Origin of the sequence: Rathayibacter sp. VKM Ac-2762 (genome assembly GCF_009866585.1) — a bacterium.
Lineage (GTDB): Bacteria > Actinomycetota > Actinomycetes > Actinomycetales > Microbacteriaceae > Rathayibacter.
In genome coordinates this window covers 447,862-563,204 of the sequence record NZ_CP047419.1, presented here as the reverse complement: position 1 = coordinate 563,204, position 115,343 = coordinate 447,862, and the positions used below count along the sequence as shown (strand labels likewise).

Below are 115,343 nucleotides of genomic sequence, written 5' to 3'. Positions count from 1 at the left end.
CCGGGCGTCGGCGCGTTCGTGCTCGACGAGCCCGTGTCCGGCGCATCGGCGGAATCGACGGGCGCGGAGTCGCCGGGCGCGGAGTCGTCCTGCAGGCGGGCGCCGGAGGCCCAGTCGGGGCGCGCGGTCGGGGTCCGCTCGAAGGCGTACGGGTCGCTGCCGGTCGCGGTCTCGGCGGGCTCCTGCTGGTACCCGGCCTGCGCCGCGCCGGCCGTGGAGGCGTCGGGCTCCGGCGTCTCGGCGCGGGGCGCGTCCGGATCCGGCAGCAGGTCGCCGACGACCTCGCGGATCCGCTCAGCCGACACGACGCCCTGGCGCAGGATGCGCAGGGTGCCGCCCTCGAAGCTCAGCGCTGTCGCATCGACGATCGTCGAGGACTCGCTGGCGCCCGCGGGGCGGTCGCTGTAGCGCGATCCGGCGGCGCCGGCGTCGAGATAGACGTCGACGGAGTCGCCGAGCTGGTCGAACGCCTCCTGTGCGGTCGCGGCCGAGGGCTGCCCCGTGCGGTTGGCGGAGGAGACCGCCAGCGGACCGGTCTCGGCGAGGAGCTCGATCGTCACCGGGTTGTCCGGCATGCGCAGCGCCACGGTCCCGCGCGTCTCGCCCAGGTCCCAGACCAGCGAGGGCTGGGCGTGCAGGACGATGGTGAGCCCACCGGGCCAGAACTCGCGCGCGAGGTCGCGCACCGCCTCCGGCACGTTCTCGGCGAGGGCGTCGAGGGCGGCCACGTCCCCGATCAGGACGGGCGGCGGCGACTGCCTCGTCCGTCCCTTCGCGTCGAGCAGGCGCTGGACCGCGGCGGCGTCGAACGCGTTGGCCGCGACGCCGTAGACGGTGTCGGTGGGGATCACCACGAGCTCGCCGCGGCCGATGGCCGTCCGCGCGAGACGGGTGCCGGTCAGGAGGTCCGTGTCGACGGAGCAGTCGTAGATGCGTGCCATAACGGGTCGATGATACCGGCGCGGTCCGTGTCCGGACCGGCTGCGGCGCGGCGGTCGCGTCAGCGCCGCCCGAGGCCGGGGCTCGGCGGCCGTCGCAGCGGCGCCCGACCCACGCCGGCCGAGGCCGCCGGAGCGCTTCCGTGAGGCACTCGGCCCGGCGCGGGCGCCTCCGCCGACAGGACGCCCACGAGCGCCATGGAGACGGCGAGCGTCGCGAGCGAGTGCTGATCGCCGAACCAGGTGGTGTTGTCGGCCATCCCGTGCAGGAACGTCCAGAGGACGGCGACGGCGAGCGCACCGACGGCGACGGCCTCGTTCCGGGCGACCCGGAGGAGCAGGCGCACGACGGCGACGGTGGCGAGGAGGAGGAACGCGAGGACGGGGAGCGCGATCAGGAGCCCGCCGTTGGTCCACGCGGTGACGAGGAGGTTGTGAGGCGGGCGCGGCTCGCTGTGCTCGGTGAACTGCGACCCGCGCGCCAGCCACAGCTCCTGCCATCCGCCGTACCCCAGCCCCAGCAGCCAGTTGTCGGGGAACGCACTCGCAGCCAGGCGCAGGAAGTCGCCGCGGGCCCCGAGCGTGAGCAGGCCCGCCTCCGCCAGCTGAGGGAAGGACACGGCGACGGCGTACACGGCCGTGATCCCGGAAGGGATGGTGATCATCCAGGCGACCGGACCGAGGCTGCGTCCCTTGAGTCCGCGGATCGCGGCGACCAGCAGGGGCAGGACGATCGCGAGGACGATCGCGGTCTTGGACAGCGTGAAGAGGGCGCCGACCAGCCCGGCGACGGCGACGAGCAGGAGGAGCCTCCCCCGCTGCCGTCTCCAGACGGCGAAGGCCAGCGCGCCGGTCGTGGCCATGTACATCGAGGCGATGTTGCCGTTGAGGAAGAACCCTCCCGACTTCTCCTGCAGGACGTTGTTGAAGGACGTCGTGAAGATGTCCCGCACGTAGATGTCGGAGAACAGCACCGCGTCCGGCCACCGGAGGTAGGCGGTCTCCTGCACGGGATCGAGCTGGAAGAGGATCGTGAGCGTCACCTGGAGGAGGAACACGGGCGCCGCCCAGTTGAGGGCGCGGCCGACGACACGCCAGGCGCCGTCGCCGAGCCCGCGGACGGCCAGGTACGGAGTGAGGAAGGAGACGACGGAGACCACGTCGCGCAGCGCGGCCGCGCGTGCTCCGGAGTAGGTGAGCGCGAAGAGGGTGCCGGCGATCACGAGGAGGACCACGACCACGAACCGGTCGATCCGCCCGCCGCGCAGCCGCGCGACGGAGTACGGGAGGAAGAGCAGGCTCCAGGCGACCGGAGCGGTGACGGGCCCCAGGGTGTAGAGCTGCACGACGCTCAGCGCCAGGAGCACCGCGAGGAAGACGAGCACGATCCGCTCGTGCCGCCGCTGAGCGGGATCCGCCGGCGCGCGCGAGGGCAGCCCGCGGGTCTCCGGAGCGTCGGTGACGCGGGTCGCGGCGATGACGGAGGGACGAGAGGCGGTCGGGCGGCGGAGGAGGGCGTCGTCGGCGTGGCGGCCCATGTCAGAGCCGTTCCGCGGAGGTGCCGGTGGCGGCCTCCGTCTGGCGGAGCGGAAGAGCGGCGCGCCGATTCCGGGACGACGGGCCGACCTCTCGCGGCGGGAGGGTCGTCCGCGGGCGCCGGTCCGGGGCGGGAGGCGGATCGAGCAGCACGGGAGAGGCGGTGGCGTCGGCGGACGCGGGCGGGAGAGGGGATGCAGGTGGCATGTCGCGCCGACACTAATCGCGCGGCACGAGCCTCGACGGGCTTGGCGCGGAACGTCGATCCGCGTGCGCGCGGCGGCCCCGCGCCTCAGCCACGGGGGTCTGCCAGCAGCTCGTCCGCGCGGCGGGCGATGCCCGGCCAGCCGAAGTCCGCCGCTCGGCGCCGCGACGCCGCAGCGACCTCCGCGCGTCGCCGGGGATCGCGCAGCGAGGCGATGAGGGCGGGGAGCTCCGCGAGGACGGCGTCCGCGACCTCCTCCTCCGTGCCCGGCGGGACGAGGACGGATCCGTCGACCACTCCGTCGGAGGTGCGCAGGATCTCGGGGAGGCCTCCGCGCTCGACCGTCACGACGGGGATCCCCCGCGAGAGCGCCTCCACCACCACCATCCCGAACGGCTCGTCCCAGCGGCAGGGGTAGAGCAGGAGCGCCGAGGAGCCGAACAGCTCCAGCAGGTCCTCGTGCCGGAGGAACGGGAGCCGGCGCACGACGCCGGGCAGGGCGGCGACAGCCTCGTCGAGCGCTCGGACGTACGGGGTGGGCGTCGCGTCGTCCCCGAGGCCCGATGCGCCGGCGATGACCAGCCGCAGATCGGCGCCGTGCTCGGTCCGCATCCGCCTCACGATCTCGACGGCCTCGCGGGCTCCCTTCTCGGCCACCAGCCTCCCGGCGAAGACCGCCTCCGCAGTACCGCCGAGCGGCGCCGGCGGGACCTCGGGCGGAGGGACGACCCCGTTGTACAGGACGGCTGTGGCGATCAGGCCGTACCGGTCGACCGCCCGGGCGCGCAGGAACTCGCTGCAGAAGATCCACTCGTCGACCGCGTCGAGGTAGCGCCGGGCGGCGGCGGGATCGGGTGGCAGGTGATCGAGCAGGTCGTTGTGCAGGTGTGCGACGATCCGCCCCCGGTAGCCCAGGCGGCGCAGGCGCACGGCGTAGCGGGGGCGGTTGTGGATCCAGACCGTCGGGACACGGCGCAGCGACGGAGCGAGCACCAGCAGCCAGAAGCGGCCACCGAAGGACAGCCGACGCAGCTCGGCGCCCGGGTCGCTGTCGCGCCGACGCGCCAGGAGGAGTGCCGCGCGCCGCTGGACCGCGTAGATCCGCCGGTACAGGCGGTGCGGCCGGACGTCCACGCCCGGTGACGCCGACGACCACGGCGCGTGCACGGCGATCCGGAGCGAGGACCGGGACACCGTCTCGCGGACCCAGGTCGCCACGGCTCCCCCGCTGCCGTCGAAGCGCTCCTCGGCGGCCAGCACCACGGCGACCTCGACCGGGGCGGCGGAGCCGAGCCGGAGCCGGGCGGGCAGTCGCGACAGGACGAGCGATCGCGCCTCGGCGATGTCGCGCCCCGGCGCCAGGAGGGCGGTCGCTCCCAGCACGAGGCCCGCGAGCGCCAGCTCCACCGGGAGCAGCCGCAGGGGCGCGCCCTCGGGGAGCAGGCGGAGCAGGAGCAGCACGATCGCCATCGGTGCGGCGAGCAGCGGCCCCGCGGCGCACGCGCGCAGGAACGCGCCGAGGCGCACTCCGAGCACCACCCGCAGCACGGCGCAGGTGACGGCGAAGCCGAGAGCGCTCGAGAGCAGCAGCCCGCCGATCAAGCCGTCGAGTCCGAACAGCACTCCCCCGCCGACGATCATCGGGATCGTGATCGCGGTCTTCACGATGTTCACGATCAGCCCGAACCGCACCCGGTCCATCGCCATCAGGATGAAGCCGACCGGGTTGCCGATGGCCCGCACCGCGCCCACCACCGTCAGCGCGCTCGTCATGCCCGCGATCCAGCCCCAGCCGGGTCCGTAGAACAGTCGCACGATCTCCTCGGAGCGCAGCGCCACCAAGATCAGCGGCGGGATGCTCGCCATGCTGAGCACCGCGGTGACGCGGAGGTGGTTCCGCGCGACGCGCTCGCGGTCGTGCTGGATCGAGGAGAACACCGGGAACATCACTCGCGTCACGATCGGGTTGACCCTCGCGGGGAGGTTCACGGCGAGGTTGTATCCCAGGGTGTATCCGCCCAGCTGGGCCGGTCCGAGCAGGCGGCCGATCGCGAGCGAGCCGGCGTTCGAGCCCAGGTAGTTGACGATGCCGTCGAGGGTCTGGAAGACGCCGAAGGAGAGGAAGCGGGCGGTCTCGCGGATCCGGAACCGGAACCGCAGCCGGAACCAGCGGCGGGCCTGCACGAGGGCGAGCACGGAGCGTAGAGCCGCGGTCGCGACGAGCCCCCACGCGTAGGAGAGCGCCCCCGCGCCCGAGACCGCGAGGCAGACCGTCACGGCGAAGCCGCCGACGAGAGCGATCGTCTCGGACACGGCGACCGCTCGGAACCGGATCCCCTTCTCGAGCACCGCTCTCGGTACCTGCCCGACTGCGCTGCCCACGAACACGAGCGAGGCGACGGTGAGGACCGGCGCCGCGGCGGCGGACCCGAGCAGGGAGGCGATCGGTGCGGCACCCAGGAGGACGGCGACGGTGACCAGGAGCCCGACGGAGAGGTTGAGCCAGAAGACCGACGAGAGCTCGAAGCTGGTCGCCCGCCGGCGCTGGATGATCGCCTGGGCGACCCCCATGCCGAGGAAGATGTCGACGAACGCGTTGAGCAGGGTGACGATCGCGATGATCCCCATCTCGGAGGGGTCCAGCAGTCTCGCCAGGAGCGCGAACTGCCCGAGCTGCACGACGAGCGCGACGGCGAACGAGACCGCCGTCCAGGCGGTCGCGTCGACGGTGCTCCGGCGCAGGCTCACCTTTCCCGCCCGGCGGAGGCCGGACGGAGGCCCGGTCGCGGATCGTCGGCGCGGTGCTCGGCGCGGCTCATCCGCGATCTCCGTCCGTCGTCGTCGGCATCGATCGGCCGGCCGCCCGGTCGTAGAGGTCCTCGAGGTCGCGGATCCGCTCGGCGAGGTCGAACGAGGCGAGCACGCGCTCCCGCCCCTCCGCGCCCATCCGCTCCGCGCGGTCCGGGTCCCGGAGCAGGGCGGCGAGCGCCCCGGTCAGGCCGGGCACGTCCCCCTCCGGGACGAGCAGCCCGGTGACGCCGTCCTGGACCGCCTCCGGGACGCCGCCGTGGCGGTACGAGACGACAGGGACGCCTGCGAGCGCGGCCTCGAGGAAGACCATGCCGAAGCCCTCGGAGTCGCCTGTCGCCGCGGTCCGAGACGGTGCGCAGAAGACCGCGGCGCCGGCGAGGATGCGGGCGACCTCGGCGGGGGGCAGGGAGCCGGTGAAGGTCACCTGCAGGCACAGCCGCGCCGCCTGCTCGACGAGCGCCTCCCGCAGGTGGCCGTCGCCGACGACGGTCAGGGGGACGTCGCGGATCGGTCCGGGGAGGGCGGCGACCGCCTCGAGCAGATCCGGAACGCCCTTCTTGTCGGTGAGGCGTCCGACGAAGACGATTCCCGCGCGCTCCGCAGCCGGTGCGGCCTCGGGGCGGGAGGTCGGGACGCCGATGTAGCCCACTCCGGTGCGCCGCGGGTCCGCCCCCAGTCGCAGGAGCCCGTCGGTGATGAAGCGGGAGACCCCGATCACCGCGAGCGCGGTGCGGAAGACGGCGCGGGCCTCGAGGGCGCGGTGAGCGCGGGCGAGGGGTCGGAGCAGGCGCGGAGCTCCGGTCGCGAGCGGCCAGCTGGTCACGTCGTAGCCGTGCCCCGTCACGACGAGCGGGAGGCGCCTCCTCCGTGCGTACCGCGCGATGGAGACGGCGTCGATGAGGAAGTGCGCGTGGATGAGGGCGGGCCGGTGCTCATCGACGATCGCGTCGAGCCGTCGTGACACTCCGAACCACCGCAGGAGGAGGGACCGCCGCCCGCGAGGGGTGATCGGATCGTGCAGGACGATGTCCGTGCGGTCGTGGAGGACGCCCGAGCCGGTGCGCTCGAGGCCCACTCCGAGGGCGCGCCAGCGCTCGAGTCCGTGCATCTGATTGCGGACGAACGTCTCGGAGTCCTGCAGCCACGCGCGCTTCCAGACCAGGACCAGCGGCCTCTCGGCGGCGGCGGCGACTCCCGCGTGCTCAGCGGACGGCACGGCGCACCCGGTAGCGGAGAGCAGCGACCACGCTCGGCAGCACCCGCACGGCGTCGCCCAGATAGCGCCGCCAGAGCCTGCCGGGCTCCCGGCTGAGCCGGTGCGCCCACTCGAGGCCGAGGCGCTGCACCACGAGCGGCGCCCGCGGGATCTCGCCGGCGAGGAAGTCCACGGCGGCGCCGACGCCGAGGCACACCGCTCCCGTGCCGCCGACGGCGAGCAGGCGCTCGCGGACCTCCTCCTGCTTGGGGGAGCCGAGGCAGAGCGCGACGATGCGGACGTCGGCCGTGCGCAGAGTCGAGGAGAGGCGAGCGAGGTAGGCGTCGTCCGCGAGCTCGGCCGGCTCGGGCGAGACGACGACCGGCACCTGGAGCCCGGCGAAGCGCTGCTGCAGCTCGGCGGCTGCGCGATCGCCGACTCCGGGGCGTCCGCCGATGAGAGCGACCGGCGCACCCTCGAGCGCCGCGCGGCGGCAGACCTCGGTGAAGAGGTCGATGCCCGTCACGCGGCTCGCCGTGCGGTGGCCGTACGAGCGGGCCAGCCAGACCAGAGGCGCCCCGTCGAGCACCACGAGGGACGCCCGGCCGTAGTACCGCCGGAACTCGCCGGAGTGCTTCCAGCGCACGAAGTGGTCGGTGTTCGGCGTGACGACCAGCTCGTCGCGGCCGCTCCGGGACAGCTCGAGCACGGCCTCCGCCGCCTCGTCGAGCGTGGTGATGCTGGCCGGCATCCGCTCGATGCGGCCGGTGATGTAGGAGGTCATGCCGGTGCTCCTCGGGGGTCGGTGCGGGAGGGAGGGAACGGAGCGGAGGTGCGGAAGGGGCCGGTCGCGGCGGCGTGCACGGGGACGGTCACGTCGTCCATCGCGTGCTCCTCCGATCGGAGAGCCGGCGGCGGGAGTCGTGCACGGCGTAGAGGATCCGGCTGAGCGCCGTGAAGGCGGCGGGGACGTGCTTGAGCACCAGCCCCAGGACGAGCAACCGCGGCGTCCGCGCGGAGCGGAGCACACGGACGTGCCGCAGCGCCTCCGATCCGAGCCGGACTCCGGTCTCGACGAGCGCCGGGTCGGAGTTCTGGCGGATCGGGGTGAGCGCGACGGGGACGGCGTAGAACCAGGTCGTGAACCAGTCCGACAGCGGGCGCGGCACCTCCTCGAACGTACGGGCGAGCACCGCGCGCATCTCCTCGGCGCAGACCAGGAGGTTCCGGAGGTCCGGGTCGCGCCGACGGGTGATCGAGGACGCCGTGTGGACGTAGGAGTAGAGGACCTCCGGCACGAAGAGCACCCGTTCCGACGCCTGGACCGCCCGCAGCACGCCGACGAAGTCGGACTGGGAGCTCAAGCGCGGGAAGAGCTCCTCCTGCAGGACGGCGCGGCGGAAGAGCTTGTTCCAGAGGAAGCCGTGCAGGCGCCCGGACGCCATCCGCTCGAGAGCGAGTTCGGACGAGACCAGTTCGCGCCGGGCGAGGCCGTCGATCACACGTCCGGAGGTCGACTGCCGGGTGCGGTAGAGCGCCCGGCAGACCACGACGTCGGCCGCCGTCCGCTCGGCCTCGGCGGTGAGGGTCCGGAGGATCTCCGTGTCCCACTCGTCGTCGACGTCCACGAACCAGACGAACTCGGAGTCGATGCCGTCGAGGGCGCGGTTCCGGGCGGCAGCGACGCCGCCGTTCTGCTCGAGGAGCAGGACCCGGGCGTCCTCGCGTCCCTCTAACCACTTCTCGAGCACCTCCGCCGTGCCGTCCGAGGACGCGTCGTCGACGAGGACGACCCGCATCCCCGGTCCGAGAGTGAGTGCGAGTCGCGCGAGGAAGCCGTCGAGCCGGGCGATCGCGTTGTAGCAGGGAGCCACGACGGTCACCGAGTGCACGCCCCCGCTCACCGTCGGCCCCCGAGCTCGCGGTAGGCGGCGACGACGGGTCCGAAGACGGCGTCGGGCGAGGCGGCCTCGTCCACCCACGCCTTCGCGCGGTCGGCCTGCATCAGGAGCCCCTCGGGTCGCTCCAGAGCGGCGGCGAGGAGCTCGGCGATCCGCTCCCCGTCGGCGTCGGCGGGGAGCAGGAGGCCCCGACCGTCGGCGAGCAGCTCACCCACGCCGCCGACGTCGGTCGCCACGACCGGGCGACGGCGGGCCATCGCCTCCAGCATCACGAGCGGAGTCCCCTCCCACCGCGAGGTCGACAGGAGGAGGTGCGCCGCGTCCAGCGCTCCGGTCACGTCCGCCGACGGACCGGCGAAGTCGACCACTCCGGCTCCCCGGGCGCGCTCGCGCAGCACCGGCAGCATCGGACCGTCGCCGAGCCAGGTGCCGGTGACGGGCCGGACCCGGGCGAGGGCCTCGACGGCCGCGAGGAAGCGGACCGGGTCCTTCTGCTCCGCGAGCCGCCCGATGCCGAGGACGCGGACGACCGGCTCGGTGAGTTCCGGCGCGCTCGCGGGCTCCGCGGTGACGTTCGCCGGGGCGTTGCCGGTGACCACGACGCGATCCTGCGGGCGGCCGTAGCCCTCGACGACCATCCGCCCCACGGAGGCGGAGACGGCGAACACCCGCCGGGAGCGGAAGGAGAGCGCTCGCCTGTCGATCCCGGGCAGCTCGGTGTGCGCGTGCTCGACCACGGGGACACCGAGCGCGGCGCCGACGAGGAGGGCCAGCAGAGCCTCGCGGCGCTGGTGGGCGTGCAGGACGTGCGGGCGGAACCGGCGGACGGCGAGAGCGAGGCCGCGGAGATCGGCCGCGAAGCCCTGTCTCGGTCTCGGCACCACGAAGACGGGCGACTCCTGCGCGGCGCGGTCGCTGAGCGGCCCGGGACGCCCCCAGTAGGCGGTCTCGCAGCCGTGCTCGCGGCTCCACGCGCCCAGGGAGAGGGCCACACGCTGCGCTCCGCCGTCCTCGAAGGAGTCGAGGACGTGCAGGATCCGCAGGGATCGGGAACGGGCGGCCCTCATGAGAGCGCCCCGTCGGGAACCGCGCCCGGGAAGCGGACGTCGAGTTCGGCCAGGACGGCGTCGACGTCGCGGCCCATCGTCCCGCGGTCGACGTCGTAGTGATCGGCGAGGAGGTCGACGACCTCGTCCCGGGGCCGGCGCTGCCGGATCACGGCCTCGAAGACCGAGGCGGCGCTCAGCGAGAGCACGATCGGGGGCACCGACGGGCGGGACAGGTCGAGCACGTAGACCTGACGGTCCGTGCGCTCGACGGCGAAGCGCTGGGCCGGCGGCGCGCTGCCACCCTGCGCCTCGGCGGAGGCCTCCACCGGATGCACGGCGCTCGCCGCGGGATCGGACGAGGCCGGGAGGTCGCTCACCGGCGCCGTGGTCGCCGCGATCGCCTCGAACGAGGACGCCGGGCCCTGCTCCTCGCTGCGGCCGCTCAGCGCCACCCTGGCGAAACCGGTGAGGGCGGAGGGGAGGCCTCGGAGCGCCCGCAGGGTCCGCTCCCCCCGGAGCCGGAGCCGACGTCGGACCGTCGTCGCCTCGGGATGGCTCGCCTCGAGATCCGCGCGGGTGGGGAAGGCGGCTCTCAGCAGCAGGCCTCCCTTCAGGCGCCAGGGAGCGGACGCCACGGCGTGCAGCCAGTTGAAGGTGTGCCGGTCGGAGCTGCGGCGCACGTCCCAGAGAGTCTGGGCGTGCCGGTAGCGCTCCTCAGGCGCGGCGGGGACTCCCCAGGAGGTGAGGAGCTCCGTCATCGGCGTCTGCGCGCCGAGCTCGACGGCCGCGTCGCGGATCGCCTCGCGCTCCTCGCTCGGAAGGCCGGCGCCGTGCGCCTTCAGAACCGCCAGCGCCGTGGTCGCCGAGGCGGAGCGCGCGCTGCGCAGCTGGTGCAGGGCGTGCAGCACGAGGTGGTGCGCGCGCCCGGGGATCCGCAGGGTCTCGTCGCTCAGCGGCAGATCCTCGGTGGCCGCCCAGAGGCGGTCGAAGACGATCCGCTCCTCCTCGAAGGCACCCGGGAAGGAGCGGTGGACGTCGACGTCGCACGGCCACGAGGGGTGGACGAGCGTGATCGAGTGGTCGACGAAGAGCGTCCAGCTGAGAGCCTCGGCGCGTCGGCGCCAGCCCATCGAGGCGAGCAGCCCGAGAGCCTCGTCGAAGCGCTCGGGGTCGACCCAGAGGTCGACGTCGGCCGACGTCATCGGCGCGCGGATCCCCTGGCGGTGCAGACCCTCGCCCTTCACCACGAGGCTGCGGACGCCGTGCGTCCGCAGGGTGTACTGCACCAGCACGGCGGCCAGGCGCAGGGCGACGGCGTTCGGCAGCATCGCGTCGGCGGAGGCGCCGACAGCCGGGACCGGTTCAAGGGACACGGACGCGTCCCTCCGCGAGGGCGAGGATCTCCTCGGCCGCGACGGACCACGGGCGCTCCCGCGCGAGCTCGGCGGCCCCCCGGGAGAGAGCCGTCCACTCGCGTCGGAGCCGGTGGAGGGCGTCCTCGTACTCCTCGCGCGTCGCGTCGTCGGAGAGGACCACGCCCGCCCCCGCCGCGCAGAGATCGGCCAGGACGCTCGACTCGATCGCGAGGACCGGCAGCCCGCTCGCCAGCGCGTCGAGTCCGGCGGCCGCGCCGGTCGTCGACGGCGTCAGATGGGCGTACGCGTGGGAGTGGCGGAGCACCTCGACGACGCCGTCGCGGTCCTGCTCGCCGACGGAGCGCAGCCCCGATGCGAGGTCGTCGGCGATCGCGCCGCCGTCGTCGATCACGGTGACGTACTCGGTGCCGTCCAGCCGGGCGAGGAGATCGAGCCGCTCGGTGCCCCGGTCGAGACCGGAGGCTCCCACGGCGGCGAAGCGGAGGGGCCCGTCGGGGGCGGACGGCGTCGGGAACGACGCGTCCGGCAGGCCCAGGGGCACGACCGTTCCCGCGAGGGCTGACGCGAGCCGCTCCGTCGGGGTGACGACGACAGCACCGCGGCGCTCCTCCTCGAACCGGAGGCGCGGGAGTGCCGGGAGGTCGTCGGCCAGGAGGACGGTCGTCGGAGCGAGCCCGGCGAGCTCCACGGCCGTCCCCGGGAGAGCCACCACGAGGTCGGGCCGCTCCGGAGCGAGCAGTCGGCGGGCCCGGCGCGTGACGACGGCGAGCCCGACGGACCCGGCGCCCCTCCGGCGGGCGGGCTCGAGGAAGCGGGCGAGCACGCTGGGGCGGAGCTCCGCCCCGCTGAACCCCTCCGGGTCACCGGTCACCACGACCACGCGGTGCCCCTGGCGGCGCCAGGCGCGCTCGAGCGGAGCCGCGTGCCAGGCGTCGAGGGCGACGATCCCGATGGTCAGCACGGGCGGACTCCCCCCGTCAGGGGGGATCGGCGGCAGGGACCGGGAGACGTAAGGAGCGCGGAGTCCCGCTGGTCGATGACCTCGTGCACAGGGCGGTACCTCTCTCCGTCGCGGCAGGCGGAGCCGCGGACGTCGGAGAAGTTATCCCCGTGCCCGGCGGCCTCCGAGTGGGAGGCGCGATACGGAGGCGGGGGCGGCGTGCGCGCCGCTCACGGAGTCGGATCGCGTCGGCAGCGGTCGCTCGACCGTCAGTCCCCGCCACGGGTTCCGCGCCCGCCGCACCGGCATGCGGAGGCACCGCGGCGCCGCCGATAGAGTCGGCTCCGTGACCCTCTCCCCGCAGATCTTCACGCTCCCCTCGGCGGTGCAGCGGACCCCCGCCGCCGCTCCTCACCCGGGGCTGCTCCGATGAGGGGCATCGTCCTCGCGGGTGGTTCGGGGTCGCGGTTGTGGCCGATCACCAAGGGCATCTCGAAGCAGCTGATGCCGATCTACGACAAGCCGATGATCTACTACCCGCTGTCGACGCTGATGATGGCCGGGATCGACGAGGTCCTCGTGATCACGACCCCCGAGTACAACGACCAGTTCCGCGCACTGCTGGGCGACGGGTCGAGCCTGGGCATGCGGATCGAGTACGCCGTGCAGCCCTCCCCCGACGGGCTCGCGCAGGCGTTCCTGATCGGCGAGGAGTTCATCGGCGACGAGTCCGTCGCCCTGGTCCTGGGCGACAACATCTTCCACGGCACCGCCCTGGGCACCGCCCTCGCGGCGAACACCACGATCGAGGGCGCCGTCATCTTCGCCTACCAGGTCGCCGACCCGCGCGCCTACGGAGTCGTCGAGTTCGACGAGCACTTCCGAGCCGTCTCCATCGAGGAGAAGCCCGAGCAGCCGCGCAGCAACTACGCCGTGCCCGGCCTCTACTTCTACGACAACGACGTCGTGGCGATCGCGAAGACGATCACGCCCTCGGCCCGCGGCGAGCTCGAGATCTCGACGATCAACGAGCGCTACCTCGAGGCGGGGCGGCTGAACGTCCAGGTCCTCGACCGGGGAACGGCCTGGCTCGACACCGGGACCTTCGATTCCATGATCGAGGCGACCGAGTTCGTGCGCGTGATCGAGCAGAGGCAGGGATTCAAGATCGGCTGCATCGAGGAGATCGCCTGGCGCAACTCCTGGATCGACGACACCCGCCTCGCCGAGCTCGCCGCACCGCTGGTCAAGAGCGGATACGGCGCCTACCTCCACCGCCTGCTCAGCCTCGAAGGCGTGAACGCGGGCCGCTGAGCCCGGCCTCCCCCGACCTTCCCGACCTCCAGGAGAACCCGTGCGGATCCTCGTCACCGGCGGTGCCGGCTTCATCGGCAGCAACTTCGTCCACCTCACCCTGCGCGAGCGTCCCGACGCGCGGATCACCGTGCTCGACAAGCTCACCTACGCGGGCAGCCGCGACTCCCTCGCCCCCGTCGCCGACCGAGTGCGGCTGGTCGAGGGCGACGTCGCCGACGCCGAGCTGGTGGACCGGCTGGTCGCCGACGCGGATCTGGTGGTCCATTTCGCCGCGGAGTCGCACAACGACAACTCCCTGCACGACCCGACGCCCTTCCTCGCGACGAACGTCATCGGCACCTTCGCGCTCCTGCAGGCGGTGCGCGCGCACGACGTGCGGTACCACCACATCTCGACGGACGAGGTGTACGGCGACCTCGAGCTCGAGGACCCCGCGCGCTTCACCGAGCACACCCCCTACAACCCCTCCAGCCCCTACTCCTCGACCAAAGCCGCCAGCGACCTCCTCGTGCGCGCCTGGGTGCGCTCCTTCGGCGTGCGCGCCACGATCTCCAACTGCTCCAACAACTACGGCCCCTACCAGCACGTCGAGAAGTTCATCCCCCGCCAGATCACCAACGCCATCGACGGCATCCGCCCCAAGCTCTACGGCACCGGCGCCAACGTCCGCGACTGGATCCACGTCGACGACCACAACACCGGCGTCTGGGCCATCATCGACCGCGGCGAGATCGGCGAGACCTACCTCATCGGCGCCGACGGCGAGAAGAGCAACCTCGACGTCGTCACCCGCATCCTCACCGCCTTCGGACAACCCGAGGACGCCTTCGACCACGTCACCGACCGCGCCGGACACGACCTCCGCTACGCCATCGACTCCACCCGCCTGCGCACCGAGCTCGACTGGCGCCCCCGCTACACCGACTTCGACGCCGGACTCGCCGCCACCATCGACTGGTACCGCGCCAACGAGGACTGGTGGCGCCCCGCGAAGGCCGCCACCGAGGAGAAGTACTCCGCTCAGGCCTGAGGCGGCCCGCCGGCGGGGATCAGTGCGGACCGACTCCGGTCGACACCCGGCCGGACGGCCGCGGAGAGTCGCACGGGCCGGGCGTCCGCTTCGCGCGGGACCGGCCGGACAGGACGATGCGGAGCAGCTGCAGCGGCTCGAGGAGGTAGCGAGCCGCGAGGCGGCGCGGGTCGCGCGCCAGGCGGAACAGCCACTCCACGCCCAGGGCGCCCATCCACCGCGGGGCGAGCGCCTGCGTGCCGGCGATGTAGTCGAGGCAGCCCCCCACGTTCGCGAACGCCGCCCGCGGGGCGAGGTCCCGGTTCTCCAGGATCCAGCGCTCCTGGCGGGGCATGCCCATCCCGACCAGGACGAGATCGGCACGGGCGAGCGACTCGGCGAGCGGCAGCTCCTCGCCGATGCCGTGCCACTGCTGGTCGAATCCGTCGTACGCGAGCCAGGTCATCCGGGACGTGCGGGCGGCGACCGCCTCCGCCGCTTTGGCCGAGGACTCCGGCGTGCCGCCCACAGCGACCACCACCAGAGGCTCGTCGTTCTCGATCAGCGGGAACAGCCAGTCGGTGCTGCCGATGCGGTGCTGCGGAGTCAGGGGCGAGTCGACCGCCGTTCCTCGGGCGAGCGCCAGGATCGGCCAGCCGTCGATCAGCACGGTGTCGGCCTTCTCGCAGAACCGGCGGAAGTGCTCGTCGGTCTGCGCCATGTAGAGCCCGTGCAGATTGAGGTTCCCGATGATGCGGCCGCGGTGCTCGCCGGCGAGGATCTCGGCGATCATCTCCGGAGCGGTCCGGGCGTCCACATGACCGAGGTCGAAGGGGAGCGCAGTGCGCGCAGCGGCTGTCATGCGGTCTCCTTCACGGAGGTGACGATGGTCTCGACGCGGCGGGCCCACGAGTGCTCGGCCCAGACGTCGCGCTGACGGTCGGCGGCGACCCGGGAGAGCTCCGGCAGCGAGCGGACGCTCTCGGTGAGGACACTGCGCAGGTCCTCCTCTCCTGCCGAGTCGTAGCAGACGACGGGATAGCCCTCGCGCTGGAGGCCCGCCGTCACGTCGTGCCGGCTCGCGACCACCGGCTTGCCCGCGGCGAGGTACTCCCAGAGCTTCAGCGGGGAGAAGTAGCTGCCGTTGGCGCTGGAGTGTCCGGCGAAGCAGAGGTCGACGCCGGCGAGGAAGGCGGGGACGTCGTCGGGGTGCACCCGTCCGCGGAAGGTGACGCGATCCGCGAGGCCGAGCTCGTGGACCTGCCTCTCCAGGTCGGCGCGGACCGGTCCGTCGCCGGCGATGTCGAGGTGGACCTCGCCCAGGTCCTCCGAGGCCAGCAGTTCGACCAGCGAGGAGACGTTCTGCCACGGGTAGAGCGTGCCGAGGAACCCGATCCTCGGGGTGCGGGTCCCGTCCACGATCTCTGCGGGGCGGTGCACGGTGTGGTCGACGCCGTTGGCGACGACGAGGATGCGCTCCCGGGGGATGCCGTACCGGGCGGTGAGCTGGTCGGCGAGGGCGTCCGTGACGGCGACGATCAGATCGGCGCGGCGGAGAGTGCGTCCCTCCATCCACTCGGCGAGCGCGCGGCTGGTGGTCGCCCGTCGCTCGCTGGTCGCCTCGACGGCGAGGAGGGCGTTGACCTCCAGGACCCAGACGGCCCCGGTGGCGCGACGGGCGAGGGAGCCGAGCTCCTGGAAGAGCGCGTACCGCTCGTAGGCGAAGTCGGCGGTCGACCCGGAGACCCGGCGCTTCAGCTCGAAGCGCGAGCGCACCCGGGAGACCAGCCGGAAGACGTCGGTCGCCACGATGGTCAGGCGCGAGCCGGACATGCGGCTCTCCGACCCCTGCCCGTGCACCGCCTCCGGCATCGCGTCGCCGACGATGAAGCGCTCGACCCGGACGCCGCTCTGCTCCAAGCCGTTGATCACGCCGAGAATGTGCGAGCGCGGGCCCAGACTCTCGGTGGAGGGCTTGGTCGACAGGCGCGGAGCGCCGGATAGATACAGTGCTTTCACGGGGCGAGGGTCTCCAGACGGATCACTTGACGGTAACACCGGGGAATTCGGGACCGAGACCGGTACGGCTACCCGTTGGGGGGTCATGACGGCGAGAATCGTTCACCTCGCCCGCGAACCCGTTCGATTAGCCTTCACCTCGGTTCGTCGAGTATTACAGACAGTGCGGGACGAGGGCATGACACCCGTTCGTCCGACCGACAATCGTCGGATTCCCGAATGGGACTCCATATCCTGAACACTTCGAAAGGGAATGACGCGTGACCGATCCGGCCCCGAAGAGGAATACCGTCCGAGTCCTCCTCTCCGTCGCTCCGCCGGACGGAACCACACGATTCGTCGACCAGGTGACGCGCTTCGCTCCAGAGGATATCGACTTCTCCTTCTTCTCCTGGAGAAAGGCTTTGATCGGCAGATGGGACGTGTTCCACGTCCACTGGCCGGAATTCCTGATGAGAGGGAGATCGAAGCCGATAGCCGCGGCGCGGACGGCATTGTTCGCGCTCTTTATCGCTCGATCGTCGCTTTCTCGGGGAAAAGTGGTCCGCACTCTGCACAATCTCGAGCCGCACGCCCCCGGGGGTCGCATCGAGACGGTGCTCCTGTCCGCTCTCGAGCGCCGCACGGACCTCTTCGTGACCCTGACGGGGGTGACGCCGGTGCCGGGGAGTGCACGCTCCGTCCTCATCCCGCACGGCCACTACCGGGACGTGCTCCCGCTCGAGCACAGCGCCCCGATGCGGTCGGGACGCCTGCTGTACTTCGGCCGCATCGAGCCCTACAAGAACGTCGAGCGCCTGGTCGAGGTCTTCCGTGAGCTGGACGATCCGGAGCTCGTCCTCGGCGTCGTCGGCAAGGCGCCCGCCGCCCTCGCCGAGCGGATCGCCCAAGTCGCTTCCCTCGACGCCCGGGTCACGACGCGCTTCGGCTTCGTGCCGGACGAGGAGATGGTCGCCGAGATGACCTCGTCGCAGCTGGTGATCCTCCCCTACACCGAGATGCACAACTCGGGCATCCTGCTGGTCGCGCTGTCGCTCGGCCGCCCCGTCCTCGTGCCGCGCACCCCGGCGAACGTCCTGCTCGCCGACGAGGTCGGGCAGGAGTGGGTGCGCATGTTCGACGGCGGGATCGACCGCGACGACCTGCTCGCCGCCGTCCGTGCGACCGCCGATCTCCCCGCATCGGGACCCGTCCTCGCGGGACGCGACTGGAGCGCCGTCGGCGCGTCCTACGCCCGCGCCTACCACCTCGCGGTCGACGCCCCCGTCGCTCGTGCCCGCCGAACAAGAGGGACCTCATGAGCACCCGCATCTTCGTCAACCCGAGCGGCCAGAAGGAGAACCTGGGCGACTCGGTGCTCCGCCGGGCGTACCTCGACGCACTGCGCGATCAGGGACAGCTGCACGTCTACGCCGGCACCCACTCCGCGTACGTCTCGGGCCTGGGCCTGTCCACGGAGGACGTGGTCTACCACTCCCGCTCGAGCTGGCTCCGTGCCGCCCTCGCCGTCGGCCCGCGCGGCTCCCGCATGGGCTTCGCGCTGAACGCGGGCGAATGGGTCCTCGATCGCCGCTTCCTCGTCAACTCCGCCTGGCAGACGGCGCTGCTGACCCGCTCGCGCCTCGGCGGCGGCCGACCCGTCGCCCTCGGCATCGCTCTGCGGCGGGACCAGGGAGCCCTCCCCCGCCGGTGGTTCCGACGCATGCTCTCCCTGACCGGAAAGACCAGCTGGCGCGACCCCGACAGCCGTGCCGATCTCGGCGTCGGGACCGTCGCTCCGGACTGGGCCTTCGCGCTGGGCAGCGCGCCCGAGCGGTTCCGTCCCGCGGATCAGCGCCGCACGATCGCCGTCGCGCTGAGGGGCGACCGTCCGGCCCCGACCGCGGTCTGGCTCGGGACGGTGCGCGCACTCGCCCGCTCGCTCGACGCCCGCATCGTCGTGGTCGATCAGATGCAGGAGGACGAGCAGCGCTGCGCCGAGCTCGCCCGCGACCTGGACGGCACCGTACTGGGCTGGGACGCCTCCGTCTCGCACGCCGACCACGAGGAGCGGGTGCGCGAGCTCTACCGCGACTGCGCCGCGGTCGTCAGCGACCGGATCCACGCCCTCATCCTCGGGATGACCGAGGGCGCCGTCCCGATCGGCTTCACCACGAGCGACCCGGAGAAGGTGCGCCGCACGTTCGCCGCAGTCACGACCCTGCCGGTGGCCTTCGCTGAGAAGGACGTCACCGGCGAGACCGACGCCGTGGAGCGGGCGCAGGCACTGCTCGGTCAGAGGGACCGGCTCCTGGCCGACCTCGCTGTCGGGCGGGAGCGCCTCGCCGGGCTCCGCAGGTCGCTGACCCTCTGACCGCCGGGGCGCCCGGGCCGGGCGCCCTCCGCGACGTCGGCGACCTCAGCGTCGGCGGATCGCCAGAACGGTCCGCTGGAGGAGTCGCGCGTCCTCCCGGTAGGCCCGCAGGAGGAGGACGGCGAGCCCGGCGATCGCCAGGTCGATCGCGCCCACGATCAGCAGCTGGCCCAGGGCGCCGAGCCCGGCGGTCAGTGCCAGCGCGGGCAGCGAGACGACGACGATCGCGACACCGAGCGCGAGCGGACGGCAGGCCTGCAGGAGGAGCGCCCTCACGTCGATGCCGGCGCGCGGCACCGCGAAGAACGAGAGCACCACCCAGTTCAGGACGAGGCCGGCGGTGCTGCCGATCGCGACGCCGATCGGGCCCCACACCACTCCGATCGCCATGAAGACGACCATGAGCGAGCGCGAGACGATGCTGAACCGCAGCTGGAGCCCGGTCAGCGCCTTCGCCAGGAACACCCAGTAGTAGACGAACCCGAGCGCCTGGAAGACGCCGCCGATCGCGAGGATCCGGAAGATCGTCTTCGACTCGTCCCAGCCGGGGCCGAGCGCGATCTCGATGATCGGGTCGGCGAGCGCGGCTGCCGCGAAGAAGACTCCGCCCATGACGTAGGCGAGCACGAGCTGGGCCCGCTGCACGTACCGCTCGAACTCCGGGCTGTCCTTCATCCGCGAGAGCACGGGGAAGGCGACCCTGGTCATGGGCGCGGCGATCTGCTGGAGCGGCATCCGGAAGATCTGGTAGGCGCGGTCGTAGACGCCCAACGCGCCGGCTCCCCAGACCCGACCGATCAGCACGCTGTCGGCGTTGCCGCTGATGTAGTTGACCAGCTGCACCCCGACCGTGTTCGCGCCGAAGCCGAGGAACGCGCGCATGCCCTGCGTGCGCGAGGGCAGGCCGGGCAGCCAGCCGGCACCGATCACCAGGACGACCAGGGTCGTGACCGCGACCAGCAGCTGCTGGGCGACGAGGGCCCAGTAGCCCGCTCCCGACAGCGCGAGCAGGACCGCGCCCGTGGAGGCGACGAGCTGCGCCAGCACATCGGAGGCGGCGAGCCAGCGGAACCGGAAGCGGCGGGAGACCTCGGCCTTGAACTGGGCCGTGACGGAGTTGACCACGAATACCGCGGACAACGCCTGGCAGACCGGGACGAGCTCGTCGCGCCCGTAGAACGCAGCGATCGGCACTGCGAGCAGGAACACGATCCCGCCCAGCACCAGCCCGAGGAGGACGTTGATCCAGAGCAGGTTGTTGCGCTGGGCGTCGGTCACGTCGCTGGACTGGATCGACGCCATGGAGAGCCCGAAGTCGCCGAGGAGCGTCGCGACTCCGGCGATGGCCAGCACCATGGAGACCACTCCGTAGTCGTCCGGGCTCAGAAGCCGCGCGAGGACCGCGAGCGCGCCCAGCTGCAGGACGAAGCGGATCCACTGCCCGCCGAGCGTGGCAGCGGCGCCGCGGGCGGCGTCACCGGCGATCGTCACCGCGCAGCCTCGACGACGCTCCCCCAGAGATCGCGCGGGAAGGCCTCGAGCAGCGCGTCCGGACGCCAGTCCAGGGGCGGCTCGCCCCCCGCCTGGATCGCCTCGGCGACGGTCGCGGCCGGAGTGAAGCCCGCGCGTCCGGAGCCCTCGTAGTAGTCCCGGTACTTGAAATCGGGCTCGCTCGCCGAGGCCACCAGCCGAGCCGGGATCCCGAGCGACTCCGCCACGACGATCGCGTGCAGGGACGAACCGACGACGAGGTCGCTCGCCGCGATCGCGCCCAGCACCTCGAGGACGGGGCGCGTCGGCTCGACGAGGCCGTCCTCCGCCCGCGGGGCGGTCCCGTCGGCGCGCATCCGACGGAGATCGTTCAAGTTGGGGAGGACGGTCACCCGGCGGTCGGGGGTGTTGCGGCGCAGCTCGTCACGACCCCAGAGGGTGCCGACGAGCAGGCCCGGGTCGCCGTAGACCTCGGGGACGGCGATGCCCCGGGCGCGGAGGAAGCCGCGGGTCAGAGGACCGCGGACGGCCCGGACGTCGAGGTCGGTGAAGTCGAATCGTGCGTCCAGCGACTTGCCGTTCGCCCCGATGCCCCACAGGGTGTCCCCGTCGCGGGCGAGCTTGAGGATCGACCCCACGGCGAGCAGTCGGCGGCGCTCGAGCGCGGAGCCGGGCGAGATCCCCTCGCGCTGCAGGATCCGCTCCACGATCATCGGGCCGAGCAGATCGCCGAAGTTGTCGACTCTCCTGCGGATCGGCACGAATCGGGCCCAGGGGGCGCGACTGATCGGCTGTGCGGGATTCCAGTGGACCACGTCGATCTTCGGCACAGAAGTATGCTCTCCTCGTCCTGCGGCATGCGAGAATCACGACGCCGACCTAGACTAACGGCACTCGGCACATCTGCCTCACCGCGTGATATCACCGCTAGCGAGCGGCGCCCGCGCTCTCGACGGAAGACGATCCCATCTCGAACAATCGGTCAGCTCTTGTCCCCCCCAACGGGCGGCAGAGAGTCGCGCGGCACGGAATGCCCTCGAGTGATCCTCGACGAGCGAGAAGGCCGCTTCTGGTGGGCGTGCTCCTGGGCTCCGCGGCAGGACTCGTCGGAGTCCAGATCAACGCTCTCGGCCCTTTCCAGGGAGTGAGCATGCTGCTCGTGGGGCTGTCCTTCCTCACGGCACTCCTCTGGAAGGACAGGGCTCCTCTCGCCCGAGTGAGACTGACTTCTCTCGACTACTCCTTCCTTCTTCTCCTCATCGCCTGGGGAATGCTCGAGCTCGTGAATTCGGGCGAGTTGAGGCATTCGCCTTTCATCGGCGTGCTCCTCACTGTCGGTGTCGCTTATGCGGCCACTTTCCCGGTCCGGATGGTCGTCCGCGCTCCGTCGGACCTGGCGCCGTTCCTCCGAGGGTTCAGCGCACCAGGCGTGCTCGTCGCGCTGATCGCGATCGCACAGCTGCTGCGCGTGCCCGGCGTCAACGAGGTGCTGGTGCAGATCACGAGCTCCGGCGGTCTCGCCGAGCGGCTCTCGAGCGGCTGGGACATCCGGGGCACGTCGACGATCGGCCACTGGACCGCTCTCGGCGGGTACCTCGCCTGCGTGATCGCGGCGTCCTGCGTCGACCTGATCATCAGCTCCGCGGGCACGAAGCTCGCCCCCTGGCCGGTCGCGGCCCTCACCGTGCTCTTCGCGGGCGCCGTCACGACGCTGACCTTCGCGACGATCGGCGCCGCAGCGGTCATCCTGGCTCTCACCGCACTGCGGCTGAAGGCCCGTCCCGTCCTGGTGCTCTCGGGGGTGGCCGTGCTGGCGGCCGGCTGGCTCGTGCTCGGGCAGAGCATCGCCGCACGCCTGGAGCAGCAGTCCGGGCAGTCGCAGTACGCGATCGCCCAGTACTCCTGGCTGCCGCAGACCATCGGCTACCGGGTCAACATCTGGGTGACGGAGACCCTCCCCGCCATCGCGGAGCGTCCGCTCAGCGGCTGGGGCACCCAGGTCTACTCGGCCGTCGACAAGGGCTGGCCCGTGCGGCCGTCCTCGCTGGTGTGGGTGTCGCCCGAGTCCGAGTGGATGCGCACGCTGATCGCGAGCGGGGTCCTCGGTCTCCTCCCCGAGGTCCTGCTGCTGCTGGTCGCATTCGCCGTCGTGCTCCGCTCCCGCCGGATGCTCGGAGCCGCGGCCGTGTTCCCGGTGACGATCCTGCTGGTCGTGCTCGTGGTGATCTCCACCATCCACAGCCACTTCTCGAACCCCGGCGTGCCCCTCGCGCTCTGGCCGCTGGTCTTCGCCGTGGCCGTCGCGGCCCGTCGCGCGAAGACGCCTCCGGTGCCGCCGTCGTCGAAGGCCGAATCGCCGAAGCGGCGCCGGCAGCACCTCCCCCGCTGACGCGGCTGCACGATCGGACGCCGGCCGACCGTGCAGCCGGACGGCTAGACCGACTGCCGCCAGGCCCCGCCGTCCCAGAACAGCAGCAGCTGCCCGCCCGGATCGACGGCGACGTCCTGACCACCGGTGAGCGCGGTACCGCCCGCCGCACCGTGGCGCACGGTGACCGGACGCGCCCCGGCGTGCAGCAGGTGCAGCCGCTGACCGAAGACGGAGCCCGAAGGCAGGGCCGCCATCGTGAGCGTGTTCGTGGACACCAGTCGCACCATGATCACCGGGTCGGGTGAGAGCGGCAGGCGCTTCTGGGTCGTCGTGACCTCGTTGTTGCCCCAGACGAAGACACCGGACGTGGCGACCTCGGTCGCTCCGTCGGCGGGTACGTCGCACCGCCACTCGATGGACGACTGGGGCGACAGGTTCTCCCCCGGCATGTAGCGGAACGGGTAGCTGAACCGCACATTGCGGGCGCGCACCAGGTGGTCCGTTCCGCTGAAGACGCCCCAGGTGCGGGCGACCATGTCGGGCGTGCTGCGCACCTCCAGTCCGTCGATCTCCGTGCGCTGCTGACCCGGGACCGCGCCCGCTGTGCTGCCCGAGCCGATGGGCCGGGGCGTGCCGGAGGTGTTGGCCTCGAAGTCGAGGATGGTGTCGCGGATCCGCAGCAGGCTGTTCTCGGAGTAGATGCCGTGGTAATCGCCGGTGCCGGGATTGCTCGCGCCCGCGCGGAACACGCCTCCGGCCAGCACGACCGAGGCGTTGTAGCTGACCAGCAGCGCTCCGGTTCGCTCGGCGTAGATGTCCGAGGCCGTCACCGTCGGCGAGGGGTCGAAGACGCCGGCGCTCGGGTGCCCGGCGGGTCGACGGACGACGCGCACCGCGGCTCCCCGGGCGTCGAACGCGCGGAATCCGTTGATCTGGTGCGAGCGCGAGTCCCCGCCCTTGGCCTCGTCCTGCACGATCACGCCGTTCTCGACGAAGCGGGCCGTGCAGTCCACGACCCGGTGCCCGATCCCCCGCAGCTGGTACCCGGACTGCCCCTGGCTGCCCTGGCCGATGCCGGAGGTGGCCGTGCAGCCGATGAAGGTCACTCCCTCCGAGCAGTGGTGCGTGTCGAAGGCGCTCGAGGTGGTCATCAGAGCGTTCACTCCCGAGACGACCGTGCCGTAGGTGCGGCCATAGCCGGAGAGATCGCTGTTGACCGCGACGCGGTTGGTGTCGTCGGAGTAGGAGTGGCGCACATGCGAGTACACGCCGCGGTCGACCTGGCCGAAGCTGCTCCCGACGTCCGAGACGCCGTATCCGAGGATCGACGAGCCCGCGTCGTCGGTCGCGAACCGCACGACCGCGTCCTCGACGAGGTATCCGTAGCAGGAGGTGAAGCGGAAGACCGGGCCCGAGGCGCGGGTGACCGTCACCGAGCGCAGCTGCGGATAGCGCAGGCGGGAGAAGTAGACGAGGGGCTCGTTCGACGCGGTCGCGCGCGCGGCCGCGACCATCAGGGTGCCTCCCTCGATCGAGAAGGTCTGATCCGAGATCTGCGCGACGCGGATGTTGGTGCTGTAGGTCTCGCGGAGCACTCCGCCGAGCACCACCGTCGATCCGGACGAGGAGCGCACGACCGCGAACTCGCCCAGGCGGGACTCGACGACGCCGTCCCCCGGCCGGCGCTCCGGGATCGGGTCGTCCGACACGATCTTCACGATCGTGCCGGGAGCCCAGTCCGGTGTGCCGCCGACGCTCAGCTGCGACACGGCGGAGGCTCCGGCCGGAGCGGCGACCGTCACGGCGGTGACGGGGAGGACGGTGCCGTAGGCCCCGGAGACCGAGAAGATCGGCTTCGACGAGGTGGCGACGAGGGTCGCCCCGTGCGCGCTCACCCGCAGGGACTTGGCGAGCCGGGGGTAGAGCGAGGTCCCGACGAGGTAGGTGCCGGTCGGGATCACCAGCAGACCGCCCTCGGGGACGGCGTTCATCGCCTTCTGCAGGCCGGCGCTCGAGTCCGTCGCGCCGGTCGCGTCGATGCCCGAGAAGCGGGCGGCGGAGGCGACCACGGCGATCCGGTCGAGCTCGCCCTGCGAGATCGTGACCGCGGCCTCGGCGGCGGGGGCTGCGGCGGCGCTCCAGGCGCCGACCGCCCCGATCGCACCGGCGGCGAGGACACCGCGACGCAGGAGGGAGGCGGGACGCCCCGGGTTCTCGTGAGTGGTTCGGTCGCCGATCAAGGGGGGCCTCCCGGACGTGCGGTCGTGGGCGCGGGGAGAGCCCCGCGCCCCCATTGTCGGAAGGGGTCGTCGGCGGGTGGCGCGAGTGAGGCTTATTCGAGGAGACCCCCTCCCACGAGGGGGACAACTGCGCTCAGCGCGTGAGGTGCGCCTCGATCACGGAGCTCTGGGAGCGCGCGTCGTCGATCTCGTGATCGTCGCCGCAGTAGGCCATCAGCCAGCCGCAGTCCGACTTCCTCGTGGAGCCGAAGTAGGTCACGTCGAGGCCGTAGCTGTCGGCGGCCGTGTAGAAGGCTTCGCCGACGTCCGTCCAGGAGCCCGCGCCGCCCGCGGTGAGAGAGAGGCTCTGATCGCTGGGCCAGCCGACCTCCCCGACCGAGCAGTGCGCCCCGTACCGCCGGCACCACTGCCCGAAGGTCGTCACCGCCGCCACGAAGACCTGCTCGTCGGCGCCGCCCTGCTTGTCCGAGCGCAGGGTCGTGCCCGTGCCGCCGGGGTAGAAGTGCTGCGAGTACACGATCCGGTTCAGCGGGTCCTGGATCCACGGCCCGTCGGGTGCGATCGCAGCGACCGTGCCCGTCGTCGCCTCCCGCATCCCCTCGACCCAGATCGTGTGCCGATCGCCGGTCCCCCGGACGGCCGACACCACGGCCTCCGTGTAGGCCTTGTAGGTCTCGACGGGGACCAGCGACCGCTTCACCTCGTTGAAGAGGTCGTAGGCGGCGATGCGTCCGTCGTCCTGGAACTCCGCCGCGAGCAGGGTCCAGACCCGCTGCGCCTGGGATACCGAGAGCCCGGATCCGAACCAGACGGTCCCCTCGGGCAGATCGCCCTGGCTCGCCGGATAGGTGCCGTTGTTGTGCAGGTCGAGCACGGCCCGCATGCCGGCGGCGCCGATGGCGGCGATCTCGGTCCGGAGCAGCGCGACCGCCGCCGGATCGAGCCCCTTCGCCAGAGCGTCGTCGGTGCTCTCCCCGTCGGCCCGCGGCTGCAGGAGCGACCAGGGCACCGCGAGCCGAACCAGCGTCAGTCCGCGGTCCGCCAGGAACTCGTAGCTCTCCGCCGGATTCCCGGCGGTGCAGTCGACTCCGACGTCGACGCGCGACTGCAGGTCGAACACGTTCACGCCGCGGAGGTAGGACCGGCCGCCCAGGTAGTCGTCGACCGAGCCGATGGCAGGCGCGGGCGACGCGGAGGCGGACGACGGCGCGCAGGCCACGGGAGCAGTTCCGTCGCTCCGCTCGAGGAGCCGCACAGCGACCACGACGAGGGCCGCGACCACCACGACGACCAGGACGATCAGCAGCGGGCGGCGGAGCCGACGGCGCGGCCGATCGCGTGCAGGGACGATGCGAGCCTCCCGAGCCTGCCTGCCCGGTGCGGCCACCGGATCGCCGCTGAGGCTAGCAGAGCTCCGCGACGCCTCAGCGCACCGCCACCGTCGCGCGGTCGCGGCCGGTGAGGTCGCGCTGCGTGGTCGCTCCGCGCCAGCCGTCGGCGGTGAGCAGGGCGCGGATCTCTGCGCCCTGCAGCTCGCCGTGCTCCATCACCAGCACTCCCCCGGAGCGGAGCAGGCGGAGGGCGGTCGCCGAGAGCGAGCGGACGACGTCCAGGCCGTCCTCGCCGCCGTAGAGCGCCGAGGGCGGGTCGAACAGGCGCACCTCCGGGTCGCGCGGGACGGCGGCGGCCGGGATGTAGGGCGGGTTGGAGACGACGACGGAGACGGTGCCGTCCAGCTCGGGAAGCGCGCGGACGAGGTCGTCGAAGACGATGCGAGCGTTCTCGAGCCCGAGCCGCTCGCGGTTGCCGCGGGCCCAGATGAACGCCTCGGGAGCGTTCTCCACGCCGATCACGCGCGCGTGCGGCACCTCGTGCGCGAGCGCGAGCGCCAGGGCTCCGCTGCCCGTGCCGAGGTCGACGGCGATCGGCTCCGGGTCGACGACCGCACGGAGCGCGTCGATCGCGATCTGCGCGACGCCCTCGGTCTCGGGTCGCGGGACGAACACGCCGGGTCCGACCGCGAGCTCGAGCGAGCGGAACGGCGCGATCCCGGTGATGTGCTGCAGCGGCTCGCGAGCCGACCGGCGCTCGATCGCGCTCGCGAACCCCGCGGCGTGCTCCTCGTCGACGGTCAGCCCCGTGATGAGGCGCGCCTGCAGCCGGCCGCGGCCGAGCCCGAGCAGGTGCCCGAGAAGCAGCTCCGCGTCGACGTCCGGTGTGGGGACGCGGGCGGCGGCGAGGCGGGCGACCGCGTCCGCGAGGAGGGTGCGCGCGTCGACGCCGGTGGTCACGAGGGTCACGCCTCCTCGGAGCCGATGTCGGCCAGGCGGGCCTCCTCGTCGGCCTGGATGGCGCTCTCCACCACCGGGTCGAGCGCGCCGTTCATCACGCCGTCGAGGTTGTACGCCTTGTAGCCGGTGCGGTGGTCGGCGATGCGGTTCTCGGGGAAGTTGTAGGTCCGGATGCGCTCGGAGCGGTCCATCGTGCGGATCTGCGTCTTGCGCGCGTCCGAGGCCGCCGCGGCGATCTCCTCCTGCTGGCGGGCCAGGATGCGGGCGCGCAGCACGCGCATGCCCGCTTCACGGTTCTGCAGCTGGCTCTTCTCGTTCTGCATCGACACGACGATGCCGGTCGGGAGGTGGGTGATCCGCACGGCGGAGTCGGTCGTGTTGACGGACTGCCCGCCGGGACCGGAGGAGCGGTAGACGTCGATCTTCAGGTCGTTCTGGTTGATCGCGACCTCCTCGGGCGCGTCCACCTCGGGGAACACGAGCACGCCCGTGGTCGAGGTGTGGATCCGCCCCTGCGATTCGGTCACGGGGACGCGCTGCACCCGGTGCACGCCGCCCTCGTACTTGAGGTGCGCCCACACGCCCTGCGAGGGATCGGTGGCGTTGCTCTTGATCGCGACCTGCACGTTCTTGTAGCCGCCGAGGTCGGACTCGTCGCGGTCGAGGATCTCCGTCTTCCAGCCCTTCGCCTCGGCGTAGTGGAGGTACATCCGGAGGAGGTCGGCCGCGAACAGCGCGCTCTCGGCTCCGCCCTCGCCGCCCTTGATCTCCATGATGACGTCGCGGCCGTCGTCGGGGTCGCGCGGGATGAGCAGGCGCCGCAGCTTCTCCTGCGCCACCCGCAGCGACTCCTCCAGCTCGGGGACCTCCTCCGCGAAGGCCTCGTCCTCGCGGGCGAGCTCGCGCGCGGCCTCGAGGTCCTCGCCGGCCTGGATCCAGGCGGAGTGGGCCGCCTTGATCTGGCTCAGCTCCGCGTAGCGCCGGTTGACCTTCTTGGCGCGGGCGGCATCGGCGTGGAGTGCCGGGTCGGAGAGCTGCGTCTGCAGGTCCTCGTGCTCGGCGAGGAGGACGCTGACGGATTCGAACATGGGGTCCTGGCTTCCGGAGGTGGTCGGGGTCGGGCTCATCGCCCGGGGACGCGAAAACGTCCGCGGCCGCCCCCGGTGACAGGGGCGACCGCGGACGTCGGGGCGCTAGTGGTGGCCGTTGCCGTGGCCGGCGGTGGCCGGGCCGACGGCCGACTTCGAGACCTGCATGAGGAACTCGACGTTGGACGAGGTCTCCTTCAGGCGCGACAGGATGATCTCGAGCGCCTGCTGCTGGTCGAGCCCGGCGAGGGCGCGGCGCAGCTTCCAGGTGATCTTGACCTCGTCGGCGCTGAGCAGCATCTCCTCGCGGCGCGTGCCGGAGGCGTTCACGTCGACGGCGGGGAAGATCCGCTTGTCGGCGAGGTGACGGGAGAGGCGGAGCTCCATGTTGCCGGTGCCCTTGAACTCCTCGAAGATCACCTCGTCCATCTTCGAGCCGGTCTCGATGAGCGCCGTCGCGAGGATGGTGAGCGAGCCGCCGTTCTCGATGTTGCGCGCCGCGCCGAAGAACTTCTTCGGCGGGTACAGCGCCGAGGCGTCCACGCCGCCCGAGAGCACGCGGCCCGAGGGAGGAGCGGTCACGTTGTAGGCGCGGCCGAGACGGGTGATGGAGTCGAGCAGCACGACCACGTCGTGGCCCAGCTCGACCAGGCGCTTGGCGCGCTCGATCGCGAGCTCGGCGACGGTCGTGTGGTCCTCGGCCGGGCGGTCGAAGGTGGAGGCGACGACCTCGCCGCGCACGGTGCGCTGCATGTCGGTGACCTCCTCGGGACGCTCGTCGACCAGGACGACCATCAAGTGGACCTCGGGGTTGTTCTGCACGATCGCGTTGGCGATCTGCTGCAGGACGATGGTCTTGCCGGCCTTGGGCGGCGCGACGATCAGGCCGCGCTGTCCCTTGCCGATCGGGGCGACCAGGTCGATGATCCGCTGGGTCAGCTTGCCGGGCTCGGTCTCGAGGCGCAGGCGCTCGGTCGGGTAGAGCGGCGTGAGCTTCTGGAACTCGACGCGCGCAGCGGCCTCCTCGACGGTCTGGCCGTTGATCGAGTCGACGCGGACGATCGCGTTGTACTTCTGGCGGCCGCCGCCCTCGCCCTCGCGGGGCTGGCGGATGGCGCCGACGACCGCGTCGCCCTTGCGCAGGTTGTACTTCTTGACCTGGCCGAGGGAGACGTAGACGTCGCTGACGCCGGGCAGGTACCCGGTGGTGCGCACGAAGGCGTAGTTGTCGAGGACGTCGAGGATGCCGGCGACCGGGATGAGGACGTCGTCCTCGCCGATCTCGGGCTCGAAGTCGTCGCCGATCGCTCCGCCGCGGCGCTTGCGGTCGCGGTAGCGGCTGCGGCGGCCGTCCTCGCCCTCGGCCTGCTGGCCGTTCTGGGGCTGTCCGGAGCCGTTCTGCTGAGGAGCCTGCTGGCCCTCGGACTGCGCGGCGCGCGCGCCCTGACCGTTCTGTGGCTGGGACTGCGCGGCGGGGCTCTGCTGAGCGTCGTTCTGGCGGTCGTCCCCGCGGTTGCGGTTCCGGTTGCGGCGGTTGCGACCGCGGCCGGTGCCCTGCTGGTCGCCGTTCTGCTGCTGGTCGCCGCCCTGCTGCTCCTGCTGGTCGCCGGAGTCGGAGGAGTCGGCGTCGTTCTCGGCGGGCGCCTGCTCGGCCTGCTCGCTCTGCTCGGAGGCGCCCCCGCGGCTGCGGCGGCGTCCGCGGCGCTCGCGCTGGCCGCCCTCGCGGGAGGAGTCGTCCGACTCCGGCCCGTTGGGCAGCTCGATGTCGATGACGGGCTTCGCGGCCTGGTCGGCGTCGCGGTCCTGCTCGATGACGGGGAGGTCGGGGATCAGCGACTCGACGCCGGTCCCGCCGGGGATGTTGAGGTGCTCGCCGGCGGCGACGGTGCCGCTGGAGGCGCGGCGCGAGCTGCGTCGGCGGGGCGCGCGCTCGGCGGGCTCGGCGACCGGCTCGGCCACCGCGGGGAGCTCGAGCTCGACGGGGGCCGACTCGGCGGCCGTCGCGGAGGGCTCGTCGACGGTGGGCGCGGCCTGCTCGAGGACGTCGGCCGTGTCGGCCTCGGTGCTCTCGACGGGCGTCGGCAGCTCCGCCGGCGCCTCGGGCTGCGGAGCGGACTGCTCGGCCACATCGGCCGGCTCGGCCTCGACGCCGGTGGCGTCGACGTCCGGGGCGACCGCTGCGTCGTCCGGAGCGACCGCGTCGGCGATCGCGGCGGGCGCGTCCTCGGCGGAGGCGGCGCGCAGGTCCGAGATGGCCTGGACCAGCTCGCCCTTGCGGAGCTTGGAGGCGCCGCCGAGGCCGAGCCGCGTCGCGAGAGCCTGGAGCTCGGCGACGCGCAGACCGGAGAGGTCGGCGGTGAGGTCCACGGTCGAGCCGTGGGTGTTGACGTCTGTCACTGGAGAGGGTTCCTTCCCCCCGGGAACGAGTGCTCACCGGGAGAGCTCATCGACCGTGCGGTGCCATCGCGTGTTCTGATCCACGCGATGCTCTCGGCCGCCGGGACCGACTGCCGCAGAGAGCGAGGAGAGGGCCCGGAGACCAGGCGCCGGTCTGCAAGAGGAGCAGGGGCGCCCTTCACACGATGTGATGGCCGTGGTTGTCGGGACGATCCGTCGGACAGATTCCGCTCGTTACGCGGTTCCTCGGGATGCGGTCCCCACTGTAGCACCCTTGAAGTCGACGGCCAGCATGTGCGCGCGCCACGGCGTGGGGGCCTCCCGCTCCACCAGATCCGCGGCGGCGAGGCGCTGCGCGGGGTCGCTGCAGAGCACCAGGACGCTCGGTCCGGCACCCGAGACGACCGCCGCGTAGCCGTGCGAGCGCAGCAGCGCGATCAGCGCTGAGGTCTCGGGCATGGCAGCCGCGCGGTAGTTCTGGTGCAGCTTGTCCTCGGTCGCCGCGAACAGCAGTTCCGGGCTCTGGATGAGGGCGGCGATCAGGAGCGAGGAGCGCGAGACGTTGAAGACCGCGTCCTCGTGCGGCACGCTCTGCGGCTGCAGCGAGCGGGCCAGCCGCGTCGACATGGTGTGCTCGGGCACGAAGACGACCGGGGACACGCCGCGGTGGACCATGAGCTTCTTGGAGCGCGGGCGCAGCGGCGAGTCGTCGGCGCCGGAGGCGTGCGGCTCGACCCAGGCGATGGTGAGGCCGCCGAACAGCGCGGGCGCCACGTTGTCGGGGTGCCCCTCCATCTCGGTGGCGATGCGGAGGAGGTCGTCCGAGTCGAGCTCGACGACGCCCTCGAGCAGGCCCTTCGCGGCCATGATGCCGGAGACGATCGCGGCGCCGGACGAGCCCATCCCGCGGCCGTGCGGGATGATGTTGCGCGCGATCACCTCGATGCCGGGCATCTCCTGCCGCTGGTCGGCGAACGTGTACGCGATGGCCTGCACGACGAGGTTCGTCTCGTCGGTCGCCACCTCGCCCTCGCCGACTCCGTGCACGGTGACCCGCGCACCCGTGGCCGCGACGGCCGTCACGTCGAGCTCGTCGTAGAACGAGAGCGCCAGGCCGAGCGTGTCGAAGCCGGGGCCCAGGTTCGCCGAGGTGGCGGGGACCTTGACGTGGACGGTGCGGCCGACGGGAACCGCCGAGGTCATGCGCCGGCCAGCCCCAGCACGTCGGCGATCGCGGCGGTGTCGACCGGGACGACGGTCGGCGTGATGTCCGCGCCGTCGGCCGTGCGGAGCGCCCACTGCGGGTCCTTGAGCCCGTGGCCGGTGACCGTCAGGACGACGGTGGCGTCCTTCGGGATCGCTCCGGCCTCGGCGCGCTCGAGGAGCCCCGCGACGCTGATCGCCGACGCCGGCTCGACGAAGACGCCGACCTCGCCCGCGAGGATGCGGTACGCCTCGAGGATCTTCTCGTCGCTGATCGCGCCGAAGTAGCCGTCGCTGACGGTGCGCGCGTTGAGGGCGAGCTCCCACGAGGCCGGGTTGCCGATCCGGATCGCGCTGGCGATCGTCTCGGGGTGGCGGACCGGGGCGCCGTGCACGATCGGAGCGGAGCCCTCGGCCTGGAAGCCGAACATGCGCGGGAGGCGGGTCGATTCGCCGCGCTCCAGCTCCTCCGAGTAGCCGCGGAAGTAGGCGGTGTAGTTGCCCGCGTTGCCGACCGGGACGATGTGGAAGTCCGGAGCATCGCCCAGCACCTCGACGACCTCGAAGGCCGCGGTCTTCTGTCCGGCGATGCGGTCCGGGTTCACCGAGTTGACCAGGTGGACCGGGTAGTTCTTCGCGAGGTCGCGGGCGATGTCGAGGCAGTCGTCGAAGTTGCCCTGCACCTGCAGCAGCTGCGCGTTGTGCGCGATCGCCTGGCTGAGCTTGCCCAGGGCGATCTTGCCCTCCGGCACCAGGACGGCCGCGGTGATGCCGGCGTGCGTCGCGTAGGCGGCGGCCGACGCGGAGGTGTTGCCGGTCGAAGCGCAGATGACGGCCTTCGCGCCGTGCTCGACGGCCTTCGAGATCGCCATGGTCATGCCGCGGTCCTTGAAGGAGCCGGTCGGGTTCATGCCCTCGTACTTGACCCACACCTTCGCGCCCGTGCGCGCCGAGAGCGCCGCCGCGGGGATGAGCGGCGTGCCGCCCTCGCCGAGAGTGATGACCGGGGTCGCCTCGGTGACATCGAGGCGGTCCGCGTACTCGTGCAGGACTCCGCGCCACTGCTTGGCCATCTCAGGCTCCTTCAACTCGTAGAACGGACGTCACGGCGCCGACGAAACCATGCGAATGGAGGGCGGTGACGGTGGCCGCCAGATCGGATTCCGCCGCGGCGTGCGTGCCGATGACCAGGGTAGCGGTCGGCTCGCGCCGCTCCGCACCGCCCTGCTCCTCCAGCGGGTCGGCGCCGGGCGGGGTCTGCACCAGGGTCTCGACCGAGACGCCGTGGTCGGCGAAGACGCCCGCGATCTGCGCGAGCACGCCGGGGCGGTCGAGCACCTCGAGGGTGACCTGGTACCGGGTGGTGACGTGGCCGATCGGGAGGACCGCGAGCCCGGAGCTCGCGCTGGTCACCAGGCCGGGGCCGCCGACGACGTGGCGGCGGGCGGCCGACACGACGTCGCCGAGGACGGCGGAGGCCGTCTCGATCCCGCCGGCGCCGGCGCCGTAGAACATCAGGTCGCCGGCCGCCTCCGCCTCGACGAAGACCGCGTTGTTGGCCCCGTGCACGGCCGCGAGCGGGTGGGAGCGGTGCACGAGCGCGGGGTAGACCCGCGCGGACACGCCCTCCACGCCGGTCTTGGCGTCGGTCAGCCGCTCGCAGATCGCGAGCAGCTTGATCACGTAGCCGGAGTCGCGGGCCTGGTCGACCTGCGCCTTCGTGATGCCGGTGATGCCCTCGCGGTGCACCAGGGTGACCGGGACGTCGGTGTGGAACGCGAGGCGGGCGAGGATCGCCGCCTTCTGCGCCGCGTCGTAGCCCTCGATGTCGGCGGTCGGGTCGGACTCGGCGTAGCCGAGCTCGGTCGCGCGGGCGAGCGCGTCCTCGAGGCTCGCGTGCTCGGTGTCCATCCGGTCGAGGATGTAGTTGGTCGTGCCGTTCACGATGCCGAGGATGCGGTGGACCCGGTCGCCCGCGAGGCTGTCGCGCAGCGGCCGGATGATCGGGATCGCGCCGGCGACGGCCGCCTCGTAGTTGAGCTGGGCGCCCACCTGGTCGGCGGCCTCGAAGAGCTCGTTGCCGTGGGCGGCGAGCAGCGCCTTGTTGGCCGTGATCACGTCCGCGCCCGACGAGATCGCCGTGAGGATGTGGCTGCGGGCGGGCTCGAGCCCGCCGATCAGCTCGACCACGATGTCGGCGCCCAGGATCAGCGACTCGGCGTCGGTGGTGAGCAGGTGCTTCGGGATGTCGGCGGTGCGGGGCGCGTCCACGTCCCTGACGGCCACGCCTACGAGCTCCAGCGGCGCCCCCACGCGCTGGGCGAGCTCGTCGCCGTGGTCGAGCAGGAGGCGCGCCACCTGGGCACCGACGGACCCGGCGCCCAGCAGGGCGACGCGGAGGCTGCGGTACTCGATCATCGGGAGGTGGCCTTTCGTTCGATGCCGGCGTCGCGGCGGAGGAGGTCCTCCTCGGTCTCGCCGCGCACGAGGACGCGCGAGCGCCCGTCGCGGACGGCGACCACCGGGGGGCGCCCGAGGTAGTTGTAGTTGCTGGCGAGCGACCAGCAGTAGGCGCCGGTCGCGGCGACGGCGAGCAGGTCGCCCGGCCGCACGTCCGCGGGCAGGAAGTCGTCGTGGACGACGATGTCGCCCGACTCGCAGTGCTTCCCGGCCACCCGCACGAGGGCGGGCTCGGCCGAGGAGGAGCGGTCGGCGATCCGCGCCGTGTAGTCGGCGCCGTAGAGCGCCGGACGGGCGTTGTCGCTCATGCCGCCGTCGACGCTGACGTAGCGGCGGACCGCGGTCGAGCCCTCGGAGCCGACCGTCACGTCCTTCACGGTGCCCACCTCGTAGAGGGTGACGCCGGCGGGCCCGATCAGCGAGCGGCCGGGCTCGATCGCGATGTGCGGCACCGGGACGCCGCGGGCGGAGCACTGCTCGGCGACCGCGTCGGCGACGGCGGCCGCGATCTCGGCGATCGGGGTCGGGTCGTCGGCACTGGTGTACGCGATGCCGAAGCCGCCGCCGAGGTTGAGCTCCGGCACGGGGCCGTCCGCGAGCAGTGCCGCGTGGACGTCGAGCAGGCGCGACGCCGACTCCGCGAACCCGGCGGAGCCGAAGATCTGGGATCCGATGTGGCAGTGCAGCCCGAGGAACCGCAGGGAGGAGAAGGAGCGGATGCGGGCGACCGCGGCCGGGCAGTCGGCGAGTGCGAGGCCGAACTTCTGGTCCTCGTGCGCCGTGGCGAGGAACTCGTGGGTGTGCGCGTGCACTCCGCTGTTGACCCGGAGGCGCACCGCCTGCACGCGGCCGTGCCGCTCGGCCGCGGCTGCGACGCGCTCGATCTCGACGAGGCTGTCGAGCACGATCGTGCCCGCGCCCACCTCGACGGCCCGGTCGATCTCGCGGAGCGACTTGTTGTTGCCGTGGAGGCCGAAGCGCTCGGGCTCGATCCCTGCGGCGAGGGCCACTGCCATCTCGCCGCCGCTGGAGAGGTCGAGGTTCAGGCCCTCGTCGCGCATCCAGCGGGCGACCTCGGTCGAGAGGAACGCCTTGCCCGCGTAGTAGACCGTGACGCCGGTGCCGATGCGGCCGAGCTCACGGGCGAAGACCTCGCGCATCTCGACGGCCCGGCGGCGGGCGTCGGCCTCGTCCACCACGTAGAGAGGAGTGCCGTGCTCGCGCACCAGCTCGGCGACGCTCACTCCGGCGATCCGGATCCCGCCGTCCTCGCCGCGCTCGGCGCTGTCCGGCCACACGCCCTCGGCCAGGGCGTTCGGGTCGGCGGGCGTGAGCAGCCACTCAGGCGCGAGCGGATGCCGGGGGGCGCGAGCGCGGGCGTCGACGGTGTCCACGGGTGAGACCTCACAGGAGAGAGTGGGAGCGTCACTGCGGGGCGAGCGGGTCCGGATTGACCCCTGAAGCCAGCGATGTCAGTGTTCGGCCCGCGGAAGACGCCGGCACAGGGCTCCGATCCTACCGGTCCGGGGCGGCGGCGCCGCGCGGGCTCAGGCGCAGGTGCCCGGTTCCTGCTCCGCGGGGTCGCTGAGGAACGTCGGAGAGAGCGCGAAGCTCGCGTTCAGCGACTCGTCGGCGACCTCGACCCCGGTCAGCGTCAGTCCGCGCGGCACCGAGTCCGCGATGCACACGGACGACGGAGCGAGCAGGTCGCCGGAGACGGCGCCGAAGCGGTCGCGGAAGTCGGTCGCCGAGAAGGTCGCACCGGCGGCGGAGACCTCGGCCGGGGTCAGCCGGATGGCGCCGTCCACGGCGGCGAGCTCCATCCCCACGCCCGCGCCGAGCCGGAGGCCCAGCACCTCGACGGAGGCGGTCACGCGCACGAGCGGAGCGTCCAGGGTCACCTCGTCGACGGGAACGGTGCTGCGCTCGGTGACGAGCCGCGACACCGAGGCCGCGTCGATCGCGACCGTCGTGCTGCCGGACTCGACCGCTCCGACGCCGCTCACCGGCACCCCGATCAGGGTCGCGGCGACGTCGCCGTCGAGCTCGCCGAACGTCACGTCCGAGCTGCGCAGGTCGAGCCGGTCCAGCCGCCCCGAGACGAGCTGCGGGAGCACGGCCCAGCCGGCGACGTCGACGTCCACCGCCCGGTCCGCGGGCAGTGCGAGCGCCTCGCGGAGGCTCGCGGCGGCGCGGTCCGCGACGGCGCGGCGGGCGAGCGAGTCGCCCACCACCGCCGCGACCACGAGCAGCACCAGCACCACGACGACCACCACGGCCGCGCGTCCCCCGCGCCGGCGCCGCGGCGCCGCCCCCGACGCGCTCACATCCGGTCCGGGGCCGTGACGCCCAGCAGGGAGAGCCCGTTGCGGAGCACCTGCCCGGTCGCCTCGTTCAGGCGCAGTCGGGTCGAGTGCACGGCCTCGACCGGGTCCTCGCCCTGCGGCACGACCCGGCAGTTGTCGTACCAGCGGTGGTAGAGGCCGGCGACCTCCTCGAGGTACCGCGCGACGCGGTGCGGCTCGCGCAGCTCCGCGGCGTGCGCCACGATGCGCGGGAACTCCTGCAGGCCGCCGAGCAGCGCCGACTCGGTCGGATGCACCAGCGTCTCGGGCGCGAACGGCTCGACGGGGACGCCCGACGCCGCGGCCTTCGCCGCGACCTGGCGGGTGCGCGCGTGGGCGTACTGCACGTAGTAGACGGGGTTGTCGTTGCTCCGCTTGGTCAGCAGGTCGAGGTCGATGTCGAGGGTCGAGTCGGCCGAGGAGCGCACCAGCGAGTAGCGCGCGGCGTCCACGCCGACGGCCTCCGTGAGGTCCTCCATCGTGACGACGGTCCCCGCCCGCTTGGACATCCGGACCGCCTCGCCGTCGCGGAGCAGGTTGACCAGCTGGCCGATCAGGATCTCGAGGTTCACGCCCGGGGTGTCGCCGAACGCCGCGCACATCGCCATCATCCGGCCGATGTAGCCGTGGTGGTCGGCGCCGAGCATGATGATCGCCCGATCGAAGCCGCGCTCGCGCTTGTCGAGGTAGTAGGCGAGGTCGCCCGCGATGTAGGCCGCCTCCCCGTCGCTCTTGATGATGACGCGGTCGCGGTCGTCGCCGAACGAGGTGGTCCGCAGCCAGGTGGCGCCGTCCGCCTCGAAGATGTGCCCGAGCTCGCGGAGGCGCTCGATCGCGCGGTCGACGGCGCGCGACTCGTGCAGGGAGTTCTCGTGGAAGTACACGTCGAAGTCGACGCCGAACTCGTGCAGGCTCTGCTTGATCTCGCCGAACATCAGCTCGACGCCGATCGAGCGGAAGGTCTCGGCGAGCTCCTCCTCGGGCAGGACGGCGAGGTCGCCCGGGTAGGCGGCCGCGACGCGCTCGGCGATGTCGCCGATGTAGGCGCCGCCGTAGCCGTCCTCCGGGGTCGGCTCGCCGCGGTGGGCGGCGAGGAGGCTCCGCGTGAAGCGGTCGATCTGCGCGCCGTGGTCGTTGAAGTAGTACTCGCGGGTCACCTCGGCGCCCTGCGAGAGGAGCATCCGGGCCAGGCTGTCGCCGACCGCCGCCCAGCGCGTCCCGCCGATGTGGATGGGGCCGGTGGGGTTGGCGGAGACGAACTCGAGGTTCATCCGGACGCCGGCGTAGGCGGATCCGGTGCCGTAGGCCTCGCCCGCCTCGACGATCGCGCCGGCAAGTGCGCCCGCGGCCGCGGCCTCGAGCCGGACGTTGAGGAAGCCGGGACCGGCGACCTCGACGGTGGCGACGCCCTCGACCGCGCCCAGCCCCTCGGCCAGCTCGGCGGCGAGCTCGCGCGGGTTCGCGCCGACCCGCTTCGCGAGCTTCATCGCGATGTTCGAGGCCCAGTCGCCGTGGTCGCGGTTCTTCGGGCGCTCCAGCACGACGTCCGAGAGCTCGACGCCCGCATCGCTCCCCCGTCGCTGCACGGCGTCGAGGACGAGGGCGTGCAGGGAGGCGGCGAGCTGTTCGGGAGTCACGGGGAGCGATTCTACCGGCCGCCGCGCCCGCGCCCCCCGTCCCTCCTGCACCGCGGGGCCGCTCGGCAGGGCGGCGTTGCTAGGGTGCGACGCATGCGCCGTCCCGCCGCCCTCCTCCTCGTCGCCCTCGCCGCGGCGGCCCTCTCCGGCTGCTCCCCCGCGGCCGACCCGGAGCCGAGCGCGAGCGGCGCCGTCAGCGGCACGCCGATCCCCCTCGCCTGCGAGCAGCTGGTCCCGGCCTCGGCGCTCGCGGGCCTGTGGGGCGGATTCTCCCCGGACGACGGCATCGGGACCACCGCCGTCTCCGAGGAGATCGCCCAGTACGACGGCCTGGTCTGCGGATGGTCCGACGATTCGGGCGCCGAGCTGCAGCTGGCCGTGGCCCACCTCGACCCCGCGGTGATCGAGGCGCTCAAGAACGAGTTCTTCACCACCAGCAAGGCCGTCCCCACTTACGGCAAGCCGCCGGAGATCGAGGGCTACTACCAGGTGGCCGAGGGGCGGGGCGTCGCGGACGCCTTCGTCGGCGAGTACTGGATCGAGGCGTCCAGCGCCTCCTTCGTCGAGCCGGGCGACCCCGAGCCGCTCGTGCGGTCGGCGATCGGCGTCCTCGCCGACTGAGCCCCGGCGTCAGCCCAGGCGCACCGGCGAGACGTGGTCGTCGACGAGCGCCGCGTCGCAGTCGGCCTCCACGCTCATCCCGGTCAGGCGCAGGTCCGTCAGGTAGCTGCTGAGGAACGCGGTGTCCGCCGTGTCCCGGCCGGACGAGATGCGCAGCATCGACCCGCGCGGAGCCAGCCGGGTCGCGTCCACGACGTGCCAGGCGCCGCCCACCCAGGCCTCCGTGACCGCGTGGAAGTCCCGCGGCTCGAGGCCCGGCGCGTAGACCGCCGTCACCCGGGCGGGGATGTCGAGAGCACGGAGGAGCCCGGCGACCGTGTGCGCGAAGTCCCGGCACACGCCCCGGCCGCTCTCGATGACCTGCGCCGCTCCCCCGGTGCCGACCGTCGAGCCGTAGACGTACGACAGGTGGCCGTGCACCCATTCCTCGACGGCCGTCAGCGCCTCGAAGCCCCGGGCCCGCCCGAACTCGCGCCGGGCGATCCCTCCGAGCACGTCCGCCTCGGCGTACCGGCTCGGCCGCAGGTACTCGACGAGCTCGAGCTCGCTCGGCTCGTCCGGAGCGCCGAGGCCGGCGACCCGCGCCCGGTACTCGACCCGCAGGTCGCCCTCGTTCCCCGCGACGCGGTGCACGCGGGCGCCGTGCCGCGCCGGGAACTCCCGCACCGGCACGTCCTGCCCGTCGAGCCGGACGGTGAAGGAGTCCTCGAACGAGTCGCCCGTGGGCGTCGCCGCCACCAGGAAGATCAGGTCGGTCGGGCCGTTCAGACGCAGATCCAGCGAGGCGGAGACAGTGCGCAGCATGGCTCCATCGTGGCATGCGCGAGGACCGCTCCCGGCGTCGGGGCCCGCCCCGTCCGGGTGCTAATGTGGTCAGGCACTCCTGGCCCCCATAGCTCAGGGGATAGAGCACTGCCCTCCGGAGGCAGGGGCGTAGGTTCGAATCCTACTGGGGGCACCACCCTGAAAGGCCCGGAATTACGCGGATCGCGTCGGCTCCGGGCCTTCTTCGTTTCCGGGCGGTGGCAACGTTCTGGCAACATCCGTTCGGCGGATGGCCTGATCGAGGGCTGCCGAGACGGTGTCGAGGTCGTCGTCGAACAGGTCGCTGTAGACGTCGAGCGTGACGGCCGCGGAGGCGTGCCCGAGCATCCGCTGGACGGCCTTCACGTTGGCGCCGGCGGAGATCGCGAGCGAGGCCGCGGTGTGTCTGAGCTCGTGGGGTGTGAGCCCCGGCCGGTCGATGGCTGCGGCGGCCGCGTCGAGCCAGCCGCGGCGGAACACGCGGCCGCGTAACCACCCGTTCCCACGGCTTCCCGGGAACGCCGGGTCATCCGGCGCGCGGCCGGCGATGTGGGCGCGCAGCTCCGCGACGATCGACGCGGGCACCGGGATGGATCGCGCCTCGTAGTCCTTCGGCGTGGACTCGTGCTGCACTCCCCCGACTTCGACGACGGTGTGGGAGACCTCAAGGCGGCCGCGCTGAAGATCGACGTCGCGCACCCGCAGTCCGGAGAGCTCGCCCCAGCGCAGGCCGCAGTAGGCGAGGACGCGCACGAGGAGCCCGTAGCCGTTCCTCGCCCCGTTCTCCGGGCCGCGGCCGATCTCGTCGACGGCCGCCGCGAGCCACGCAACCTCGTCATGTGAGAGGTACACCTTGGCGCCCGTGACAACCTTCGGCAGCTTCAGCCCGTGGGCGGGGTTCGCTGGGATGCGGCCGTCGCGCTGAGCGGCCGTCAGGGCGCCGGACAGGACGTTCACGATCTTGCGGACGCTCGACGGCGATTGCGTAGCGAGGAGGCGGCTCGCCCAGGCCTGCACGGTGCTGTGGGTGAGCTCGCCGAGCGGGTACCGGCCGAGGGTTGGCGTGATGTGCCGGCGGACGATTCCCTCGGCGCGCTCGAGCGAGGTCGCCCGCAGGTCCGTGCGCGTCGCGAGCCAGGCGGTTAGCCAGTCGTCAACGGTGACGCGCGCCTTCGCGGGGTCAATGTATGCGCCGCGGGACTTATCGAGCTCGACGGACGCAAGGAAGAGCTCGGCATCGCGCTTCCGGGCGAATCCGCGCTTTGAGGTCTGTCGGTGATCGGGCCGGCGGTAGAGAACGCGGTAGCGCAGATCCTCACGACGCGGCTCACCCTTTGCGGTCAGCGGCCCCTTCAGGTAGTAGGACTCGACGCTACCCATCTTGCTCGACGGCCCTCCTCATCTGATCGAAGTTCTCGCCAAGCAGGGCGCGGACTGCGTCACCCCCCAATTCCGCTCGCTTGAGCGCCACGTAGGTCTCCTTAGACACCCAGGCAGAATCCTTGACGACCTGCTCGGGGCTCATTGCCAGCAGGCTCTCGATCGCAAGGTCACGCTCGCCTGAACTCAGGCCGGTGTCGGCGTCGATCGCGAGCGCGAACCGAAATTGCGCGTCGCGGTAGAGCGTGGCGGCCTTCTCGAGGGGCGCCTGCGCATCGAACAGACCCTTCGATGCCCAGTAGAAGGGAGTGTTCCCGTTCATCAGCATCTCGACTGACTGCGACAGGGCGCTCGCGAGCGCACCCGCCTCGCCCAGGGTTACCTTCCGCTCGCCCCGTTCGATCTTCCCGATCGTCGTCACATGGAACCCGAAGCCTGCGGCGGTCATCGCCTCGGCCAGGGCGTCTTGGCTCATCCCCAGTGCCTGCCTCCCCTCCCTCACTCTGCGGCCAATCTCGCGGTCGACGTTCGGGTAGAAGGCGGCATCTGACATGGAACCGATTCTAGGCGCGCGCTTGCGCTCGTTTCGCTTAATCGCCTAAGGTGGGCACACAAGGAACCGATAACAGGTTCTCCCACGAAGGAGGAATCTTGACCATCCAGTCCCACCCAGCCGTGTCTTCGGCGCACCGAGAGCGCTATCTGACGCCAGCCCAGGTCTGCGAGCTGGTCCCCGGCATGACTCCGAACTTCCTCTCGCAGCTGCGCTTCCGCGGCGACGGCCCCCGGTATCGACGCCCGAGCCCCCGGAAGATCTACTACGTCGAGTCCGAAGTCATCGCCTGGATGGAGTCGAGCGCTCGGCAGGGTACTTCAGGGGCGGCAGCTTCGTAGGCCACCCAAGATGTGCCCCATCTCTGATGCTTCGGGCTTGGAGAATCTGCCGCCGCTCACGCGCGATCCCACAGGTGAGCAGGCCATCCGCAATCTGATGACGAAGGACGAGTACCTCGTCGTCGATCTAGGCGGTTCGATCGTCTTCCGCATCGACCGCAGAGCGCTAGAGGTCGCTCTGCCCCTGTACCGCTTCGCGCCAACCCGCCATCAGCGGAGCATCCGCGCGTATCTCAAGAAGAAAGCCCCCACCTATGCGGGTGCAACCGCAGGTGAGGGCAACCGGCCCGACCCAACCACTACGAAGGAGAACCAGTAATGAACCCCATTCTGGCACAAGCAACCGACACTGAGCCAGAGCGACGCCGTCGCGTCCCCGTCGCCGCCCTCAGCGGGCACAAGTTCAACGGCCACGAGGTCTACGTGGCCGCCGACGCTCACGGCTTGATCTGCTACGGCGCGCAGATCCCGACCGGCTTGTTGTATAGCACCGTCGCCGGCACCTCCTACGCCGACGATCACGGCGCCCCGTGGACGTTCCTCGGCGTCTACGAGATCGAGGGCATCACGGCGGGTTGGGTGAACCTCCGGCTGCTCTCCCCGATCCCGTGCGTCGACTTCGACTGGTGCCGGGGTCACGATCTGGACGAGGATGCCGAACTGCTCGAGCCCGGATGGCACGAAGGCGCAAGGGAGACGATCGGCAGCCTCAACGGCACGGACGTAACCGCCTATCGCGTGTCCTACGAAGACGAGCGCGAGGAGGGGGACGACTTCCTCGTGCACCGCACGGCGATCTTCACGTCGCAGGTCATCGACTACGCGCTCGACCGTGCCGGGTTGTTGTTGGTGGCGGATGACCTCGACCGCCTCAGCAAGAGCATCCGCAGCCTCGCTCGCAAGGCGCACTCGTGAGCCCCGCGGAGGTCATCGGTGCGCCTGACGGCCCCGGTCGCTCTCTCCGTAAGCTGCGCCGCCTCGCGGGGGTTGGGCTGTGCGATGCAGCCCACGCGGTCGGCATGTGCGTGCCCGCGCTCCACAGGGCCGAGGACGGGGACTGCCGGTTGTTGACGGTCCGAGAGGTGTTCGTGCTCTCTCGGGTCTACGCCGACGCGCTCAAGAGCGGTGGTGCTCGATGACCGCGGCGCTGGTCGAGACGCGCTGGGCGGGCGGGAGTATCGCGATCGAGCCCGACGAGTACGACGAGGAGATCGTCGTGCGGGTCGACGTCCCGGGCCTAACGGTGCCACTGGCGCCCGACGAAGCCGTCCGACTCGCGGTCGAGCTGATCGCAGCCGCGCACCGTGCAGAACACCCGAAGCCGGACGACTGGCTCATCGAGCAGCCGCCGTCACCTGCAGTCCTCACCCTCACAACTACACATCACTGACCAGGAGGACCGCCCGCAGCGTGGACACGCGGGCGGTCCTTCTCATTTCCCCAGGAAGGGGCAGACGTGACCGACACGACGACAGGCGACGAGAAGCGGCCACCGCGTTTCGAGACAGCCCCAGGGGCATAGATGGGTGCACAGCTTGTAGGGAGAGCGTTCCACTTCGCGGCAGAGCACGACTTGAAGGCGAACGAGCTGCGGTTACTCATCTGGATGTCGCTTAAAGCGATGGACCAGGACAAGCCCCCTCGCTACTTCGCCGCACGCGAGGAATCCGCGTACGGACTTGGGCGGCTAGTGCCGGACGAGCCGCACCCGTTCGACGCCAACGCGGCAGAGGCCACTCTCGACCGGGAGGCAGCATTTCAGCGGGTCAAGATCGCGACCGCCGGGCTCGTGAAAGCCGGAGCGATCGAGAGAACTCGACGAGGGCAGGCCGGCAACCGTGCCGAGTACGTACTCAGTTACGGGCAGCCCGTCCAGCCGTTCAGGGGTACGCAATCCGTACCCCTGAAGCCTGTGGACAACTCACCATGGGGTACGTAATGCGTACCCCTGCCAGGTACGTAATGCGTACCCCTCAGGGGTACGGAAAGCGTACCGGCAGGGGTACACCGCCTGTACCCCATAGGAGACAGGAGGAGACACGTAGAAAAAGACTATGAGGAGATACCTAGACCCAGGTGACCATCTCACTTGTCAGACACCCCGCTCGAAACCAACCGAGAGGCACGCACCGTGACCCAGACGACCACCCCATCGCCGCTTGCGACCCGAGTCGCAGCGCTTGAAGCAGAAAACGCTCGACTGCGGGCGGAGCTCGAGAAGGCGCAGCACGTCGCCGCCCGCAAAGAGCGGGTTCTGAAGAACATGGCTAAGAGGACAGCCGATGACTGACGGCCCTACCTTCGACTTCACCGCATTCGACGCGCTCACTGCTGATCTTGGCCAAGTGCCAAGGAACACCGGCCCGAACCTCCGGAAAGCAGGCGAAGTCTTCGCCCGGAAGGTCAGGGACGCGTGGCGGACCAAGCTCGCCGGGGCGACGGCCCTCCCGTCCCTCGGAGCAGCAGTCACCTACGACGTCCGCGGGACCGTGTCTGCTGTCTCGTCGGAGCTCGAGCTAGAGATCGGCCCCGAGCCGAACCGCCGGCAGGGGCGGCTCGACAACATCTCGGAGTTCGGTTCACCCACGGTCGCTCCTCGCGGCTACGGCCTCGCCTCCCTGCGCGAGAACGAGGAAGACCTAGCGCGCGGAGTCGACTTAGCGCTGCGCGAAGCCGAGCGCGCCGCAGGCCTGTAAGAGCCATGACGACCGTATTCGCAACGAAGCCCAGGAGGACAACCAATGACTACTGACAACGACAACACGATGTTCTGGGAGGACTCAGCGGGAGGCATGGCGGCGTTCCCCCGTGAGCAGTACCAGCGCGACGCCACCCGCCTGTTCGAGCTCATCATCACCGCCGGCGCCGACTCCAGCGTCAACGTGAGCAAAGAGACGCGGCGGATCTTCGACGAGACGAGCGCCGACTACCTCCTCGCGGTCGGGACCACCGTCGCAGGCACCTTCGCAGGGTTCTCGCTCACCCACCCGAACACGTTCCACGTGACGGCGGCGCTCATCAACTTCGGCGCGTTCCTCACCACGTTCCGGGCGCTCGTGCCGCCCGCTCCGTATCCGACGTCGACCGCGAAGGCCGCATGACCAGCGACGCCGCGCACTCCGGGATGCGGGAGCACATGACCGATCGCCTGCTGCGCGCGCGCCGTGCTCATCCCTTGCCGCAGCCGACCCTCGAGGAGGCGCCGGTCAGGGGACCCCGATCGAGTAGGGACCGTGACGAGGCGCGAGCGTTGCGGCTCGCGATCGCTGTGATCACCCGCAACGAGGACGAGTGGCTGCGGGTCAACCGGCAGGTGTGGGCGGCGGCCACCGCGCCGGGTGGCATTTACGCGGCCTGGTACCTCTTAGGGACGGGCTACGACCGCGTCGGCCGTCTCATCGCACAGATTGAGAAGGACAGAGAGAAGACGGTTCAGGCCCTGCGGGAGCAGCTCGCCCTGTTCGAGGAGGACGTGTGAGTCGCAGCATCCCGGCCGGCTCGATGATCCTCACGCCCGAGGACGCGCGCATCCTCTATCAAGTCGCCCGCATCGCAGAGCTTCGGCAACGGCATCGTGTCGGGGACACGAAAACCTACCGACTGCTCGCTGACATTTCACTCAACGCATTCCATCAGCCTGCCGACAGCGGCATTCTCGGGCGGCAAGAACCGGCATTCGACGAAAGTAGACAGTGGACAGTCCACAGGGTCGCAGTAGCGGCAGGGCTATCCGATCGGAAGGTCAGGCTCGATTGCCAGCAAGGAAGCCTGCCAGCGCGGAAAGAGGGCCGAACCTGGCTCATCGAGCACACAGAAGCAGAGACGTACATCGCCTCAGGGCGACGACACTAAGGAACAGACATGGCACTCGCACTACTCGACTCCCAGGTGGAGGGACTGCGCGCGAAGGCGGCCTCGATTCAGCGCAGCCTCGGTAGCCGCAGGAGTGAAATCGACCGCGACGGCGCACTCAGCGACCAAGGCAAGCAGGAGCAGAAGCAGCAGCTCAGCGCCGTGGCCAAGGAGCAACTGACCACCCTCCGCGAGCAGGAGAAGGCGCTCGTGAAGGGGAAGATCCGAGAGCTCGAACGCGACCTCGACTCGATGGTCGGCAACACCGGATCGGACGTCATCGCGTTCCGCGACGCACAGGACCGCGCCGGCCGACTCGAGGATCAGGACCACGCCAAGCGCATCCTCGCGCAGGCGATGCGCAATAACGACAAGAGCCTCGCGTCCGCCATCTTCCGAACCGGTCTCGAGAAGAACTGGTACGAGGTTCGCGACCTCTTCATCGAAGAGCACCCGATGGCCGCGACCACCGTTGCCGAGCTCGGGCAGCTGCAGCGCTTCCTCAGCGAAGGCGGACTCAGCCGAGCCGCGACCTATGGACTGATCGGCTGATCGATCGATCGACCTCCCTTCGCCACCCTCGAACGGCTCGTTTGTACTGGCACAAACCGCGTCGGCGGGTGGGGGGAGGCCCCCTCTGCAACTTCACGAAAGACCTCCGGGTATAGGGATCATCTCTCCCCCACATTTTTTCCACACGAACGCGATGTTTGTACCAAGGCGCGCCTCGCCGTTTGTACCAACCGCTAGAGCTGCGAAAGGCAAGAGAATGAGCGAATCAGACGACCACACAATCGACGTATCCGACGACCTTCAGGAGGCAGACGAGCCACTCGGCGGCGCAGGACTCGCAGCCCTGCACTCCGAGCGAGACGCTCGGAAGGCGGCCGAGAAGCGCCTCGAGGAGTTCGAGGACCGACACCGCGTGAACGCCGAGCAGATCGAAGCGGCGGAGGCTCGCGTGCGCGACCTTGAGATCCGCGCTCTGCGGGGAGAGATCGCGCTCGTGAAGGGCGTGCCTGCCGCACTGCTCAGCGGCGACACTCAAGCGGACATGGAGGCATCGGCAGACGCCGTCCTGCAGTTCCGCAGCAACCGCTAGCCACAACCACAACAACAGATGAAGAGCCCCGCCGGGACGTCCGGTGGGGCTCTTCCAGTACACGAAGGAAATCGACATGGTGGATAGAACGGTCAAGGTCACAGCAGTACTGCAGGCTCAGCAGTACATCGCTGGGCTGGACAAGATGCAGAAGAAGATGCGCGAGACGACGAAGGACGGCGTCGACAAGCTGGCGGAGCAGCGCGAGGCGATGACCCAGCTCGGCACTGCCGCGATCGGTGTCGGTGTCGTCGCGGTGGCTGCGGTGGGACTCGCGGTGTCCAAGTTCGCGGAGTTCGACAAGGCCATGTCGGGCGTCGCTGCTTCGACTCACGAGTCCACGGCGAACATGGGGCTACTGCGGGACGCGGCTCTCGAGGCCGGCGCGGAAACCGTGTTCTCCGCCACCGAGGCGGCAGGCGCAATCAACGAGCTCGCGAAGGCCGGCGTCTCGACGAAGGACATCCTCGGCGGAGGCTTGACGGGTGCGCTGTCGCTCGCGTCCGCAGGCTCTCTCGACGTCGCGGACGCGGCCGAGATCGCCGCGACCGCCATGACCCAGTTCGGGCTGAAGGGGTCAGAGGTTCCCCACATCGCTGACCTACTTGCTGCGGGCGCTGGCAAGGCGCAGGGTTCCGTGGAGGATCTGTCGCAGGCGCTCAACCAGGGCGGACTCGTCGCCTCACAGGCCGGTTTCTCGATCGAGGAGACCACCGGGACGCTCGCAGCATTCGCCGCTGCGGGTTTGGTCGGGTCGGATGCGGGTACATCCCTCAAGACGGCGATCCTCGCCCTGCAGAACCCCTCTGAGAAGGCGCGCGGGGTGATGGAAGACTACGGCCTGTCCGTCTACGACTCCTCGGGCAACATGCTGTCGTTCTCTGACATCGCAGGGCAGCTCGAGAGCAAGCTCGGCGGTCTCACTGACGAGCAGCGGAACGCCGCCCTGGCAACGATCTTCGGGAACGATGCGGTCCGTGCCGCGAACGTCCTCTACTCCAACGGGGCGGACGGCATCACCGATTGGACGTCGAAGGTCAACGATGCCGGTTACGCCGCGATCACCGCGGCCACCAACCTCGACAACCTGAGCGGCGACCTCGAGTACCTCGGTGGGGCGATCGACACTGGGCTCATCAAGGCGGGTTCGGGCGCTAATGAGGTTCTGCGCGAGATGGTCCAGCGCGCCACGGACGTCGCGGACGGCATCGGACAGATCCCCGCTCCGCTGCTCTCGGCCGGCGTCGCTCTCACGGGCACCATCGGCGGGTTCTCACTCCTCGGCGGCACGCTCCTCGTCGGCGCGACCAGGGTCGGCGAGATGCGGCGCAGCTTTGTCACCCTGAACGAGGAGATGCCTAAGACCGCGAAGTTCGCGACGAGCGCCGCGAAGGGGCTCGGACTCGTCGCCGGTCTCACCACCGTCGCGGTCGTGCTCGACTCGATCGCGAACAGCGGCAATCGCGCCGCGCCCTCGCTCGAGGAGACCGCTCGCGCGATGAAGAAGCTGGATGGCGTCGACCAGATCTTCGCGCAGCTGGACGGAGCCGGCCCGGTCGACGACCTCGACGGCGCACTCAAGCGACTCCTTGGAAACGATCTCGACGCCAACCTCGACGGATTCAACCGGTGGGCATCGGGAATCAACCAGGCGCTAGGAGGCCCCGTCAGCGACTCCGTGCAGACCACCCGCGACCAGTTCGAGAAGATCGACGACGTCCTCAAGGCCCTCGTCGAGGGTGGCGCGGCCGACGAGGCGGCGCGACAGTTCCAGACCATCGCTGACGCTGCGGAGGCGCAGGGCATCCCCACACAGAAGCTCATGGACGAACTGCTTCCCGGCTACTCCGAGGCGCTACAGGGGGCAACCGTCGCGACGGAGGACAACGCTACGGTCACGCAGGAGAACGCGGACAAGCTCGAGGAGCTTTCCGGGAAGGCGCAGTCTGCGGAAACCGACCTCGACGCACTCGCTGACGCGATTCGCGGTTTCGGTTCTGCGCAGCTGGACGTGAACGCAGCTACTCGCGAGTTCGAGGCCTCGATCGACGACCTGTCCGCGTCAGTCGAGAAGAACGGGACGACGCTGGACCGCGGGACGGAAGCGGGCCGCGCGAATGATGCGGCCCTCGACGCGCTTGCATCCTCGTCAAAGGAGCTCGCCGCGGCGACTCTCGAGCGCACCGGCAGCGAGGATGAGGCACGCAACGCGGTGCAGCGCGGCCGCGAGGAGCTGATCCGTCAGCTCGCGCAGTTCGGAATCACCGGGCAGGCAGCAGACGACTACGCGGACAACCTCGGGCTCATCCCCGATGACGTCGTGACAGCCGTGGCGCTCACGGGAACCGAAGCCGCCGAAGCTCGCCTGGCGTACCTGACGCGCAACCGTGAGATCGCGATCACCACTGTCGTCAACTCCCCCAATGGCGCCGCGTTCTCGGATGCGCGTGCGGGCGCGAACGGTGGACTTGCCGCCTATGCGAACGGCGGAATCGAGTCCTACTCGATGGGTGGATTCCCGACCGGCATCTACAAGGGCCGAGCCGGCTCGATCTACAAGTTCGCAGAGCCGGAAACGCGCTGGGAAGCATTCATTTCCGGGCGCCCCGGACAGGAAGCGCGGAACCTCGCGATCTGGGAGGCGGCAGGCGAACGGCTGGGAGCGTTCGACGCGGCCGGCATCACGGGAGGTCGATTCGACTCGCGTTCGCTTGCGCCGCTGGCGGCGCACTACTCGACCAGCAACACCTACGGCGGCAAGACCATCGCGCCGGTCGTGCAGATGAACGGACCGATGTACGCCTACGACCCGACGAGACTCGCAACGGCTATTACGAAGAAGCAGACGCAGGCGCTCTCGCTCTTCGACTACTAGTGGCGTGGGGGCGGTCACTTGAGAGGGGACCGCCCCCTATCAAGGCTTAGACCTCCCGCGCGACGCGAAAGGATGCATCGCTGCGAAAAGCTGATCCATTATTAGCACGGTGAAAGCGAGCAGGGTGAAGATGGCCGTAACGAGCACGACAACAAGATCTCTACCTTTGATAGGGGCGTCAAGTGTTGCGTAGAACGTGCTACTCACCGTCAGACCGAGGAGCAGCAGGCTAGTGATCAACCTAAGTAGCACACCGAAGAGAGAGACCGCTTTCGGTCTATCGCGCTCCGTTTGGGAGTTAGTGAACGCAAGGGCAACGAAAAGAGTTGCGCAGACCTGGGCGATGAGGGCTGAGCCGTCTGGTGCAATTTCCATGTTCGGGAGATTAGCCGGAACTCGGCGGGCGCGATGCGCCACTACGAAGCCCCTGCGGCTCGCAGCATCCCGCTGCGGACCGCAGGGGCTTTCTGTCGTTGTCGGCCTCGAGCGCGCCAGCAGCGCCACAGTTCACGCCGAACCGCCACGACGCTCAACCGCCCGCTAGACGATGGAACCATGACCAGCGCCAAGCACTACCTCGTGACGACACGCCGCCCGTGGGACGAAGCGCCGACCGTCCTCGGGATCTTCACCAGCCCCGACGACGCGGATGCCGCGATCGCTCGCGCGCAGCAGGACGGGCCGACGCCCGACCGCTACTCGATCGAGGGTTGGCGAGACGATCTACGGGTGGCGCCATGAATGTCGGTAGTCGCCGCGACGCGCGCGGCTCCAGGAACCCGATCTGACCCGACCGCAGCAGCCTCGCCCTCAGTACCAACGCACTACTCCACCTCCAGCACGACCGTCGTGCAGTTCGTGCAGGTCGTGTAGCTCAACGGTCCGATCTGCCCCTACGAACCGTGAGTGCTTGGGCAGGCCATCGCGCGGAAGCAGCCGCGGGCGCTTGCCTGCTTCCACAACTAGGACAGCGAAGCGGGCTCACCCGGCGGACCCGCCCAGTACCTCTTCCCGCCCGGCCCGCCTACCCTGCCCTCCTCGCGCTACAGTCCATTAGCCGCACGGGCGCGAGGAGGGGCAATGCTGAGGGCAGACTTTGAGGCGCATGTGATATGGGGGTCTCTAGATCGGATTCACGAGTTATGCGATCAGGTACGAACTGATTGTGACGACGTCGAGTTGCCCATCGTTGAGCGTGTGGCGTTCTACGCGAGCCACATCCAGTCGTTTTATCCAATGGGCGCGACAAGCGCCGCTTTGTTCACGGCGCATATGTTATCTGGGGTCGAGGGGGTTCTTAACGAAGTCGAACAGTACCTACAAAGCAGACTGCGTATGGGTTCGACTTCTGGTTATGCTGAGCTCGCAGCTCAATCGGCTGAATCGTCTCTGAACTTGATGGGGGCTTGGCCTAGGCCGTATGGACGCGGTGGTCAAGTTCAACAAATGGAGACGCTTTATGAGGATCTATTGGAGGAGCAGCGAAAGTCGGTTCTAGAGCTTGCTCGACGACACGAGCAACTGCGTGAAGAAGTAACTGATTCCTCCGCAGCACTCGCACAGAACGCAGAAGAAGTGGTTGTATCCATCAAGGAGTTGGCCGCTAAGGCCGATACCACTCACGAAGCAGTAAACGCGGAAAAAACGCGAATTGACACCGTTGTGACTGACGGCCAGGACGCAATTAACGACATTAAGAAAGAAAATCAGGCAAACTACGAGGCCTTTCTCGACGACCGCAGACTAAAGTTCGAAGATGAAGTGCAGCCCATTATGAAAAAGATATCAGCCGAGCTGGAGGAGGCGGAAGAAAAGCTCAAGCGACTGAGGATCGCAGAACACGAGTTCGCGAACCTCTCCAGTGCGGCCGCTAACGATAAATTGTCCAGACACTTCGCGCAGGAGGCGAAAACGAGCCGATGGGTAGGAATCGGCTCGTACGTTTTGGGCCTTCTCTTGCTGGGGGCAGGTGCTACCCCCCTAGTAACCTCTGCGCTGGGCGGGGGCACGGGAGAGGAAAACTGGCCTCACTTTCTTACGCGTCTGGCGATCGCCCTAGTCGCTGGCTCTGCGGCAACGGTCACGATTCGATTGGGATCTCGGTTCATCGAAAGTGCGAACGTAAGCAAGAGGATGGAGCTTGAGATGCGCACCTTCGGACCCTTCCTCGAGAATGTGACAGACAAAGACGCTGTTGATGCTGCACGGATCGAGCTGATCGACCGCTCTTTCGGTAAGACTTTCGGTAGTAGCCAGAGCGACAAGAACGAACCGGAGGCACTTCCTGTGAGTACCTTCACGCAAATACTGGCAGCGGTGTCTCGGGTTGCCGGAAGGTCCTGATAGCCACGAGCCCGGGGCTGAGTGCGGCTAAAGAGTGCCGCCGGTCACCCTATTAGCGGCAAACCATCCGCGACGAAGAGGCTCATTTAGCTATGGTTGCAGGATGCCCCGGGTCAAGCAGACGCTCACCGCCGTGCAGACGACGCGCCTTCGAGCCGCACAGCGCTGCCTAGACGAAGCGCAAGCCGACCTTCGCGACGTCGCCCGCGACTTGCTGGACGAAGGCGCGTCAATCCGTGAGCTCGCAGCGGCAGCCGAGGTTTCGACGAACACAGTGCAGAAGTGGAAGCGCGGAGAGTAGCCCAACGAGAGCATCAACACTTGGCGAGCGACGCGACGGTCACGTTTCGCGCCCAGTCGCTTGAGCCCTAGATACAGACGGCAAACTGGGGTGGTGAGCACCACGGAGCATCACCAAGTCCTGGTTACCCAGCTGTGCGCTGACGCGATCATCTTCGGGGTCTACGCCACACGCGAGGATGCAGAGGCGGCGGTCCTAGAGGTGACCTCCTTCGAACCGAGCCCCGACGTGTACCGCCGCGAAACATGACGGGACGGCCGGAGGGTCGACTAGAACTCGACGCAGACACTCCTAGCGCCAGTTCTGTGGCCTTGAGCCGCAAGAGAGCGGCCGGGACATGTGCGCGAGTTAGGTGCCGAACCTGTACGGGAGCGGTCGGCGTCGATGCGCGGGTCAACGATGAGCGCCTTAGCGGGAAGGTCCGTGCGGATCGAGACCGTGCATGTACGGTCGAAGATCTTCGGCGGACGGCGGCGGAATGACCGGCACGAGGTGATCCGGGCGCTGTAGGGGGTCGAGCGCGTCCGCACGGTCGCGTGCCCAACGCAGCCACTCGCGGAGATCCTCGGGCGCAGCGGCCAGCAACTCTCGTTCCGCAGCATTGACGTAGGTGCGGAGGTCCTTCGCTTGAGTCCATCTCTCGACCTGCTTCGACAGCTCGGCGACGCGTGCAGCCTCCGAGTGCCGTGTGATCGCTTGAGCGTGAACCGCCTCCCAATGAGCCTGATGCCGTCGGCGGGCTCGCCCCTCTTGCTGCCGGCGTTCCTTGAGCTTCAGTTCCGTGATCGCGATGGTGCGCATCAATTCGTCGATCGCCAGGCCCATGGGCTTGAGCGGGCGCTTCGTCTCACGGAATCGGGTTCCGTCGTTGCCTTGGAACCAACCGAAGAGACGCAGCTCGAGACGGCCTGTGGATACGAACTCAGTGGTTCGTCCGCCAATCCATGCCGGGCCGCGACTAGAAGCGCCGTAAGGGATCGGCTTGCCCCCCTGCGCGGAGATTTCGCGAATCTGCACGGCGTAGCGAGCCTCCACCGCTTGCACGTCGAAGTGAGCGTCCTCGGCCCGCCAAGTGTCATACCGCCACTCCTTTGAAGGCGCGTGCTTCAGAACCTCCCAACCACGGCTCGCCGCATCCTCTATCGCCGCCTCCAAGACGCGGGCGGCGCGAGCCATGTGGTCGGCGGTGACGAAACTGCGTCGAGGGTCCCCGAGGAAGGCTTTGGCGAGAGGATGCGTCACCCGGCCGTCGTCCGCGACCACGACGTAACCGTGCGGAACGACCTCCTCGAAGACCCCCACGATCTCGACGGCAGCAGTCCTGCTGAAGTACCAGGACCGACGGAGGATCATCTTCTTCCCCCGCTCCCTGCTGGGGCTCTCGAGGTACTCATCAACGAGGCGCTGATACATGGCCTCATCAGCGCTGTCCTCGAGCTCTAGAAGTCCGTCTGCTGCGCGAACTCGGGCATAAAGCTCGTCCGCCTCAGCGCTGGGCGGGCCCTGACTGTAGGCCGCATGCTGCTCGAGCCACTCCCGCCCGGCCGGCGTGATCATGGCACTCCAGCTCGGTCCTCGGCCGAGGACCCGTACGTAGCCACGCGTACCAAGCGCACGTGCCGTGATGCGGTGAGCGAAGCCGTCGGTGTACCGCTCCGGCGGGCAACCCTCCTCGACCCAGCGCAGGATCTCGACCTGCTTCCCGTTCAGAGTCAAAGGCAGTCGCGACATCTTCGTAGTCTGGTCGACGCTCACTCTCGGCTGTGTCGGTGGTCGCGGCGACGATCGGCTCATGGGAACCCGCTACGACCCGAACCACCCCGCCCGACCCCGCGAAGTGTCGGTCTACGAGCAGGCGTTCCGCAATGTCGGCGACGAGGCACCCTGGCTGCTCGCCTGGCGCGACGGGAAGGTGATGACCAACCCGGATACTGGTCGATACCTCTACAGCCACGAGGTGCCCGGACAGAGCGGGCAACGAAGCTCCCTAGGTTCGAGGCGGTGACGTCAAAGACACGCAAGCAGTCTTAGGCGTCCGGCGTTAAAGCAAAATGCCCGCCAAACTCGGGCTATGACTGACGGCAGTGGAAACGAGTACACCGGTGAGCAAGCGATCGATGCGGTCGGCCTCGCTCAGATGCTCAGCATCTCCGTGTGGAAGGCGCGGGAGCTGGGGAAGGACCCGATGTTCCCGTCGTTCAGGCTCGGCAACGAACATCGCTACTGGCCCTCAGCAGTCCGCGAGTACCTCAGCCGGCCCGTCGACCCGTGGAAGCAGTCCGCGCGGTCTCTCGGGCGGAAGCGCGTCGGACGCTAGACGTCCGGTTTCCGACCCCGCGGCAACGAAATGGCAACAAAGCAGCGAAAACGTCGGCCGCATCAGCAACCGGGCAACGCTGTAAAAACGCCAACTGGCGCCGATGCAGAGAGATGGTCGCCCGACAGCGGGGGTCGCGATCGCCCTCCGGAGGCAGGGGCGTAGGTTCGAATCCTACTGGGGGCACATCCGCGGTCCTCCGCTCTCCTCCCTCGCACACGGGCGCTCAGCTCCGGTGCTCGACGCCCCTCGAGGCGCACCCCTCCACCACGGACCGAGCGGCGTCACCCGGTGGGCGACCGAGTCCGACCGTGGCGCTCCTCACCCGGCGCTCCGACCCTCCCCGGACAGCACGAAGGCCCGCGATCGTCGATCACGGGCCTTCGGAACGTTCACCACCGGCACTCGGCCGGTCGGGCTCACTCGTAAAGGTGGAAGGTGCCGGCGCAGTCGGCCGAGCAGAAGCCGTCGCGGCGACGGGCCGAGGCCGCTCCGCAGGCTTCGCAGCGGCGGCGTCCGAGCATCCGCGAGATCAGGCTCTGAGGCGCCGACGCGACCACCGAGACCGGGGTGTCGGGGCGCACGGGGGCTCCCGTGGTCGAATCGAGCTGGATCCCAGCGGTGTCGAGCGTGGCGCGAAGCATCCGTGTTCCTTCCGATCGGTGAACCATGTGCGAGCACTGTATTGCCAGTCCCTGAGATTCTGCGAAGGGCTTGACGCGGCTCGCGATCGAGAGTAGCCGAAATCGACATCTGTCGGTCAGTTGGGATCGACCCGGGGAACGACGAACAGCCCCGCCCCCTCCTGGCGGAGAGAGGCACGGCTGTTCGGGTGTCGGGGATCGGTGGGCGGACGACGCCGGAGCTCATGGGAGCGGGGCGTCGGGCCCGGAACGACCGGGAAGTGGGCCTAGTAGGCGCCGCTGGCGCTCCGGGTGTCGATCGCCACCGTCGATGCGGGAACCGGCACCGGTCGCAGGGCGGGGAGCGAGGCGCTCCTGCCCGTGCGGAACGGCAGCAGGACGAGCATGACGGGGAGAAGGACGATCCACAGGAGGACCGACAGCGCGAGACGCGCCCAGATGGAAAGAATATTGAGCATGTTTGTGCCGCCTTCGGGTGACGGTAGAGGTGAACTTCGCGAACAGTATCATCGGGCCGACGGGGGGAGAAGAGTAGAATTGCGCCACTGATCGCGCCACTCCCGCCACGCCCCCGAGCTGACTAGTACCCCTCATTCGTCGCCCAGCGCCGATCGGATGGGTCGATCCCGCATCCGATCGACACACGGCCCGCCCAGTGCGTCCTCCTGGGAGCCGGGCCGTAGGGTGAGCGCGTGAAGATCCTTGTCGTCGAAGACGATCCAGCCATGGGTGAGGCCCTCGTCGGCGGCCTCGAAGACGCCGGCTACGAGGCCGTGCTGACCACGAACGGCATCGACGCGCTCGTCGCGTTCAGCAACGCCGAGTTCTCGGCCGCCATCGTGGACGTCATGCTCCCGGCGATGTCGGGCTTCGAGATCTGCCGCCGGATCCGCGAGCTCGGCCGGCCCACGCCGATCATGCTGCTGACCGCGCGGGACGCGATCGAGGACCGCGTCTTCGGGCTCGACGCCGGAGCGGACGACTACCTGACCAAGCCGTTCGCGTTCACCGAGCTCAACGCGCGCCTCCGGGCCCTCCTGCGCCGCAGCCCGTCGCTGATGTCCACCTCGATCGACGTCGGACGCATCACCGTGGACGGATCGAGCATCCGGCGCACCGCCGACGGCTCGCGCATCCACGTCAGCCCGAAGGAGCTCGAGCTCCTCAAGCTCCTCATCACTCCCGTCGGCTCCGTCGTGACCCGCCAGCGGATCCTCTCCGAGATCTGGGGCGGCGGCGAGATCGTCGACAACAACATCGTCGACCAGTACGTCAGCTACCTGCGCAAGAAGCTCCCGACCGAGGACACGGGCGTCAGCATCGTGACCGTCCGCGGCAAGGGCTACTTCCTCCGCCCGGTCGAGTAGCCCGTGTCGCGGATGAGCACGGCACGCCGCCGGGTCGGCGCGCTCTCGATCCGCGCGAGGATCACCGTGGGAACGGTCGCTGTGGCGACCGCCCTCTTCGCGCTCGCGGCGCTGCTCTTCTACCAGGTGGTCACCGGCATCGTCGACCGCAGTGAGCGGACGATCCTGATGTCGATCGAGGACGAGGTGCGCCGCGACATCTCGGCGGGCAACGTCCCGCGCACGCAGGGCTCGTCGACGGGCCAGCTGTTCCTCGCCCTCGCGCCCGACGGGAGCGTCAGCACCTCGACCATGCCCTCGCGGCTGAGCGGCGAGGTGCTCAGCGCTCTGGCGGAGGAGCCGGCCGACACCTCGCCCCGGTACGCCGACGTGACGACGGCGAACGGCAGCTACCTGGTCCGCTTCACGGCCATCGAGAGCGATCGCGGCGTCTGGCAGGTCGCCTCCGCCCGCGATCAGGCCGCGTCGCAGCTCGTCCTCGACGACTTCGCCCACGTGCTCGTCTACGCCGCGATCTTCCTCGTCGTCACGTTCGGGCTCGCCTCGTGGATCCTGACGGGCGCGGCCCTCGCCCCGGTGCGCCGGATGCGGGCGCGCGCGGATCAGATCGCCGCCGAGCCCGGGCAGGGCGACCAGCTCCCGGTCGTCGGCACGCGCGACGAGATCGACGAGCTCGCGGTGACGCTGAACGCGTTCCTGACCAAGCAGACCGCGTCGCTGGCCCGGGAGAAGCAGATGGTGTCGGATGCGAGCCACGAGCTCCGCACTCCCCTCGCCGCGCTCTCCGCGCAGCTCGAGATCGCCCACCATCGCGTCGACGATCCGGTCGCGGTCGACCGGGTCATCCTCGACGCGCAGAAGAGCGTCGACCGGCTCGTGCGCCTCGCGTCCGCCCTGCTCGACATCTCGCGCATCGAGAGCCGCACCGTCCGCCCGACCGCTCCCTTCGCCGAGCTCGTCGACGAGCTGGTGGGCGCCGTCGACCGCACCCGCCTGCTCGCCTCGGAGTCGGGGGTGGAGATCGACTACGAGATCGACGAGCGCGAGCCGGCCCGGCTCTACGCGGTCGCGTCCCAGGACTTCGGCCGGGTGATCGACAACCTCGTGAGGAACGCGATCCAGGCTATGAACGGCGGCGGCATGATCGTCGCCTCCCTCTCGCAGTCGGACGGGCGCCTGATGCTCAGCGTCTCGGACGACGGACCGGGGATGCCCGACGCCTTCATCCCGGTCGCCTTCGACCGCTTCTCCCGCCCGGACGACTCCCGGACCCTCGCCTCCGGCGGCAGCGGTCTCGGACTGGCCCTGGTGCACACCACCGTGCTCTCGGCCGGCGGGACGGTCGCCCTGGTCAACCGCTCCCCCCGGGGTCTCGCGGTCGACATCGTCCTCCCGCCCGTCGGCTCCGCCTGAGCCGCCCCGCCCCGCCCCGCCCCGCCCCGGGAACGACGAAGGCCCCCGGCGGACCGGGGGCCTTCGTGGAGGATCGTCAGCGCGGGTCGTCCTCGGGGCGGACGGGCTGCGGCTGCGGGTCGCCGATCGCAGCGGGCGGCGGAGCCCAGGCCGTCTGCGGCGCCTCCGCCGGGGAGGTGCCGCCGTCGAGCAGGTTGCGCGCGCGGTTGACCACCTCGGGGTCCACGAGCACGGAGTAGCTGGTCGCGATCACCTGCATGGTCGAGGTGAAGTCGCGACGGCGGCGGTTCACGGCGTAGGAGGCGAGCCCGAAGAGCATCCCGAAGCCGGCGCCGAGGAGGACCGCCGCGATGAGGAAGGAGAACTCCGTCGTCGGCGAGAAGATGATGAGCAGGAGGCCCAGGAAGACACCGAGCCAGGCGCCGGAGGCCGCTCCGGCGAGGGCGACGCGGCCCCAGGTGAGCTTGCCGGTCACCCGCTCGACGCTCTTGAGCTCGTTGCCGATGATGGCGAGCTGGCGCACCGGGAAGTCGGCGCGGGCGAGCACGTCGACGGCGGCCTGCGCCTCCTGGTACGTGTCGAAAGTGGCGAGGATCTCCCCGCGCGGGATCGTGGGGAAGGCCGGCCCTCGGCCGCTGAACGGCGTCTGCTGAGTCACCCGGACAGAATCGCACGGGCCACTTGAAGGTCTCTGAACGGATTCGGAGAACCGGCCGAGGGCGAGCCGGGAACGCTCGGCGTCCGCCCGGCTGCACGGGACTAGGTTTGTAGCCGTGAGTTCCGCCAGAGTCTTCGTCGCGCGCTTGGCCGGATGCAGTGTCTTCGACCCGGCCGGCGATCGCGTCGGCAAGGTCCGCGACGTGCTCCTGGTCTACCGGCAGAACGACGCCCCGCGGGTGGTCGGCCTGGTGGTCGAGATCCCCGGGCGCCGTCGCGTCTTCGTGTCGATCGGCCGGGTCACCAGCATCGGCAGCGGCCAGATCATCACCACCGGGCTCATCAACGTGCGCCGCTTCGAGCAGCGGGGCGGCGAGGTCCGCGTCATCGCCGAGCTACTCGGCCGCCGGGTGAGCTTCGTGGACGGCTCCGGTGACGCGGTCGTCGAGGACGTCGCGATCGAGGAGGCCGCTCCCGGCGAGTGGGAGCTCGCGCAGCTCTTCGTCCGCCGGCCCAAGACCAGCCCCTCCCCCTTCGCCAAGGGCGCGACCGCCTTCGCCGGCTGGCGCGAGGTCCGCGAGAGCGTCTCGACCGAGGCGCAGTCCGCCGAGCAGTACGTCGCCAGCCTCTCCGAGCTCAAGCCCGCCGACCTCGCCAGCACGCTCCTCGATCTGCCGCAGCAGCGGATGCTCGAGGTCGCCGGCGAGCTCTCGGACGACCGCCTCGCGGACGTGCTCGAGGAGATGCCCGAGAGCGAACAGGTCGAGATCCTCGGCCGGCTCGACGACGACCGCGCCGCCGACGTGCTCGACCAGATGCAGCCGGACGACGCGGCCGACCTGATCGCCCAGCTCTCGGAGGAGCGCGGCGAGGCGCTCCTGGAGCTGATGGAGCCCGAGGAGGCGGACGACGTCCGCATGCTCCTCACCTACGCTCCGGAGTCCGCCGGCGGTCTGATGACCACGGAGCCGATCATCGTCTCCTCCGAGGCGACCGTCGCCGAGGGTCTCGCCCTCATCCGCCGCCACGAGCTCGCCCCGGCACTCGGCGCCGCCGTCTGCGTCACACTGCCGCCCTACGAGCCGCCGACCGGCCGCTTCCTCGGCATGGTGCACTTCCAGCGGATGCTCCGCTACCCGCCGCACGAGCGCCTCGGCACCCTGCTCGACCAGAGCATGGACCCGATCACGCCCGAGACCTCGGCGGCCGAGGTCGCCCGGATCCTGGCCAGCTACAACCTCGTCTCGGTGCCCGTCGTCGACGCGTCCCACCGCCTCGTCGGCGTCGTGACCATCGACGACGTCCTCGACTACCTCCTCCCCGACGACTGGCGCAGCCACGGCGACGACGACGAACCGAGGAAGCCGGTGACGACGGCGACGCAGGGCGTCCCGCTCGTGCCGCCGGCACCCGCGGCGACAGGCAGGACACGACGGGGACGGAGGGGCGCGCGTGGCTAGGGACACCAAGCAGGACCGGCGCCTGGACGCTCCCAAGGGCTTGCGCACCCGCGTCCTCTCGCGGCGGAACCGCCCGAGCAGCGACCGCTTCGGCCGCCTGACCGAGTCGTTCGCCCGCGGCATGGGCACGCCGTGGTTCCTGGTCGGGATGACGATCTTCTGCGTCTTCTGGCTGATGTTCAACACCTACGGGCCCGCGGACGCTCGCTTCGACTCTCAGGCCCTCGGCTTCACGGTGCTGACGCTGATCCTCTCGCTGCAGGCCTCCTACGCCGCGCCGCTCCTGCTGCTCGCGCAGAACCGACAGGACGACCGCGACCGCGTGCAGATCGAGCAGGACCGGCAGCGGGCCGAGCGCAACCTCGCGGACACCGAGTACCTCGCGCGCGAGGTCGTGGCCCTGCGCCTGGCGATCCGCGACATGGCGAGCAAGGACTTCATCCGCTCGGAGCTGCGCGGCCTGCTCGAGGAGCTCGAGAAGGATCGGGCGCAGGAGCCCGAGCGGCGCGATGCCTGACGTCGCCGCCATCGAGACCGCCGTCAGGACGGCGCTGGCCCGGGTCGTCGATCCGGAGATCCGGAAGCCCATCACCGAGCTCGACATGCTCGAGTCGGTCGAGGCGGCCGTCGACGGAGCGGTCCGCGTCGCGATCCGGCTGACCATCGTCGGCTGCCCGGCCGCCTCCGCGATCGAGCGCGACGTACGCGAGGCCGCGGCCTCGGCTCCCGGAGTCACGGCGGTCGACGTCGTGGTCGGAGTGATGACGCCGGCGCAGCGCACCGCCCTCACCGAGCGCCTCCAGGGCGGCCGCCGGAGCATGCCCTTCGGCCCGGACTCGCTCACCCGCGTGTACGCGGTCACCAGCGGCAAGGGCGGTGTCGGCAAGTCGACCGTCACCGCCAACCTCGCGGTCGCCCTCGCTCAGCGGGGGCTCGCGGTCGGCCTCGTGGACGCCGACGTGCACGGCTTCTCCATCCCCGGCCTGCTCGGCCTGATGCACGACGGGCGGGTCGCGAAGCCCACCCGCGTCGGCGAGCTCATGCTGCCGCCGGTGGCGCACGGCGTGAAGGTCATCTCGATCGGGATGTTCCTCGAGGGCGACACCCGGGGGGCGGCCGTCTCCTGGCGCGGACCCATGCTGCACCGCACCATCTCCCAGTTCCTCACCGACGTGTACTTCGGCGACCTCGACGTGCTCCTGCTCGACCTGCCTCCCGGCACGGGGGATGTGGCGATCTCCATCGGGCAGCTGCTCCCGCATGCGGAGGTCCTCATCGTCACCACCCCGCAGCCGGCGGCCGCCGACGTGGCCGAGCGCAGCGGCGCGCTCGCCCGCCAATCGGGTCAGCGCATCGTCGGAGTGGTCGAGAACATGTCGGGGCTTCCGCAGCCCGACGGCTCGGTGCTGGAGCTCTTCGGCAGCGGAGGCGGGGCCGAGGTCGCGCGTCGGCTCACTGCGACGGGCGACGAGGTGCCGCTGCTCGCGTCGCTGCCGATCTCCGTGGCGCTGCGGGCAGGGGGCGACGAGGGCGTGCCCGTCGTCGTCGGCGATCCGAAGGATCCTGCTGCCCGGGCGATCGACGCCCTGGCGGCGTCGCTCGCCGCGCGGCCGCGGGGACTGACCGGCCGTCGGCTTCCGCTCGCCGTCGGCTGACGCCTCCGCGCGGCTTCGTGCGGGCGGTGCCGATCGAGACGCCCTCCGGGCGCTCCTCGCGGAGCAGGGCTCAGGTGGCCTCGGAGTCGATCGGCGGCGGCGCGACGCTCGAGAGCGTGCCGGACGAGACGGAGCGCTGCATCGTCGTGTAGTAGCTGTCCTGCGCGGAGCCGGTGCCGCCCGGCACGACCGGAGCGGCGACAGCGGTGGGCGGCTTCACGGTGGGGGCCGGATCGTCCTCGAGCAGGGCGTCGCGGATGATGCGGCGAGGATCGTACTGGCGCGGGTCGAGCTTCTTCCAGTCGACGTCGTTGAACTCGTCGCCCATCTCGTCCTTGACGCGCTCCCGGGCCTGCGTGGCGAATCCGCGCACCTTGCGCACGAGCTGCCCGAGCTGGGCGGCGTAGTGCGGGAGGCGGTCGGGACCCAGCACGAAGACGGCGATGACCCCGATGATGAGGAGCTTGTCGAACGTCAGACCGAACACGAGGACAACACTAACCCGCCGCGCCTCCCTCGCGGAGCCCGCGCGCCACCGTACCCTGACGATGCCCGGGCGCGATCCGCCCGGTGCACCGATCAGAGGAGCGCCCCCGTGTCCGACAAGGATGCCAACTGGAAGTACGCCGAGGACGCGGTCGTCGAGTCGGAGGCCATCGCCTCGGCCCGCCGGCTCTCGGTCGAGCTGGGCATCGACGCCGTCTCCCCCTCGATCGGCGCGCAGGCCGCGCTGGTCGCCGCCGCGGCGCGCGCGACCTCCATCATCGAGATCGGCACCGGCACCGGAGTGAGCGGCCTGTGGCTGCTCGACGGCGCCCCCGAGGCGATGCTCACCTCGATCGACTCCGAGGCGGTGCACCAGCAGCACGCGCGCGCCCAGTTCCACGAGGCGGGCATCTCGCCCAACCGGCTCCGGCTCATCCCGGGCCGCGCCCTCGAGGTGCTGCCCCGGATGAACGAGAACTCCTACGACATCGTCTTCGTCGACGGCGATCCGCTGCAGGTCATCGAGAACGTCGAGCACGCGCTGCGGCTCGTCCGTCCGGGCGGGACGGTCCTCGTCCCCCACGCGCTCTGGCGCGGACGCGTGGCCAACCCCGCGCAGCGCGACGAGATCGCGACGGCGTTCCGCACGCTGGTGGCCGAGGTCTGCGCCTCCCCCGCCGTGGTCAGCGTGCTCTCGCCGATCGGCGACGGCCTGCTGCAGGCCAACAAGCGCCGCGCCTGACGAGCGCGGCCGACCGCGGACAGACGGAACGCCCGCCGCACGGTGTGCGACGGGCGTTCACGACGGTGCGGATCAGGCGGGAGACACCACCGACGCGAGCGCGTCGTGCAGCTCTTTCGCCTCTGCATCGTTGACCGAGACGACGAGGCGTCCGCCTCCTTCGAGCGGAACGCGCACGACGATGAGTCGGCCCTCCTTAACAGCCTCCATCGGTCCGTCTCCGGTCCTCGGCTTCATGGCCGCCATAGAGTTCCCCTTTCGTGACGTATCCCCCTATTATCGTGCATCCGCGGGGGTGTTCCGAACCGCGCCCGGAAGTCGGGCGTCAGCCGATCACGGCGGGGACCAGTCGCCGGGGGTGAACACCCAGCACAGCAGCACCCAGACGATCTGCCCGACGATCGATGCGGCCACCACGAACACCCTCAGGAGGGTCGACCGCGGCACCGCGAGCGCCCCGGCCAGCGGGAACATCGGCATCAGGATGCGGAACGTACTCGACTGCGGGTAGAAGAACGCGAAGAGGTAGATCGCGTAGCCGCCGACCCAGAGCCGCGAGAAGACGTCGAGGCTGCGCGTGGCCCGCGAGAACAGGATCGCCAGGAATCCGAGCACCACCACGACGGTGATGCCCATGCCCGTGATCGGCGAGCCGAACCAGAGGCCTCCCCACCAGCCCCCACCGGCGAACCAGGAGGTGAAGGGGATGAGCTCGCCCTCGCCGATGAAGACGCTGCGCCAGGCGAGCTCGGTGTCGGTGTAGGCGGTGAAGGAGCCGGTCACGGCCCAGGCGATGAGCAGCCAGGCGAAGCCCACCGCGAGGGACCAGACCGTGAGCGAGACCGTGAAGGCGAACTCCCGGCGGGCGAACGGCTCGGTGCCGCGCACGTGGCGCCAGACGCGGTAGAGGAAGTAGAGGCCCGTCATCGCCGCGATCGCGAGGCCGCTCGGGCGCAGGAGCCCCACGACCAGCACGACGGGGAACGTCCAGATCCACTTGCGGCGCACCAGCAGGAGGAGCAGCACGGCCGTCAGGAGGATGCCGCCGGACTCGGCGTAGCCGATCTGCAGGATCGGGGACGTCGGAGCGACGCAGAAGAAGACGATCCCCATCAGCGCCTGGCCCTCGCTGAGCGAGACGCGGAACAGCCGGTAGATCACCAGGCACGCCGCTGCACTGCAGACCAGGGCGACGAGCACCGCCGCGTTCGCCCAGTCGAGCCCGGTGATGTTCATCAGGCCGCGGACGGTGAACGGGTAGACGGGCATGAACGCCCAGGGGTTCTGCTCCACGGCTCCGGACGGCGAGAGCGGCAGGACCGACGGGTACCCCGTCATCCCGATCCGCTCGTACCAGCCGCCGTCCCACGTCGTCGCGAACCGGACGTAGGTGTCGCGGAGTCCCGTCCACTCGACGCCCTGACGCACGGCGCCGACACGGAGCATGATCACGGTCGTGACGACCCGGGACACGGCGAAGACCAGGAGCACCTGGATCCACCACGGGATCCTCCGGAGCAGACCCCAGCGGGAGCGGGACGGAGAGGCGTCCTCCGTCTCCGGCGCGATCGCGGTGGCGCTCACGCGAGCGGCCCGCGGTCCGTCGAGGAGGCGGAGGGGGTCGTCAGCGGGGAGCGGGCGGGTGTCGCCGCGGCTCGCCGGCGGGTCGGCCGGAGGAGGGGCGACGCGTGTCGCGGCTCACCGGCTGGCGTGAGGGGAGACATTCCGACGAGCATACCCGTGCGGGAGTCGGGAGTCCCCGGAGGAGCACCGCGCCGGGCGGGCGCGCACCACGATCACGGCGGGGTCCAGTCCGATCCGGCGACGGCCCAGCAGATCGAGATCCAGACGATCTGGCCGCCGATCCCGAGCAGGACCAGCGCGATGCGGAAGACCGGCGAGCGCGGCACCGCCAGCGCTCCGACGAGCGGGAACATCGGGCCCAGCAGCCGGAAGGTGCTCGACTGCGGGAAGAAGAACGCCAGCAGGTAGACGCCGTACCCGGCGACCCAGGCCCGGCTGAAGAGATCGAGCCGCCGTGTCCACGGTGCGGCGAGGATCCCGACGAACGCCGCCAGCAGGAGCACCACCAGCACGACGCCGACGGCCGGAGCACCGAACCACCACGAGCCCCACCAGGCGCCGCCCTGGAACCACGGCGTCAGCGGGAGCAGCTCCTGGTAGCCGATGTAGACCGCACGCCACGCCAGCTCGGTGTCGGTGTACGCGTTCATCGACCCGGTGACGGCCCACGCCACGGCGGGCCAGAGGAAGCCGACCACGAGCCCCCACGCCGTCAGGCCCACGGCCGGCAGCCACTCCGACCGAGGGAACGGCTCCGTGCGGCGCCGGACGAACCGGTAGACGACGTACAGGCCGAGCGCGGCGGCGAAGGCGAGCCCGCTCGGCCGCGTCAGGCCCAGCAGCAGCACGACGGGCACGACCGCGAGCCAGCGCCGCCGCACCAGGAGGAGGAGCGTGACCGCGGTCAGCAGCATCGCCATCGACTCCGCGTAGGCGAGCTGCATCAGCGGCGAGGTCGGCGCCACGCAGAACAGCAGCACCGCCGTCAGCGACTGCGACTCGCCGAGGGAGTGCCGGAAGAGGCGGTACAGGACGAGGCAGGCTCCGGCTCCGCACAGGACGGAGACGGTCACGGCGGCCGGAGCCCAGGTGAGACCGGTGACCGCCATCAGCGCCTTCACGACCCCCGGGTAGAGCGGCATGAAGGCCCAGGCGTTCTCCCCCACGTGGCCGTCCTGCGTGATCGGCAGGAAGTCGGGGTACCCGGTGGCCGCGATGATCTCGTACCAGCGGCCGTCCCACATCGACGCGAAGGCCGAGTAGGACGGGGAGGGGCCGGTCCACGGGTTCGCGAGCTGGTGCGCAGCGAACTGCAGCAGGATCACGGTCGTGACCACGCGGGTCGCGATGAACACCAGGAGGACGCGCGCCCACCACGGGACCAGGCGCAGGCGGAGGCGGACGGGGACGGCCGTGGCGGTCGCGCTCACGAGGACGCGGTCAGCCAGCGGCGGAGGCCCTCGGCGCACTCGGTGATCTCGTGCACCGCCACGCGCTCGTCGTCGGCGTGGGCCCGGAGCGGGTCGCCCGGTCCGTAGTTGACAGCCGGGATGCCCATGGCGGAGAACCGCGCGACGTCGGTCCAGCCGTACTTGGGCTTCGCCTCGGCTCCGACGGCCGCGAGGAAGGCCTGGGCCAGAGGTGCGTCCAGCCCCGGGCGGGCGCCCTCGGCCAGATCGTCCACCGTCACCTCGAACCCCTCGAAGAGCTCCTCGAGGTGGGCGAGCGCCTCCTCCCCGGACCGGTCGGGGGCGAAGCGGTAGTTGACCTGCACAGTGCAGAGGTCCGGGATCACGTTGCCCGCGACCCCGCCGGTGACGCGCACGGCGTTGACGCCCTCGCGGTACACGAGGCCCTCGACCTCGACCTCGCGCGGCACGTAGGCGGCGAGGCGGTCGAGGATCGGCGCGGCCGCGTGGATCGCGTTCTCGCCGACCCAGCTGCGGGCGGAGTGGGCGCGGACGCCGCGGGTGACCACGTCGACCCGGAGCGTCCCGTTGCAGCCGCCCTCCACTGCTCCACTCGTCGGCTCGCCGAGCACCGCGAAGTCGGCGGAGAAGAGGTCGGGGCGGTGCCGGGAGAGGCGGCCGAGGCCGTTGAGGTCCGCTGCGACCTCCTCGTTGTCGTACCACATCCAGGTGATGTCGACGGCCGGATCGGAGAGCTCGGCGGCGAGGACGAGCTGCACCGCCACTCCGGCCTTCATGTCGACGGTCCCGCGGCCGACCAGGTGCTCGACGCCGTCGATCGTCTCGGCGACGACGGGCAGGTTGCCGTTGACCGGCACCGTGTCCAGGTGCCCGGCGATCACGACGCGCTGGGCGAGGCCGAGGTTCGTCCGCGCCACGACGGTGTGGCCGTCGCGGATGACCTCGAGGTGGTCGTACTGCTCGAGCGCCCACTGCACCGCGTCCGCGATCTCGAGCTCGTCGCCCGAGACGGACGGGATGTCGCAGAGGATCCGCGTCAGGGCGACCGGATCGGTGCGCAGATCGAGCGGAGGGGCGGTGGTCGGATCGGCCATGCGCCCCAGGGTAGCGGCCGGACGCTCCGCGCTACCCTGATCGGCATGACCCTCGAGCACTCCGCAGACTCCTCCGCGCCCGCCTCCGCCTGGGGATACGGGCTCGCCACCGTGGCCGCCGACGGCACCGTCCTCGACACCTGGTTCCCGGAGCCGCGCCTCGGCACCATCCCGGCCGGCCGCGACCCCTGGATCGTGCCGGCGGAGTTCGAGGAGCAGGCCGGCGAGGATCCGCGCCGCGAGGTCCGCATCGACGTGGTCACGCTGCAGATCGACGTGCAGGCGCCGCCCGCCTCCACGTCCGACGCCTACCTGCGGCTGCACCTGCTCTCTCACCTCCTGGTCCGCCCGAACGAGGTGAACCTCGACGGCGTCTTCGCGCACCTGCCGAACGTGGTGTGGACGAACGCCGGTCCGGTCTCGCCGGAGTCGTTCACCCGCCTGCGCCCCTCGCTCCGGCGCCACGGCATCCAGGCCACCGGGATCGACAAGTTCCCGCGGCTGACCGACTACGTCACCCCCGCGAAGGTGCGCATCGCGGACACCTCGCGCGTCCGCCTCGGGGCGCATCTGGCACCCGGCACGACGGTGATGCACGAGGGCTTCGTCAACTTCAACGCCGGGACCCTCGGCAGCTCGATGGTCGAGGGGCGCATCTCGCAGGGCGTCGTGGTCGGCGACGGCTCGGACATCGGCGGCGGCGCCTCCATCATGGGCACCCTCTCGGGCGGAGGAGTGCAGCGCGTCTCGATCGGCGCGCGGGCCCTGCTGGGTGCGAACTCGGGCATCGGCATCTCCCTCGGCGACGACACCGTCGTCGAGGCCGGCCTCTACGTGACCGCCGGCACCAAGGTCGTCGTGGTCGGCGGAGCGCCGCGCGCCGACGGCGCCCCGCAAACCGTGAAGGCCGTGCAGCTCTCGGGCGTGCCGAACCTGCTCTTCCGCCGCAACTCCCTCACCGGGGCCGTCGAGGTCCTCCCCCGCACCGGCGCCGGCATCGAGCTGAACGCCGCTCTGCACGCCTGAGGGCGGGCGTCCGGCGCCGCTGGTCCCGCAGGCGGCGCCCCGGAACGATCCGAGCTGATCGAGTCCGCGGCGACCACGCCGCTCTGCGTCCCGCCTCGAAGAAGCGGTTCGAGCCTCGGACGGCCGACGAGAGGCGGGTGCGCCGCACGGCGAGAGCCCGCCCCCGGCGGGGACGGGCTCTCGGGGACCGGTCAGCGGTCGGTCGGCCAGTGGCGCTCGGGCGCGCCCATGTAGAGCTGCTGCGGGCGGCCGATCTTGGTCTGCTTGTCGGTGTTCATCTCGCGCCAGTGGGCGATCCAGCCGGGCAGGCGGCCGATCGCGAAGAGGACGGTGAACATCCGGGTCGGGAAGCCCATCGCCTTGTAGATGACGCCCGTGTAGAAGTCGACGTTCGGGTAGAGGCGCCGCTCCTTGAAGTAGTCGTCCTCGAGCGCGAGGGCCTCGAGCTCCATCGCGATGTCGAGCAGCGGGTCCTTCACGCCGAGGGCCTGCAGGACCTCGGAGGCGCTCTCCTTGACCAGCTTCGCGCGCGGGTCGTAGTTCTTGTACACCCGGTGGCCGAAGCCCATCAGGCGCACGCCCTCCTCCTTGTTCTTCACCCGCTCGACGAACGTCGACACGCTCTCGCCCGACTCGCGGATCCGGCCGAGCATGGTGAGCACCGCCTCGTTCGCTCCGCCGTGCAGAGGGCCGAACAGGGCGTTGATGCCGGCAGACACCGAGGCGTAGAGGTTCGCCTCGGTCGAGCCGACGAGGCGGACGGTCGACGTCGACGCGTTCTGCTCGTGGTCCTCGTGGAGGATCAGGAGGCGGTCGAGCGCCTTCGAGAGCACCGGGTCGACCTGGTACTGCTCGGCCATCGTGCCGAAGTTGAGGCGGAGGAAGTTGTCGACGAAGCTCAGCGAGTTGTCCGGGTAGAGGAACGCCTGGCCGATCGCCTTCTTGTGGGCGTACGCCGCCATCACGGGCAGCTTCGCCAGGAGGCGGATCGTGGTGAGCTCCACAGCTTCCGGATCCTTCGGGTTGGAGCTGTCCTCGTAGTACGTCGACAGGGCCGACACTCCGGCCGAGAGCACCGACATGGGATGCGCGCTGTGGGGAAGCGCGTCGAAGAAGCGCTTGAGGTCCTCGTGGAGGAGCGTGTGGCGGCGGATGCGCTCGTCGAAGCCCGCGAGCTCGTCAGCCGTCGGCAGCTCGCCGTAGATGAGGAGCCAGGCCACCTCGAGGTAGGTCGCGTTGGTGGCCACCTCCTCGATCGGGTAGCCGCGGTATCGGAGGATCCCCTGGTCGCCGTCGATGTAGGTGATCCGCGACTTGGTCGCCGCCGTGTTCACGAAGCCGTAGTCGAGCGACATGAAGCCGGTCTGCTTCGACAGGGTCGAGAAGTCGATGCTCGAGGAGCCGTCGACGCTGCGCAGGACCGGGAAGTCCGCGGTGCGGTCGCCGAAGGTGAGCGTGACCTTCTCGGGGAGCTCCTGCTCCGCCGGCGCGGGAGGCGGCGTCGTGGCGCTCCCGGTCGCGGGCTCCGTGGAGCCCACCGTCGCGGTTCCGTCGCTCTGCGTGCCGGATTCGGTCACAACGCCTCCCAGGTCGTCGCGGTCGCACCCCGGAAGCGCTCGCGCGGAGCGGGCGGCGCCGGGTCTGGATCGTGGTGCAGCCGGGGCCTCGTGAGGCACCGTCGACCGAACCACATACAGCCTATGGGCAAAGCGGGGGCACTGTGACATCGCCCAGCGCTGGGGCCGGGGCCTTGTCGGAACCCGCCAGGATCGGCCGGGTCGAACGCCTCAGAGGCCCCCGGACAGGCGCTCGACGGCCGCGTCGATCCGCTCGTCGGAGGCCGTCAGCGAGAGGCGCACGTGCTCGGGGAAGCCCTCCCCGTAGAAGACACCGGGGCCCGCGAGGACGCCGAGGCGGGCGAGGCGGTCGATGGACTCCCAGGCCGCGCGGCCCTCGGTCGCCCACAGGTAGAGTCCGGCCTCGCTGCGGTCGATCCGGAAGCCCGCGGACTCGAGGGCGGGCCGGAGGCGGTCGCGGCGGGAGCGGTAGCGCTCCTTCTGCGCGGCGACGTGCTCGTCGTCGGCGAGGGCGACGATCATCGCCTCCTGCAGCGGACCGGGCACGATCATGCCCGCGTGCTTGCGGACGGTCACCAGGCGCGCGATCAGGGCCGCGTCCCCGGCGACGAAGGCGGCGCGGTAGCCGGCGAGGTTCGACTGCTTGCTCAGCGAATAGACGCCGAGGACCCCGGTGCGGTCCTCCCCCACCACGCGCGGGTCGAGGACGCTCGGGATCGGCTCGTCGGCCCAGCGGCCGTCCCAGCCGAGCTCGGCGTAGCACTCGTCCCCCGCGATCACGGCGCCCAGCTCACGGGCACGCGCGACGGCGCGCTGCAGGGCGGGCACGTCGAGCACGGCGCCATCGGGGTTGCCGGGAGAGTTGAGCCAGACCAGGCGGGTCGTCGCGGGCCACTCCGCCGGGTCGTCGGAGGCGAGCGCCTCGGCGCCGGCGATCGCCGCGCCCATCGCGTACGTCGGGTAGGCGGCGCGCGGATGCACGACCACGTCCCCCTCCCCGAGTCCGAGGAGGAAGGGCAGCCAGGCGACGAGCTCCTTGGAGCCGATCGTCGGCAGGACCTCGTCGATCCCGAGGCCCTCGACTCCGCGCCGCCGCGCGTACCAGGCGGCGATCGCCTCGCGCAGAGCGGGGGTGCCCACGGTCGTGGGGTACGCGTGCGAGTCCGTCGCGCGGGCGAGCGCGTCGCGGATCGGGGCGGGCGTCGGGTCCACCGGCGAGCCGATCGACAGGTCGACGATCCCGCCGGGGTGCTCCGCCGCCGTGCGGGCGAAGGGCGCCATCAGGTCCCAGGGGTAGTCGGGCAGCGCGCCGAGGGCCATGGGAGCGGCCTCAGTGGCTCTGCGGAGGCAGCGCCGCGATGACCGGGTGGTCCTTCGCGATCACGCCGACCTTGGCGGCTCCGCCCGGGGAGCCGATCTCGTCGAAGAACTCGACGTTGGCCTTGTAGTAGTCGGACCACTCCTCGGGGAGGTCGTCCTCGTAGTAAATCGCCTCGACGGGGCAGACCGGCTCGCAGGCACCGCAGTCGACGCACTCGTCCGGGTGGATGTAGAGCGAGCGCTCGCCTTCGTAGATGCAGTCGACCGGGCACTCGTCGATGCAGGCGCGGTCTTTGACATCGACGCACGGAAGTGCGATCACGTAGGTCACGGTGCTCCAGGTCCCTTCGAACAGTGTCTCTATCGTACGGGGGCCGACGGGGCGTCGGCGTCCGCGGGCCGCGGGGCGGCGGCGGGAGAGGCCGCCCGCAGCCGTGGCCACGCGATAACGACGAGGGCGATGAGGGCGGGGAGGAAGGTCCAGGCCACGCCGAGGCCGTTCGCCGGGACGAGGACGGATCCGCCGGTGCTGCGCAGAGCGAGCAGCCCGATCATCCCGAGCAGGCCCATCGCGGTGCAGAACGCGACGAACCGGTCGATGAGCACGAGGCGCAGCCCGAGCAGGAGCAGCAGCACGCCGGCGAGGGAGGCGGCGAGGCCGACAGGGAGGACGACACCGCCGACCGACACGGTGCTCTGATGGGCGACGGTCGTGATCGCTCCGACCACCGCGCCGACCAGGACTCCGGCGACACCCGACAGCACGCGCGATCCCAGCGTCGGACGCTCCTCCGGCAGCGGCGCGGGACGCCCCGCCTGCGCGACCGGGCGAAAGCGCTCGATGCGGCCGATGGGGAACGGCGGACCGCTCGAGAGGCGGGCCTCGTCGCCCTCGACCACCAGCTGCGTCGCGTGCGCCTCGAGGGCCGCGCGCTTGCGGGCGTGGTCCTCGGCGGACAGCTCGATCACGACGTCGCCGGGGAGGGGTGGGGCCGCGTCGGGGAGGACGGCGAGGAAGCGCAGGCCCAGCAGCTCGGCGGCGCGCTCGGCGACCCGGGCGGTGCGGACGTGGTCGGGGTGGCCGTAGCCGCCGCCCGCGTCGTAGGACAGCACGACGCCCGCATCGACCTGCCGCAGGACGGCGACGAGATCGGCCACCTCCTCGTCCTCGGGCGCGGCGGTGAAGGACGCGGGATGCACCGGCTCGAGCGGCACCGGGACGCGGCCGGGCCCCCACTGCATGCCGGAGTCCCGGTAGACCCGCGGAGCGAGGCCGGGTGCGCGGGCACCCGCCTCGCCGAGGAAGCGGTGGTCGGCGACGCCGAGGGCCGTCAGGGCGACGACGAGCTCGGTCGTCCGGTGCGCGGCCAGCTCGGCCGAGCCCTCGAGCGGAGCGAGGTCCTCGGGGATGACCTCGCCGCACTCCCCCCGCGTGGCGGTGACGACGGTGACGGAGGCGCCCTGCGCCACCAGCCGCGCCAGGGTCCCGCCCATGGTGATCGTCTCGTCGTCGGGGTGGGCGTGCACCGCCACCACCCGCTCCGCTGCTGCGTCCCGGCCCGCGTCCACTCTCCGCCTCTCGTCCTGCGCGGCCTCCGCTGCGGGCGCTTCTGGACAGCGACCGGGCAGCGGACTACAGTCGACCCGGGTTAGGCAAGGCTTACCGAACAACGGAGCCCCGCCGACCGGATCGACTCGGGGCGGGAGTCGCCCCCTCCTCGTCCACCATCGACCAAGAGAACACGCGTGCTCGCAAACTACCTCATCGGCCTCCGCGAAGGCCTCGAAGCCGGCCTCGTGGTCGGCATCCTCGTGGCCTACCTGACCAAGCTCGGCCGGCGCGACGTGCTGCCGCGGCTCTGGACCGGTATCGCCGCTGCGATCGCGATCTCGCTCGTCACCGGTGCGATCCTCACCTGGGGCCCCTCGACCCTGTCGTTCCAGGCCCAGGAGCTCATCGGCGGCGGCCTCTCGATCCTCGCGGTCGGCCTGGTCACCTGGATGATCTTCTGGATGGGCGCGAACGCCCGCAGCATGAAGGGCGACCTCGAGTCCCGGCTCGACGGCGCCGTCGCAGGTTCGGCCCTCGGCATCGTGGTCCTCGGCTTCATCAGCGTCGGCCGCGAGGGCATCGAGACGGCGCTCTTCGTCTGGGCGAGCGTGTCCTCGAGCACTGCGGGGTCGGGATCCAGCGCGTGGGTCGGCACGGTCGGCGCAATGCTGGGCATCCTCAGCTCGGTCGTCATCGCGTACCTGATCTTCCGGGGCTTCGTCCGGATCGACCTCGGGCGCTTCTTCACCTGGACGGGCGGCCTCCTCATCCTCGTCGCGGCCGGCGTCCTCTCCTACGGCGTCGGCGACCTGCAGGAGGCGTCGCTCCTGCCCGGCTGGGGCACCCCGCTGTTCTCGCTCGGCCCGATCCTCCCGCCGCCCGTGACCGCCGTGGTCGGCGGCCTCTTCAACTACACGCCCGAGCCGACCGCTCTGCAGTTCGCCGCCTGGCTGCTTTACCTCGTCGTCGTCGGCGCCCTGTTCGTCCGCCAGGTCCGCCTGCGCGGCCCGCGACGGGGCAGCGCGGCCCCGGTCGCCGCTCCCGCTCCCACCTCCGTCTGACCCGCTCCGGCACCGCCGGCGCACTCGCCCCGATCCAGGAGAAGCATGTCCTCGCGCGCTCGTCCCACCCTCCCCCGCGTCACCCTCGGCCTCGCCGGCGCCGGCGCCCTGGCGCTGATCCTCACGGGCTGCGTGCCGAACACCCCCGCGTCCTCCTCCTCCGCCGCGCTCGACGTCGCGATCAGGGACGACGCCTGCGAGGTGTCGACGGCGACCGCCGAGGCGGGAGCGGTGACGTTCTCACTGACCAACGGCGGCTCGGACGTCAACGAGTTCGAGATCCTGGCCGAGGACAAGCTGCGGATCGTGGGCGAGAAGGAGAACGTGACCCCGGGCCAGAGCGTCTCCTACGTCGCTCAGCTCGAGCCGGGCACCTACTACACCGCCTGCAAGTTCCAGCAGGTCGGCGCCCCGGTCGGGCTGAGCGAGTTCACCGTGACCGGTGAGGCCACCGCGCAGTCGGCGGACGAGAAGGCGGCGACGGAGGCGGCGGTCACCAACTACGTGGCGTACGTGAAGTCGCAGGTGGGCGAGCTGCTTCCCGCGGTGGCCGAGTTCGCCCAGGCCTACGAGGCCGGCGACGACGAGAAGGCGCGCGGCCTCTTCGCGTCGACCCGCGTCTTCTACGAGCGGATCGAGCCGACCGCGGAGGCGTTCGGCGACCTCGACCCGCGCATCGACTACCGCGAGGTCGACGCCGTCGCCGAGGGCCTGGACTGGACCGGCTTCCACCGCATCGAGAAGGACCTGTGGGCCCCCGCGGAGGGTGCGCTCAACTCCGACGGCACGAGCGCGCTCCTCGACTGGGCGCCCTCCACCCCCGAGCAGCGCGCCCAGTTCGGCCAGGGCCTCGTCGACGACGTGCAGAGCCTGGCCGACCTCGTGAACGCGCCCGGCTTCACCGTGTCGGTGGGCGACATCTCGAACGGCGCCATCGGCCTGCTCGACGAGGTCGCGGCCGGCAAGATCACGGGCGAGGAGGACTGGTGGTCGAGCACCGACCTCACCGACTTCGCCGCGAACGTCCAGGGCGCGGAGGTGGCGTTCGGCAACGTCGAGCCGATCGCGACCGCCAGCGGCGACGAGGGCGCCGACCTCACCGGACGGATCACGCAGCGGTTCTCCGAGCTCGACGCTCTGCTCGCGCAGTACGGCTCGATCGACTCCGGCTTCGCCGCGTACTCCACTCTCACCGCGGAGCAGAAGAAGGAACTCTCGGACGCGGTCAACGCTCTCTCCGAGCCGCTCTCGCAGCTGACCCACACGGTGCTGGGCGTCGAGGAGCCGGCCGCGTAGTGGACGCCGAGCAGCACGAGGGAGCCCGGCCGACGGAGTCCGAGCAGCCCGCCGACGAACCCCGCCGCCTCTCGCGGCGCGGGCTGCTCGGCCTCGTCTCGGCGGGGACGGCCGGGCTGGCCGCCGGAGTGGGCGGCACAGTGGCCGTCACATCGTCCGCGAGCGCGACGGCCTCCTCCGCCCCGCGCACCGTGCCGTTCTTCGGCGCGAACCAGGCGGGCATCACCACCGCCGCGCAGGACCGGCTGCACTTCGCCGCGTTCGACCTCGCCGCGGGCACCACGCGCGAGGACCTCGTCGAGCTCCTGAAGGACTGGACGCTCGCCGCCTCCCGGATGACCCAGGGCTTCGAGGTCGGCGAGAACGGCGCGGTGGACGGGCCGGACACGGCTCCCCCGGAGGACACCGGAGAGGCGCTCGGGCTCGACGCCGCGTCCCTCACCGTCACGGTCGGCTTCGGACCCACCCTCTTCACGGACGAGTCCGGCGCCGACCGCTTCGGCCTCGCCGACCGCCGGCCTCCGCAGCTGCAGGCCCTGCCCCGCTTCCGCGGCGACGCGCTCGTCCCCTCGGCCGGCGGCGGCGACCTGTGCATCCAGGCCTGCGCCGACGATCCGCAGGTCGCCGTGCACGCCATCCGCAACCTGAGCCGGATCGCGTTCGGCCGGGCCTCGCTCCGCTGGTCGCAGCTCGGCTTCGGCCGCACCTCCTCGACGTCCACCGCCCAGGCGACTCCGCGCAACCTCTTCGGCTTCAAGGACGGCACGGCGAACGTGAAGTCCGAGGAGGCCGACGCCGTCCAGGAGCACGTCTGGGTCCCCTCCTCCGACGGCCCCGCGTGGATGGTCGGCGGCAGCTACCTGGTCGCGCGGAAGATCCGGATGATCATCGAGACGTGGGACCGCAGCCAGCTGGGCGAGCAGGAGCGGGTCATCGGCCGCAGCAAGGGGTCCGGAGCCCCGCTCTCGGGCGGCACGGAGTCCACCGAGCCCGACTTCGCAGCGGCCGGCGCCACCGGTGCCCCGCTGATCGATCAGGAGTCGCACGTGCGCCTCGCGCACCCGAGCGTGAACAACGGAGTGCGGCTCCTGCGGCGCGGCTACAACTTCGTCGACGGCAACGACGAGCTCGGACGCCTGAACGCGGGGCTGTTCTTCCTCTCGTTCCAGCGCTCCCCGGAGCAGTTCGTCACCGTGCAGCGGAACCTCGCGACGGACGCGCTGAACGAGTACGTGAAGCACGTCGGCTCGGCCGTGTTCGCGGTGCCGCCCGGTGCTCGCGACGAGACCGACTTCCTCGGCTCCGGCCTCTTCGCCTGATCCCTGAGAGGACCCGCACTCCGTCCCAGGATCCGGCGGGCGCACTCCACGGCGTGCCGAAGCCTGCGCCCGTAGCGTCGTCGGCGATGTCCGGGAACAGCGCAGGAAGCGGCCTGACCAAGCGCGAGCGCCAGGAGCTCGCCCGAGCGCAGGCGCGGGAGCGCCGCGAAGCCGAGAGGCGCCGGCGGCGCCGAAACCGGCTGCTCGGGCAGGGCGGAGCGGTCGTCGGACTCCTCGCGGTCGTGGCCCTGGTCTGCTGGAACGTCTGGTCGCAGCAGGAGGTCGCGAGCGCCGGCCCGGCGAACATGCTCAGCGACGGCATCGTCCTCGCGGGCGACGGCTCGGCCGTGACGGCGACGACGAGCGCGGCGATCGCTCCGGGAGCATCCCCCGTCCCGACCGATGAGAGCGCCACGCGTGCGGGCGGAGTCGTCGCCGTCGACCTCTACGTCGACTACCTCTGCCCGTACTGCGGGCAGTTCGAGAAGGCGAACGCCGAGCAGCTGCAGTCGTGGCTGACGAAGGGGGCGATCACGCTCGAGATCCACCCGGTGGCGATCCTCGACTCCTCCTCGGCCGGCTCCGAGTACTCCAGCCGGGCCGCGAACGCCGCCGCGTGCGTCGCCGACGAGGATCCGGACCGCTTCCTCGCCGTGAACGCGGCGCTCTTCGCGCAGCAGCCGGCGGAGGGGACGACGGGCCTCGACGACGACGCTCTGCGGACGCTGGTGACCGGAGCGGGCGTCACCGACGACGACGTCCTCGCCTGCATGACCGGGGGCGAGTTCCGGCCCTGGGTGAAGGCCGCGACCGAGCGGGCCACCTCGCTCCCCCTCGCTAACTCCTCGCTGCCGAAGCTCGAGTCGACGCCCACCGTGCTGGTGAACGGCGAGCAGTACACGGGGAAGCCGGACGACGCGGCGGCGTTCGTCGCCTTCGTCACCTCGACGCTCGAGGCGGAGTCCTCGACCCCCTCTCCCTCTCCGAGTCCGGCGGGCTGATCCGGACCGCGAGGGACGGGATCGGCGCTGCACGCTGCAGCACCGGGCGGAGACGACGAGACCGGCCGGAGCATCGCTCCGGCCGGTCTCGTCGTGAGCGGGCGCCGAGGCGCCCGGGGCTCAGCCCTGCTTCTTGAGGCGGCTCGTCATGCGCGCGCGGGCGTTCGCATCGAGCTCCACCTTGCGGATGCGGACGACCTCGGGGGTGACCTCGACGCACTCGTCCTCGCGGGCGAACTCGAGGCACTCCTCGAGCGTCAGCTGACGCGACGGCGTCATCGACTCGAAGGTGTCGGAGGTGGACTGACGCATGTTGGTCAGCTTCTTCTCCTTGGTGATGTTGACGTCCATGTCGTCGTTGCGCGAGTTCTCGCCGATCACCATGCCCTCGTAGACCTCCTCGGTGGGGTTCACGAAGAAGGTCATCCGCTCCTGGAGCGCGATGATGGCGAACGGGGTCACGACGCCGTTGCGGTCCGCGACGATCGACCCGTTGTTGCGGGTGACGATCGCGCCGGCCCACGGCTCGTAGCCGTGCAGGATCGCGTTCGCGATGCCGGTGCCGCGGGTGGTGGTGAGGAACTCGGTGCGGAAGCCGATCAGGCCGCGCGACGGGACGATGAACTCCATGCGGACCCAGCCGGTGCCGTGGTTCGACATGCCGTCCATGCGGCCCTTGCGGGCGGCGAGGAGCTGCGTGATCGCGCCGAGGTACTCCTCCGGAGCGTCGATCGTCAGGTGCTCGAAGGGCTCGTGCGTCTTGCCGTCGACCTGGCGGGTGACCACCTGGGGCTTGCCGACGGTCAGCTCGTAGCCCTCGCGGCGCATCTGCTCGACGAGGATGGCCAGCGCGAGCTCGCCGCGGCCCTGGACCTCCCAGGAGTCGGGGCGTCCGATGTCGACGATCTTGAGCGACACGTTTCCGATGAGCTCGCGGTCGAGGCGGTCCTTGACCATCCGCGCCGTGAGCTTGTGGCCCTTCACCTTGCCGACGAGCGGCGAGGTGTTGGTGCCGATCGTCATCGAGATCGCCGGGTCGTCGACCGTGATGGCCGGCAGCGGGCGGATGTCCTCGGGGTCGGCGATGGTCTCGCCGATGGTGATCTCGGGGAAGCCCGCGATCGCGACGATGTCGCCGGGGCCCGCGGACTCGGCCGGGTAGCGGTCGAGCGCCTTGGTGATCAGCAGCTCGGTGATGCGCGCGTTGGTGTGGGTGCCGTCGTGGTGGACCCAGGCGACCGTCTGCCCCTTCTTGATCGTGCCGTTGAAGACGCGGAGGAGGGCGAGGCGGCCGAGGAACGGCGACGCGTCGAGGTTGGTGACGTGGGCCTGGAGAGGCGCGTCGTCGTCGTAGGTCGGCGCGGGGATGTGCTTGAGGATCGCCTCGAACAGCGGCTCCAGGTCCTCGGCGTCCGGCAGCGTGCCGTCCTCGGGCTTGTTCGCCGAGGCGCGGCCGGCCTTGCCGGAGGCGTAGACCACGGGGACGTCGAGGATCGCGTCGAGGTCGAGGTCCGGCACGTCGTCGGCCATGTCCGAGGCGAGGCCGAGGAGCAGGTCCTGGCTCTCGGCGACGACCTCGTCGATGCGCGCGTCGGGGCGGTCGGTCTTGTTGACCAGGAGGATGACGGGGAGCTTCGCCTCGAGCGCCTTGCGCAGCACGAAGCGGGTCTGGGGCAGCGGGCCCTCGGACGCGTCGACGAGGAGGCAGACGCCGTCGACCATCGACAGGCCGCGCTCGACCTCGCCGCCGAAGTCGGCGTGGCCCGGGGTGTCGATGACGTTGATGGTGATGGGACCGTCGCTCGCGTGCTTGCCGCTGTACGAGACAGCGGTGTTCTTCGCGAGGATCGTGATGCCCTTCTCGCGCTCGAGCTCGTTGGAGTCCATCGCGCGCTCGTCCACGTGGGCGTGCGCGTCGAAGGAGTTCGTCTGCTTGAGCATGGCGTCGACCAGCGTGGTCTTGCCATGGTCGACGTGGGCGACGATCGCGACGTTGCGCAGGTCGGAGCGGGTGGCACTTGCCATGGATACGGACTCGTCTCGTGTTCTCGTGCAAAAGGGGGACCATCCATCGTACCGCAGCGAGGCGTCCGCACGGCGAAGGGCCCCGGATCCCCGCTCCGGAGGGCTCCGAGGAGCGCTCCAGGCGGGGCCGGGGCCCTGGTGACGGTCGCTCAGACCGCGAACTCGATGCCGGCGCCGGGGATGGCGTCGAGCAGCTCGCGGGTGTACTCCTGCTGCGGCGAGTCGAACACGGTGTCCGTCGGGGCGTGCTCGACGATCCTGCCCTTCTGCATCACGCAGACGTCGTCGGCGATCACGCGGACCACCGCCAGGTCGTGCGTGATGAACAGGTAGGTCAGCCCGAGCTCGGCCTGCAGGTCGGCGAGGAGGCGGAGGATCTGCGCCTGGACGAGGACGTCCAGAGCCGACACGGCCTCGTCGAGCACCACGATCTCCGGCTTCAGCGCGAGCGCGCGGGCGATCGCCACGCGCTGGCGCTGGCCGCCGGAGAGCTCGTTCGGGTAGCGGCTCGCGATCACGCGCGGGAGGGACACCTGGTCGAGCAGCTCGAGGACGCGCTCGCGCTGCGACGTCCGGTCGCCGACCTTGTGCACCCGCAGCGGCTCCGAGATGGTGTTGCCGATGTTGTGCAGCGGGTCGAGCGAGCCGTACGGGTCCTGGAACACCGGCTGCATGGAGCGCCGGAGCGCCAGCATGTCGCGGCCCTTGAGCTTCTCGGTCCGTCGGCCGGCGATCGAGATCGCTCCGGACGTCGCCGTCTCGAGGCCCAGCACGAGGCGGGCGATGGTCGACTTGCCCGATCCGGACTCGCCCACGAGCGCCGTGGTGGTGCCCTTCGGGATCGAGAACGACACGTTGTCGACGGCCGTGAAGTCCTCGGCCTTCAGGCCGCCGCGGCGGATCTTGAAGACCTTGGTGAGGCCGTCGACCTCGATCATCGGGGCGCCCGAGGCGACCGCGCCGGCGTGGTGCGCGGCACCCGCGCCGACCAGGTCGACCTCGCGGACGGCCTCCGACTCGCCGGGGACCGACTCCACGGCCCGGCCGGCCGTCGACTGGATGCGGCGCGACGCGAGGCTGGGCGCCGCCGCGATCAGGCGCTGCGTGTAGGGGTGCTGCGGGTTCTGCAGCACCTCCACCGAGGCGCCGGACTCGACGATGCGGCCCTTGTACATGACGATGAGCTTCTCGGCGCGCTCGGCGGCGAGGCCCAGGTCGTGCGTGATGAAGAGCAGCGCGGTGCCGTCGGTCTTCGTCAGCGTCTCGAGGTGGTCGAGGATCCGGCGCTGGACCGTGACGTCGAGCGCCGAGGTGGGCTCGTCGGCGATCAGCAGCTGGGGGGCCGCGGCCAGGCCGATGCCGATCAGCACGCGCTGGCGCATGCCGCCCGAGAACTGGTGCGGGAACTGCTTGAGGCGCTTCTCCGCGTCGGCGAGGCCCGCGTTCTGCAGGACCTCGATCGCCTTGGCGCGCACCTCCTTGCGACCGGTCGCGAGGCCGTTGGCCTTGATGGTCTCCTCGACCTGGAAGCCGACCGACCACACGGGGTTCAGGTTCGACATCGGGTCCTGCGGGACGTAGCCGATCCGGCGGCCGCGGATGTCCTCGAGCTCGGTCCTCGTCGCCTTCGCGAGGTCCTTGCCGTCGAACAGCACGGAGCCGGCGGTGACCTGGCCGGTGCCGGGGAGCAGGCCGATGATCGCGGCGGCGGTCGTCGACTTGCCGGAGCCCGACTCCCCCACGATCGCGACGGTCTGGCCGTGCTCGATCGTGAGGCTCACGCCGCGGAGGGCGGGGACCAGTCCGCTGCCGGTCTGGAAGCCGACCTCGAGGTCGGTGACCTCGAGCAGCGGCCCCTGCGGTGCGTTCGGTGTCGTGGCGGTCATCGGAGGGCCCTCGCCTTCGGGTCGAGCGCGTCGCGGAGCGACTCGCCGAGGAGGATGAAGCTCAGCACCGTGACCGTCAGGGCGATCGACGGGTAGATCAGCGTCTGCGGGTTGGTGCGCAGATCGCGCTGGGCCTGGCTGATGTCGTTGCCCCACGACATGACCGAGCCGGGCAGGCCGACGCCGAGGAACGACAGCGTCGCCTCCGCGGTGATGGCCGCGCCGAGCGAGATCGTCGTGACGACGATGACGGGGGCGATCGAGTTCGGCAGCACGTGCCGGAACAGGATCGCCATGCGCGAGAGGCCGGTCGCGGTGGCGGCGCCGACGAAGTCGGCCTGCTTCACGCGGAGGACCTCGGAGCGCAGGACGCGCGCCGTCGTCGGCCAGGCGAACGCGCCGATCGCCAGGGCGATGACGAACACGTTCCGGTAGGCCGAGAAGACGGACATGATGACGACTGCGGCGAGGATGTAGGGGATCGAGAAGAAGATGTCGCCGAGGCGCATGATCACGGTGTCGACCCAGCCGCCGAAGAAGCCTGCCAGCGCGCCGCCGATGACGCCGGAGACCGTCGTGATCACGATCACGATGAGGCCGACGGTCAGCGACGTGGACGTGCCGTGGATGATCCGCGAGAAGACGTCGCAGCCCTGCTTGGTGTAGCCGAGCAGGCTGCCGTCGCCGGGGCCCTGGTTGCTGAACGAGAGCGCGCACTGGCGGGGGTCCACCGAGGTGAACAGGCCCGGGAACAGCGCGACGGCGATGATGACGAGGATCAGGACGCCCGAGATCCAGAACATGGGCCGCTTGCGCAGGTCGCGCCACGCGTCGGTCCAGAGGTTGCTGGGCTTCTCGTCGAGGCTGACGGCGTCGACCGACGCGATCGGCGTCTCCTCGAGCGGGGCCACGAAGTGGTCGATGCGGCGGGCCTTCTGCGCGCCGCCGGTGGACTCATTTGGCATAGCGGATCCTCGGGTCGAGTACGGCGTAGAGCAGGTCGACGAGGATGTTCACCACGAGGTAGAACAGCACCATGACCGTGACGAAGGAGACGACGGTCGGCCGCTCACCTCGGATGATCGCCTGATAGAGCGTGTTCCCGACTCCGGGAACGTTGAAGATGCCCTCGGTCACGGTCGCGCCGACGATCAGGAGGCCGAAGTCGGCTCCGAACTGCGTCGTGACCGGGATGAGCGAGTTGCGCAGGACGTGCACGGGGATGACGCGGCGTCGCGAGAGCCCCTTGCTGTACGCGGTGCGGACGAAGTCCGAGCCGGCCGTCTCGATGACCGAGCCGCGCGTGAGGCGGATGGCCGAGGCGACCACGAACAGGGCGAGCACGATCGCGGGCAGCAGCAGCCTCTGGAACGACGCGTCGGCTCCGACGGTCGGAGGGAACCATCCCAGCTGGATCGCGAAGAAGGACTGCGCGATGAAGCAGAGCACGAAGATCGGCACCGACACGAGCAGGAGGCTGACGACCAGCGCGCTCGCGTCGAAGAAGCTGCCCTTGCGCAGACCGCTGATGAGGCCGATGGTCAGCGCGACGACGATCTCGATGACGATCGCCATCATGGCCAGCGTCAGGGTGACCGGGAAGGTGCGGGCGAGGATCTCGTTGACGGACTGGCCGGAGAACGAGATGCCGAAGTCGCCGCGGACGACGCCTCCCAGGTAGTACAGGTACTGGACGAAGAAGGGCTCGTTCAGGTGGTACTGCTCCTCGAGGCGGGCGAGGAGTGCGGGGCTCGGCGTCTTGTCGCCGAAGAGCGACAGGAGCGGGTTCCCCGGCATGGAGAAGACCATGAAGTAGATGAGGAACGTGGTGCCGATGAGCACGGGGACGGCTTGCAGGATGCGTCGGACGATGTAGGCGAGCATGTCAGCCCAGCCGGTTCCGGAGTCGCATGGATGGGGACCTCATTCGATTGTGACCGAAACAGGGCGCTCCGCCCGTGCCGTGACCTGGTGGCCGACGGCACGGGCGAAGCGCCCCAGTGGTTCGAGCTTAGTTCTTGGTGATCTCGTAGTAGAGCGGCACCGAGTTCCAGCCGAACTCGACGTTCGACACGCCCTCGCCGTAGCCGCCGGTCACGTTCGCGTACCACAGGGGCAGCGACGGGAGGTCCTTCAGGAGGATCTCCTGGGCCTGCTGGAACGTCTTGTTCGCAGCGTCGGCGTCGGCGTCCGACAGGCCCTGCTGGAGCAGGGAGTCGAACTCGGGGTTCGAGTAGTCGCCGTCGTTGGACGAGGCGCCGGTCACGTAGAGCGGTCCGAGGAAGTTGTAGAGGCTCGGGTAGTCGGCCTGCCATCCGGTGCGGAACGCGGTCTCGATCGAGCGGTCGACGATCTTGGTGCGCGCCTCGGCGAAGGTCGGGTACGCGTCGCCCTCGGCGTCGATGCCCAGCGTGTTCTTGATCGAGTTGGTCACCGCGTCGACCCAGCCCTGGTGGCCGCCGTCGGCGTTGTAGGCGATCTTGAAGGTGCCGTCCCAGGGGCTGATCGCGTCGGCCTGAGCCCACAGCGCCTTGGCCTCGTCGGGGTTGTACTCGAGCACGTCGGCGCCGGAGAGGGCGTCGCTGTAGCCGTCGATCACCGGGGAGGTGAAGTCGGAGGCCGGGGTGCGGGTGCCCTCGAAGATCACGTCGGTGATCTCCTTGCGGTCGAAGGACATCGAGATCGCCTGGCGGCGGAGCTGGCCCTCCTCGCCGTCGAAGTGCGGGAGACGGCCCGGGATGGTGAAGGACTGGAACACGGCCGAGGGCTGGTTCACGGCACGGTCGCCGAGGTCGCTCTCGAAGGTGCCGAAGGCGGAGTCCGGGATCTGGTCGATCACGTCGACGTTGCCGCCGAGGAGGTCGGCGTAGGAGGCGTCCTGGGTGGCGTAGAAGACGATCTTCAGGCCGCCGTTCTGGGCCTCGCGGGGGCCGGTGTACTCGTCGTTCTTGACGAGCTCGATCTGGACGTCGTGCTGCCACGCGTCGTCGCCGTCGAGCTTGTACGGGCCGTTGCCGATCGGGTTCTCACCGAAGGCGGCCATGTCGTCGAACGCGGCGGCGGGCAGCGGGTAGTACGCCGAGTAGCCGAGGCTGATCGGGAAGTCCGACTGGGGGGACTTGAGCGCGACGGTGAAGGTGGTGTCGTCCACGGCCTTGAGACCGGTGAGCTCGCTGTCCTCGGTGTCGCTGAAGCCCTCGAAGTTCGAGAAGAACGACGCGCTGAGCTGGTTGTTCGACAGCTTGGCGCCGTAGTTCCAGGCGTCGATGAACGAGCTGGAGGTGACCGGGTCGCCGTTCGTGAAGGTCAGGCCCGACTTGATCTTGATCGTGTAGTTCTGCGCGTCGTCCGACTCGATGGACTCGGCGACGTCGTTCTCGGGGGCGCCCTTGGCGTCGTAGTAGACCAGGCCCGCGAAGATCTCGTCGAGGATCTTGCCGCCGCCCACCTCGTTGGTGTTCGTCGGGATCAGCGGGTTCTGCGGCTCGGAGCCGTTGGTGGAGATGATCGCGGCGGCGTCGCCTCCCGATGCACCTCCGCCCGAGTCGTTCGAGCTGCTGCAGCCGGCCAGGACCAGCGTGCTCGCGGCGACGAGCGCCAGAGCCCCGAATCCGTAACGTCTGATGTTCACTATTCCTCCAGTGATGTGGGGGCGCGCGAGAAGTGGTTTCCCTGACGCGTGGAGTGCCGTGCGCGTGGCGACGGCGGCGGCGCACGAGACTGGTGGCCGTCGCGCGGATGCCTTCAACGAGACTATGTATTCGCCCGCTATCTGCACAAAAGCATGTGGCAACCGTTACACAGCGGTAACCGGGAGGTGGAATCTTTGCGCTGTTCTGCACGAAACGTGCGTACCGGGCGGCCGTCGCGCAACACATCGACTTCAGAGGAGACGCACGGAGTGTCCACCGACCTGTCAGGATCCGCGCCCGGACGGCGCCGGATCCGCATCGAGATCCTGCTGGTCCTCGGGCTCTCCCTGGGAGCCTCCGCTGTCTACTCGGTGGTCTCCATCGCCAACCGGCTCACCCGCTCGACCGCACTGGCCGACCAGACCGCGACGATCAACGGCGCCCTCAGCGACCGCCCGGGCTTCGACCTCGTCTACCAGCTGCTCGCGCTCTTCTTCGACCTGGTGCCGGTGGCCCTCTGCGCGTTCCTGCTCTGGCAGAGCTCGGGCCGTCCCCTCGGGCGCCTGGGGCTCGACCTGCGCCGGCCGTTCGCGGACCTGGGGACCGGGACGGTCCTCGCGGTGGCGATCGGCGCGCCGGGCATCGCGCTGTACGCCGTCGGACGCGCGCTGGGCATCACCGTGGCGGTGGTGGCCTCGCCGCTGGACGCGTACTGGTGGACGGTGCCCGTGCTCGTGCTCTCCGCGATCCGGGCGGGAGTGCAGGAGGAGGTCGTCGTGATCGGGTACCTCTTCGCCCGCCTGGGCGATCTGGGCTGGGGGCGGTGGCGGATCCTGGTGACCAGTGCGCTGCTCCGGGGCAGCTACCACCTGTACCAGGGCATCGGGCCCTTCATCGGGAACGTGGTCATGGGCCTGATGTTCGGACTGTTCTACCAGCGCTTCGGCCGCACCCTGCCCCTGGTGATCGCCCACTCGATCATCGACATCGTCTCGTTCGTCGGGTACCCGCTGGCCGTCGCCCTCTGGCCCGAGCTGTTCGCGCCGCCGGCTCCGCGGACGTGACGACGGACCGATCGCATCCGAGGAGCCGCAGGACCGCGCCGCGGCTCTCCACTGCCGCGGCGTGACGCCCGCACGGTGGAGCTGCTCGCTCGTCACTACTCCGTCGAGCCCTGCCAGCACCTCCACCACGCGTTCCCCACGGTCGGGCTCCCTCGTGCGTCGGGGTCGCCGTGCGCCGTTCCCCACGGATCGGGAGGACTGCGCCCCACTCCGTGCCTGTGAGGGACCGACCGTGTCCACAACCGAGGGTGGGAGAGCCGAGGACGGGCTCGAGGCTCCGTTCCTGCTCTCTCACCCTCGGTCGCGGACGAGTATGTGCGGGCGGATCAGGCGAAGGCCTCGATGGGCGGGCAGGCGCAGACGAGATTGCGGTCGCCGTAGGCCTGGTCGATCCGGCGGACCGGCGGCCAGTACTTGCCGCGCACCAGCGAGCGGACCGGGTAGACGGCCTGCTCGCGGCTGTAGGGGTGCGTCCACTCCTCGGCCGTCAGGCACTCGGCGGTGTGCGGGGCGCCGCGCAGCGGGTTGTCGTCCACCGGCCACTCCCCCGCGCCGACGCGGTCGGCCTCCGCCCGGATCCCGATCATCGCGTCGATGAAGCGGTCGATCTCGGCGAGGTCCTCGCTCTCCGTCGGCTCGACCATCAGGGTCCCGGCGACGGGGAAGCTCATGGTCGGGGCGTGGAAGCCGTAATCGACGAGGCGCTTGGCGACGTCGTCCACGGTCACTCCGGTCGCCGCCGTCAGCGGACGGATGTCGAGGATGCACTCGTGGGCGACGAGCCCGTTGTCCCCCGTGTAGAGCACCGGGTAGTGCTCGCGGAGGCGCGCGGCGACGTAGTTGGCCGAGAGGACGGCCGCCCCGGTCGCGGCCCGCAGGCCCTCCTCGCCCATCATCCGGGCGTACGCCCACGAGATCGGCAGGATGCCGGGGCTGCCGTAGGGCGCTGCCGACACCGGTGCGCCGCCGTGGACGATCCGCTCGCCCTGCGTGCCCACGCCGTGCTCGAGCCGCTGCGCGAGCGGGTGGCCGGGCAGGAACGGCGCGAGGTGCGCCTTCGCGGCGACGGGACCGACGCCGGGACCGCCTCCACCGTGCGGGATGCAGAACGTCTTGTGCAGGTTGAGGTGCGAGACGTCGCCGCCGAAGTCTCCGAAGCGGGCGAAGCCCAGAAGCGCGTTGAGGTTCGCGCCGTCCACGTACACCTGTCCGCCGGCCTCGTGGACGAGGCGGCAGATCTCGGCGACCTCGTGCTCGTAGACGCCGTGGGTCGACGGATAGGTGATCATCAGCGCGGCGAGGGAGCCCGCGTGCTCGGCGATCTTCGCCCGGAGGTCGTCCAGGTCGACGTTGCCGAGCTCGTCGCAGGCCACGACGACGACGCGCATGCCGGCGAGGACCGCGCTCGCGGCGTTGGTGCCGTGGGCGCTCGAGGGGATCAGGCAGACCGTGCGGTCCTCGTCGCCGTTCGACCGGAGCCAGCCGCGGATCGCCAGCAGGCCCGCGAGCTCGCCCTGCGAGCCGGCGTTGGGCTGGAGCGACACGGAGTCGTAGCCGGTGAGGTGGGCGAGCCACCCCTCCAGCTGGTCGATCAGCGCCAGGGAGCCCTGCACGTCCGCCTCGGGGGCGAACGGGTGCAGGTCCGCGAACTCGGGCCAGCTGACCGCCTCCATCTCGGTGGCGGCGTTGAGCTTCATGGTGCAGGAGCCGAGCGGGATCATGCCGCGGTCCAGCGCGTAGTCCGAGTCGGCGAGGCGCTTGAGGTAGCGCATCATCGAGGTCTCGCTGTGGTGGCTGCTGAAGACCGGGTGCACGAGGAAGGGCGTGCGGCGGTCGAGCTCGGCGGGGATGCTCCGCGCGGAGCCGCCGAGGAAGCCGAACGACGAGTCCAGCTGCCCGACGGCGGTCGCGACGGCGATCACCTCGAGGTCGGTGACCGTCTCGTCGATCGACACCGAGACCGTGTCGGCGTCGACCAGGCGCACGTCGAAGCCGGCCTCGCGGGCGCGGGCGACCGCCGCCTCCGCGCCGCCGGGCACGACGACCGAGACGGTGTCGAAGAAGTCGGCGTGCCGGAGGGAGTGGCCCCGGTCGAGGAGGAGGCGCGCGAGGAGCGCGGCCCGGCCGTGCACGCGCTCGGCGATCGCGGCGAGCCCGTCCGGCCCGTGGTAGACCGCGTACATCGCAGCCATGACCGCCAGGAGTACCTGCGCAGTGCAGATGTTGGAGGTCGCCTTCTCGCGGCGGATGTGCTGCTCGCGGGCCTGGAGGGACAGGCGGTAGGCGGGGTGGCCGTCCGCGTCCTGGCTGACGCCGACGAGGCGGCCGGGCAGCTGGCGCTCGAGTCCCTTGCGGACGGCGAGGTAGCCGGCGTGCGGTCCTCCGAAGCCCAGCGGGACGCCGAAGCGCTGCGTGGTGCCGACCGCGACGTCCGCGCCGAGCTCGCCCGGCGAGCGCACCAGGGTCAGCGCGAGCAGGTCGGCGGCGACGACGGCCAGGCCGCCGTGGGCCTTCACCGCGGCGAGCACCGCCGACGGGTCCCAGAGGTGCCCGGACGCGCCGGGGTACTGCACGAGGGCGCCGAAGCACTCCGGCACCTCCTCCGCGGCGGTGCGCGAGAGCGGGAGCTCGACGATGCGGATGCCGACGGCCTCCGCCCGGCCGCGCAGCAGCGCGAGGGTCTGCGGGAGAGCGTCGGAGTCGACGACGAAGACGTCGGTGCGCGCCTTCGAGGCGCGGCGCGCGAGCAGCATGGCCTCGACGACGGCCGTGCCCTCGTCGAGCATCGACGCGCCGGCCGTGTCGAGGCCGGTGAGGTCGGAGACCATCGTCTGGAAGTTGATCAGCGCCTCCAGGCGCCCCTGCGAGATCTCGGGCTGGTACGGCGTGTAGGCCGTGTACCAGCTGGGGTTCTCGAGCACGTTGCGCTTGATCACCGCGGGGGTGTGCGTGCCGTAGTAGCCGAGGCCGATCATCGGCCGACGCACCGTGTTCCTCGCGGCGAGGGCGCGCAGCTCGGCGAGCGCCTCCGTCTCGGTGGCCGGAGCGGGCAGCACCTGCGGGAGGTCGCGGACGTGGATCGACTCGGGGACGGCGGCGGTGACGAGCTCCTCCACGGAGTCGTAGCCGAGAGCCGCGAGCATGGTGCGCTGCGCGTCGGCGTCGGTCCCGATGTGGCGGGACTCGAAGGCGCCGGGGGTCCTGGTGGCCGCCATCTACTCGCCGACCAGCTCGGTGTAGGCGGCCGAGTCGAGGAGGCCGTCGGGCAGGGCGTCGAAGCGGACCCGGATCAGCCACCCCTCGCCGAACGGGTCGGAGTTGACGAGCTCGGGGCTGTCGACGACGGCCGTGTTGGTCTCGAGTACCTCGCCGTCGACGGGGGCGAACAGCTCGCCCACCGACTTGGTCGACTCGATCTCGCCGACGACGCTGCCGCCCTCGACGCGGGCTCCCGCCTCGGGGAGCTCGACGAAGACGACGTCGCCCAGCTTGTCCGCGGCGTAGGCGGTGATGCCGACGGTCGCGACCTCTCCGTCGACCCGGATCCACTCGTGGTCGGAGGTGTACTGCAGCTCGGTGGGCACGGCCATGTCAGTTCTTCTTTCTCGAGTAGAAGGGGAGCTCGGTGACGGTCATCGGGAGGCGCGTGCCGCGGATGTCGACGGCGAGCGCCGTCCCGGGCTGCGCGGAGGCGGGGGCGACGTAGGCCATCGCGATCGGGACGCCCAGGGTCGGCGAGAGGACGCCGCTGGTGACCACTCCGACCTCGTCGTCGCCGGAGAGGACGGTGTAGTCGGCACGGGCGGCGCGGCGGCCCTCGCCGACGAGCCCGACGAGCACGGGAGCGTCTCCGGAGGGACCCTCCTCGCTGGCCGCGCGGCCGACGAAGTCGATCGGCTTCCCGAAGGCGACGACGCGGCCGAGGCCGGCCTGTGCGGGGAAGACGTCGCGGGAGAGCTCGTGGCCGTAGAGCGGCATGCCCGCCTCGAGGCGGAGGGTGTCGCGGGCGGCGAGGCCGGCGGGGACGAGGCCCGCTCCGGCACCGGTCTCGGCGAGAGCCTGCCAGAGCGCGGGAGCGGAGTCGGGCGAGACGTAGATCTCGAAGCCGTCCTCGCCCGTGTACCCGGTGCGCGCGATCAGGATCGGATGCGCCTCGAAGGTCGCGGGCACGGCGCGGTAGTAGCGCAGCTCCGCGAGCAGGCGGGCGGCGTCGTCCGTGTCGAGCACGGACTCCGCTCCCCGCTCGGTCTCGACGGCGAGGCCCTGGACGTTCTGCAGGATCTCGAGCGAGCGCGGGCCCTGCAGCGCGATGAGGGCGACGTCGTCGCTCTCGTCGAACAGCTCGCACTCGAACATCGCGGTGCGGTCGCGGAGCGTCTCGACGACGATGTGCCGGTTGGCCGCGTTCGCGACGACCATGAAGCGGTCCTCGCCCGTGCGGTAGACGACGAGGTCGTCGATCACGCCGCCCGTGCGCTCCAGGAGGAGGGTGTACTTCGCGCGGCCGGCGGCGACGGCCGAGATGTCGCTCGCCAGCGCGTAGTCGAGGGCGTCGACCGCCTCGGGGCCGACGACGAGGATCTCGGCCATGTGCGAGAGGTCGAAGAGGCCGGCGGCAGTGCGCACGGCGTGGTGCTCGGCGAGATCGCCGGAGTAGCGGACCGGCATCTGCCACCCGGCGAAGTCGGTGAAGGACGCGCCGGCGGCGACGTGCACCTCGTGCAGGGGCGAGTAGCGGGCTTCGGGGCTGGTCGTCGGGGTCTCGGACATGAGTTCTCCATTTCGTCGCAGTGCTGGACTCGCGCCGCGTTCGCGGCAGAGCACAGCAGTGCCGTGGGAACTCCCCCTCTGTCGTGGAGCCTGAGAGATTCGCGCCACCCCGAGGGGTCGAGCGCTTTCACCATGGGCGGATCCGAGCGGATCGCTTTCCAGAGTGGCCAGTTCGACGCGGTACAAGACCTGAGAGATTGGCGGGGAGGCTTGCTCCTTCGGTGCCGACCGGAGTCGGCTCTCCCGCGTCGCGTATTGCGGCCCGGTATTCGGTTGTGCGGTCAGCCTAGCGGTGAGGGCAGACCCTGCGCGGCGTGTCGCCTCTTCCGCTAGGTGTTCAGGTGTTCGTGACACTAAGGTGATCCCAGCACTTACAGTCGGTGCGACTCTTAGTGGGGGGCATCGGATGCCGGACGTGCAGCTCGCCGTGTCGACGGTGATCTTCGCCCTGCGGCCGCACCCGGAGACCGGAGCGAGCACCGTCTGGATCCCCGTCGTCCGGCGCATCCGCGAGCCGTTCGAGGGACTCTGGGCACTGCCCGGCGGACCGCTGCATCCGGACGAGGACCTCGCCGAGTCGGCCCGCCGCACTCTCCGCGAGACCACGGGCCTGGCTCCGCGCTACCTCGAGCAGCTCTACGCCGTCGGCGGCACCGACCGCTCCCCCGGTGAGGACCGCGTCGTGTCGATCGTCTACTGGGCGCTCGTGCGCTCCGCCGAGGCCGACGAGGCCATCGTGGGAGAGAACGTCGCCTGGCTCTGCACCGATCTGCCGCTCGAGCTCGCCTTCGACCACGGACTGATCGTCGACTACGCCCTCTGGCGCCTGCGCAACAAGATGGAGTACTCCCGCATCGCGCAGGCCTTCCTCGGCGGCGCCTTCACCCTGTCCCAGCTGCGGGAGGTCCACGAGGCCGTCCTGCAGAAGCCCCTCGACCCGGCCAACTTCCGCCGGACGATCGAGAGCTCCGGCACCGTGGTGCCCACCGGGGAGCGCCTGACGGGCACCCGCCACCGTCCCCCGCGCCTCTACCGCTACGACGAGTCGGCGGCGCTCGTCGACAACGGCCCGCTGCCCGTCTGAGCGCGCCGCCCGACTCCCTTACCCGCCTCACGAGGAGAACACCGTGACATCCGTCGACAGCACCATCCGGCTCATCGAGGGCGGCTCCGCGCCCGGCGCCACCTGCGCGCCCGAGCTCGCGGAGGCCCCCTGGTCGTTCGACCTCGGCCTGCCCGCCTACGGGCCCGGCGCCTCCCAGGCCGACCCGATCCCGGCCGACGCCCCGGTCCAGGGACGTCTGCCGGAGGAGTACACGACGGCGAGCGCCGACGAGCTGCACCACCGCATCCTCGCGGCGAAGGAGACGCTCGGCGAGCGGGTCGTCGTGCTCGGGCACTTCTACCAGCGGGACGAGGTGGTGCAGTACGCCGACTACGTGGGCGACTCGTTCCAGCTGGCGAAGGCGGCGACGAGCCGGCCCGACGCCGAGGCCATCGTCTTCTGCGGCGTGCACTTCATGGCGGAGACGGCCGACATCCTCTCCGGACCGGAGCAGGCCGTGATCCTCCCGAACCTGGCGGCCGGCTGCTCGATGGCGGACATGGCCGACATCGACTCCGTCGAGGACGCCTGGGCCGAGCTCACCGAGCTCTACGGCACCGAGCCGGACGCCGATGGCCGCGTGCCGCTCGTCCCGGTCACGTACATGAACTCCTCCGCCGCGCTGAAGGCGTTCTGCGGCCGAAACGGAGGCGTGGTCTGCACCTCCTCGAACGCGGCGACCGTGCTCGAGGACGCGTTCGCGCGCGGGCAGCGGGTGCTGTTCTTCCCCGACCAGCACCTCGGCCGCAACACCGCCAAGGCGATGGGCGTGCCGCTGGAGCGGATGCCGATGTGGAACCCGCGGAAGCCGCAGGGCGGCTCCGACACCGCGACGCTCCTGGACGCGCAGGTGATCCTCTGGCACGGCTTCTGCTCGGTGCACAAGCGCTTCACGACGGCCCAGATCGCGAAGGCGCGCGCCGAGCACCCGGGCGTGCGCGTGATCGTGCACCCGGAGTGCCCGATGGCGGTCGTCGACGCGGCCGACGAGTACGGCTCGACCGACTACATCGTGAAGGCGATCCAGGCGGCACCCGTTGGATCGACCTTCGCGATCGGCACCGAGATCAACCTGGTGCAGCGCCTCGCCGTCCAGTACCCGCAGCACACGATCTTCTGCCTCGACGACGTGGTCTGCCCCTGCTCGACCATGTACCGCATCCACCCCGGCTACCTCGCCTGGGTGCTCGAGGGACTGGTCGCGGGGACGGTGCTCAACCGGATCGAGGTCGCGGAGTCGGTGCAGGCCGAGGCGCGCATCGCCCTCGAGCGGATGCTCGCGGCCGTTCCGCCCGCCGGGCCGGCGGCGGTCTGACATGGCGCGGGTCGTCGTCGTCGGCAGCGGCATCGCCGGGCTGGTCGCCGCGCTGACGGCGCAGCACCGCCACGAGGTGCTGCTCGTCACCAAGGGCGCGCTGGCGGAGTCGTCGACGCGCGCCGCGCAGGGCGGGATCGCCGCGGTCACGGCGCCGGGCGACTCCGTGGCGCTGCACGTGGAGGACACGCTCACCGCCGGTGCGGGCCTCGCCGTGCGCTCGGCGGTCGAGGTGCTCTGCGCCGAGGGGCCGGAGGCGGTCGCGGTGCTGCAGGAGTGGGGCGTCGGCTTCGACCGTGAGGGCGGCGAGCTGGCGCGGGGACTCGAGGGCGCCCACTCGCGTCCGCGGATCCTGCACGCCGGCGGCGACGCGACGGGTTCCGCGATCGAGGCCGCGCTCGTGGCGGCGGTGCGGGCCTCGTCCGTCGAGGTGCGCGAGCACGCCGCCCTGGTCGACCTGGTGCGGGAGGGCGTCTCGGTCACGGGCGCCGACGTCCTGCACGACGGCGTGCTCGAGCGCCTGACGGCCGACGCGGTCGTGCTGGCCACCGGAGGCGCCGGTCAGCTCTACCGGCACACCACCAATCCGTCCGTCGCGACCGGGGACGGGCTCGCCGCCGCCCTGCGGGCAGGAGCGGAGACGGCGGACCTGGAGTTCTACCAGTTCCACCCGACCACGCTCGCACTGCCGGGCGGCTTCCTCGTCTCGGAGGCGGTGCGCGGCGAGGGCGCGGTGCTGCGCGACGCCGCCGGCGAGCGGTTCCTGGCCGGGGTGCACCCCGAGGCCGAGCTGGCGCCGCGCGACGTCGTGGCGCGCGCGATCGCGGAGCGGATGCGGCTGCAGGGCGGACTGCCCGTGCACCTGGACGCCCGGGCGATCGATTCCGAGGTGCTGGCGAAGAGGTTCCCGACGATCTCGGCGGCCTGCCGCGAGAACGGGCTCTCGCTCGCCGACGACCTGCTGCCCGTGACTCCGGCCGCGCACTACTGGATGGGCGGGATCGCGACCGACCTGGACGGGCGCACCAGCCTCCCCGGGCTGTTCGCGGTCGGCGAGGTCGCCCGCACCGGCGTCCACGGCGCGAACCGCCTCGCCTCCAACAGCCTGCTCGAGGGCGTCGTGTTCGCGCGCCGCGCGGCGCTCGCCCTCGACTCCCTCTCCTGGAGCGGGGGCCCGGTCGCCCCTCCCTGCGCCGTCGTGCCGATGACGCTCGACCGCGCCGCTCTCCAGGACGCGATGTGGGCGGGAGCCGGCCTCTCCCGGGACGCGGCGGGGCTCACAGCGGCGCGCGACGCGCTCGTCGCCTCCGCCTCGCCCGCTCCGCTCGAACTGAGGACGCTCGAGGACGCGAACCTGCTGACCTGCGCCCTCGCTCTCATCGACGCCGCGCTCGCGCGCACGCACTCCGTCGGCGCCCACCACCGCACCGACTCCTCCGACCCCGCGACGGCGAGCGCCGCCGCCCCCACCAGAGAGGCGGCCCTTCCGTGCTGACCCGCCAGAGCATCGACCGCGTCGTCACCCTCGCCCTCGAGGAGGACGCGCCCTGGGGCGACCTGACCTCCGACACCCTCCTCCCCGCGGACGCCACCGCGAGCGCCGCCCTCGTGGCCCGCGAGCCCGGTGTCTTCAGCGGCGGCGCCGTCCTCGTCGGCACGATGCGGCAGGTCGACTCCCGGATCCGCTGCTCGGTGCTCGTGGAGGACGGCGCGGTCTTCGAGGCCGGGCAGACCCTCGCCCGGATCGAGGGCCCCGCGGGCGGCGTGCTCCGCGGCGAGCGCGTCGCGCTCAACCTCGTGCAGCGGATGAGCGGCATCGCCACCCTGACGGCGCAGTACGTCGCTGCGGTGGAGGGGACGCGCGCCCGCATCGTCGACACCCGCAAGACCTCGCCGGGTCTGCGCGCGCTCGAGAGGCACGCCGTCCGCAGCGGTGGCGGCCGCAACCACCGCTTCTCGCTCTCGGACGCGGTGCTGGCGAAGGACAACCACCTCGCGGTGCTCGCCGCGCGCGGGATCGACCTGACCGCGGCCCTGCGGGCGGCGCGCACCTCGATCCCGCACACGGCGCACCTCGAGGTCGAGGTCGACCGGCTCGACCAGATCGAGCCCGCGCTGGCGGGAGGCGCGGACACGATCATGCTCGACAACTTCACCCCCGAGCTGCTCCGCCAGGGCGTCGCCCTCATCGGCGGGCGGGCCGTGGTCGAGGCGAGCGGCGGCGTCGACCTCACGACCGTGCGCGCGATCGCGGAGGCGGGGGTCGACGTGATCTCCGTCGGCGCGCTCACCCACAGCGTCCACTCGCTCGACCTCGGCCTGGACATCGCGGTCGAGTGATCTACCTCGACCACGCCGCGACCTCGCCCGTGCGCCGCGAGGTGCTGGACGCCATGTGGCCGTTCCTCACCGCGGAGTACGGCAATCCGTCGAGCAGCCACTCGCTCGGCGACGCCGCGGCGCGCGCGCTGGAGGCGGCGCGCGCTCACGTGGCCCGCTTCCTCGGCGGCCGCGCCTCTGAGACGCTCTTCACCTCCGGCGGCACGGAGTCGATCAACACGGCGGTCAAGGGCCTCGCGCTGGGGTCGCCGCGCGGACGGCACCTGGTGATCTCGGCGCTCGAGCACGAGGCGACCGTCGAGTCGGCCGACCACCTCCGGCGCCTGCACGGCTTCGAGGTGTCGACGGCCCCCGTCGACGCGACCGGCCTGCTCGACCTCGACGCGCTCGCCGCGCTGGTCCGGCCGGACACCGCGCTGGTCTCGGTGCTCGCGGCGAGCAACGAGATCGGGACGGTGCAGGACGTTCCGGCGATAGCGGCGCTCTGCCGATCGCGGGGCGTGCCGCTGCACGTGGACGCCGTCCCGGCCGCCGGCTGGCTGGACGTCGCGGGCTGGGGCGCCGACGCGGTCTCGGTCTCGGGGCACAAGCTCGGGGCGCCGAAGGGCGTGGGGGCGCTGCTGCTGCGCAGCCGGCTCCCGTTCGAGCCCCTGCTGCACGGCGGCGGCCAGGAGCGGGAGCGGCGCTCGGGTACCGAGAACGTGGCCTTCGCGGTCGCGCTCGGCACCGCGGTGCGCCTGCTCGATCCGGACCGCGCGGCGTCGGAGCGGTCCGAGCGTTCGCCGAGCGGGTCGCGGCCTGGCGCCCCGGGCCGTGCCGCTGGGCTCCGCGGCGCACCGGCTCCCCTCGATCGCGGCGTACGCCGTCCCCGGGCGCAGCGGCGAGTCGACGCTCCTCGAGCTGGAGGAGCGCGGCGTCGTCGTCTCGAGCGGCTCGGCGTGCGCCGCCGGGCGCGACGAGCCCTCGCCCGCGCTGCTGGCCCTTGGCCTCGACCCCGACGTCGCCCGGACCGCCGTGCGGTTCAGCTTCGGCGAGGGCGCCACGCTCGAGGAGGCCGAGGCCGCGTCCTCCGCGCTCTCCGCGGTCCTCGCCTGAGACCTCTCGCAGCGGATCCCCGTCGATCGGGAATGTCCGGGGCGTCCGCCGCTGTTCTCCCTCCGTACCGCGCATCCGCGCCCGCGAGTCGAGCCGTCGATGCGCCCCTCACACCGATCCCCCTCACGACCGGAGAACACCTGTGACCGAGCGCAGCACCCTTCCCGCCGCGCGGCCCGCCGCACCCGCCGCCGCCACGACCCTCGAGCCGCGCAGCCGCCTGGTCATCAGCCTCCTGCTGGTGTCGGCGTTCGTCGTGATCCTCAACGAGACGATCATGAGCGTGGCGCTGCCCGACCTCATGCGCGACTTCGACGTCGAGGCGCACGTGGGCCAGTGGCTCTCGACCGCCTTCATGCTCACGATGGCCGTCGTCATCCCGATCACGGGCTACCTGATCCAGCGGCTGCACACCCGCACGCTCTTCGCCGCCGCGATGATCCTCTTCAGCCTCGGCACCCTCACCGCCGCGCTCGCCCCGACCTTCGCGGTCCTCCTGGCGGCCCGCGTGGTGCAGGCCGGAGGCACGGCCATCATGATGCCGCTGCTGATGACGACCGTGATGACGCTGGTGCCCCCGGCGATCCGCGGCCGGATGATGGGCAACATCTCGATCGTCATCTCGGTGGCTCCGGCCGTCGGACCGACGATCTCGGGCGTCATCCTCAACTTCCTCGGCTGGCGCTGGATGTTCTGGATCGTGCTGCCGATCGCGATCGGCGCGCTGCTCCTGGGCCTGCGTAAGGTCGAGAACGTCACCGAGCCCCGCTCCATCCCGATCGACTCGCTCTCGGTCGTCCTCTCGGTCTTCGGCTTCGGCGGCCTCGTCTACGGCCTGTCGAGCCTCGGCGAGGGCGGAGCCGCGGTCGTCGCCCCGTGGATCCCGTTCGTCGTCGCGGGCCTCGGCCTCGCGGGCTTCATCGCGCGCCAGCTGCTGCTGCAGCGCACCGACCGGGCCCTGCTGGACCTCCGGACCTTCTCCTCCGCGAACTTCACCATCGTCATCGCGATGATGGCGGTCAGCATGTCGGCGCTCTTCGGCACGCTGATCCTGCTGCCCCTCTACACGCAGAACGTGCTGGGCCTCACTCCGCTGGAGACCGGGCTGCTCCTGCTCCCCGGCGGCCTGCTGATGGGCCTGCTCGCGCCGTTCGTCGGCCGCGGCTACGACCGCTTCGGCCCGCGCGTGCTGCTCGTGCCCGGCTCGATCGTCGTCGCCGGCGCGCTGTGGGGGTACACCCTGCTCGCGGCGGACTCATCGCCCTGGTTCGTCCTCTCGCTGCACGTGACCCTCAGCCTGGGCCTCGCCTTCGTCTTCACGCCGCTGTTCACCGCCGGCCTCGGCTCGGTGCGCCCCTCGCTCTACTCGCACGGCAGCGCGATCATCGGCACCGTGCAGCAGCTGGGCGGCGCGGCCGGCACGGCGCTGTTCGTCACCGTCCTCTCGATCCGGTCGGCGGAGCTCGCGCAGGGCGGCGCCGACCAGGCCGCCTCCTACGCCGGCGGCATCCACTCCGCGTTCCTGTGGGGCGCGTCGATCGCGACGGTCGCGATCGTGGCCGCGTTCTTCGTCCGCCGCCCGGCGGAGTCGGACGCGCCGCTCCCGATGGCGCACTGAGCCGGGCGGGCCGACCCCGCCTGTTCACCTCCGCGTCACCCCGCCTCCCTACGGTGTCGCCCCGGCCGCCGCGCTCCCGATCGCGCGGCCGGGACGGAGACGAGACGTGACCGAGACGGCCGGCCCCCAGGACGTGCTCGACGCCGGAGCGGCCACCCCGCCTCCCCGCACGCTGGTCGACGTCCTCCGCGACACCGCGGAGCGCCACCCGGACGCCTCCGCCCTGGAGGACCCGGCCGGCGCGCTCAGCTACCGGGAGCTGCTGGCCCGCACGGTGCAGCTCGCGGGCGAGCTCACCACCGCAGGGGTCCGACGCGGCGACCGCGTCGGGATCCGCATGCCCAGCGGCTCCCGCGAGCTCTACCTCGCGATCCTGGCCGTCCTCGCCGCGGGAGCCGCGTACGTCCCGGTGGACGCGGACGACCCTGAGGAGCGGGCGCGCCTCGTCTTCGGCGAGGCCGCCGTCCGCGGCGTGATCACCGGCTCCGGCCGCTTCGAGCGCACCGGCGCCGACGAGCCGGCCGCGCGCCTGTTCACCGCGAGCGCGCCGCACCGGGCACGGCGTCGATCCCGCTGCTGCAGCCGCCCTCGCTCGAGGACGACGCCTGGATCATCTTCACCTCCGGCTCCACCGGAACCCCCAAGGGAGTGGCGGTCAGCCACCGCTCCGCCGCCGCCTTCGTCGACGCCGAGGCGCGCCTGTTCCTCCAGGCGGAGCCGCTCGGCCCCGGGGACCGGGTGCTGGCCGGTCTCTCGGTCGCGTTCGACGCGTCCTGCGAGGAGATGTGGCTCGCCTGGCGGCACGGCGCCTGCCTCGTCCCCGCTCCCCGCTCGCTGGTCCGCAGCGGCATGGACCTCGGCCCCTGGCTGACCACGCACGGCATCACCGTGGTCTCGACCGTGCCGACCCTCGCGGCGCTCTGGCCCGCGGAGTCGCTCGAGAACGTCCGCCTGCTGATCTTCGGTGGCGAGGCGTGCCCGCCGGAGCTCGGCGAGCGCCTGGCCGTCGAGGGCCGCGAGGTCTGGAACACCTACGGGCCGACCGAGGCCACCGTCGTCGCCTGCGCCGCGCCCCTCGGCGGGCCTCCCCCGGTGCGCATCGGGCTGCCGCTGGACGGCTGGCGGCTCGCCGTCGTGGACGCGGACGGGCAGCGGGTCGGCGAGGGCGAGGTCGGCGAGCTGGTCATCGGCGGGGTCGGGCTCGCGCGCTACCTCGACCCGGTCAAGGACGCCGAGAAGTACGCGCCGGCACCGCTCCTGGGCTGGGAGCGGGCCTACCGCTCCGGCGACCTGGTGCGCTTCGAGAGCGCCGGCCTGATCTTCCAGGGGCGCGCGGACGACCAGGTGAAGCTCGGCGGTCGGCGGATCGAGCTCGGCGAGGTCGAGGCGGCGCTGCAGGCGCTCCCCGGAGTCTCGGGGGCGGCGGCCGCGGTCCGCACCACGGCGGCCGGCAACCAGGTCCTCGTCGGCTACCTGGCCCTCGCCGGCGGCCGGGAGCTCGACCGCGACGCGGCGCTCGCCCGCCTGCGTGAGGAGCTGCCCGCATCCCTCGTGCCGCTGCTGGCCGTGGTCGAGGAGCTGCCGACCCGCGTCTCCGGCAAGGTCGACCGCGCCGCACTCCCCTGGCCGCTCGCCGTGGGCACGACCGAGGACGCCTCCCTCGACCCCGAGGAGGCGTGGCTCGCCGCCCTCTGGCGCGACGTGCTCGGCGTGCCGGTCGACGAGCGGGCGAACTTCTTCGACCTCGGCGGCGGCTCCCTCGCCGCCGCCCAGCTGGTCGCGCGGATCCGCGAGCGCGACCCCGAGTTCACGGTCGCCGACGTCTACGCCCACCCGCGTCTCGCGGCGATGGCCGCCGAGATCCAGAGCCGCTCGACCGGCGCTGCGGAGGTGTCCGCTCACCGCATCGCGCCGGTCCCCCTCAGGATGCGCGTGCTGCAGACCCTCCTCGGCGCACCACTGCTCGTGCTCGGCAGCGCCCGCTGGATCACAGCGATCCTCAGCGTCACCGCGGTGCTCGACCTGGTGCCGGGGTTCGGCTGGCTGCCCACCGCTCCGCTCGCCGCGCTGATCCCCGCCTTCGCGCTCTTCCTCACGCCGTTCGGGCGGATGGGGCTCACCGTCCTCGCCGCGCGCACCCTGCTGCGCGGGATCCGAGCCGGAGACCACCCGCGCGGCGGGAGCGTGCACCTCCGGCTCTGGCTGGCCGAGCAGATCGCGTTCCAGCTCAAGGCCGTGAGCCTGGCGGGCGCGCCCTGGGTCGCCTACTACGCCCGCGCGCTCGGCGCCCGCATCGCCGACGACGTCGACCTGCACTCCCTCCCTCCGCTGACCGGGATGCTCACGCTCGGGCGCGGCGCCGCGATCGAGCCCGAGGTCGACCTCTCCGGCTACTGGATCGACGGCGACGTCCTGCGCGTCGGCGCCGTCCGGGTCGGCGCCGGCAGCACGGTGGGCGCGCGCAGCACGCTCCTCCCCGGCGCCCGGATCGGCAAGCACGCGCAGATCGAGCCGGGATCGGCCGTCTTCGGGCGAGTGCCGGCCGGGCAGCGCTGGGGAGGATCCCCCGCCCAGCGGCTCGGCAGGGCGAACGCCGGGTTCCCCTCGGAGCGCCCGGCGCGCCGCCCGGGCTGGGTCTGGGCGTACGGAGCGTCCGCGGTCGGCCTCGCGGCGGTCCCGGTCCTCGCCTCGCGGCGGGCTCGCCGTCGTGGCCGCCGCCGTGCGCGGCTCGGCCGGCCTCGGCGCCGCGCTCGGGCCCGCTCTCGTCGCCCTCGTGCCCGCCGTCGCCGTCTCCGGAGTCGTCCTCGCCGCTCTCGTCGTCGTCCTGGTGCGCCTGCTCGGCCGGGGCGTCGAGCCGGGCACCCACCCCGTGCGCGGTCGGATCGGCTGGCAGGTCTGGTCGACGGAGCGGCTGCTCGACTCCGCGCGGGTCCTGCTCTTCCCGCTCTACTCGGGCCTGTTCACCCCGGTCTGGCTGCGGCTCCTCGGCGCGAAGGTCGGACGCGACGTCGAGGCCTCGACGGTGCTGCTCCTGCCCGCGATGACGACCATCCGCGACGGCGCGTTCCTCGCCGACGACACGCTCGTCGCCTCCTACGCGCTCGGCGGCGGCTGGATGCGGCTCGCCCGCGCCGAGATCGGCGAGCGCGCGTTCCTCGGCAACTCCGGCATGGCGGCTCCCGGTCACACCGTGCCCGCCGGCGGTCTCGTCGCCGTCCTCTCCTCCGCGCCCCGGAAGTCGAAGGCGGGCTCGTCGTGGCTCGGCTCACCGCCCGTGCGGCTGCGGCGCACCGTCGTCGAGGCGGAGTCGGCGCGCACCTTCCGTCCCGCCCGCCGACTCCGCGCGGCCCGCATCGCGTGGGAGCTCGGCCGCTTCGTCCCGGTGGTCGTCTCGGTCGCGATCGGCCTCGGCGTGGTCGCCGGACTGCTGGCGCTGATCCAGACGCTCGGGTCGGTGCTCGCCGCGCTCGTGGGTGGCGTCGTCCTGCTGGCCGCCGGGGCGGTCGCCGCGGCCGTCTCCACCGCCGCGAAGTGGATCCTGATACAGCGGGTCGAGCCGAGCGAGCAGCCGCTGTGGTCCTCGTTCGTCTGGCGGAGCGAGCTGGCCGACGCCTTCACCGAGATGGTCGCCGCGCCCTGGTTCGCCCACGCCGCCGCGGGCACTCCGGCGCTGGTCTGGTGGCTGCGGAGCCTCGGCGCCCGGATCGGACGCGGCGTCTGGTGCGAGAGCTACTGGCTCCCCGAGGCCGATCTGATCTCGCTCGGCGACGGAGCGACCGTGAACCGGGGCTGCGTCGTGCAGACGCACCTGTTCCATGATCGAATCATGAGCATGGATCTCGTGAGCCTCGACGCCGGCGCCACCCTGGGCCCGCACAGCGTGATCCTCCCCGCCGCGCGGATCGCCGAGCACGGCACGGTCGGCCCCGCCTCGCTCGTCATGCGGGGGGAGCTCGTGCCCGCGGGCAGCCGCTGGAGCGGCAACCCGATCGGCCCGTGGCGCGAGGTGCGCGTCGCCGACTACCACGCGCCCGTCGCGTGAGCCCCGCGCTGACCGGGCTCGAGACCGCCGGCGACCCCTACGTCCCCGGCATCGGGAACACCGGCTACCGCGTCGAGTCCTACGACCTCGACCTCGACTACCGCGTCGCCTCGAACCGCCTGGCCGGCCGGGCCGTGCTGCGGATCGTCGCGCTGCAGCCGCTCCGGCGGTTCTCCCTCGACCTCTCCCGGCTCCGCGTGTCCCGCGTCCGGATCGACGGACGCCGCGCCCGCCACGAGCAGGCGCCGCACAAGCTGCGGGTGTCCCCCGCCGAGCCGCTGGCCGCCGGCGAGAGCGTCGACGTCGAGATCGAGTACAGCGGCCACCCCGCCCCCCGCGCCAGCCACTGGGGCGAGCTCGGCTGGGAGGAGCTGGAGGACGGGGTGCTCGTCGCCTCGCAGCCCTCCGGCTCCTCCACCTGGTTCCCCTGCAACGACGACGTCGCCGAGAAGGCTCCGTACCGCCTGCGCGTCACCGCCGAGGAGGGCTACGCCGTGCTCGCGAACGGGGTGCTCGTCGACTCGAGCGCCCGCTCCGGCCGCCGCACCTGGCTCTACGAGCAGCGCGAGCCCAGCGCCGCGTACCTCGCCTCGGTGCAGATCGGCCGCTACGCGATCGAGGAGCGCGTGCTCGCCGGGGTCGCGGTGACCCTCGCCCGCCCCGCCGCCCTGGCCGCTCGGGTCGCGCACGACTTCGCTCCGCTCGAGCGCATGCTCGCCCTGTTCACGCGGCTGTTCGGGCCCTACCCCTTCGCCCGCTACTGCATCGTCGTCACGGCGGACGAGCTGGAGATCCCGCTCGAGGCGCAGGCGATGGCGGTGTTCGGAGCCAACCACGCCGACGGCCGCGGCGGCTCGGAGCGCCTCATCGCGCACGAGCTCGCGCACCAGTGGTTCGGCAACAGCGTGGGCATCGCCCGGTGGCGCCACATCTGGCTCAACGAGGGGTTCGCCTGCTACGCGGAGTGGCTGTGGTCGGAGGAGTCGGGCCGCGCCACCGCCGACGCCTGCGCCCGCCGCCACCACGCGGTGCTGCGGGCCGCGGCGCAGGATCTCGTACTCGCCGATCCGGGGCCGGTCGCGCTCTTCGACGACCGCGTCTACAAGCGCGGCGCGCTCACCCTGCACGCGCTGCGGCTCACCGTCGGCGACGAGCCCTTCCTCCGGCTGCTGCGGGAGTGGACGTCCCGCTACGCCTCCGCCGCCGTCACCGACGAGGAGTTCCGCGAGCTCTGCACCGAGGTCCTCGGCGAGGGCGTGGACGATCTGCTCGACGCCTGGCTCCTCGACGAGGAGCTGCCGCCGCTACCGTCCCGGCGCTGACACCAGCGAGTCCGCGAGCGCGTCGCCGTGCTCGCGCCGCCAGCCGATGATGGGCCCGGCGCCCGCGTCCCCCATCGGCCCGAGGGCGACGCTGACCCGCAGCGCGGGGTCCAACTGCGGCTCGGCCAGCCGGAAGCGGACGCCGTCGATCCGCGCCTCCGCCGCGTGGTGCGACTCGTGCACGTGCACCCGGCGCGGGTCGAGCTCGAGCCCGCGGCCGTCCGCCTTCAGTGCGGCCTCGATCCGGGTCCAGTGCAGGACGGGGTCGGCGGGGCGCATCCCGCCCGTGGCGAAGGGCGCCCCGGCGATGCGAGTGATCCGCTCCCCGCGCTCGGGCGAGCCCAGCGTCGGCTCCACATCGACGCCGACCGCACCGGCGCTGCTCGCCGCGACCACGACGGCGCCCGCGCAGTGCGCGATGCTCACCGACAGCAGCTCGAGCGCGATCCCGCGTCCCTCCAGCCGCGGCCGGCCGTGCGCGCCCCCGCAGCGCGGGCAGCAGGCGACGACCCGGACCTCCGACGCGCGCGTCCCCGTGAGCTCGGCCGCGAGCATCCGCAGGAGCACCCGCCCGAAGACGAAGCGCTCGGCCGCCGACGCGGCGACCGTGCCGGCGTAGCGCTCGCGCTCCTCGTCGCTCAGCAGCGGCAGCAGCCGCTCGGCGTCCAGCGTCTGCTCGTCGAGCGCCAGCCAGCGCAGGTGCACCCCCGGCAGCTCCGCGCCGATCCCCGACTCCCCCATGTCCGTCCCCCCGGTCAGCTCGTCGCGGCGTGCTCGCCGCGCTCGTACACGTCCGCGGCCGATCCGACGATCAGCGGGTCCGGACCCAGCGGGCCCACGACCTCCTCGTCGCGTCCGTCGTAGTCGTAGAGGCTCAGGACGTAGCGCATGGCCTCGAGCCGGGCGCGCTTCTTGTCGTTGCTCTTCACGATGGTCCAGGGAGCGTCGGCGGTGTCGGTCGCCGCCATCATCGCCTCCTTGGCCGCGGTGTAGTCGCCCCACTTGTCGAGCGAGGCGAGGTCCATCGGCGAGAGCTTCCACTGGCGCACGGGGTCGATCATGCGGATCGTGAACCGGGTGCGCTGCTCCTCCGCCGAGACCGAGAACCACAGCTTCACCAGGTCGATGCCGTCGCCGACGAGCATCCGCTCGAACAGCGGCGTCTGGCGGATGAACTCGTCGTACTGCGCCGGCGTGCAGAAGCCCATCACGCGCTCCACGCCGGCCCGGTTGTACCAGGAGCGGTCGAAGAGGACGATCTCGCCGGCGGCCGGCAGGTGCGAGACGTAGCGCTGGAAGTACCACTGACCGGCCTCGCGCTCGGTCGGCTTCTCGAGCGCGACCACGCGGGCTCCGCGCGGGTTGAGGTGCTCGGTGAAGCGCTTGATGGTGCCGCCCTTGCCCGCGGCGTCGCGCCCCTCGAACACGACCACGAGTCGGCGCCCGTGCTTCTTGATCCAGTTCTGCAGCTTCAGCAGCTCGATCTGGAGGAGGCGCTTGCCCGCCTCGTACTCCTCGCGCGACATCCGCTCGTCGTAGGGGTAGCCCTCGCGCCAGGTGTCGACCTGCGTGCCGTCGCGGCGCAGGAGCACCGGATCGTCGTCGTCCTCGTCCAGCACGACGAGGTCCCGCGCGTCGGCGGGTGTGAGCGTGCGGAGCAGCTCGGGAGTGGGACGGAGGGCGTCATCGGCGGTGTCGGGCACGGAGGGACGCTAGTGCGCCCGTGCGACGCTCCGGTGAACGGCGGGTATCCCCGCGTCTGCGGGGAGGACGGTCGGACGGGCTGCCGCGCCGATCGCGGTCCCGGCCGCCGGATGCGCAGGCTGATCACGGCGGCTGTACGCAGCCGAGGCTGCAGTGCTCGATCGGGGCGCTCCCGCGAGGATCGACCGGCTCCGCCTCGTCTCGGGACGGCGTCAGCCGGTGAACGCCGCAGGAGGCAGGTCGGTCTCGCCGCCCTCGACCGCGTCGAGCAGCCGGTCGACCACGTCCTGCGGCGCCAGACCCGCGCCGAAGCGGGGCGCGTCTCCCGCGAGCGGGTGCCGGGACAGCTCGGTCTCGGTGTGGCCGGGGCGCGCGTCGAGCAGGAGGACGCCCGCCCGCTTGTACTCGCGGGCCGAGGCCTTCACGAAGGAGTGCAGTGCCGCCTTCGAGGCGGAGTACGCGGCGAGTCCCGCGGTCGGAGCCTCCGCCACCACGCCGCTGATGGTCAGCGCGAACGGCTCGCGCCCCTCGCCCGCCGACGCGACGAGCGACGGCAGCGCGGCGGTCAGCACCCGGATCGGCGCCAGCGCGTTCACCTCGACCAGCTCCTCCAGAACGGCCGGATCGAGCTCGGCGGAGGGCCCGAAGGCCACGACGCCCGCGGCCACGACGACGCCGTCGAGGCGCCCGTGCCGCTCGAGCACCTCGGCGACCACGCGCCGGGGCTCGTCCTCCCCGCGCAGGTCGGCGACCAGGGGTGTCTCGCCGAGCGCCGCGGAGTCGCGCCCCGAGCGCACCGCGACGGCACCGCGCGCCTCCAGCGAATCGGCCAGGAGGCGGCCGAGGCCGCCCGAGGCTCCGAGGACGAGGACGACGGCACCGTCGAGACGAGTCATGTGGCGAGCCTAGACGGGTGCGCTGTCGCGGATCGGCACTACCGTCCGAGCGACCGGGCCCCTACCGTGAGGCCCATGACACGACTGCAGAGCCGTGCCGTGCTGCAGCGCCTGCTCGAGGTCCTCGAGGATCCCGCCCCCGTCACCATCGGCCACGCGCGTCACGTCCGGATGCTCGTCCGCGAGGCTCTGGAGTGGATCGCCGGCCCTCGGGCGCAGGAGTCCGGTGCGTGGAGCGGCCCCGCTTCGGGAGAGCCCGCGGCCGCGCTCGCCCCCGAGGATCCCGCCGCCACGGACCCGGGTCTCTGACGCTCCCGCCCTCCTCGTAGACTCGTTCGCCGGAGGAACGGGGGGTCGATGGACGAGGGTGCGCCGGCGGGCTGGTACCGCGACGAGGCCGATGCGGCCGAGATGCGCTGGTGGGACGGCAGGCGGTTCACCGGGGCGCGCCGCTCCGCGCAGGACAGTGCCGCGGTGGTGCGGGACGCACCCGTCACCCCCGTCACGGAGCGCGTCGACTACCGGCTCCCGAACGCCGACGGCGCCCCGAGCGTCGACGCCCTCGCCGAGGCCGAGCGGATCGAGGAGATCGCCGATCTGATCGGCCGCACGCTCGAGCAGGGCGAGATCGACGAGCGGACCCTCGAGGTCGACCTGATCCCCGAGCCCGACCACCCCACCGGCCTCGACGCCGTCTCGGTCCGGGCCGGCGGCCGCGTCCTCGGCTACCTGCCGAACGCCTCCGCCCACCGGGCCGCTCTCGACCGGGTCGTGGCGAGCGGAGCCGTCCCGGTCACGACCGCGCGCCTCCGGGTCGAGCGCGGCGAGGAGGGCCTGCGGGCCGTCCTCCGCGTCGCCCTGGTCGCCCCCGAGCTGCTCGTGCCGCTCAACGAGCCGCCCGTCGAGCGCCACTCGATCCTCCCCTGGTCGCGGGGCCTGCCGGTCCTGCGCGAGGACGAGCACTTCGCCCGCCTCTCGACGGTCGTCCCGGCGAGCGGCCGCGGCCTGCTGCTGGTGACCCTGCACCCGGCCGGCGACCTCGTCGAGCTCCGTCTCGACGGCGAGCGGGTGGGCGAGCTCTCCCCGACCGTCTCGGCGGATTTCACCCCGACCCTCCGCCACCTCGCGAGCCTCGGCCTCACCGCCGCCGCCTACGCCTCCCTCCGCGGATCCCCGCTGAAGGTCGAGCTCACACTGCAGGCCGCGAAGGCCGCGGAGCTGCCCGCCGAGTGGGTCGACGGCCGTCCGGTCACTCTCCCCCGACTCCTCCCGCCGGCCCGGACCTACACCGTCCCGCCCGCGTACACGCCGCCGCTGCGTCCCACTCCCCGCAGCTCGGAGGCGGTCTCCCGTTCGGTCCGCCGGACCGTCGCCTGGGTGGTCGTCGGCGTCTGCACCCTCGTCGGGCTGTCGAGCTGGCTGATCGGGGACGTGCTGAACTGACGGGCGGAGCGGACGTCCGCGGACGTGACCGGCCTCGTGTCGGACTCCCGGGGTCGGCGATCCCGCACCTCCGTGCAGAAGCGCCCGGCTCGCGGATCCGGGGATCCGAGCGAACCGGGCGCCTCGAGCCGAGCAAGGCCGTCCTACACGTTGAAGCGGAACTCCACGACGTCGCCGTCCTGCATCACGTAGTCCTTGCCCTCGATGCGGGCCTTGCCCTTCGCGCGGGCCTCGGCGATCGAGCCGGTCTCGACGAGGTCGTCGAACGAGATGATCTCGGCCTTGATGAAGCCCTTCTGGAAGTCGGTGTGGATGACACCGGCGGCCTGGGGCGCGGTCCAGCCCTTCCCGATGGTCCAGGCGCGCGTCTCCTTCGGGCCGGCCGTGAGGTAGGTCTGGAGGCCCAGGGTGTCGAAGCCGATGGTCGCGAGCTGGTTGAGGCCCGACTCCGTCTGGCCGGTCGACTCGAGCATCTCGGCGGCGTCGGCCTCATCGAGGTCGATCAGCTCGGACTCGATCTTCGCGTCGAGGAAGATCGCCTTCGCCGGCGCGACCAGGGCTGCGAGCTCTGCCTTCCGGGCGTCGTCGGTCAGCACGGCCTCGTCGACGTTGAAGACGTAGATGAAGGGCTTGGCGGTCAGCAGGCCCAGCTCGCGGATCGGCTCCAGATCGATCGAGGAGGCCGACAGCGGCTTGCCCTGGTCGAGGAACTCGCGCGCCTTCTTCGCGGTCTCGACCACGATCGGCTCGATCTTCCTCCCCTTGAGCTCCTTCTCGTAGCGGGCCTCGGCCTTCTCGAGGGTCTGGAGATCGGCGAGGACCAGCTCGGTGTTGATCGTCTCCATGTCGCTGGCGGCGTCGACCTTGCCGTCGACGTGGACGACGTCGGAGTCCTCGAAGCCGCGGATGACCTGCGCGATGGCGTCGGCCTCGCGGATGTTCGCGAGGAACTTGTTGCCCAGGCCCTCGCCCTCGGACGCGCCGCGCACGATGCCGGCGATGTCGACGAAGGAGACGGGCGCCGGGAGGATGCGCTCGGAGCCGAAGATCCCGGCGAGCACCTCGAGGCGGGAGTCGGGCAGGTTCACCACACCCACGTTCGGCTCGATCGTCGCGAACGGGTAGTTCGCCGCGAGCACCGTGTTCTTGGTCAGTGCGTTGAAGAGCGTCGACTTGCCGACGTTGGGGAGACCGACGATTGCGATAGTGAGAGCCACGGGCATCCATCCTACGGCGTGGCGGCGGAAGGGCCGGGCGGGCGGGGCGCGGAGGAACGGGAGGCGCCCGCCCGCGGCCGGCGGGTGCTCCCGCCCGCTCGGGGCGACGCGCGCGCGACGCTCCCTGCGGCGTCGGAGGTGCGTGAGAGGCTGGAGCGTGCCCATCGACTTCACCGCCATCGACTTCGAGACCGCCAACTCGCACGGGGCCTCCGCCTGCTCCGTCGGGCTCGTCAAGGTCCGCGACGGCCGCGTCGTCGACCGCGCCGGCTGGCTCATCCGCCCGCCGCTGGGGTACGACGACTTCCTCGAGTGGAACACGCGGATCCACGGCATCCGCAAGCACGACGTGCACGCCGCCGCCTCCTGGGTCGACCAGTTCGCCGACCTGGCGGCCTTCGCCGGCGAGGACGTGTTCGTCGCGCACAACGCCGGCTTCGACATGGGCGTCATCCGCGCAGCCTGCGCGGCGACCTCCCTCGAGCACCCCGAGTACGACTACCTCTGCTCGCTGCAGCTCGCCCGCAAGACGTACGAGCTCGACTCCTACCGCCTCCCCGTCGTCGCCATGGCCGCGGGCTTCGAGGACTTCCGCCACCACGACGCGTCGGCCGACGCCGAGGCGTGCGCCGCGATCGTCGTGCACGCGGCCCGGCGGCACGGCGCCGCGAGCATGGCCGAGCTCGGCGAGCTGGCCGGCGTCTCCGTGAAGCGCCTGCGCCCGAAGGCCCCCGTCGCCGCCTGACGTCCGGCATGCCGAGCCGGCTCGAGACGATCGGCTCAGCCGCGGGGGTCGCCGAACCAGGTGCTGAAGATGCGCCAGAAGTTCCGGTTCCCGTAGGCCGAGCAGTCGTCGCCCTCGCCGTAGAGGTTCGCGAGCGCCGCCGCGTTCGGCTGGTACGGCGTGTAGTAGTAGAGACCCGCCGTGGCCGTGTTGGCGATCGTCACCGGGGCGGTGCCGCAGGACTCGTCCGGGGAGTAGCGGACGTCGCCGGCCGCGCCGACCGGGTACCAGTCGAAGCTCGAGTCCGGGTTCCGGTAGCGCTGGAACTGCCACGCCGCTCCGTACACCTGCGCGGCGAAGCCGTAGGAGTCCGTGTCGCAGTCGGCGGTGTCCGGGCAGCCGTAGCCCGTGGCACTGCGGAACTGCCGCTCGCTCGGCTCCGGATCGGTCACGAGCGACTGCTCCTTCTGCAGCAGCACCAGGAGGACGGCCGGATTCACGCCGCACGCGCCGGCGACCGAGGTGATGATCTCCGCGGCCGGGACGTCGCGTCCGGCGGGCAGCGCGTCGCACTGCTCGTCGGCCGTGATCGCCGCGGTGTCCTCGGCGTAGTCGCGCAGGCACGGCACCGGCCCGCCCGCGCAGTCGGGGACGCGGGCGTCGAGGAACGCCTGCACCGTGAGCGGTCCGAGCGCGTCGCCGGCGAAGAAGACCTCGTCGGAGATCAGGTCGCCCGGGTCGAAGTCGGCCGCGACGGGGCCCGGCTGGAGGAAGGTCCACAGCCGGACGGTCTGCGGCTCGGACGGCACCGCGGCGAGGCGCGTGCCGTCGACGGACCCTCCCAGCAGGAGCGCCACCAGCGCCCCGACGACGGCGACCGCACCGCCCCGCCGGCGTCGGACGCCGGTCGGGGACGGTGCGGTCGGGGTCATCCCTCCACGCTAGTGGCGGGGCCGCGGGCGATCAGCCGCAGGGGGTGAGGCGCGCGACGTCCTCCGAGAGGGTCGTGGGACCGCCGAGGAGGACGACCCGTTGCGCTCCCGACTTCGCGATGTCGGTCAGGACGGCGCGGGGCACGCAGGTCGTCGGCACGGCGAACAGCGGGCTGTTCGAGTAGCCCGCCGCCGTGGCTCCGGCGAGGGCGTCGGGGAAGTTCTCGCCCGTCGCCAGGAACACGGTCTTGGCCCTCGAGAAGGCGGCCCGGTTCAGCTGCTCCGAGGTGTCGTAGCGGTCGACTCCGCCGATGCGGGTGATGGTCGACACCGGAAGCGAGTTCTTGATCCCCTCGCTCACCGACAGGGGGCTGCCCGCGATGGTGAGGTTCTGCACCTTGAGCCCCGAGAGGATGCTCTTCGTCACGGCGTCCGCCGTGCTCCCGGTGCCGTTGACCAGGACGACGGGAGCGTTCACCGAGCCGGCTGCGGCGCTCGCGCCGAGCGCGTCCGGGAACTTCTCGCCGGTCGCCAGCCAAGCGCGCGACGAGCCGCCCGAGAAGGCGTACTGGATGATCTTCCTCGAGGTGTCGTAGCGGTCGGTCCCGCCGAGCCGCTGGATCGACGAGGTGTAGCCGCGGAGCTGGTCGTACACGCCCTTGCCGACGCTGAGCTCCGATCCGACGACGACGATCTTCGCGGGCTTCAGGCGGTCGAGCTCGTCGCGGACGGGCTGGGACATGCCGTCGCGGTCGACCAGGAGCAGCGGACCGCCCTGCTTGGCCGCGGCCGGGGCGGCGCTCAGCGCGTCGGGGAAGTTCGCGCCGGTCGCTATGTAGACGACGGGGACGTTCGGGCCGAAGACGGCCTTCGAGATCTCGACGGCGGTGCCCTGGCGGTCGGTGCCGGCCAGACGCGAGACGTCGATCCCGGCCGACGTGCTCACGGTCGAGCAGCCGAGATCCTTCCGGCCGGGGCCCCGGGAGTCGCCCGAGCCGACCCAGCGGTTCCACTCGACGGAGTCGGTGGAGACGCAGACCTGGTAGGTGCCGGGTGCCGAGACGGGCGTGGTGGCGCCGAAGCCGTGTGCGCGGCCGGCGACGGAGTACTCGTCCGGGATGTCGCCGCGGTCGCCGTTCGCGGTCTGCGTGCGGACCGTGCGGGTGCCGTCGGGGCCGGTCACCGTGACCGTCGTGGTCAGCGCGGCCTGCTGCGTCGTCGGATCGACGGCCCAGCCGGACACGCTCAGCGTGCTGCCCGAGATGCGCGGGGCGTCGACGCGTCCCGCGGGGGCGATCCCGGCGTTGGCCAGGGTGCCGTTCGGGTTCCAGTCGCTGAAGAGGTACCAGAAGTTGATGTTGCCGTAGGTCGCGCAGGCCGCGTTGCCGGAGCCGGTGAGCGCGTAGTCGTTGGGCTGGTACGGCGTGTAGTAGTAGAGGTCGGCCGTGGCCTGGTTGCGGATGGTGACCGGTGAGGAGCCGCACGCGGTGCTCGGGTAGTAGGCGACGTTCGGCGTCGTGCCCGGAGCGTAGGTGGTGAAGTTCGAGCCGGAGCCGGGCGGGTTGGCGTAGCGCTTGAACTGGCGGGCCGCGCTGTAGACCTGGGTGAAGAATCCGGCGGAGCCGGGGTCGCACGCCGCGGTGTCCGGGCAGTTGTAGCCGGTCGCCTTGGCGTAGTCCTCGGGGCTCGGCGTCGTGTCGGTGACGAGGCTGCGCTCCTTCTGCACGAGCACGACCAGGGCGAGCGGGTTGATGCCGCAGGCCAGGCCGACGCGCGTGAAGATCGAGGCCGACGACTCGCTGCCGGAGCCCTGGTAGGCGCTGCACATCGCGTCCGCCGCCTTGGACGGCGTCGCCTGCGAGAAGTTCTTGAGGCAGGGGGCGGTGCCGGCGGTGGAGCACCGGCTGCCCTTCTCGTTCAGGAGCGACTGCACCTGACCGGTGCTCAGCGCGTCGCCGTCGAAGAACTGGGCGTCGCTGACGATGAAGCCGGCGCGGAAGCTCTTCGTCTCCTCGGCGCTGTACTGCGTCGACTGGTCCGGGACGCCGAGGTCGGCGCGGTCGAGGGACGCGTCGAGAGCGCCGGTCTCGACCGAGACGGTCGACGGCGCGTCCTCGGCGGCGGAGGCGGAGGTGATCGGGACGAGGGCGGTGCCGAGCCCGAAGGCGAGAGCGAGCGCGGCCGTGAGCAGGCGCGATGAGCGGTGGTGATTCCCCATGATCGCGAAGTCTACGAGGCGGTCGCAGGGCGTCCTGGCCCTCGTTCGGTGGTCGTGGCGCGTCGATCGATCGATGTCGGAGGTGCGTGGTGTCATCGGCGGCATGGATCTCTCCTTCGCCCTCGGCCTGGTGGTCGGCGCGCTCCTCGCGGGAGTCGTGGCCGTCCTCCTCGCCCGCTCCCGCACGCCCGACGCCGCCCTCGCCCTCGACCTCGCGACGGCCCGCGCCCGCGCGGAGGGCCTGGAGGAGCGGCACGAGGCCGTCGTCGAGCAGCACCGCGAGCACCTCGGCTCCGCCCGCGACCAGATCCGCGAGCTCCAGGAGCAGCTGCGCGTCGTCGCCGAGCGCGAGCGGCACGACGCGCGCATCCTGCAGACCCTCTCCCCCGTCGCCGAGAGCCTGCGCGGCATGCAGGAGGCGGTCGGCCGGCTCGAGCGCGAGCGCGCCGCCCAGTTCGGGGCGATCACCGAGCAGCTCGAGGGACAGCGGGCGGCGGGCGAGCAGCTGCGCTCGACGACCGAGACCCTCGCGTCCGCGCTCCGCTCCACCACGAGCCGCGGCGCCTGGGGCGAGACGCAGCTGCGGAACGTCGTCGAGGCCGCCGGGCTCACCCAGCGGGTCGACTTCGACGTGCAGTTCGGGCTCGAGGGCGAGGCGGGCCGCGGCCGCGCCGACATGGTGGTCCGCCTGCCCGGCGGCAAGGCGATCGCGGTGGACGCCAAGGTGCCGTTCGACGCGTACCTGGAGGCGAGCGCGATCCCCGCGGGCGCCGGCGGAGAGGAGGAGGCGCGGCGCGCGGGGCTCCTGCGCGCGCACGTCCGCGCCCTCCGCGGCCATGTGGACGCGCTGGCCGCCCGCTCCTACTGGACCGGTCTCCCGGCGAGCCCCGAGTTCGTCATCGCGTTCGTGCCGAGCGAGCCGCTGCTCGCGAGCGCGCTCGACGCCGACCCGAGCCTGCTCGAGTACGCGTTCCGCAAGCGCGTCGCCCTCGCCTCGCCCGTGACCCTGTGGTCGGTGCTGAAGACCGTCGCCTACACCTGGCAGCAGGACGTGCTCACCGACGACGCCAAGCGCCTGCTCGACCTCGGCAAGACGCTCTACGCCCGTCTCGGCACCCTCGCCGACCACGCCGAGGGCCTGCGCCGCTCGCTCGAGAAGACGGTCGACTCCTACAACGCCTTCGCCGGCTCGCTCGAGAGCCGCGTGCTGGTCACCGCGCGCCAGTTCGACTCCCTCGACGAGTCGCGCGTCATCGCCCCGGTCGGAGGAGTCGCCTCCTCGCCGCGACGCCTCACCGCCGTCGAGCTGCTCGCCGCGGACGACGAGTCCGAGCGGAGCGCGTAGGGCCCCGGGTCCCCGCTGAGCGAGCACCGGGCGTGCAGGCCGGGCGCGAGCGGCGCCGTGCATCCGGCTCGACACCCGGACGACCGCAGCTCGCGACGGCGCTCCACCTCCGCGGCTCGGGGGAGGAGCGCCCGCGAGCCGTCTCGAGACCCGCCGCGGCCCCGCCCGCTCGCCTCGGTGACCGGGGCCGGTGTCCTTCCGCGTCCTGCACGCCGAGACGCCGCCGCACTCGACGAGTGCGCCGTCAGCGGAGCGGCGCCTCGGCAGCAGTGCGGGGTCTCTGAGAGAGCGTGACGGCCTAGACCCACTTCTCCGCGAGGTGCTGGGCGGTCACGCGGCGGATGGTGCCCGAGCGGGAGCGCAGCACGATGGACTCCGTCGTGATGACGTGGCCCTCCTTGCGCACGCCCTTCACGAGCCCGCCGTTCGTCACTCCGGTCGCGACGAAGTAGGTGTTGTCGCTGCGGACGAGGTCGTTGGCGTGGAGCACGCGGTCGAGGTCGTGCCCGGCGTCGATGGCACGCTGGCGCTCGTCGTCGTCCTTCGGGCGGAGGATGCCCTGGATGACTCCCCCGAGCGCGCGGATGGCGCAGGCCGTGATGATGCCCTCGGGCGTGCCTCCGGTGCCGACGCACATGTCGAGTCGGGAGTCGTGGCGAGCGGCGTTGATGCCGCCCGCGACGTCGCCGTCGAGCAGGAGGCGCGTGCCGGCTCCGGCCGCGCGGATGTCCTCGATCAGCTGAGCGTGGCGCGGGCGGTCCAGCACCGCGATGCGCATCTCCTCGACGGGCTTGCGCTTGGCGCGGGCCAGGGCGCGGATGTTCTCGCCGATCGGGCGCTGGATGTCGATGATCCCGACGCCCTCGGGCCCGGTGACGATCTTCTCCATGTAGAACACGGCGGAGGGGTCGAACATCGCGCCGCGGTCGGCGACGGCGATCATCGAGAGCGCGTTCTGGCGCCCGGCGGCGGTCAGCGAGGTGCCGTCGATCGGGTCGACGGCGATGTCGGCGGCGGGCCCCGAGCCGTTGCCGACGTGCTCGCCGTTGAAGAGCATGGGCGCGTTGTCCTTCTCGCCCTCGCCGATCACGACGACTCCGTCGAAGTTCACGGTCCCGAGGAAGGTGCGCATGGCGTCGACCGCTGCGCCGTCGGCGGCGTTCTTGTCCCCCTTGCCGATGAAGGGCACGGCGCGGATCGCGGCGGCCTCGGTGGCGCGGACGAGCTCCATGCCGAGGTTGCGGTCGGGGTGGAGGTAGAGCGAGTCGTTGTCGATCACAGAGCGGAGTCCTTCGTCGTCGAGTT

General features: G+C 71.4%; 98 protein-coding genes, 1 tRNA gene, 2 pseudogenes and 1 riboswitch (1 of these 102 running past the window's edge). Of the genes and pseudogenes, 46 read left to right on the top strand and 55 right to left on the bottom strand.

Annotated elements, in window-relative coordinates; all coding sequences use genetic code 11:
• The 9 genes from GTU71_RS02685 to GTU71_RS02645 all read right to left on the bottom strand — a co-directional run.
• Window positions 1-941 carry the 5' portion of an L-threonylcarbamoyladenylate synthase gene (locus GTU71_RS02685; protein ID WP_159939259.1) on the bottom strand. It extends 40 nt beyond the left edge of the window, so only the first 941 of its 981 coding nucleotides appear in the window; its start codon is at window positions 939-941; its stop codon lies beyond the left edge, outside the window.
• A gap of 59 nt (window positions 942-1,000) precedes the next feature.
• Window positions 1,001-2,476, bottom strand: a complete 1,476-nt coding sequence (locus GTU71_RS02680; protein WP_159939258.1) for a hypothetical protein — start codon at window positions 2,474-2,476, stop codon at window positions 1,001-1,003.
• Between the two features lie 290 nt (window positions 2,477-2,766).
• Complete coding sequence (locus GTU71_RS02675) at window positions 2,767-5,427, bottom strand: MOP flippase family protein (RefSeq protein WP_159939257.1); 2,661 nt, start codon at window positions 5,425-5,427, stop codon at window positions 2,767-2,769.
• Between the two features lie 67 nt (window positions 5,428-5,494).
• Entirely contained in the window at window positions 5,495-6,706 is a 1,212-nt protein-coding gene (locus GTU71_RS02670) for a glycosyltransferase (protein ID WP_159939256.1), read from the bottom strand.
• Entirely contained in the window at window positions 6,693-7,469 is a 777-nt protein-coding gene (locus tag GTU71_RS02665) for a WecB/TagA/CpsF family glycosyltransferase (protein ID WP_104223015.1), read from the bottom strand. Before GTU71_RS02665 ends, GTU71_RS02670 begins: the two co-directional genes overlap by 14 nt.
• An 88-nt stretch (window positions 7,470-7,557) precedes the next feature.
• Window positions 7,558-8,577 carry a glycosyltransferase family 2 protein gene (locus tag GTU71_RS02660; protein WP_159939255.1) on the bottom strand — a complete coding sequence of 340 codons (1,020 nt, stop codon included), beginning with the start codon at window positions 8,575-8,577 and terminating at the stop codon, window positions 7,558-7,560.
• Window positions 8,578-8,585: 8 nt separating this feature from the next.
• Window positions 8,586-9,653: a glycosyltransferase family 4 protein gene (locus GTU71_RS02655; protein ID WP_159939254.1), complete on the bottom strand. Its 1,068-nt coding sequence runs from the start codon at window positions 9,651-9,653 to the stop codon at window positions 8,586-8,588.
• On the bottom strand, window positions 9,650-11,008 hold the full coding sequence (locus GTU71_RS02650) for a PqqD family peptide modification chaperone (protein ID WP_159939253.1): 1,359 nt from the start codon (window positions 11,006-11,008) through the stop codon (window positions 9,650-9,652). The genes GTU71_RS02655 and GTU71_RS02650 overlap by 4 nt, the downstream gene beginning before the upstream one ends.
• Complete coding sequence (locus GTU71_RS02645; protein ID WP_159939252.1) at window positions 10,998-11,972, bottom strand: hypothetical protein; 975 nt, start codon at window positions 11,970-11,972, stop codon at window positions 10,998-11,000. Before GTU71_RS02645 ends, GTU71_RS02650 begins: the two co-directional genes overlap by 11 nt.
• A 408-nt stretch (window positions 11,973-12,380) precedes the next feature.
• Here GTU71_RS02645 and rfbA point away from each other — a divergent pair, with 408 nt between their 5' ends.
• Together rfbA and rfbB are read left to right on the top strand one after the other, a co-directional pair.
• Window positions 12,381-13,265, top strand: coding sequence for a glucose-1-phosphate thymidylyltransferase RfbA (gene rfbA / locus GTU71_RS02640; RefSeq protein WP_104232713.1), 885 nt, complete (start codon window positions 12,381-12,383; stop codon window positions 13,263-13,265).
• 40 nt (window positions 13,266-13,305) lie between these two features.
• Window positions 13,306-14,298 carry a dTDP-glucose 4,6-dehydratase gene (gene rfbB, locus GTU71_RS02635; RefSeq protein WP_104223009.1) on the top strand — a complete coding sequence of 331 codons (993 nt, stop codon included), beginning with the start codon at window positions 13,306-13,308 and terminating at the stop codon, window positions 14,296-14,298.
• 19 nt (window positions 14,299-14,317) lie between these two features.
• Here rfbB and GTU71_RS02630 read toward each other — a convergent pair whose 3' ends face one another.
• Both GTU71_RS02630 and GTU71_RS02625 read right to left on the bottom strand, forming a co-directional pair.
• The gene (locus GTU71_RS02630) at window positions 14,318-15,139 is read right to left on the bottom strand and encodes a WecB/TagA/CpsF family glycosyltransferase (protein ID WP_159939251.1); all 822 of its coding nucleotides are present in this window, start codon (window positions 15,137-15,139) and stop codon (window positions 14,318-14,320) included.
• The gene (locus GTU71_RS02625) at window positions 15,136-16,383 is read right to left on the bottom strand and encodes a glycosyltransferase (RefSeq protein WP_279631241.1); all 1,248 of its coding nucleotides are present in this window, start codon (window positions 16,381-16,383) and stop codon (window positions 15,136-15,138) included. Before GTU71_RS02625 ends, GTU71_RS02630 begins: the two co-directional genes overlap by 4 nt.
• A 452-nt stretch (window positions 16,384-16,835) precedes the next feature.
• Between GTU71_RS02625 and GTU71_RS02620 the strand changes: the two genes are divergently transcribed.
• On the top strand, window positions 16,836-17,597 hold the full coding sequence (locus GTU71_RS02620; RefSeq protein ID WP_159939249.1) for a glycosyltransferase: 762 nt from the start codon (window positions 16,836-16,838) through the stop codon (window positions 17,595-17,597).
• A complete protein-coding gene (locus GTU71_RS02615) occupies window positions 17,594-18,649 on the top strand; it encodes a polysaccharide pyruvyl transferase family protein (protein WP_159939248.1) in 1,056 nt (351 codons plus the stop codon). The genes GTU71_RS02620 and GTU71_RS02615 overlap by 4 nt, the downstream gene beginning before the upstream one ends.
• A gap of 45 nt (window positions 18,650-18,694) precedes the next feature.
• Here the strand turns inward: GTU71_RS02615 and GTU71_RS02610 are convergent, their stop codons facing one another.
• The gene (locus tag GTU71_RS02610; protein WP_159939247.1) at window positions 18,695-20,140 is read right to left on the bottom strand and encodes a lipopolysaccharide biosynthesis protein; all 1,446 of its coding nucleotides are present in this window, start codon (window positions 20,138-20,140) and stop codon (window positions 18,695-18,697) included.
• Window positions 20,137-20,970, bottom strand: a complete 834-nt coding sequence (locus GTU71_RS02605; protein WP_159939246.1) for a polysaccharide pyruvyl transferase family protein — start codon at window positions 20,968-20,970, stop codon at window positions 20,137-20,139. Before GTU71_RS02605 ends, GTU71_RS02610 begins: the two co-directional genes overlap by 4 nt.
• 242 nt (window positions 20,971-21,212) lie before the next feature.
• Between GTU71_RS02605 and GTU71_RS02600 the strand changes: the two genes are divergently transcribed.
• Window positions 21,213-22,529, top strand: coding sequence for an O-antigen ligase family protein (locus tag GTU71_RS02600; protein ID WP_159939245.1), 1,317 nt, complete (start codon window positions 21,213-21,215; stop codon window positions 22,527-22,529).
• Between the two features lie 44 nt (window positions 22,530-22,573).
• On the opposite strand, the gene GTU71_RS02595 is transcribed toward GTU71_RS02600, so the two are convergent.
• The 11 genes from GTU71_RS02595 to argS form a co-directional block, all read right to left on the bottom strand.
• Entirely contained in the window at window positions 22,574-24,751 is a 2,178-nt protein-coding gene (locus GTU71_RS02595; RefSeq protein ID WP_104249570.1) for a hypothetical protein, read from the bottom strand.
• Between the two features lie 133 nt (window positions 24,752-24,884).
• Window positions 24,885-26,138 carry a cellulase family glycosylhydrolase gene (locus GTU71_RS02590; RefSeq protein WP_159939244.1) on the bottom strand — a complete coding sequence of 418 codons (1,254 nt, stop codon included), beginning with the start codon at window positions 26,136-26,138 and terminating at the stop codon, window positions 24,885-24,887.
• A 37-nt stretch (window positions 26,139-26,175) separates the two neighbouring features.
• On the bottom strand, window positions 26,176-27,051 hold the full coding sequence (prmC, locus tag GTU71_RS02585; protein ID WP_159939243.1) for a peptide chain release factor N(5)-glutamine methyltransferase: 876 nt from the start codon (window positions 27,049-27,051) through the stop codon (window positions 26,176-26,178).
• The gene (gene prfA / locus GTU71_RS02580; RefSeq protein WP_104232724.1) at window positions 27,048-28,130 is read right to left on the bottom strand and encodes a peptide chain release factor 1; all 1,083 of its coding nucleotides are present in this window, start codon (window positions 28,128-28,130) and stop codon (window positions 27,048-27,050) included. The genes prmC and prfA overlap by 4 nt, the downstream gene beginning before the upstream one ends.
• A gap of 105 nt (window positions 28,131-28,235) precedes the next feature.
• On the bottom strand, window positions 28,236-30,527 hold the full coding sequence (rho, locus tag GTU71_RS02575) for a transcription termination factor Rho (protein WP_159939242.1): 2,292 nt from the start codon (window positions 30,525-30,527) through the stop codon (window positions 28,236-28,238).
• Between the two features lie 234 nt (window positions 30,528-30,761).
• Window positions 30,762-31,730, bottom strand: a complete 969-nt coding sequence (thrB, locus tag GTU71_RS02570) for a homoserine kinase (RefSeq protein ID WP_104223004.1) — start codon at window positions 31,728-31,730, stop codon at window positions 30,762-30,764.
• Entirely contained in the window at window positions 31,727-32,803 is a 1,077-nt protein-coding gene (gene thrC, locus GTU71_RS02565; protein WP_104223003.1) for a threonine synthase, read from the bottom strand. Before thrC ends, thrB begins: the two co-directional genes overlap by 4 nt.
• Window position 32,804: 1 nt before the next feature.
• Entirely contained in the window at window positions 32,805-34,148 is a 1,344-nt protein-coding gene (locus GTU71_RS02560; protein ID WP_104223002.1) for a homoserine dehydrogenase, read from the bottom strand.
• Entirely contained in the window at window positions 34,145-35,584 is a 1,440-nt protein-coding gene (lysA, locus tag GTU71_RS02555) for a diaminopimelate decarboxylase (protein ID WP_159939241.1), read from the bottom strand. Before lysA ends, GTU71_RS02560 begins: the two co-directional genes overlap by 4 nt.
• Window positions 35,585-35,737: 153 nt before the next feature.
• Window positions 35,738-36,466, bottom strand: a complete 729-nt coding sequence (locus GTU71_RS02550) for an LmeA family phospholipid-binding protein (RefSeq protein WP_104262485.1) — start codon at window positions 36,464-36,466, stop codon at window positions 35,738-35,740.
• A 47-nt stretch (window positions 36,467-36,513) separates the two neighbouring features.
• Window positions 36,514-38,172, bottom strand: a complete 1,659-nt coding sequence (gene argS / locus GTU71_RS02545) for an arginine--tRNA ligase (RefSeq protein ID WP_104222999.1) — start codon at window positions 38,170-38,172, stop codon at window positions 36,514-36,516.
• Window positions 38,173-38,265: 93 nt separating this feature from the next.
• On the opposite strand from argS, the gene GTU71_RS02540 reads away from it, so the two are divergent.
• A complete protein-coding gene (locus GTU71_RS02540; RefSeq protein WP_104333000.1) occupies window positions 38,266-38,793 on the top strand; it encodes a hypothetical protein in 528 nt (175 codons plus the stop codon).
• A gap of 9 nt (window positions 38,794-38,802) precedes the next feature.
• Here GTU71_RS02540 and GTU71_RS02535 read toward each other — a convergent pair whose 3' ends face one another.
• Window positions 38,803-39,597: a transglutaminase family protein gene (locus tag GTU71_RS02535; RefSeq protein WP_159939240.1), complete on the bottom strand. Its 795-nt coding sequence runs from the start codon at window positions 39,595-39,597 to the stop codon at window positions 38,803-38,805.
• 82 nt (window positions 39,598-39,679) lie between these two features.
• On the opposite strand from GTU71_RS02535, the gene GTU71_RS02530 reads away from it, so the two are divergent.
• Window positions 39,680-39,754, top strand: a tRNA-Arg gene (locus GTU71_RS02530).
• 17 nt (window positions 39,755-39,771) lie between these two features.
• Here the strand turns inward: GTU71_RS02530 and GTU71_RS02525 are convergent.
• Both GTU71_RS02525 and GTU71_RS02520 read right to left on the bottom strand, forming a co-directional pair.
• Complete coding sequence (locus GTU71_RS02525; RefSeq protein ID WP_159939239.1) at window positions 39,772-40,977, bottom strand: site-specific integrase; 1,206 nt, start codon at window positions 40,975-40,977, stop codon at window positions 39,772-39,774.
• Window positions 40,970-41,530 carry a helix-turn-helix transcriptional regulator gene (locus tag GTU71_RS02520; protein WP_159939238.1) on the bottom strand — a complete coding sequence of 187 codons (561 nt, stop codon included), beginning with the start codon at window positions 41,528-41,530 and terminating at the stop codon, window positions 40,970-40,972. Before GTU71_RS02520 ends, GTU71_RS02525 begins: the two co-directional genes overlap by 8 nt.
• A 378-nt stretch (window positions 41,531-41,908) precedes the next feature.
• Between GTU71_RS02520 and GTU71_RS02515 the strand changes: the two genes are divergently transcribed.
• From GTU71_RS02515 to GTU71_RS02455, 13 genes are all read left to right on the top strand, one after another.
• Entirely contained in the window at window positions 41,909-42,190 is a 282-nt protein-coding gene (locus GTU71_RS02515; RefSeq protein WP_159939237.1) for a hypothetical protein, read from the top strand.
• On the top strand, window positions 42,190-42,786 hold the full coding sequence (locus tag GTU71_RS02510; RefSeq protein ID WP_159939236.1) for a hypothetical protein: 597 nt from the start codon (window positions 42,190-42,192) through the stop codon (window positions 42,784-42,786). Before GTU71_RS02515 ends, GTU71_RS02510 begins: the two co-directional genes overlap by 1 nt.
• Window positions 42,787-43,006: 220 nt before the next feature.
• The gene (locus GTU71_RS02505) at window positions 43,007-43,261 is read left to right on the top strand and encodes a hypothetical protein (RefSeq protein WP_159939235.1); all 255 of its coding nucleotides are present in this window, start codon (window positions 43,007-43,009) and stop codon (window positions 43,259-43,261) included.
• A 741-nt stretch (window positions 43,262-44,002) separates the two neighbouring features.
• Window positions 44,003-44,161: a hypothetical protein gene (locus GTU71_RS02500; RefSeq protein ID WP_159939234.1), complete on the top strand. Its 159-nt coding sequence runs from the start codon at window positions 44,003-44,005 to the stop codon at window positions 44,159-44,161.
• The gene (locus GTU71_RS02495; RefSeq protein WP_159939233.1) at window positions 44,154-44,567 is read left to right on the top strand and encodes a hypothetical protein; all 414 of its coding nucleotides are present in this window, start codon (window positions 44,154-44,156) and stop codon (window positions 44,565-44,567) included. The genes GTU71_RS02500 and GTU71_RS02495 overlap by 8 nt, the downstream gene beginning before the upstream one ends.
• Before the next feature lie 45 nt (window positions 44,568-44,612).
• Window positions 44,613-44,972, top strand: a complete 360-nt coding sequence (locus GTU71_RS02490; protein WP_159939232.1) for a hypothetical protein — start codon at window positions 44,613-44,615, stop codon at window positions 44,970-44,972.
• Window positions 44,969-45,349 (top strand): hypothetical protein, encoded by a 381-nt coding sequence (locus tag GTU71_RS02485; RefSeq protein WP_159939231.1) that lies wholly within the window; start codon window positions 44,969-44,971, stop codon window positions 45,347-45,349. Before GTU71_RS02490 ends, GTU71_RS02485 begins: the two co-directional genes overlap by 4 nt.
• A gap of 383 nt (window positions 45,350-45,732) precedes the next feature.
• On the top strand, window positions 45,733-46,275 hold the full coding sequence (locus GTU71_RS02480; protein ID WP_159939230.1) for a hypothetical protein: 543 nt from the start codon (window positions 45,733-45,735) through the stop codon (window positions 46,273-46,275).
• A 217-nt stretch (window positions 46,276-46,492) separates the two neighbouring features.
• Window positions 46,493-46,825 carry a hypothetical protein gene (locus GTU71_RS02475; protein ID WP_159939229.1) on the top strand — a complete coding sequence of 111 codons (333 nt, stop codon included), beginning with the start codon at window positions 46,493-46,495 and terminating at the stop codon, window positions 46,823-46,825.
• 76 nt (window positions 46,826-46,901) lie between these two features.
• Window positions 46,902-49,700: a phage tail tape measure protein gene (locus tag GTU71_RS02470; protein WP_159939228.1), complete on the top strand. Its 2,799-nt coding sequence runs from the start codon at window positions 46,902-46,904 to the stop codon at window positions 49,698-49,700.
• Window positions 49,701-50,255: 555 nt separating this feature from the next.
• A complete protein-coding gene (locus GTU71_RS02465) occupies window positions 50,256-50,441 on the top strand; it encodes a hypothetical protein (RefSeq protein ID WP_159939227.1) in 186 nt (61 codons plus the stop codon).
• Between the two features lie 456 nt (window positions 50,442-50,897).
• Window positions 50,898-52,043, top strand: a complete 1,146-nt coding sequence (locus GTU71_RS02460) for a hypothetical protein (RefSeq protein ID WP_159939226.1) — start codon at window positions 50,898-50,900, stop codon at window positions 52,041-52,043.
• Between the two features lie 103 nt (window positions 52,044-52,146).
• Window positions 52,147-52,344 carry a hypothetical protein gene (locus tag GTU71_RS02455; protein ID WP_159939225.1) on the top strand — a complete coding sequence of 66 codons (198 nt, stop codon included), beginning with the start codon at window positions 52,147-52,149 and terminating at the stop codon, window positions 52,342-52,344.
• Between the two features lie 408 nt (window positions 52,345-52,752).
• Here GTU71_RS02455 and GTU71_RS02450 read toward each other — a convergent pair whose 3' ends face one another.
• On the bottom strand, window positions 52,753-54,099 hold the full coding sequence (locus tag GTU71_RS02450; RefSeq protein WP_159939224.1) for a hypothetical protein: 1,347 nt from the start codon (window positions 54,097-54,099) through the stop codon (window positions 52,753-52,755).
• Between the two features lie 37 nt (window positions 54,100-54,136).
• On the opposite strand from GTU71_RS02450, the gene GTU71_RS02445 reads away from it, so the two are divergent.
• Window positions 54,137-54,349, top strand: a complete 213-nt coding sequence (locus GTU71_RS02445) for a hypothetical protein (protein WP_159939223.1) — start codon at window positions 54,137-54,139, stop codon at window positions 54,347-54,349.
• Window positions 54,350-54,415: 66 nt separating this feature from the next.
• Window positions 54,416-54,661, top strand: coding sequence for a hypothetical protein (locus GTU71_RS02440; protein WP_159939222.1), 246 nt, complete (start codon window positions 54,416-54,418; stop codon window positions 54,659-54,661).
• A 419-nt stretch (window positions 54,662-55,080) separates the two neighbouring features.
• Here the strand turns inward: GTU71_RS02440 and GTU71_RS02435 are convergent, their stop codons facing one another.
• A complete protein-coding gene (locus GTU71_RS02435) occupies window positions 55,081-55,305 on the bottom strand; it encodes a hypothetical protein (protein ID WP_104249561.1) in 225 nt (74 codons plus the stop codon).
• 266 nt (window positions 55,306-55,571) lie between these two features.
• Window positions 55,572-55,763, bottom strand: a complete 192-nt coding sequence (locus tag GTU71_RS02430) for a hypothetical protein (RefSeq protein ID WP_159939221.1) — start codon at window positions 55,761-55,763, stop codon at window positions 55,572-55,574.
• 234 nt (window positions 55,764-55,997) lie between these two features.
• Here GTU71_RS02430 and GTU71_RS02425 point away from each other — a divergent pair, with 234 nt between their 5' ends.
• Window positions 55,998-56,672, top strand: coding sequence for a response regulator transcription factor (locus GTU71_RS02425; RefSeq protein WP_258059273.1), 675 nt, complete (start codon window positions 55,998-56,000; stop codon window positions 56,670-56,672).
• A gap of 12 nt (window positions 56,673-56,684) precedes the next feature.
• On the top strand, window positions 56,685-58,085 hold the full coding sequence (locus tag GTU71_RS02420; RefSeq protein ID WP_146076469.1) for a HAMP domain-containing sensor histidine kinase: 1,401 nt from the start codon (window positions 56,685-56,687) through the stop codon (window positions 58,083-58,085).
• Between the two features lie 76 nt (window positions 58,086-58,161).
• Here GTU71_RS02420 and GTU71_RS02415 read toward each other — a convergent pair whose 3' ends face one another.
• A complete protein-coding gene (locus GTU71_RS02415; protein WP_244230618.1) occupies window positions 58,162-58,743 on the bottom strand; it encodes a general stress protein in 582 nt (193 codons plus the stop codon).
• A 115-nt stretch (window positions 58,744-58,858) separates the two neighbouring features.
• Here GTU71_RS02415 and GTU71_RS02410 point away from each other — a divergent pair, with 115 nt between their 5' ends.
• From GTU71_RS02410 to GTU71_RS02400, 3 genes are read left to right on the top strand one after another with little or no spacing between them, the layout of a single operon-like run.
• Window positions 58,859-60,202, top strand: coding sequence for a CBS domain-containing protein (locus GTU71_RS02410; protein ID WP_104225554.1), 1,344 nt, complete (start codon window positions 58,859-58,861; stop codon window positions 60,200-60,202).
• Window positions 60,195-60,719 carry a DUF1003 domain-containing protein gene (locus GTU71_RS02405; protein WP_104222991.1) on the top strand — a complete coding sequence of 175 codons (525 nt, stop codon included), beginning with the start codon at window positions 60,195-60,197 and terminating at the stop codon, window positions 60,717-60,719. Before GTU71_RS02410 ends, GTU71_RS02405 begins: the two co-directional genes overlap by 8 nt.
• Window positions 60,712-61,857, top strand: coding sequence for an Mrp/NBP35 family ATP-binding protein (locus GTU71_RS02400; protein WP_159939220.1), 1,146 nt, complete (start codon window positions 60,712-60,714; stop codon window positions 61,855-61,857). Before GTU71_RS02405 ends, GTU71_RS02400 begins: the two co-directional genes overlap by 8 nt.
• 70 nt (window positions 61,858-61,927) lie before the next feature.
• Here the strand turns inward: GTU71_RS02400 and GTU71_RS02395 are convergent, their stop codons facing one another.
• Complete coding sequence (locus GTU71_RS02395; RefSeq protein ID WP_146076468.1) at window positions 61,928-62,344, bottom strand: twin-arginine translocase TatA/TatE family subunit; 417 nt, start codon at window positions 62,342-62,344, stop codon at window positions 61,928-61,930.
• A 108-nt stretch (window positions 62,345-62,452) separates the two neighbouring features.
• Between GTU71_RS02395 and GTU71_RS02390 the strand changes: the two genes are divergently transcribed.
• Entirely contained in the window at window positions 62,453-63,085 is a 633-nt protein-coding gene (locus GTU71_RS02390; RefSeq protein ID WP_104222989.1) for a class I SAM-dependent methyltransferase, read from the top strand.
• Window positions 63,086-63,157: 72 nt separating this feature from the next.
• Here the strand turns inward: GTU71_RS02390 and GTU71_RS02385 are convergent, their stop codons facing one another.
• From GTU71_RS02385 to dapE, 4 genes are all read right to left on the bottom strand, one after another.
• A complete protein-coding gene (locus GTU71_RS02385) occupies window positions 63,158-63,331 on the bottom strand; it encodes a DUF3117 domain-containing protein (RefSeq protein ID WP_068208299.1) in 174 nt (57 codons plus the stop codon).
• An 87-nt stretch (window positions 63,332-63,418) separates the two neighbouring features.
• Window positions 63,419-64,669 (bottom strand): hypothetical protein, encoded by a 1,251-nt coding sequence (locus GTU71_RS02380; protein ID WP_104222988.1) that lies wholly within the window; start codon window positions 64,667-64,669, stop codon window positions 63,419-63,421.
• Window positions 64,670-64,881: 212 nt separating this feature from the next.
• On the bottom strand, window positions 64,882-66,099 hold the full coding sequence (locus GTU71_RS02375; RefSeq protein WP_244230617.1) for a hypothetical protein: 1,218 nt from the start codon (window positions 66,097-66,099) through the stop codon (window positions 64,882-64,884).
• Window positions 66,096-67,193 carry a succinyl-diaminopimelate desuccinylase gene (dapE, locus tag GTU71_RS02370; protein WP_104246604.1) on the bottom strand — a complete coding sequence of 366 codons (1,098 nt, stop codon included), beginning with the start codon at window positions 67,191-67,193 and terminating at the stop codon, window positions 66,096-66,098. The genes GTU71_RS02375 and dapE overlap by 4 nt, the downstream gene beginning before the upstream one ends.
• A 45-nt stretch (window positions 67,194-67,238) precedes the next feature.
• Between dapE and dapD the strand changes: the two genes are divergently transcribed.
• Complete coding sequence (dapD, locus tag GTU71_RS02365; RefSeq protein WP_104232738.1) at window positions 67,239-68,219, top strand: 2,3,4,5-tetrahydropyridine-2,6-dicarboxylate N-succinyltransferase; 981 nt, start codon at window positions 67,239-67,241, stop codon at window positions 68,217-68,219.
• Between the two features lie 191 nt (window positions 68,220-68,410).
• On the opposite strand, the gene GTU71_RS02360 is transcribed toward dapD, so the two are convergent.
• The 4 genes from GTU71_RS02360 to GTU71_RS02345 all read right to left on the bottom strand — a co-directional run bounded on the left by GTU71_RS02360 (window position 68,411) and on the right by GTU71_RS02345 (window position 72,685).
• Window positions 68,411-69,796: a citrate synthase gene (locus GTU71_RS02360; RefSeq protein WP_244230616.1), complete on the bottom strand. Its 1,386-nt coding sequence runs from the start codon at window positions 69,794-69,796 to the stop codon at window positions 68,411-68,413.
• Window positions 69,797-70,006: 210 nt separating this feature from the next.
• The gene (gene dapC, locus GTU71_RS02355; protein ID WP_104246606.1) at window positions 70,007-71,116 is read right to left on the bottom strand and encodes a succinyldiaminopimelate transaminase; all 1,110 of its coding nucleotides are present in this window, start codon (window positions 71,114-71,116) and stop codon (window positions 70,007-70,009) included.
• Between the two features lie 10 nt (window positions 71,117-71,126).
• Window positions 71,127-71,447: a ferredoxin gene (gene fdxA, locus GTU71_RS02350; protein ID WP_104222984.1), complete on the bottom strand. Its 321-nt coding sequence runs from the start codon at window positions 71,445-71,447 to the stop codon at window positions 71,127-71,129.
• Window positions 71,448-71,476: 29 nt separating this feature from the next.
• On the bottom strand, window positions 71,477-72,685 hold the full coding sequence (locus GTU71_RS02345; RefSeq protein ID WP_159939219.1) for a PIG-L family deacetylase: 1,209 nt from the start codon (window positions 72,683-72,685) through the stop codon (window positions 71,477-71,479).
• Window positions 72,686-72,862: 177 nt separating this feature from the next.
• Here GTU71_RS02345 and efeU point away from each other — a divergent pair, with 177 nt between their 5' ends.
• From efeU to GTU71_RS02325, 4 genes are all read left to right on the top strand, one after another.
• Entirely contained in the window at window positions 72,863-73,729 is an 867-nt protein-coding gene (gene efeU, locus GTU71_RS02340; protein ID WP_159939218.1) for an iron uptake transporter permease EfeU, read from the top strand.
• A gap of 45 nt (window positions 73,730-73,774) precedes the next feature.
• On the top strand, window positions 73,775-75,025 hold the full coding sequence (efeO, locus tag GTU71_RS02335; RefSeq protein ID WP_159939217.1) for an iron uptake system protein EfeO: 1,251 nt from the start codon (window positions 73,775-73,777) through the stop codon (window positions 75,023-75,025).
• A complete protein-coding gene (gene efeB / locus GTU71_RS02330) occupies window positions 75,025-76,344 on the top strand; it encodes an iron uptake transporter deferrochelatase/peroxidase subunit (RefSeq protein WP_104335115.1) in 1,320 nt (439 codons plus the stop codon). The genes efeO and efeB overlap by 1 nt, the downstream gene beginning before the upstream one ends.
• 86 nt (window positions 76,345-76,430) lie before the next feature.
• The gene (locus tag GTU71_RS02325) at window positions 76,431-77,345 is read left to right on the top strand and encodes a thioredoxin domain-containing protein (RefSeq protein ID WP_159939216.1); all 915 of its coding nucleotides are present in this window, start codon (window positions 76,431-76,433) and stop codon (window positions 77,343-77,345) included.
• A 120-nt stretch (window positions 77,346-77,465) separates the two neighbouring features.
• Here the strand turns inward: GTU71_RS02325 and typA are convergent, their stop codons facing one another.
• From typA to GTU71_RS02300, 5 genes are all read right to left on the bottom strand, one after another.
• Window positions 77,466-79,370 carry a translational GTPase TypA gene (typA, locus tag GTU71_RS02320; protein ID WP_104222978.1) on the bottom strand — a complete coding sequence of 635 codons (1,905 nt, stop codon included), beginning with the start codon at window positions 79,368-79,370 and terminating at the stop codon, window positions 77,466-77,468.
• A 149-nt stretch (window positions 79,371-79,519) separates the two neighbouring features.
• Window positions 79,520-81,256 (bottom strand): ABC transporter ATP-binding protein, encoded by a 1,737-nt coding sequence (locus GTU71_RS02315; protein WP_104283409.1) that lies wholly within the window; start codon window positions 81,254-81,256, stop codon window positions 79,520-79,522.
• On the bottom strand, window positions 81,253-82,221 hold the full coding sequence (locus GTU71_RS02310) for an ABC transporter permease (RefSeq protein WP_104222976.1): 969 nt from the start codon (window positions 82,219-82,221) through the stop codon (window positions 81,253-81,255). Before GTU71_RS02310 ends, GTU71_RS02315 begins: the two co-directional genes overlap by 4 nt.
• Window positions 82,211-83,140, bottom strand: a complete 930-nt coding sequence (locus GTU71_RS02305; protein ID WP_104222975.1) for an ABC transporter permease — start codon at window positions 83,138-83,140, stop codon at window positions 82,211-82,213. The genes GTU71_RS02310 and GTU71_RS02305 overlap by 11 nt, the downstream gene beginning before the upstream one ends.
• A gap of 127 nt (window positions 83,141-83,267) precedes the next feature.
• Window positions 83,268-84,887, bottom strand: coding sequence for an ABC transporter substrate-binding protein (locus GTU71_RS02300; protein WP_159939215.1), 1,620 nt, complete (start codon window positions 84,885-84,887; stop codon window positions 83,268-83,270).
• 270 nt (window positions 84,888-85,157) lie between these two features.
• Here GTU71_RS02300 and GTU71_RS02295 point away from each other — a divergent pair, with 270 nt between their 5' ends.
• Entirely contained in the window at window positions 85,158-85,952 is a 795-nt protein-coding gene (locus GTU71_RS02295) for a CPBP family intramembrane glutamic endopeptidase (RefSeq protein WP_244230615.1), read from the top strand.
• A gap of 326 nt (window positions 85,953-86,278) precedes the next feature.
• Here the strand turns inward: GTU71_RS02295 and gcvP are convergent, their stop codons facing one another.
• From gcvP to gcvT, 3 genes are read right to left on the bottom strand one after another with little or no spacing between them, the layout of a single operon-like run.
• Window positions 86,279-89,167 (bottom strand): aminomethyl-transferring glycine dehydrogenase, encoded by a 2,889-nt coding sequence (gene gcvP, locus GTU71_RS02290; RefSeq protein ID WP_159939213.1) that lies wholly within the window; start codon window positions 89,165-89,167, stop codon window positions 86,279-86,281.
• A complete protein-coding gene (gene gcvH, locus GTU71_RS02285; RefSeq protein WP_104225540.1) occupies window positions 89,168-89,542 on the bottom strand; it encodes a glycine cleavage system protein GcvH in 375 nt (124 codons plus the stop codon).
• 1 nt (window position 89,543) lies between these two features.
• The gene (gene gcvT / locus GTU71_RS02280) at window positions 89,544-90,722 is read right to left on the bottom strand and encodes a glycine cleavage system aminomethyltransferase GcvT (RefSeq protein WP_104328313.1); all 1,179 of its coding nucleotides are present in this window, start codon (window positions 90,720-90,722) and stop codon (window positions 89,544-89,546) included.
• Between the two features lie 168 nt (window positions 90,723-90,890).
• A riboswitch (glycine riboswitch) is annotated at window positions 90,891-90,978 on the bottom strand.
• 150 nt (window positions 90,979-91,128) lie between these two features.
• Between gcvT and GTU71_RS02275 the strand changes: the two genes are divergently transcribed.
• From GTU71_RS02275 to GTU71_RS02240, 8 genes and pseudogenes are all read left to right on the top strand, one after another.
• Entirely contained in the window at window positions 91,129-91,806 is a 678-nt protein-coding gene (locus GTU71_RS02275) for an NUDIX domain-containing protein (protein WP_104222969.1), read from the top strand.
• Window positions 91,807-91,849: 43 nt separating this feature from the next.
• Entirely contained in the window at window positions 91,850-93,142 is a 1,293-nt protein-coding gene (gene nadA / locus GTU71_RS02270) for a quinolinate synthase NadA (RefSeq protein ID WP_159939212.1), read from the top strand.
• Between the two features lies 1 nt (window position 93,143).
• Window positions 93,144-94,637 carry an L-aspartate oxidase gene (gene nadB / locus GTU71_RS02265; protein WP_159939211.1) on the top strand — a complete coding sequence of 498 codons (1,494 nt, stop codon included), beginning with the start codon at window positions 93,144-93,146 and terminating at the stop codon, window positions 94,635-94,637.
• Window positions 94,631-95,482: a carboxylating nicotinate-nucleotide diphosphorylase gene (gene nadC, locus GTU71_RS02260; protein ID WP_159939210.1), complete on the top strand. Its 852-nt coding sequence runs from the start codon at window positions 94,631-94,633 to the stop codon at window positions 95,480-95,482. The genes nadB and nadC overlap by 7 nt, the downstream gene beginning before the upstream one ends.
• Window positions 95,479-96,577: pseudogene (locus GTU71_RS02255) on the top strand (cysteine desulfurase family protein). The gene nadC and the pseudogene GTU71_RS02255 overlap by 4 nt, the downstream one beginning before the upstream one ends.
• 142 nt (window positions 96,578-96,719) lie before the next feature.
• On the top strand, window positions 96,720-98,195 hold the full coding sequence (locus tag GTU71_RS02250) for a DHA2 family efflux MFS transporter permease subunit (protein ID WP_104352675.1): 1,476 nt from the start codon (window positions 96,720-96,722) through the stop codon (window positions 98,193-98,195).
• Between the two features lie 106 nt (window positions 98,196-98,301).
• A pseudogene (locus GTU71_RS02245) lies at window positions 98,302-102,237 on the top strand (Pls/PosA family non-ribosomal peptide synthetase).
• Complete coding sequence (locus GTU71_RS02240; protein WP_244230614.1) at window positions 102,234-103,559, top strand: M1 family metallopeptidase; 1,326 nt, start codon at window positions 102,234-102,236, stop codon at window positions 103,557-103,559. Before GTU71_RS02245 ends, GTU71_RS02240 begins: the two are co-directional and overlap by 4 nt.
• Here GTU71_RS02240 and GTU71_RS02235 read toward each other — a convergent pair.
• The 3 genes from GTU71_RS02235 to GTU71_RS02225 form a co-directional block, all read right to left on the bottom strand.
• Window positions 103,542-104,300 (bottom strand): hypothetical protein, encoded by a 759-nt coding sequence (locus GTU71_RS02235; protein ID WP_104345334.1) that lies wholly within the window; start codon window positions 104,298-104,300, stop codon window positions 103,542-103,544. The two genes, GTU71_RS02240 and GTU71_RS02235, sit on opposite strands and share 18 nt — an antisense overlap.
• A 14-nt stretch (window positions 104,301-104,314) precedes the next feature.
• Window positions 104,315-105,175: a polyphosphate kinase 2 gene (gene ppk2 / locus GTU71_RS02230; RefSeq protein WP_244230712.1), complete on the bottom strand. Its 861-nt coding sequence runs from the start codon at window positions 105,173-105,175 to the stop codon at window positions 104,315-104,317.
• Window positions 105,176-105,475: 300 nt separating this feature from the next.
• Complete coding sequence (locus tag GTU71_RS02225; protein ID WP_104255094.1) at window positions 105,476-106,159, bottom strand: SDR family oxidoreductase; 684 nt, start codon at window positions 106,157-106,159, stop codon at window positions 105,476-105,478.
• A gap of 75 nt (window positions 106,160-106,234) precedes the next feature.
• Here GTU71_RS02225 and GTU71_RS02220 point away from each other — a divergent pair, with 75 nt between their 5' ends.
• Together GTU71_RS02220 and GTU71_RS02215 are read left to right on the top strand one after the other, a co-directional pair.
• Entirely contained in the window at window positions 106,235-106,468 is a 234-nt protein-coding gene (locus tag GTU71_RS02220) for a hypothetical protein (protein WP_104345335.1), read from the top strand.
• A gap of 48 nt (window positions 106,469-106,516) precedes the next feature.
• On the top strand, window positions 106,517-107,602 hold the full coding sequence (locus GTU71_RS02215) for a DUF2510 domain-containing protein (RefSeq protein ID WP_159939209.1): 1,086 nt from the start codon (window positions 106,517-106,519) through the stop codon (window positions 107,600-107,602).
• 143 nt (window positions 107,603-107,745) lie between these two features.
• Here the strand turns inward: GTU71_RS02215 and ychF are convergent, their stop codons facing one another.
• Window positions 107,746-108,819, bottom strand: a complete 1,074-nt coding sequence (ychF, locus tag GTU71_RS02210) for a redox-regulated ATPase YchF (RefSeq protein ID WP_104222958.1) — start codon at window positions 108,817-108,819, stop codon at window positions 107,746-107,748.
• A 157-nt stretch (window positions 108,820-108,976) separates the two neighbouring features.
• On the opposite strand from ychF, the gene GTU71_RS02205 reads away from it, so the two are divergent.
• Window positions 108,977-109,564, top strand: a complete 588-nt coding sequence (locus tag GTU71_RS02205) for an exonuclease domain-containing protein (RefSeq protein WP_104224410.1) — start codon at window positions 108,977-108,979, stop codon at window positions 109,562-109,564.
• Window positions 109,565-109,599: 35 nt separating this feature from the next.
• On the opposite strand, the gene GTU71_RS02200 is transcribed toward GTU71_RS02205, so the two are convergent.
• Window positions 109,600-110,475, bottom strand: a complete 876-nt coding sequence (locus tag GTU71_RS02200; RefSeq protein ID WP_159939208.1) for a hemagglutinin — start codon at window positions 110,473-110,475, stop codon at window positions 109,600-109,602.
• Window positions 110,476-110,506: 31 nt separating this feature from the next.
• Complete coding sequence (locus GTU71_RS02195; protein ID WP_159939207.1) at window positions 110,507-112,693, bottom strand: cell wall-binding repeat-containing protein; 2,187 nt, start codon at window positions 112,691-112,693, stop codon at window positions 110,507-110,509.
• A gap of 103 nt (window positions 112,694-112,796) precedes the next feature.
• On the opposite strand from GTU71_RS02195, the gene GTU71_RS02190 reads away from it, so the two are divergent.
• Window positions 112,797-114,038 (top strand): DNA recombination protein RmuC, encoded by a 1,242-nt coding sequence (locus GTU71_RS02190; protein WP_208543606.1) that lies wholly within the window; start codon window positions 112,797-112,799, stop codon window positions 114,036-114,038.
• 298 nt (window positions 114,039-114,336) lie between these two features.
• On the opposite strand, the gene glpX is transcribed toward GTU71_RS02190, so the two are convergent.
• Entirely contained in the window at window positions 114,337-115,269 is a 933-nt protein-coding gene (gene glpX / locus GTU71_RS02185) for a class II fructose-bisphosphatase (protein ID WP_097165697.1), read from the bottom strand.
• Window positions 115,270-115,343: the final 74 nt, after the last annotated feature.

Bases quoted from the DNA above. Each gene is read 5' to 3' on its own strand.
- GTU71_RS02680 (WP_159939258.1), bottom strand. From the start codon at position 2,476: ATGGGCCGCCACGCCGACGACGCCCTCCTCCGCCGCCCGACCGCCTCT.
- GTU71_RS02665 (WP_104223015.1), bottom strand. From the start codon at position 7,469: ATGACCTCCTACATCACCGGCCGCATCGAGCGGATGCCGGCCAGCATC.
- GTU71_RS02655 (WP_159939254.1), bottom strand. From the start codon at position 9,653: ATGAGGGCCGCCCGTTCCCGATCCCTGCGGATCCTGCACGTCCTCGAC.
- rfbA (WP_104232713.1), top strand. From the start codon at position 12,381: ATGAGGGGCATCGTCCTCGCGGGTGGTTCGGGGTCGCGGTTGTGGCCG.
- GTU71_RS02630 (WP_159939251.1), bottom strand. From the start codon at position 15,139: ATGACAGCCGCTGCGCGCACTGCGCTCCCCTTCGACCTCGGTCATGTG.
- GTU71_RS02625 (WP_279631241.1), bottom strand. From the start codon at position 16,383: ATGACCCCCCAACGGGTAGCCGTACCGGTCTCGGTCCCGAATTCCCCG.
- GTU71_RS02615 (WP_159939248.1), top strand. From the start codon at position 17,594: ATGAGCACCCGCATCTTCGTCAACCCGAGCGGCCAGAAGGAGAACCTG.
- prfA (WP_104232724.1), bottom strand. From the start codon at position 28,130: ATGTTCGAATCCGTCAGCGTCCTCCTCGCCGAGCACGAGGACCTGCAG.
- thrB (WP_104223004.1), bottom strand. From the start codon at position 31,730: ATGACCTCGGCGGTTCCCGTCGGCCGCACCGTCCACGTCAAGGTCCCC.
- thrC (WP_104223003.1), bottom strand. From the start codon at position 32,803: ATGGCCAAGCAGTGGCGCGGAGTCCTGCACGAGTACGCGGACCGCCTC.
- GTU71_RS02560 (WP_104223002.1), bottom strand. From the start codon at position 34,148: ATGATCGAGTACCGCAGCCTCCGCGTCGCCCTGCTGGGCGCCGGGTCC.
- GTU71_RS02540 (WP_104333000.1), top strand. From the start codon at position 38,266: ATGCGCCGTCCCGCCGCCCTCCTCCTCGTCGCCCTCGCCGCGGCGGCC.
- GTU71_RS02535 (WP_159939240.1), bottom strand. From the start codon at position 39,597: ATGCTGCGCACTGTCTCCGCCTCGCTGGATCTGCGTCTGAACGGCCCG.
- GTU71_RS02525 (WP_159939239.1), bottom strand. From the start codon at position 40,977: ATGGGTAGCGTCGAGTCCTACTACCTGAAGGGGCCGCTGACCGCAAAG.
- GTU71_RS02520 (WP_159939238.1), bottom strand. From the start codon at position 41,530: ATGTCAGATGCCGCCTTCTACCCGAACGTCGACCGCGAGATTGGCCGC.
- GTU71_RS02510 (WP_159939236.1), top strand. From the start codon at position 42,190: ATGAACCCCATTCTGGCACAAGCAACCGACACTGAGCCAGAGCGACGC.
- GTU71_RS02505 (WP_159939235.1), top strand. From the start codon at position 43,007: ATGACCGCGGCGCTGGTCGAGACGCGCTGGGCGGGCGGGAGTATCGCG.
- GTU71_RS02495 (WP_159939233.1), top strand. From the start codon at position 44,154: ATGACTGACGGCCCTACCTTCGACTTCACCGCATTCGACGCGCTCACT.
- GTU71_RS02490 (WP_159939232.1), top strand. From the start codon at position 44,613: ATGACTACTGACAACGACAACACGATGTTCTGGGAGGACTCAGCGGGA.
- GTU71_RS02485 (WP_159939231.1), top strand. From the start codon at position 44,969: ATGACCAGCGACGCCGCGCACTCCGGGATGCGGGAGCACATGACCGAT.
- GTU71_RS02480 (WP_159939230.1), top strand. From the start codon at position 45,733: ATGGCACTCGCACTACTCGACTCCCAGGTGGAGGGACTGCGCGCGAAG.
- GTU71_RS02475 (WP_159939229.1), top strand. From the start codon at position 46,493: ATGAGCGAATCAGACGACCACACAATCGACGTATCCGACGACCTTCAG.
- GTU71_RS02470 (WP_159939228.1), top strand. From the start codon at position 46,902: ATGGTGGATAGAACGGTCAAGGTCACAGCAGTACTGCAGGCTCAGCAG.
- GTU71_RS02465 (WP_159939227.1), top strand. From the start codon at position 50,256: ATGACCAGCGCCAAGCACTACCTCGTGACGACACGCCGCCCGTGGGAC.
- GTU71_RS02455 (WP_159939225.1), top strand. From the start codon at position 52,147: ATGCCCCGGGTCAAGCAGACGCTCACCGCCGTGCAGACGACGCGCCTT.
- GTU71_RS02445 (WP_159939223.1), top strand. From the start codon at position 54,137: ATGGGAACCCGCTACGACCCGAACCACCCCGCCCGACCCCGCGAAGTG.
- GTU71_RS02440 (WP_159939222.1), top strand. From the start codon at position 54,416: ATGACTGACGGCAGTGGAAACGAGTACACCGGTGAGCAAGCGATCGAT.
- GTU71_RS02435 (WP_104249561.1), bottom strand. From the start codon at position 55,305: ATGCTTCGCGCCACGCTCGACACCGCTGGGATCCAGCTCGATTCGACC.
- GTU71_RS02430 (WP_159939221.1), bottom strand. From the start codon at position 55,763: ATGCTCAATATTCTTTCCATCTGGGCGCGTCTCGCGCTGTCGGTCCTC.
- GTU71_RS02420 (WP_146076469.1), top strand. From the start codon at position 56,685: ATGAGCACGGCACGCCGCCGGGTCGGCGCGCTCTCGATCCGCGCGAGG.
- GTU71_RS02400 (WP_159939220.1), top strand. From the start codon at position 60,712: ATGCCTGACGTCGCCGCCATCGAGACCGCCGTCAGGACGGCGCTGGCC.
- GTU71_RS02385 (WP_068208299.1), bottom strand. From the start codon at position 63,331: ATGGCGGCCATGAAGCCGAGGACCGGAGACGGACCGATGGAGGCTGTT.
- dapE (WP_104246604.1), bottom strand. From the start codon at position 67,193: ATGGCCGATCCGACCACCGCCCCTCCGCTCGATCTGCGCACCGATCCG.
- dapD (WP_104232738.1), top strand. From the start codon at position 67,239: ATGACCCTCGAGCACTCCGCAGACTCCTCCGCGCCCGCCTCCGCCTGG.
- dapC (WP_104246606.1), bottom strand. From the start codon at position 71,116: ATGGCCCTCGGCGCGCTGCCCGACTACCCCTGGGACCTGATGGCGCCC.
- efeO (WP_159939217.1), top strand. From the start codon at position 73,775: ATGTCCTCGCGCGCTCGTCCCACCCTCCCCCGCGTCACCCTCGGCCTC.
- GTU71_RS02325 (WP_159939216.1), top strand. From the start codon at position 76,431: ATGTCCGGGAACAGCGCAGGAAGCGGCCTGACCAAGCGCGAGCGCCAG.
- typA (WP_104222978.1), bottom strand. From the start codon at position 79,370: ATGGCAAGTGCCACCCGCTCCGACCTGCGCAACGTCGCGATCGTCGCC.
- GTU71_RS02315 (WP_104283409.1), bottom strand. From the start codon at position 81,256: ATGACCGCCACGACACCGAACGCACCGCAGGGGCCGCTGCTCGAGGTC.
- GTU71_RS02310 (WP_104222976.1), bottom strand. From the start codon at position 82,221: ATGCCAAATGAGTCCACCGGCGGCGCGCAGAAGGCCCGCCGCATCGAC.
- GTU71_RS02305 (WP_104222975.1), bottom strand. From the start codon at position 83,140: ATGCTCGCCTACATCGTCCGACGCATCCTGCAAGCCGTCCCCGTGCTC.
- gcvP (WP_159939213.1), bottom strand. From the start codon at position 89,167: ATGGCGGCCACCAGGACCCCCGGCGCCTTCGAGTCCCGCCACATCGGG.
- gcvH (WP_104225540.1), bottom strand. From the start codon at position 89,542: ATGGCCGTGCCCACCGAGCTGCAGTACACCTCCGACCACGAGTGGATC.
- gcvT (WP_104328313.1), bottom strand. From the start codon at position 90,722: ATGTCCGAGACCCCGACGACCAGCCCCGAAGCCCGCTACTCGCCCCTG.
- GTU71_RS02275 (WP_104222969.1), top strand. From the start codon at position 91,129: ATGCCGGACGTGCAGCTCGCCGTGTCGACGGTGATCTTCGCCCTGCGG.
- nadB (WP_159939211.1), top strand. From the start codon at position 93,144: ATGGCGCGGGTCGTCGTCGTCGGCAGCGGCATCGCCGGGCTGGTCGCC.
- GTU71_RS02235 (WP_104345334.1), bottom strand. From the start codon at position 104,300: ATGGGGGAGTCGGGGATCGGCGCGGAGCTGCCGGGGGTGCACCTGCGC.
- GTU71_RS02225 (WP_104255094.1), bottom strand. From the start codon at position 106,159: ATGACTCGTCTCGACGGTGCCGTCGTCCTCGTCCTCGGAGCCTCGGGC.
- GTU71_RS02220 (WP_104345335.1), top strand. From the start codon at position 106,235: ATGACACGACTGCAGAGCCGTGCCGTGCTGCAGCGCCTGCTCGAGGTC.
- GTU71_RS02215 (WP_159939209.1), top strand. From the start codon at position 106,517: ATGGACGAGGGTGCGCCGGCGGGCTGGTACCGCGACGAGGCCGATGCG.
- GTU71_RS02200 (WP_159939208.1), bottom strand. From the start codon at position 110,475: ATGACCCCGACCGCACCGTCCCCGACCGGCGTCCGACGCCGGCGGGGC.
- GTU71_RS02195 (WP_159939207.1), bottom strand. From the start codon at position 112,693: ATGGGGAATCACCACCGCTCATCGCGCCTGCTCACGGCCGCGCTCGCT.
- GTU71_RS02190 (WP_208543606.1), top strand. From the start codon at position 112,797: ATGGATCTCTCCTTCGCCCTCGGCCTGGTGGTCGGCGCGCTCCTCGCG.
- glpX (WP_097165697.1), bottom strand. From the start codon at position 115,269: ATGGAGCTCGTCCGCGCCACCGAGGCCGCCGCGATCCGCGCCGTGCCC.